Source organism: Mesorhizobium sp. B2-4-13, assembly GCF_006658535.1.
In the GTDB taxonomy this organism is placed as follows: domain Bacteria; phylum Pseudomonadota; class Alphaproteobacteria; order Rhizobiales; family Rhizobiaceae; genus Mesorhizobium; species Mesorhizobium australicum.
In genome coordinates, this window is the sequence record NZ_VFVB01000003.1 from 625,699 (window position 1) to 739,391 (window position 113,693).

Below are 113,693 nucleotides of genomic sequence, written 5' to 3' on the forward strand. Positions count from 1 at the left end.
TATTCGAAACTGGCGGGAAACGACGGCGGGGACTGACAGTCGCAAATTTTTTGACCGGGAAAACTCATGTGATGACATGATGTCTTTTTGATGCTATCGCTCCCGTTATGAAGTTCATTCCAGCCGGGAAGCCTGCATTGACCGGTCGTCTTAACGCCACCTACCTGATCGAAACCCGCTATCCCATGGAGGTCGCCGCGGCCGCGATGGCGGGTGAGCAATCGAGCGGGACATTCCGTCCGATCCCTGGGGAGACGCCGGAACTGCTGCTCAGATTTGGCGCGCGCGTCGAATTCATGGAGGATCTTGGCGAGGTCGATGGCGAGGCGTTGCCGTTTTCGCGCGCGCCCGGAGATGCGGCGGCCGTCAGGCCGCGCCGGGCCAAAGTGGGTCTTTCCTGGAACATCGAGAACATGGGCACCGTGCTGGCTTCGGTCTGGTCGACGGTGCTCGGCAATCTGTTCGAGCTGCATCATTTCTCGGCCATGCGTCTGCTCGACGTCAGCTTTCCCGATGTCTTCGCTGATGCCTATCCGGGGCCGGCTTTCGCTGTCGAAGGCACGCGTCGTCTGACCGGCGTCACGGGACGGCCGCTGATCGGCACCATCGTCAAACCGAGCATCGGCCTTACGCCGCGGGAGACCGCGACCCTGGCCGATACGCTGATCTCAGCCGGCCTCGACTTCATCAAGGACGACGAACTGATGGGAGATCCCCCGCATTCGCCGTTCGAACAGCGGTTCGAGGCGGTCATGGCTGTCATCGACCGGCACGCCGACAGGACCGGGCGCAAGGTCATGTACGCGGCCAACATTTCCGGCGACATCGACGCCATGCGCCGCCAGCTCGACCTGATCGAGCGCCGTGGCGGCACCTGCGCCATGCTTGTCCTCAATTCCGTCGGCCTGTCGGGTGTCGTCAAGATGCGCCGGCATTCCGCCGTCGCGCTGCACGGCCATCGGGCGGGCTGGGGTCTCTTCAGCCGTTCTCCTGATGTCGGCATGAGCTATCTCGCCTACCAGAAATTCTGGCGCCTGGCCGGCATCGACCACATGCACGTCAACGGGCTGTCCAACAAGTTCTGCGAGCCCGACGATTCGGTGATGGCATCCGCCCACGCCTGCCTCACTCCGATGTTCGGCCGGGCCGACCGGCCCGATACGGTGATGCCGGTGTTTTCGTCCGGACAGACCGCGGTGCAGGCGGGCGAGACCTATGGAAGGCTCGGCACGAACGATTTCATCTATTGCTGCGGCGGCGGGATCATGGCGCATCCCGGCGGTCCGGCCGCCGGCGTTCAAAGTCTGCACGATGCTTTCGAAGCCGCCGCGGCAGGCATTCCCGCGCGCGACTACGCCGCCACGCATCCGGAGCTCGAGGCCGCGCTGCAAGCGTTCGGCTGAATCTGCGCCATCGGCGCGCTATCAAGAGGAAATGGGAGAGAAGCAAATGACGACATCCGTGGCGGTGCTTGGAGCCGGAGGGAAGATGGGCTTCCGCGTGACACGCAAGCTGATCGAAGCAGGTTACGATGTCCGCGCCGTGGAGATCGGCGAGGCCGGCCGCAAGCGGTTGGGAGAAGCCGATATCGCCGCCGTCGCCATGGAGGAAGGCATTCCCGGCGCCAAGGTCGTGGTGATGGCTCTGCCGGACAACATCATCGGCCAGGTGACGCGGCAGGTCTCGCCGATGCTTGCCAAGGGCACCATGATCCTCGTTCTGGATGCGGCCGCACCCTATGCCGGCGACCTGCCGAAGGACAGGCCAGATCTCACCTATTTCGTCGGCCATCCGTGCCATCCGCCGCTGTTCGGCGACGAGACGGAGTGGGCCGCGCGTCGCGACTATCATGGCGGCATCGCCAGGCAGTCGATCGTCTGCGCCCTGATGCAGGGACCTGAAGAGGACTACGCGCTTGGCGAGGAGGTGTGCAAGGCGATGTGGTCGCCGATCATCGACAGCCACCGGGTGACGGTCGAACAGCTGGCGATCCTGGAGCCCGGCCTGTCCGAAATGGTCGCCATGCCCTTCGTCGACACGATGGTCGAGGCCGTCGAGGAGTGCGAGCGCAAATATGGCATTCCAAGGCAAGCCGCGCTCGACTTCCTGATCGGTCATCTGAATGTCGAGATCGCCATGTGGTTCGGTTTCTCGCCGAAGGTGCCGTCCGACGCCGCACTGCGCCTGATGCGCTTCGCCAAGGGCGTCGTGGTCCGTGACGACTGGCGCGAGGCACTGTCGCCGGCCAAGGTGAAGGAAGCCTCGGAATTGATCGTCTACGGCAAGGGAGCCTGAGCCCTGCCTTCGCGGATCATGTCGGTATCGACCGCTCTCTTCGACGGCTATTCCATGGAATTGGCCGTCGAGGAGATTGCCGCTGTGGGTGCCGCCCATGTCGAGCCGGCCTTTATCAGCGGCTATGTCGATTTCGACGAGGGTCTGTTTGCCGAGGCGCAGGCACTGAAGCTGTGCCGGACGGCGCAAAATGCCGGGCTTGGCATCAACGCCGTATCGGCTCATCTCGACCTGTCGGGGCCCGATGCGATCGAAGCATTGTCCCGGCGGATCGGCTTTGCCGCCGGTCTTGGCGCTTCGTTCCTGATCACCAATGCCGGTCCGGCGAGAAACAGCGCGGCTATCCGCGCGACGATCGACGCTCTCCTGCCGAGGCTGGAGGAGGCCGGCATGGTTCTGGCGCTCGAAAACCCCGGACATGGCAGTGGCGATCTGCTCGGCAGCGCGCGATCGGGGGCAAGCTTCGTCCGCGACATCGGATCGCCGTACGTCTGCCTGAACCACGATGCCGGCAACATCTTCACTTACAGCGGCGAGACGATGCAGCCGGCGCAAGATATCGCCGATGCCATCGATACGGTTGGACATGCTCATCTGAAGGATGTCGTCAGCACCGGCGAGGGATGGGCCTTCTGCGCCATCGGCGACGGCTCTGTCGACTATGCATCCTACTGGGCCGTGCTGCCCGCCACGCTGCCAGTCTGCATCGAACTGCCGTTGCGATTGGAACGCCGGCGGCGCCGTGATCCCCAGCGGCGCAACACGCCTGTCGACATTGCCACCATTCGCGGCGCCTTGCGGCGCTCGCTGGAATTTGTGAACGCGCTGGACAATGCCGAGTTCTGAGCGCGGCCCGCCTATCCCCGCTCGGGAAACATCGCCTTCAGCCCCTCGCGCGACGCCTTGGCGATGCCGCGCTCGGTGATCAGCCCGGTGACCAGCCGCGCCGGCGTCACGTCGAAGGCGGGGTTTGCCGCAGGCGTTGCTTCGGGCGAGACGCGTACCTGGGCGATCTCGCCGCTCGCGGTCTTGCCCCACACCAGCGAAACCTCGTCGCCGGAACGTTCCTCGATCGGGATTTCGGCAAGTCCGTCGCCCACCGTCCAGTCGATGGTCGGCGAAGGCAGCGCAACGTAGAACGGCACGTCGTTGTCCGCGGCGGCGAGCGCCTTCAGATAGGTGCCGATCTTGTTGCAGACGTCGCCGTCGGCGGTGGTGCGGTCGGTGCCGACGATGACCATGTCGATTGCGCCGCGCTGCATCAGATGGCCGCCGGCATTGTCGACGATCAGCGTGTGCGGCACGCCGTGGCCAGCCATCTCCCAGGCGGTGAGTTGGGCGCCCTGGTTGCGTGGGCGTGTTTCATCGACATAGACATGGACCGGAATGCCGGCTTCGACAGCGAGGTAGATCGGTGAAGTGGCTGTCCCGTAGTCGACCGTCGCCAGCCAGCCGGCATTGCAGTGGGTGAGGATATTGACCGTCTCGCCCGGCTGCTTGCGCGCCGCGATATCCTTGATGATGGCGAGACCGTTCTCGCCGATGGCGCGGTTGAGCCCGACATCCTCGTCGGCGATCTCATTGGCACGCCGGTAGGCGGCCGCGGCGCGTTCACCAAGCGGCAACGGCCGCAGGAAACGGCGCATCTCGTCGAGCGCCCAGCGCAGGTTGATCGCCGTCGGCCTGGTATCGTGCAGTATCTCCCACACAGTGTCGAGCGCTTCGTCGGATGCATCATCCGTCATCTGCATGGCGACGCCATAGGCCGCGGTGACCCCGATCAACGGTGCGCCACGCACCCACATGTCGCGGATCGCGGTGGCGATGCCGGCGACCGTGACGAGCTTCTCGATACGGAACTCATGCGGCAGCCAGCGCTGGTCGATGATCTCCACCGAGCGGCCGTCGTCGCTCAGCCAGATGGTCCGAAAGTGGCGGTCACCGACGTTCAAATGCTGTTCTCCTGTTCGATCAGCGCGGCCAGATTGTTGACCTCGTCGATGCTGTGGATCTGGCGCCGGTTGACGGCGATGTGGCGGCCGAATTTCAGTGCCTTCGCCTCACAACTGGCGCGCAGATCTTCATCGGCAATGGTCTCGAAGTCGGCATTGTGGGCGAGGCCGAGGATGCGCCGGTGCACCTCGATGCCGGCAAAGCCGAGCAGATCGTCCCAGATCAGATGCAGGACATTATCGAGTGCCTGCTCGGCGCCCAGCCGGTCGCCCTGATCCTCGAACAGGCTTTTTTGATAGAGCATGCCGGTGCGCTCGGTGCGCCATAACAGCGAGAACTCGGCGCGGAACACGGCCCAGGTCTCGGCCGTGACGCCGAGCAGATAGGCACGCATGGCGTCGCGCCTGCCGTTCTGCTCATGCCCGCGCTGCGAGAAGAACGACATCCAGAAATTGGCGAGCAGCATGCCGACGTCGAAGGCCATCGGGCCGTAGAAGGCGAACTCCGGATCGATTATCCGCGTTTCCTGGTCGGTGACCATGATCGAGCCGGAATGCAGGTCACCATGTAAAAGCGTCTCGGCATTGGCGGCGAACATATGCTTCAGCCGCTGTGCCTCCACCCTGAGGTCGCGGTCGGCCCGCAGTTCCGCCACCAGCCCATCGAGCTGCGGACTGGTGTGGCGGTTCATCTTTGCGTCGAAATAGGGGTCGGAAAACACCAGGTTCTCGGTGATGTCGCAAAGCTCGACATTGTCGGCGAACAGCGCCAAATCCGCCTTGCGGTCCTTGGTCACCATCGACAGGTCGGAACCGCGAAACAGCGTGCGGGCCATGAACAGGCCGATATCCCTGGCAATGTTCGGCAACTGGCGCCCGTCGATCAGGGCGCGCCTGAGAATGATGTGTGGCGGCGCCAGATACTCCATGATGATCAGCGCCTGGACCTCGTCGAAGTAGTAGATCTCCGGCACCGAGCCCGGCGCACGTGCCTCTTGCCGGGTCAGTGCGTGGTATTCGAAGAAGGAACGTTTTAGCGGTAGCGGCCAGCTGTCGCCGACGAGGCGGACATAGGGCAGGGCCTGCTTGGCGATGGCGCCGCCACTGGCGCCTTCGACGATGAACACCAGGTTCAGATTGCCGTCGCCAACCTCGCGAACTTTCCAGGCGCTCGCATCCTTGCCGATCTTCGCGCACAGCGCTTCGTTCGTGCCGAGACGGGTTGCGAGCGTCTCCACCGACAATGCTTCGAACGGCAAGTTCCCAGTCATCCTTGTTCCCTCCCGCCTATGTGCTCCGATCATAAGGAGCCCAAGCGGCGGGGCCAAGCTAGGAAGCTGTCTGGCAATTGTCAATCGTGTTGACAATTGCCTACATTGACCATAGCGTCATGACCAGGGAGGAACGCATGGTCGGCAATGCCGTGTTCCGCGTAGAGGGACTGAGGAAATCCTTTGGCCGCAACGAGGTGCTTGGCGGCATCGCGCTGGACCTCCATGCCGGTGAAGTAACCGTGCTGATGGGCGCCAACGGCGCCGGCAAATCCACCCTCGTCAAGATCATCAGCGGCGTCTACGAGCGTGGCGGCGGCTCGATGACCCTCGCCGGTGCGGAGTTCGCGCCGAACACGCCGGCGGAAGCGATCCGCGCCGGCGTCGTCACCGTGCACCAGAACATCAATGACGGCGTGGTCGCCGACCTCGATGTCGCCACCAATCTCACGCTGGACCGGCTAAGCGGCCGCGGCGTGCCGACCCTGTTCAATCCCGCTCGCGTGCGCCGTGAGGCCAAGGCGGTCGCCGACCGCATGGGGCTGGCCATCGATTTGAAGGCGCGCGTCAGCGATCTTTCGCTGGCCGACCGCCAGATGGTGGCGATTGCCCGGGCGCTGGCGCACCAGCCGAAAGTGCTGATCCTCGATGAGCCGACCTCGTCGCTCTCCAGTGCCGAGGCCGACAGGCTGTTCGCGCTGGTCGACCGTCTGCGCGAGCAGGGCGTGGCGATCCTCTACATCTCGCACCGCATGTCGGACATCAGGCGGCTCGCGGATCGCATCGTCTCGATGCGCGACGGTGTCGTCTCGGGCGCCTTCGATGCCAAGCCGCTCGATTATGAAGGTGCGGTCAACGCCATGCTCGGCCGCAAGATCCATCTCGACCGGATCGTGGCCAGGAGTTCCGCCAGGGCGGTCCTGACCGTCGAAGGCCTGCGCATCGCGCAGGGCGCCAGGCCGATGTCGCTGACACTCGGCGATGGCGAGGTCGTCGCCATCACTGGCCTCGTCGGCGTCGGCAAGACCGCTCTTGCCGAGACGCTGTTCGGCGTGCGCCGGCCGCTCGACGGCACCATGACGATGAACTGCAAGCCTTACGCGCCGCGCTCGGCGGGCGACGCGATCGCAGCCGGCGTGTTCCTGGTCGCCAAGGATCGTGCGACCAGCGGCATCGTCGGCAGCTTCAACATCGAGCGCAATATCAGCCTGCCGTCTCTGAAGCGCATGTCCAGTCTAAGCGTGCTCAGGCGCCGCCTCGAACGCGCCACCGCGCGCAGGCAGATCGAGCAACTGGGCATCGTCTGCCGCTCCGAGAAGGACGAGATGTCGGCGCTGTCGGGCGGCAACCAGCAGAAGGTGATGGTCGCCCGCTGGATGGCGCAGAATGCCGCGCTGTTCATCCTCGACGAGCCGTTCCAGGGCGTCGATATTTCCGCCCGGCGCGACATCGCCGCCAAGCTGAGGGCAAGCGCCAATGGCCGCGCCACGCTTCTGTTCGTCACCGAACTCGATGAAGCGCTGGAGACGGCCGATCGCATCCTGGTGATGTCGGAGCACACGATCGTCGGCGAACACCGCAATGCCGATGTCGACCTCGACCGCCTGCTGGCCGAGGTTGCCGGTGGACCGCTGCACAGCGCTGCCTGAGCGTGGCGGCCGAAGGAATTGGAAATGGAGAGACCATGGTTTCGAGTTGGGTAAAAACGGCAGCGGCGCCGGGATGCGCCGAATGACGCTGCGCGACTATGCCATCCGCTATGGATTCATCGTGCTGCTGTTCGGATTGGTCGCCTATTTCGCGATCGCCGCCGACGGGTTCGTTTCGCCGCAAAGTGCCGTCTTCATCTTCCAGTCGGTCGCCATCACCGGCGTGCTGGCGCTCGGTGTTACCGCCACGCTTGTCGTCGGCGGCTTCGACCTGTCGATCGGTTCGGTCGCAACCTCGGCCATGATGGCGGCGGCCTATGTGATGGTGGTGCTGGAGCAGAACGCGTTCGTGGCGGTCATCGTCTGCCTGTTGATCGGCGCCATTGTCGGCCTGATCAATGGCTGGCTGATCGTCTACATGCGTGTACCCGATCTGCTGGCGACGCTCGGGATGATGTTCCTGCTGGTCGGCCTGCAACGCATCCCCACGGAAGGCCGCTCGATCGCCACCGGCATGACCATGCCCGATGGCTCGGTCGCCAGCGGCAAGTTCTCCGATGCCTTCCTGGCGCTCGGCCGCCACCGCTTCGACTTCTTCATCCCAAACCTCCTCCCGGTCTCGGTCGTCGTGCTTCTGGTGCTGGCCGTGCTGATCTGGTTCTTCCTCGAATACACCCGCTTCGGCCGCATGATGTATGCGGTCGGCAGCAATGAGCGCGCCGCCGAACTCGCTGGCGCGCCTGTCAAGGCATACAAGATCTGGGCCTACGTTATTTCAGGCGTTTTTGCCTCGATCGGCGGCATTTTGCTCGCGGCCCGGCTTGGACGCGGCGACATCGCCTCGGGTAATAATCTGCTGCTCGATGCGGTTGCCGCGGCGCTGATCGGCTACGCGGTGCTCGGCGCCGCCAAGCCGAACGCCTTTGGCACCGCCATCGGCGCGCTGTTCGTCGGGATCTTGCTGCAAGGCCTGACAATGATGAACGCGCCCTACTACACGCAGGATTTCGTCAAGGGCGTGGTTCTGGTCGTCGCCCTTGTCTTCACCTTTGCCCTTTCGGGCAGGGGCAGGAACTAGCATTCGGCCAGATAGGATTTGGGTTCAACAAAAGTGGAGGAAAACAAGGTGAACATCACTAGAAGACTTCTGGGGAAAGTGGCGCTTGGGCTCGCCGGCGCAACCATGCTGATGCAGGGGGCATTTGCCGCCGACAAGCCGGCGCCGTTCGACAAACCCGGCGTCAAGATCGCGTTGGTCCGTTATCTCTCGACCGGCGACTTCTTCCAGGCCTATCTGTCGGGCGTCGAGGCGCAGTCGAAGGCGCTCGGTATCGACCTGCGCGTGCTCGACAGCCGCCAGGACGCCGCCCTTCAGTCCGACATGGTCGACCAGGCCATCGCGCTTGGCGTGCAGGGCATCATCATCCAGCACGGCCTGACGGAATCGATGAAGGACGCCGCCCAGCGTGCCGTCGACGCCGGCATCAAGGTGGTGGCATTCGACGTCAATGTCGAAAACCCCAAGATCCCGCAGATCGAACAGTCGGACAAAGACCTGGCACGGCTGGCGCTCGAACAGGCAGTCAAGGACAATGGCGAAAGCTGGAACGCCGGCTATGTCTATGTCGCCGGCATCGCGCCGCTCGACCGCCGCAACGAGACCTGGGTCGACGTCAAGAAAAAATATGCCGGCATCAAGGAAGCCGCCATGTTCGGCACGCTCGACAATCCGATCGCCAACTCCGTCGCCAACCAGGCGCGCTCGGTGCTGTCGGCGCACCCCGACATCAACGTGATGTTCGCGCCCTATGACGAGTTCGCCAAGGGCGTGAAGATCGCCGTCGACGAAGCCGGCCTGAACAAGAAGATCAAGATCTATTCGGCCGACATTTCGACATCCGACATCGCGGCGATGCGCGAGCCCGACAGTGCCTGGGCGGCTACTGCGGCGACCAACCCGGCAGTCGTCGGCCAGGTCTCGGTGCGCGCCCTGGCGCAACTGCTCGCCGGCGAAGATCCCGGCCACAACGTCATCGTGCCGCCGACGCTGATCACCCAGAAGGAGCTGATCGACAAGGACATCAAGAACATGGAGGACCTGTCGGCCAAGCTGCCGCAGTTCGCCCATGCCGATGTCGCCATGCCGGCATGGATGCCGAACCCGAACGCGAAGTAGCTTCGGCACAGACTCTTGCTGATTATGGAGTCGAGACGAAATGAAAGCCGCCCTGTAGCAGTCGCTGCGGGCGGCTTTTTCGATGTGGTTCACTCGTTGAACAGGTCGGAATGCGAACCGGTACGGGCAAGCTGCAATTCGTCGTCGACAACGCGATAGATCAGGAGCCAGTCCGGCTCGATATGCGCGTCGCGAAAGCCTTTCCAGTCCCCTTTCAGAGGATGACCTTGTACGCCGCAGGCAGTTCTTGTCCGGCGATGAGCAGGCCTAACAGATCGCGCAACTTGCCCCGGTCCTTGCCACGCTTTTCCATACGCTTCACATCCCGGCGAAATTGCCCGGAGCGAATGGGAACTGGCATGCCTAGATCCCCAAATCCTTGAACAACTCATCGGCCGAGGCAAGGCGCTTGCCCTTGCCTTTTTCCAACTCGGCCATGGCCTTTCTGGTGGTCGCGTTGGGTACTTTCACTGGAAAGGGAAATTCCTTATCGGCGGCGACGCGCACCAGAAGCAGGCGAATGGCATCGGAGACCGACAACCCCATGGCGGCCAAAGCCTCCGTTGCCCGATCTTTCGTTGCGCTGTCGATGCGAGCGCGAACCACTGAATCCGTTGCCATATAGTGGCTCCTTCATGCTGAGCCACAATGTAGCTACGGTGCGCAACTCTTTCAAGCAGGTTGCTGCGACCATTCGGCAGCAAGCCTACCTCAGCGCCGCCGCGATGTTGCCACCGTCGACCGTCGTCACGTCGGCGGTCGTCCGGTCGGCCAGGGCATGGTGCAGGAAGGCCTGCGCCACGTCCTGCGCGGTCACTTCCTGGCCGAGCAGATTGCCGGACATGTATTCCTTCTCCGACACGCCGCGTGCGCCCGAGCGGCTGGCGATCATGGCGTCGGTCAAAAGCCCGGAGCGGATGCGGTCGGCGTTGACGGCGTTGGAACGGATGCCATGGGCGCCGTAGTCGAGCGCGTATTGCCTTGACAGGAACAGCGTCGCCGCTTTCGGCACGCCATAGGCGCCGAATTTCGGACCCGGATTGACCGCCTGCTTGGAGGTGTTGAACAACAGCGCCCCACCTGTACCTTGTTCCAGCATGATGCGCACGGCGTTCTGCGCCGCCGACTGGTGGGCGAAGAAATTGAGCTCGAAGCTCTTGCGCAGCAGCGTATCGTCAAGCTCGCCGATGCGGCCTTCCCAGGCAGCACCCGCATTGGACACCAATATGTCGACGCCGCCGAAGACGGCGACCGCCTTGTCGAAGGCGGCACGCATCTGGTCCGGGTCGGTGATGTCGGCGCCGACGCCAATCGAATTGTTGCCGGCTTTCCTGGCGGCATCGGCGGCCTTTTCGGCGTCGAGATCGACGACGACGGCATGAGCGCCATTGTCGGCGAACAGTTTTGCGGTCGCCGCACCAATCGCACCGGCGCCGCCGGTGATCAGCACCACCTGGCCGGTCAGCGGCTTCGGCTTGTTGGAGGCGAGCTTGGCTTGTTCCAGCGACCAGTATTCGAGCGGGAACAGGTCGGCCTTGGATAGCGGGTGGAAACGCCCGACGGCCTCGGCGCCGCGCACGGCCTCGATCCACATCTCGCCAACGTCCGAGGCGATCCTGGCATCCTTCAGCGTGCGGCCATGGCCGAACATGCCGAGCCCCGGCACCAGCGTCAGCCGGGGCAACGGATCGAGCATGGTGCGCTTGACGTCGTCGAGCGCGTCATTGGTCTCGAAATAGGCGCGGTAATCCTTGGCGAAAGCGTCGACATGGCTCTGGATTACGGCCTTGTAGTCGCCGATCTTGTCGGCGTCGGGCGCCGGCACGGCCAGCGGCCCGGTCTTGATGCGGATCGACAGATCCGGCGTCGACACGCCGCGTCCTGCATAGTCGGCGATCTCTGCGGAATTGATGAAATCGACAATCGCGTCCGAGGTGCGGAAGTCAGAGATCATGCGGTCGAAGCGGCCTTCGCCGCGTGGCGCCGCTACAGCGCCGCGCAGCATGGGCGCGATCGCCGCCGGTGACGCTAGCCTTGCCGGCAGCGCTATCTTCGCAGTCTTCGGTTTGGCATGCTCGGCCACATAATCCTCGGCGACGTTCACATAGTGGATCATCCGGTCATAGGCCTGCCTGGCATCCTCGCCGAAAGTGAAGATGCCGTGCTTGTCGAGGATCAGGCCTTCTACCGTCGGGTCGGCGTCGAAGACATCGGCCGCCGCCTTGGCGAGATCGAAGCCCGGCATGATGTAGGGCACATAGCCCATTTTTGCTCCGAACACCTTTGCCACCAGCGGCTTGCTGTCTTCCTGGTCGACGATGGCCAGGATAGCGGTCGAGTGGGTGTGGTCGACGAACTTGTGCGGCAGGAAGGCATGCAGCAGGGTCTCGACCGAAGGGTTGGGCGAGGCGGGGTCGATCAGGTTGGCCCGCTGCAATGCGACCATGTCCTCGTCGGAAAGCCTGTCCAGCTTGCGCGCCTTGAGCAGGGCGCCCATCTTGACCGCCGGCAGGCCCTGCGGCTCGATGACCGCCATATCCCAGCCGCTGCCCTTGACGCACAGCACGTCCCATTCGTCACCGACGAGATCGGTCGCCTTGATCTTGCAGGAGGTGTTGCCGCCGCCATGCAGGACCAGTTGCGGCACGCCGCCCAGAAGCCGCGTCGTGTAGACACGCAACGCCAGATCGCGGCCGACGCCCTTCTTCGCATAGTCGGCAACGAGTTGTTCGGCCACGTCGTCGTTCCACAGATTCTTCATGTTCGCTTCGTCCAGTTGCTGTCTTTGATGGTGAACAGGAATGCCGCGACGCCTTGATGACAAATGCGTCGGCAAAGGATTGGTTTTCAGGACGCCTTTTCTGCTGACGTTCCGGCATGATCGAGCAGCCGCTGCGCCATATGCGCGCCGACCACCAGATGCGTGCAGAGGCCGCCGGTGATCGCGGCGAGCAGCGGCTCGAACTTGCTGTCTTCCTGTACGACCATCAGCCGCTTACCGATGACGCGCAGTGAAGCAAGCCCCGCCGAGATGACCCGCCGGTTGTAGCTGCAGTCGAGCAACTCGCCACGGGCATCGATGATCTGCCCGGCAATGACACCCGCGGCACCTTCCCTGCGCAGCGCCGCCATCTCGGCTGCCGTCAGCGCGCCGCACTTCACCAGATGGCTGTCGGCATCGACCGCGCCGATGGAGTAGAGCGCAAGATCGCAGTCGCTGATCCCGGCAAGCTGGTCGCGGATCACAGGTTCGGCGCGCAGGCCTTGCGCCAGTTCCTCGGTCGACAGCACCAGGGGCGCGTAGAAGTTGAGGCCCTTGGCATTGAGCCGGCGCGCGATTTCCATAGTGCATTGATCGGGCCGGTAGGAATAGGGTGCGCCGAGATTGCCGCAGAGCTGCACCACGGTGACGTCCTGCAGGTCGGCATAGGACATGATGTCGGCGATGGTGTAGACGGTGCGGCCCCAGGCGACGCCGATGCGGTCGCCTTTCCCGACGAGTTCCAGGAAAACGCTTGCCGCCAGCACCGCGATATCGGTCGAGGGGTCGGCGAGATAGGCGTTCTCAGGCGCGATCCAGACGGCGTCGAGCTTCAGGGCGTCTTCCAGCCTGCGCGCCATGACGTCGTCCGTGAAGAGCTGCGTCGAGGTCGAGATGTTGACGATGCCTGTCTCGCGCGCCTTGCGCAGATACATGGCGACGGAGGCGCGCGAAATGTTGAGTTGATTGGCCACTTCGTCCTGGCGAAGCCCATGGGCATAGTAAAGCCAGGCCGCCTTGTGGATGAGCTGTTCTGCCGGTCGGATCGCCATGCCGCCTCCTTGGCTGACATTAGTCACGGCTCTCGACAAAAGTCAAATTTGGATAAACAGGAAGAGATATCCTGCCGGCGCGGCACAGATCCCCATTCTAGCAAGTCGGTGCAGGATAGCATTCTCAGCCCATCAGGGGGATAGCGTGACGACGAGCGTAAGGTTAGAAAGCTCGAAAAGACTTTGGGGAGAATGGGATGGCCAATCCCTACGAACAGGATCTCGACAGGAACGCGGCCAATCACCAGCCGCTGACGCCGCTCACCTATCTGGAGCGCGCTGCAAGAACCTATCCCGACCATGTCGCCATCATCCATGGCAGCCAGCGCATCAGCTACCGCGATTTCTGGCGCCGTTCGTTGAAGCTCGCCTCGGCCCTGCACAAGCATGGCATCGGCAAGGGCGACACGGTGACGGTCATGCTGTCGAACACGCCGCCGATGCTGGAAGCGCATTTCGGCGTGCCGATGACCAAGGCGGTGCTGCACTCGCTCAACACGCGTCTCGACGCCGCCGTCATTGCCTTCCAACTCGACCATGCCGAGACCAAGGTGCTGATCGTCGATCGCGAGTTTTCCGGCGTGGTGCGGGAAGCGCTCGGTCTGGCCGTGGTCAAACCGCTGGTCATCGACTACGACGATCCCGAATACGCCACCGACGCGCCCTATCCGAAAGGCGAGAGGGTCGGCACGGTGGACTATGAGGCCTTTGTCGCCAATGGCGACGAGGCGTTCGCCTGGTCGATGCCGGACGACGAATGGGACGCCATCTCGCTCAATTATACTTCGGGCACGACAGGCAATCCCAAGGGCGTCGTCTACCATCACCGAGGTGCTGCGCTGATGGCCTACACCAACACCATCCATGCCGGCATGGCCAAGCACGCGGTCTATCTCTGGACCTTGCCGATGTTCCACTGCAATGGCTGGTGTTTTCCCTGGACGCTCGCCGTCCAGGCCGGCACGCATGTCTGCCTGCGCTGGGTGCGGCCGAAGCCCATCTATGACGCTATCGCCGATTATGGCGTCACCCATCTGTGCGGGGCGCCGGTGGTCATGTCGGTGCTGATCAACGCCAAGGACGAGGACAAGCGCGCATTTGCGCAAACCGTCACCTTCAACACGGCGGCCGCCCCGCCGCCCGAAGCCGTGCTGTCGGGCATGGCCGATGCCGGCTTTGCCGTCACCCACCTCTACGGCCTGACAGAGACCTATGGGCCCGCTGTCGTCAACGAATGGCATAATGGCTGGGACGCACTCGACAAAGGGGCGAGGGCGGGCAAGAAGGCACGGCAGGGCGTGCGCTATGCCGCACTCGAAGGCCTGACGGTAATGGACCCCGAGACCATGGCCGAGACGCCCGCCGACGGCGAGACCATCGGCGAGGTGATGTTTCGTGGCAACATCGTCATGAAGGGCTACCTGAAGAACCGCAGGGCGACTGACGAGGCTTTCGGCGGCGGCTGGTTCCACTCTGGCGATCTCGGCGTCATGCACCCGGATGGCTATATCCAGCTCAAGGACCGCTCCAAGGACATCATCATCTCCGGTGGCGAGAACATTTCCTCGATCGAGGTCGAGGAAGCGCTCTACAAGCATCCCGCCGTCGCCTCCTGCGGCGTCGTGGCGCGCCATGACGACAAATGGGGCGAGGTGCCTGTCGCCTATGTGGAACTGAAGCCGGGCAAGGAGGCGAGCGAGGCCGAGATCATCGAGCACTGCCGGACGCTACTCGCCCGCTTCAAAGTGCCGAAAGCGGTGATCTTTGCCGAGATACCGAAGACCTCGACCGGCAAGATCCAGAAGTTCCGGCTGCGGGAAATGGCCAAGGTCGCCTGAAGCCCCCGGGGATTTTCGAGAGAATATTTTCAATGGTCCGCATCCTGAGGGCGCCTTGTGACGTCTACTGGATGTCACCAATTGTCACCTATCGTACGCGTACACCGAATCCGCGTTGACACCTCGCTCATTTAGATTTACGAGTGATGAAAATCGAAATTCGTCACTCGTTATTTGACAGAGAGCTATGTCCGAAGCCGCCAACATCGTCGCCGACGTCGCCCGACAGGAAAATGTAACGCGCATACTCGATTGCGCCGAGCGCCTGTTCCGGCACTATGGCTACGGCAAGACCAATGTCGCCGACATCGCCCGCGAACTCGGCATGTCACCGGCCAACATCTATCGTTTCTTTGCCTCCAAGGTCGAGATCCACCAGGCCGTATGTGGCCGGATGCTCGGCGCCAGCTACAAGATGGCTTACGAGATCATGCACCTGCCGATCAGCGCCGAGGAGCGGCTGCGTCGTTATGTGCATGCACAATACAAGCTGACGATGGAGGTCATGCTCGACGACCAGAAGGTCCACGAGATGGTCATCGTCGCGCTCGAGCGGGACTGGGGCGTCATCGACAAGCATGTCGACAGCATTCACGATCTTTTCGCCGAGGTGATCGGCGAGGGCATCGAGGCCGGCGAGTTCAGGAAGCAGGACCCGGTGACCGCATCGCGCTGCTTCGGTGCCGCCACCGTCATCCTGTGCCATCCGCAGATGGTGGCGCAGTGCCTCGCCAAGACCAATCGGGCAATGCCCGACGACCTCATCGATTACGCCATCAGAGCCTTGAAATAGCCGTCGCCAGCCGGTGCCGGTGTCGACAGTCCGTCTTCCAGTCGGGAGTACCGAAATGTTTTTGCCCAGTTCCATCCTTCGCAAGCTGCCAGCTGCCGGCCTGATCGTCGCATCGCTTGGGCTTGCCGGCTGCTCGCAGGAAAAAGCCGAGGTGAAGGACATCATCCGTCCGGTGAAGGTCGTCGAGATCGCCCAGGCGCATGACACCCGTACGCTGTCCTATTCCGGATCGGTGCGCGCCCGCACCGAGAGCACGCTGGGTTTCCGGGTCAATGGCAAGATCACCGAGCGTCTCGTCGACATCGGCCAGCACGTGGCGCCTGGCGACGTGCTCGCCCGCATCGATCCCTCCGACTATGACCTGTCGGTCAAGAGCGCGCAGGCGGCACTCGATGCCTCTGAACGGCAGGTCGAGACGGTCGAACTCGCCCGTAAGCGCGCCGAACAGCTTTTCGCCAAGAACTTCGCGCCGAAATCGCAGCTCGAACAGGCGACACTGACCTATGACCAGGCAATCGCCACGCGCGACTCCGCCCGCTCTACGCTTGCCCAGGCCAGGAACCAGGTCGGCTATACCGACCTCAAGGCCGACAGGGACGGCATCGTCACGGCGGTAAACGCCGATGTCGGCCAGGTGGTCGGCTCGGGCACGCCCGTGGTCACCGTCGCGGTCGACGGTGAAAAGGAAGTGCTGATCGCGGTTCCGGAAATGGAGATCGCCGAGTTCAAGCCGGGCAAGGACGTCAAGGCGGGCTTCTGGTCGGACGATGGGCTGAAGCTTGACGGCAAGGTCCGTGAGGTCGCCGGCAGCGCCGATCCGCAGTCGCGCACCTTTGCCGTCCGCGTCAGCCTGCCCAACGACCCGCGCGTGCTGCTCGGCATGACCGCCAATATCGAGGCGTCGGCGGCCAACGAAAAGCAGCTCGTGTCCATCCCGCTCAGTGCACTCGCCGAGAAAGACAGCCAGTCGATCGTCTGGACGGTCGATCGTGGCGCCGACACCGTGCATGCCCGTTCGGTCAAGGTCGCCGAGTTCGCCCCCGACGGCGTGCGTGTCGCGGAGGGATTGAAACCGGGCGACGTCGTGGTCGCCGCCGGTACGCAGTTCATGACCGAGAACCTGAAGGTGAAACTCCCCGGCGGCACCGCACAGCAGTCCGCCTCGGCCGAGGGCGACGAAGCCAGCCAGTTGCGCTGACGACAGACAGGTCGGCCGCGCGTTCCCGCGGCCGCAGGTTTCCGGGCGGCGTGCCCGAAGGTCGAGACGTCAAGGCCGATGTACCCCCGCATCGACCCTCGCGTCCCACCGCGATGAGTGTCTCTCCGCTTGAAGAGCAACGCCGCCCGGAAGCCAGTATCGAACGCAGATGATTTCGTTCCGCGCGCGCTTCCTCGAAGCCCCTTTTTCGAAGCACCAAGCGCCGGCAACCAAGCAAAGTGGACCACTTCCGATGACGACCCCCACTGAAGAAAAGCGTGCCTTCAACCTGTCCCGTTGGGCCATCGGCCATCCCTCCATTGCGCGCTTCCTGTTCGGGCTGATCATCATAGCCGGCGCGCTCGGCTTGATGCGCATGGGCCAGAAGGAGGATCCCGACTTCACCTTCCGCGTCATGGTCGTGCAGGCGATCTGGCCGGGCTCCTCAATCCAGGAGATGGAGGACCAGGTCGTCAACAAGATCGAGCGCAAATTGCAGGAGACGCCGCATCTCGATTTCGTGCGTTCCTTCACCCGCGCCGGCAGCGCCATCATTACCGTCCAGATCAAGGGCGACACCAACGCCGCCGAAGTGACGGATGCTTTCTATCAGGTGCGCAAGAAAGTCGGCGATATCCAGGGCGACCTGCCGCAAGGCCTGCTCGGCCCGTATTTCAACGACGAGTTCGGCGACACGTTTATCACCCTGCATTCGATCAGCGGCGACGGCTTCTCCTTTCCCGAATTGAAGAAGTTCGCCATCCAGGCGCGCGATATGCTTTTGACGACGCCCGGCGTCGAAAAGGCCGTCATCATCGGCGACCAGCCGGAAAAGCTCTATATCGATGTCTCGTCCAAGGCGCTGGCCGAACGCGGCCTGACGCTGACCGACCTGCAGAACGCGATCAAGGGCCAGAACAACGTCGACCCCGCGGGTTCCGTCGACACCGGCGTCAATTCGGTGCGCATCTCGGTCGAAGGCGACGTCGCCAAGGCGGCCGACATCCGCGAACTGCGCCTGCGCGCCGGCGGCCAGGTCACCCGGCTGGGCGACATCGCCACCGTCACTTCGGGCCTGGAGGACCCCTTCCAGCGCAAATACCGCTTCAATGGCCACGACAGCGTGCAGCTTGGCGTGGTCATGGCCAAGGGTTTTAAAGTCACCGATGTCGGCAAGGATGTCGAGGCGACCTACAAGCGCTTCGAGGAGGCGCTGCCCTATGGCGTTTCGGTCGACCAGATTTCCGACCAGCCGGGCGTCGTCACGGATGCCGTCAGCGAATTCATGCATGCGCTCGGCGAAGCGTTGCTGATCGTGCTCGTCGTCTCGTTCCTGTCGATCGGCTGGCGCTCGGGGCTGGTGATCGCCATCGCCATACCGCTGGTGCTCGCCGCCACCTTCGCCATCATGTACGAGATCGGCATCGACCTGCAGCGCATTTCGCTGGGCGCGCTGATCATCGCGCTCGGCCTGCTTGTCGATGATGCCATGATCGTCGTCGAGATGATGGAGCGCAAGCTCGAGGAGGGGCTGGTCAAGATCGAGGCGGCGAGCTTCGCCTATTCCTCGACCGCCTTCCCGATGTTGACCGGCACACTGATCACCACCGCCGGCTTCATACCGGTCGGGTTCGCTGCTTCGACGGCTGGCGAATATGTGCGCACCTTGTTCTATGTCGTCGGCATCGCGCTGATCGTGTCGTGGTTCGTGGCGGTCTATTTCACGCCCTGGCTCGGCTATATGATCCTTAAGCAGCGCAAGCATGCCGGCAGCCATCACGACGCCTTCGACACAGGCTTCTATCGTCGGCTGCGTGCCACGGTCAGCTGGGCCGTGCGCCATCGCATCATCGTTTTGGTGATGACGCTGGCAACTTTCGGCACCAGCCTTTGGGCGTTCCAGTTCATCCCGCAGAATTTCTTCCCGCAATCGTCGCGGCCCGAAATTCTTGTCGACCTCTGGCTGCCGGAAGGCACCAGCATCAAGGAGGTCGAGGCGCAGGCCAAGGCCCTGGAAGCCAAGATGATGGACGACAAGGACAAGCGTTTCATCGCCACTTATATCGGCGAGGGCGCCCCGCGCTTCTTCCTGCCGCTCGACCAGCAACTGCGCAACCCGAACTTCGCCCAGATGCTGGTCATGGCCAATGACGAGCCGGCGCGCGAGCGGCTGATCGTCAAGCTGCGCACGGTTCTGGCCGAAGACTTCCCGTCGATCCGTGCCAAGGTCGACCGCCTGTTCCTCGGACCGCCGACCGGGTGGCCCGTGCAGATGCGCGTCATGGGTCCGGACCGCCAGGAGGTGCGCCGCATCGCCGACCAGGTGAAGGCGAAGTTCCGGCAGGATCCCCTGCTCGGCGCCGTCCATGACGACTGGCTGGAGCCCGTTCCGGCGATGAAGCTGGTCATCGATCAGGATCGTGCCCGTGCGCTCGGCGTCACCTCGCAGCGCATCCGCCAGATGCTGCAGGCGACGATGTCCGGCGCGCCGCTTGACGATTTCCGCGACGGCGAGGAGACGGTGTCGATCGTCGCCCGCGAGCCGGATGCCAGCCGCAGCCTGCTGTCGTCGGTCGACTCGGTCTATATCCCGACCGATTTCGGCGGCTTCGTGCCGCTGTCGCAGGTGGCCAAGGTGGTGCCTGTGCTGGAGCAAGGCATCGAATGGCGGCGCGACCGCCTGCCGACGATCAGCGTGCGCGCCACATTGCCAGACGGCGTGCAGTCCAACGACGTCGTCACCAAGATGTACAAGGACATGCAGGGCCTGCGTGACGGCCTGGCGCCCGGTTACAAGATCGAGATCCAGGGCGGTGCGGAGGATTCAGCCGAAAGCCAGGCTTCGATCGCCGCCAAGGCGCCGATCATGCTGGCCATCATCGTCGTGCTCCTGATGATCCAGCTGCAGAACTTCGGCAAGGCGATGCTGGTGCTGGCCACCGGCCCGCTCGGCATCATCGGCGCGGCCGCGGCTCTGCTGATCAGCGGTGCACCGTTCGGCTTCGTCGCCATCCTCGGTGTCATCGCCCTGCTCGGCATCATCATGCGCAACTCGATCATCCTGGTCGACCAGATCGACCAGGACATTGCCAAGGGCATGGACCGTTCCGAAGCGATCGTCGGCTCGGCCGTGCGCCGCTTCAGGCCGATCGTGCTGACGGCGATGACGGCGGTGCTGGCACTGATCCCGATCTCGCGCGGCGTGTTCTGGGGACCGCTCGCCTATGCCATGATGGGCGGCATTCTGGTCGCCACCGTGCTCACCATCCTGGTGCTGCCGGCGGGCTATGCGCTCTTCTTCGGCCGCGAGCCGAAGAAGGCGAAGACCGACCAGCAGGCGCCGGAGCCAGGGGAGATCGAAGGCATCGAACGGCCGCAACTGCCGTTGGCGGCGGAATAAAAAACCGGCCGGTCGATTTGCGACCGGCCGGTTTTCCTTGATGCAATGATTTAGGCCGCAGTCAGACCATCAGATGACGAACACCCAATTCGCGATGAGCATGACCGCCACGCCGGCGACCAGCGTCAGATAGGGCAGCATGCCCGCCTTCTTGACCGAAAGGTCGGCTCCCGCCATGCCGAGATCGGCCAGCATGTGGTCGGGGAATTTGCCCTTGTCCTGGATGTAGTGGCGGAAGCAGAACACCGGGATGATCAGCGCCGCCGTGATCAGTCCGGCCCACAGCGCCATCGGGTTCCACACCTTGGCGCCTGCGCCCATGAAGATCGCGTTGACGTAGGCGAAGATCGCCCCGATCCCCAAGAGCCAGCTCGGTGCTTTCCACGGCCGTGCGATATGGCCGTTGTCGATGCGGTGGATCCAGCCGGCATTGAGGTTGAGGAAATTGAAGATGATGTAGCCGCAGTTCGACACGGCGAGGATGAAGAAGAAGCTCGTCGCGTCGGCCGAGGCGATCGCCAGCACGACCAGATTGAAGCAGAGATCGGTCCACATGGCCCGCGTCGGCGCGCCGTGCTCGTTGACGTGGCTGAGATAACGGGGCAGCCAGCCGTCGACCGAGCCCTGGTAGAGCGTGCGCGACGAGCCGGCCATCGCCGTCATGATGCACAGCACCAGCGCCAGGATCATCAGCATCACCAGCAGGCTGTGGATAAGCCTGCCGCCGCCGACCATGCCGGCCAGCGCATCGGCCACGCCGGAGCCGTCGACGATCGGTGTTGCCAGCATGCCGTTCAAGCCCAGCACGCCCTGGAAGGTGAAGGGCACCAGGATGAACAAAAGCATGCAGAGCAGGCCGGAATAGAAGATGGCCTTGAACGTATCGGTACCCGGGTTCTTGAACTCCGACGTGTAGCAGACGGCGGTTTCGAACCCGTAGGTCGACCATGCGGCGATGAACATGCCGCCGAGCGCCAATGTCCAGCCGGCGATGTTCCAGGAGCCGGGCTCAGGTGCATAGGCGGCGGCGAGCGGCACCAGCGGCGAAAAGTTCGACCAGTCGATCTGGCCGGTGAAGATCGGCACCACGCCGACGATCAGCATCGGGATAATGACCAGCAGTCCGATATATTTCTGCACGCTGGCAGTGCCCAGGATGCCGCGATGCTGGATCGAGAAGATGATCAGCATCAGCACGGCGCCGATGAAGAAGGTGGCATTGAGCGTGAAGGACACCGGGCCTAGCGTGTGGCTCCACAGAGTCCAGTTGCGGATCGCCGGCGTCGCGGCGGCGGTCACCGCGGTGATGGCGTCGGCAGGTGCCGTTCCGGCGTGCGCGGCGATGTAGGCGACGACATCGGGCGAGGCCTCGGTGAACAGCGGCACCGGCGCCAGCGCATTGAGGATATAGGCGGCGGCGATCGAGCAGCCGAGCGACAGCACCGGCGACCAGGCGAACCAGTTGCACCACACCGACAACGGCGCGATGAACTTGGAGTAGCGCAGCCAGGCGGTGGCGCCGTAGATCGAGGCACCGCCGGACTTGTTCGGGAACAGGCCGGCGATCTCGGCATAGGTGAAGGATTGCAGGAAGCCCATGATCATGGACACCGTCCAGATCAGGAACGCCAGCTTTCCCGTCGTGCCGGCAATGCCGCCGATCGAGAACAGGACCAGCGCCGGAACGCCACTCGCCACCCAGAAGGCGCCGCGCCAGTCGATATGCCTGAGCAGCTTGCTTTCGGCAGGCTGGTCCAGGACCGTACTTATTGTGCTCATGTGGATGAGTTCCCCTTTTTCGATGTTCCCCGCCAGTGGTGTCTCGGCTACGCGAAACTTACTCCCCGGCAAATGATCGTTCCGGCCGCAGTGTTTCCACTCAGTCGTATTTTTTTCTTAGGAGTGAAGATTGATCCGGCGCGGCGTCACGTCAAGCGATTTGTGAAACCATGCACATCACGCTTGCGCGCGCGGACATCAAAGCGTCCGGCGGTGCGGCCGGCGGGCGCTTTGCGAGTCCCAAAAGGGCAGGTCAGGAACGTGGTTTGGTCTTTTGCGGATCGTAGTGGGCAAAGGCCACGACCCGAGCCGGCAGCCGCTTGGCGTGGCCGTCGAGCTTGCCGATCTCGACCTCCGTGCCGACAGCGGCATGAGCGACGTCGAGCCGCGCCAGCGCGATGTTCTTGCTCAGCACCGGCGAGCGCATGCCCGACGTGACGACGCCGATCTGGGCGCGCCCGACATGGACGCAGTCGCCGTGGCCGACGGCGACATTGCTGTCGATGTCGAGGCCGACCAGCTTTGTCTGCGGATGATCCTTGCGCCGGATCAGCGCCTCGCGGCCGATGAAATCGTCGGTCTTGCTCTTCAGCGGCACGGTGAAGCCGATACCAGCCTCGAACGGATCGGTCTGGTCGGAAAATTCGTAACCGGCGAAGATCAGTCCGGCCTCGATGCGCACCATGTCGAGCGCCTGCAGGCCCATCGGCTTCAGCCCATGCGGCTGGCCGGCCTCCCAGATCGCGTCGAAGACTTTTTGCGCGTCGCGCGGATGGCACCAAATCTCGTAGCCGAGTTCGCCGGTATAGCCGGTGCGTGAAACGAGGACGGGGATGCCGTTGCCGCCGCCGATCCTGGCGACGGCGAAGCGGAACCATTCGAGTTCCTCGATCGATGGCTGCAGCGGCGAGGTCCACATCACCTCCTTCAGGATGGCGCGGCTCTTTGGCCCTTGCACGGCGATGTTGTGCATCTGGTCGGTGGACGAGCGCACCAGCACGTTGAGGCCGAGTTTTGTCGCCGTCTCGCGCAGCCATTCGCCGGACAGATCGTCGCCGCCAACCCAGCGGAAATTGTCCTTGCCGAGCCGCAGAAGCGTGCCGTCGTCGATCATGCCGCCATGTTCGTAACACATGGCGGAGTAGACGACCTGGCCGACGCCGAGCTTCTTGACGTCACGCGTCAGCGTATATTGCAGCAGCGCTTCGGCATCCGGGCCGGTCACTTCGAACTTGCGCAGCGGCGACAGGTCCATGATCACGGCATCCTGCCGGCAGGCCCAATATTCGGCGATGGCGCCTTCCCTGGCGAACGAATTGGCCAGCCAATAGCCCTTGTACTCGACGAAGTCGCGTGTGTGTTTGGCAAAGCTCGAATGGAAAGCTGTCTCGCGGGTCATTTTCGGTTCCGAATCAGGCGTCATGCGTCTGGCGATCGCTCGCGAGAATTTGTGCTGGCCGGAATAGGTCCGCACGTGGATGTCGGTCAGGTCCCAGCCATTGGCCGGCGTCGTGTCGTCGGGGCAGGCCGAGGAGACGCAGACGATGTCGGTCAGCGCTCTGAGCAGAACATAGTCGCCGGCCCGCGACCATGGCTCGTCCGACACCATGACGCCATGGGCGTCGATCGCCGTGTTGAAGAAGAAGTTGATCGCCATCCAGCCGGCGCGGGGATTGACGCCCTTGCCGTCCAGCGCGCGATTAAAGTTCTCCGAGCAGTTGGTGTGGCCGGGATAGCCGATGTCGTCATAATATTTCGCCGCGCAGGCGAGCGCGAAGGCATCGTGCCGGCCGCACGTGTCCTGCACCACCTCAACCAGCGGTTCCATGTCCTGGTCGTAATATTTCGAATGCAGGCCGGGCATCGGATAGCTCGCGCCCATCAGCGTGCGCGTCGTCGTGACGTCGAGCGGATGGTCGAGCCCCTTGTCCAGCTTGCGGGCCGAGAAACACTGGAAGTCGGTGCACTGGCGCCCGTCGACATCGATGATCTGCAGATAGTCGCCCGCCTTGACGAAATACGATTCCGCCGTCGCCGAATGAACGCGCAAATCGAGCACCGGATCGGCCAATGGATCGGCAAGCCGGGATTTCGTTTTCAGGCGGATCGTGTTGCGCCGCACGACGACGCTGAGCGGCGTCACTGTGTCGTGCCCGTCGACCAGCATCGGACCGCCGGGTGCGGCGATCAGCATCGCGCCGTCGCGCGCGACTGTGAATGCCTGCTCGGTACCGGCTGGTGTCATGCCGCCAAACACGCGCACCGCCTCGGCCTGCCCAAGCTGAACCTGGCGGCGTTCGAGGCCGCGGCGCACCGCCGAAAGACTGTCGTCGCCCTCGGTGAGCAGCGCCTTGATGCCGGCGGCATTGCTGTTGGATTTTTCACTGAGAATGCCGGGATCGCTGGCGCCTGACCTGTCCCAAGCCAGCAGCTCGCAGGCCTGGCCTCCCTCGACGTTGCGAACCGTGATCGTATCGCCGGCCTCGACCTCGATCAGCACCGCGCCATTCCCCTGTACGGTATAGCGCTCCATGCCGGCCGGCAGCGCGATCTGGCCAGGCCGCAGGATCAGGCTTGGCCTGGGCGGTCCGGCTGTCACGGTGGGGTAGGGCGACTGGCTCATCTCAGCCTTGCGGTTCGAGAAACAAGTTTGCCTGTGCGTGAAATTATTTTAGCAGCAAGAATAGCAGCGGAGCGGAGTTTGGCAAGGCGGGGAAGAAGCGCAGTGCTACGCCAAGTCCTCCGAATGCCCGATCTCGACACCATACTCGGCAGCCGAGTCCAGCATAGTGTGCCACAGGCTTTCGGCGAAGGTCGAAAACACCAGAACGGTGAAAACAGCCTGTCCGTCCGGCGCATCATTGCCACGCCACAGCGTGACGCTGGTGTGATCCATCGAGGTGGTTGCCGCGGCTCCGACCGGGAACGCCGCCGGATACAGATCGATCGACGACAGTTTGGCGAGCAGGGCGCGCGCCTTGTTGCCGGAAATGCTGATCAACACCCGCGCATGTGACTGGTCCGAGAGCGAAGCCGAGGTCGCGAAAACCGGGGCCAGCGACTCCACCGTGTGTCTGCCTTTCGACAGCACGAAGAACTGATCCGGTCCCGACCAGATGAGCGTGGCTTCGGCTGCTGCGGCCGTCTTCGGTGTTTCCGGCGCCGTCACGCCGAAATGCGCGTTCGCGGCGCTCGCCATCTCGGCCGTCTTGCCGCGCCGCGCCATCACCTGGACAAGGTCGAAATTGCGGATCTCGCTCAGGGTCACGCCGGCGTCGCCTCGCGCGCCGTGTGGACCGGCGACGAGTGCGCGGTGGAGAGGGCTGCGGGTTTCCCAGGAAAACTCAGCCACGCTGGCGCCCTCCATCCGGGTCATAGAAGACAGGGTTGCACAGTTCCAAATCGTAATCCTCGCCGCGTAGCGGATCGTGCGCATGCACGATCTCGCCGAACCGCTCGCGGCCGCGCTCGACAAGTGCAAGCCCGATCCATTGGTCTGATGTCGGCGAAAAGCAGACCGAGGTGACGTAGCCCTGGTCGTTGTCGGGCCCGGGTGTCTGCCCCTTCGGAATGATGTGCGCGCCGGAACGCAGGCGCCGGGCCTTGTCGGTCGGCTTGATGCCGACGACGACCTGCCGATCCGCTGCGATCAGCGCCTCGCGTCCGGCCATGACGCGGCCGATGAAATCCTTCTTGGTCGACATCATCTTGCCGAGGCCGAGATCGGCCGCGGTGGTCGTGCCGCTGAGTTCCGGACCCGCGACGTGACCCTTTTCGATGCGCATGACGCCGAGTGCCTCGGTGCCGTAAGGCGTCACGCCGAACGGCTTGCCCGCAATCATCAGATTGCGCGCCATCGCCTCGCCGTAGCGCGCCGGCACCGAAATCTCGAACGCCATTTCGCCCGAGAACGAGATGCGAAACAGTCGCGCCTTGACGCCGCCGCGCAACGCGACTTCGCGCGCGCCCATGAAGGGGAACCCTTCGTTGGAAAGGTCTTCCGAGGGATCGACGATCTCTTTCAACAGGTCGCGGGTTTTGGGTCCGGCAATGGAAAATTGCGCCCACTGGTCGGAGACCGAGGTTAACTGCACATCGAGTTCCGGAAACAGCACCTGCCGGCAGAATTCGAGATGCTGCATCACCAGCCCGGCCTTGGCCGTGGTGGTGGTGAGGAAATAGTGGTCCTCGGCCAGCCGCGACGTGGTGCCGTCATCATAGACGATGCCGTCCTCGCGCAGCATCAGCCCGTAGCGCGCTTTTCCCACCGCAAGAGTGGAGAAGGTGTTGATGTAGACGCGGTCGAGGAAGGTGCCGGCGTCCGCGCCATGCACGTCGATCTTGCCCAGCGTCGAGACATCGCAGAAGCCGACGCCTGAGCGCACCGCCTTGACCTCGCGGGTCACCGATTCCAGCCAATCCTTCTCGCCGGCGCGCGGATACCATTGCGCGCGCTTCCACAGGCCGGTGTCGACGAAGATCGCGCCCTGTTCGGCGGCCCAATGATGCGACGGTGTCAGCCGCGTGGCGTGAAAATTCTCGTCGCGATGATGGCCGGCGAAGGCGCCGATGGCGACCGGCACATAGGGAGGCCGGTAGATTGTCGTGCCGGTCTCGGGAATGGATTTGCCCGTGACCGCCGCCATGATGGCGAGGCCGGCGACGTTCGAGGTCTTGCCCTGGTCGGTCGCCATGCCGAGCGTGGTGTAGCGCTTCAGGTGCTCGACCGATTCGAACCCTTCGCGCTGTGCCAGCTCGATATCCGATGCGGTGACATCATGCTGTTGGTCGACGAAAGCCTTGCCCTTGCCGGCAACGTGCCAAAGCGGCGTCAGCGAAAAGGCTTCGTCGTCGGCCACCGGCGTGGAGCCTGAGCCATTGCCATGTCCGGCATCACGTGCCGCCACCGCGCCCGCCGCAAATCCTTCGCGCAAGCAAGCGCCAAGCCCGAAGGCGCCGTTGGCGGCACCAGCCGCGACCATTCCCGGAGGCGCGCCGTCGGGCACGAAGGCGGCGATATCGTTGCGCCATTTCGGCCGGCCGCGATGATAGGAGGTGAGCCCGACCGCCGGGTTCCAGCCGCCGGAAACGGCAAGCCCGTCGGCTTCCACTTCGGCACGCGCGCCGCCGGTGAGTGAGACGGAAATCTTGCGCACGCCATTCTTGCCGCCATCGATGCCGCTGACGGAGCCATGCAGAACCGCAAAGCCGCCCTTGCTGGCAAGCGAGCGGTGCTCGGAAGAGATTTCGGCGCGCGCGTCGATCACGGCGGCGACCTGCAGTCCCGCCCCGAGCGCTGCCTCGACGGTGCGCCAGCCGTCCTCGTTGTTGGTGAACAGCGCGATGCGTCTGGCCGGTGCCGCGGCATAACGTGCGATATAGCTGCGCATGGCGGACGCCATCATCACGCCCGGCATGTCGTTGCCGGCAAAGACGATTGGCCGTTCGAGCGCGCCTGCCGCGACGACGCAGCGCTTGGCCACGATCCGCCATAGCCGCTGGCGCACCTGGTGCTCCGGCGGCGAGGGCAGATGGTCGCTGACACGCTCGATCGCGCCATAGGTGCCGCCATCATAGACGCCGAACAGCGTCGTGCGCGTCATGATGTGGACATCAGGCATGGCGGCAAGCTCACTGAGCGTGCGCGCGATCCATTCGTCGGCAGGCATGCCGTCGATCATGCCGCCATCGGCAAGCAGGCGCCCGCCGGGAACAAAGTCCTCTTCGCACAGGATGACGCGGGCGCCGCTGCGGCCTGCTGCGAGGGCGGCTGCGAGGCCCGTCGGGCCGGACCCGGCGATCAGCACGTCGCAATGCGCCCAGGCCTTGTCGTAATGATCCGGGTCGGCAATGCCGGCTGCACGGCCGAGACCCGCGGCGCGGCGGATCGCCGGCTCATAGATCGCTTCCCAGAACTTCGCCGGCCACATGAAGGTCTTGTAGTAGAAGCCGGCGACGAAGATCGGCGCGAACAGCTGGTTGACCGACATCACGTCGAAGGCGAGCGACGGCCAGCGGTTCTGGCTAGCGGCGTCGAGCCCTTCATAGAGCTCCGCTGTCGTCGCCTTGGTGTTCGGCTCGCGCCGTGCACCGCTGCGCAGCTCCACCAGCGCGTTAGGTTCTTCCGATCCCGCGGTCAGGATGCCGCGCGGGCGATGGTACTTGAACGAGCGGCCAACCAGCTTGACGCCGTTGGCAACCAGTGCCGAGGCAAGCGTGTCGCCTTTGAAACCGGAGAAGCTCTTGCCGTCGAACCTGAAATTCAGCGGCGCCGAACGGTCGACGAGACCGCCGGATGTGAGACGATGGGGTTGAGAGGTCACGATGTCCAGCCTCTCGTCGATTCGATGTCATGGCGGAGGGCAGCACTGCCCCTCATCGCCCTGCCGGGCACTTCTCCCCGTATAGTGACGGGGAGAAGGGGGCTGGCCGCTAAGTTGGCTTCCTTCTTGCAGCGCTGGCGATCGGCGAAACCGGGGACGGCAGCACCCCTCTCCCCGTCATTATACGGGGAGAGGATGCCGGCAGGCAGGTGAGAGGCGGCGCCGAGTTGGCAGGAAATATTCATTTCGCAACCTGCCTCGCCCCGGCACCCGCCGCCGGTTCCACAGCCGAAATCTCGTGCGTCAGCGTGTTGCGGGTGACCTTCAGCCAGGCCCGGCAGCCGCCGCCATGATACCAGTTCTCATCCATCACGCCGGCGATGTTGTCGCGCAGATAGACGTAATCGTAGACCTCATCTTCCGACGCTCCAGGCGCCGGCCGCACCGGCTTGGCGTCGCCGAGATAGGTGAACTCGCCGAGCTCGCGTTCACCACAGAAGGGACAGACAATACGCATGTTTTTCGACTGTCCTCAGTGCAGGTTCGGTTGGGCGCCCTGGCCCTTTTCGTCGATGACAGCACCAGACCGGAACCGGTCGAGCCGGAAGCGGGCGGCCTCGGCGTGCGATTCATCGCGAGCAAGCAGATGGGCGAAGACGAAGCCTGAGCCGGGTGTCGCCTTGAAGCCGCCATAGCACCAGCCGGCATTGAGGTAGAGCCCGTCGACCGGTGTCTTGTCGATGATCGGCGAGCCGTCCATCGACATATCCATGATGCCGCCCCATTGGCGCAGCAGCCGGACGCGGCCTATCATCGGCATCAGCGCCATGCCACCTTCGCAGACATCCTCCATGACAGGCATGTTGCCGCGCTGGGCATAGGAATTGTAGCCGTCGATGTCGCCGCCGAAGACCAGCCCGCCCTTATCGGACTGGCTGACATAGAAATGGCCGGCGCCAAACGTCATGACGCCGGGAATGAGCGGCTTGATCGCCTCCGAGACGAAGGCCTGCAGCACATGGCTTTCGATCGGCAGCCGCAGGCCAGCCATCGCCGCGACGCGCGATGAGGACCCGGCCACCGCCATGCCGACCTTGCCGGCGCCGATCCTGCCGCGCGAGGTCTCGACACCAGTCACCTTGCCGTTGGCGTCCCTGACAAAGCCCGTGACTTCGCAATTCTGGATGATGTCGACGCCGAGTTCGCTGGCAGCGTGGGCGTAGCCCCAGGCCACCGCATCGTGCCGCGCCGTGCCGCCGCGCCGCTGCAGCAGCCCGCCCTGCACGGGAAAGCGGGCATTGTCGAAATTCAGGAATGGGATCATCTTCTTGACCGCCGCCAGGTCGAGCAGTTCGGCGTCGATGCCGTTGATGCGCATGGTGTTGCCGCGCCGTGCATAGGCGTCGCGCTGCGCGTCGGAATGGTAGAGGTTGATGACGCCGCGCTGGCTGACCATCGCGTTGTAGTTGAGATCCTGCTCCATCCGTTCCCAAAGCTTCATCGACAATTCGTAGAAGCCGGTGTTGCCGGGCAGGCCGTAGTTGGAGCGGATAATGGTGGTGTTGCGGCCGGCATTGCCGGAGCCGATCCAGCCCTTTTCCAGCACCGCGACATTTTTGATGCCGAATTCGCTGGCCAGGAACCAGGCGGTGGCCAGCCCATGGCCGCCGCCGCCGATGATCACCACGTCGTAGCGATCCTTCGGCGCGGCGTCGCGCCAGGTGCGTTGCCAGTTTTTGTGGCCGGAAAGAGCGGCGCGGGCGAGCGAGAAGATCGAGTATTTCATACGTTCATTCCGAGGTCGCCCGCCCCACACAGGAACTTTCTTGACGCATCGCCTTTGCCGAAAACCGTGTCACACTTTTTCGGTCCGATGCTCTAGATGTCCAGCGTGTGGTCGCGCTCCCATTGCGTGAAGTGCGAAGCATAGGAATTCCATTCCTGGTGCTTCAGCTTTAGATATGCCGACGAGAATTCCTCACCCAGCGCCGCCTTGAGCGATTTGTCCTTGTCGAACTCGCGCAACGCATCGAGCAGGTTGAGCGGCAGCTTGGGCGCGCCCTTCACCGTGTGGCCATGCTGGTACATGTCGATATCGTAGCGCTTGCCCGGATCGGCCTTCGAGCGGATGCCGTCGAGGCCGGCGGCGATGATGACCGCCTGCAGGAGATAAGGGTTGGCAGCGCCATCGGGCAGACGCAATTCGAAGCGGCCGGGGCCGGGCACGCGCACCATGTGGGTGCGGTTGTTGCCGGTCCAGGTCACCGTGTTCGGCGCCCAGGTCGCGCCCGAAATGGTGCGCGGCGCGTTGATGCGCTTGTAGGAATTGACCGTCGGGTTGGTGATCGCGGCGAGCGCCGAAGCGTGCTTCATGATGCCGCCAAGGAAGTTCTTGCCCTTGGCGGAAAGGCCGAGCTCCATCGAATTGTCGGCGAAGACATTGGTCTTGCCCGATTTGTCCCAGACAGAGATGTGGGCATGGCAGCCATTGCCGGTCAGGCCCTGGAACGGTTTGGGCATGAAGGTGGCGCGCAGCCCATGTTTTTCCGCGATCGACTTGACCATGAACTTGAAGAAGGAATGCTTGTCGGCGGTCGGCAGCGCATCGTCGAACGCCCAGTTCATCTCGAATTGGCCGTTAGCGTCCTCGTGGTCGTTCTGGTAAGCGCCCCAGCCGAGCGCCAGCATGTGGTCGCAGATCTCGGCGATGACATCGTAACGGCGCATCACCGCTTGCTGGTCGTAGCAAGGCTTCGATGCCGTGTCGTATTCATCGGAGATCGTCTTGCCGTCCGGCGAGATCAGGAAGAACTCGGCCTCGACGCCGGTCTTGACGTGCATGCCGTCGGCGGCTGCCTCCGCGATCAGCCGCTTCAATGTATTGCGCGGCGCCTGGTCGACGTCCTTGTCGTCCATGATGCAGTTAGCGGCGACCCAGGCGACTTCCGGTTTCCATGGCAACTGAATGACCGAGTCTGGATCCGGCACCGCCAGCATGTCGGGATGCGCCGGCGTGAGGTCGAGCCAGGTGGCGAACCCGGCAAAGCCGGCACCGTCCTTCTGCATGTCGGCAATGGCTTGCGCCGGTACCAGCTTGGCACGCTGGCCACTGAACAGGTCAGTGTAGGAAATCATGAAATATTTGACGTTTTTCGCCCTTGCGAACTCTGCAAGATCAACTGTCACTGAAGTTCCCCATTTCTTATCGATTGTTGGCCCTAGAGCATATGGCCTTCGGCCCTTTGATCAGAAGCCGTTCTTCCCCGGTATCCAGTTGGTGCCGGCCAGCGGCACGCCGGCCATGGCGGCAGCCTCGATCGTCAATGCGACGAGGTCCTCGGGTTCGAGATTGTGGAGGCTGTTCTTGCCGCAGGCGCGGGCGATGGTCTGCGCCTCCAGCGTCATCACCTTCAAATAGTTCGCCAACCGGCGCCCGGCGGCCACGGGGTCGACCCGCTTCATCAATTCGGGGTCCTGCGTGGTGATGCCGGCAGGGTCCTTGCCCTCATGCCAGTCGTCATAGGCGCCTGATGTGGTGCCGAGTTCGTTGTACTCCGCCTCCCAGCGGGGATCGTTGTCACCGAGCGCCACGAGTGCCGCGGTGCCGATCGACACGGCGTCGACGCCGAGCGCCAGCGCCTTGGCCACATCGGCGCCGTTGCGGATGCCGCCTGAGACGATGAGCTGAACCTTGCGGTGCATGCCGAGATCCTGCAGCGCCTGCACCGCCGGCCTGATGCAGGCGAGCGTCGGCTGGCCGACATTCTCGATAAACACTTCCTGCGTTGCAGCCGTTCCGCCCTGCATGCCGTCGACCACGACGACATCGGCGCCGGCCTTCACCGCAAGCGCGGTATCGTAGTAGGGCCGGGCGCCGCCGACCTTGACGTAGATCGGTTTTTCCCAATCGGTGATTTCGCGCAGCTCGAGGATCTTGATCTCGAGATCGTCCGGTCCGGTCCAGTCGGGGTGGCGCGAGGCCGAGCGCTGGTCGATGCCTTTGGGCAGCGTGCGCATCTCGGCGACACGGTCGGAAATCTTCTGGCCGAGCAGCATCCCGCCACCGCCGGGCTTGGCGCCCTGGCCGACGACCACTTCGATCGCATCGGCGCGACGCAGGTCGCGTAGGTTCATGCCATAGCGCGAGGGCAGGTACTGATAGACCAGTTGCTTGGAATGGCCGCGCTCTTCCTCTGTCATGCCGCCATCGCCGGTCGTGGTCGAGGTGCCCGACAGCGTCGCGCCGCGCCCGAGCGCTTCCTTGGCGGGACCGGACAGCGAGCCGAAGCTCATGCCGGCAATGGTGATCGGTATCTTCAGTTCGATAGGCTTCTTGGCGTGGCGCGAACCGAGCACCACGGATGTGTCGCAGCGCTCGCGGTAGCCTTCCAGCGGGTAGCGCGAGATCGAGGCGCCGAGGAACAGAAGGTCATCGAAATGCGGCAGCTTGCGCTTGGCGCCGGCACCTCTGATATCATAGATGCCGGTCGCCGCGGCGCGGCGGATTTCGGAGAGCGTGTAGTCGTCGAAAGTCGCGGATTTGCGCGGCGTCGTCGGCGGGTTGCGATAGGTCATGCTGCCTCAATACGCGTCGGCGTTGTCGATATTGAAATTGTAGAGCGTGCGCGCCGAGCCGTAGCGCTTGAACTCCGACGGCTTGACGCCGGTCACGCCGGCGCGGTCGAGCAGACCCTGCAGCAGTTCAAGATGCTCGGGCCGCATCTCCTTGGCGATACAATCCGCACCGAGACTGTCGACCTTGCCGCGCACGAAGAGCCGCGCCTCGTAGATGGAATCGCCCAGTGCATCGCCGGCATCGCCCAGAACAACCAGGTTGCCGGATTGCGCCATGAAGGCCGACATATGGCCGATATTGCCGTGCACGACGATGTCGATGCCTTTCATCGAGATGCCGCAGCGCGACGAGGCATTGCCTTCGATGACCAGCAGCCCGCCCTTGCCGGTGGCGCCGGCATACTGGCTGGCATCGCCTTTGACGGTGATCGAGCCCGACATCATGTTCTCGCCAACGCCGGGGCCGGCCGAGCCGTGCACGGTGATGGCGCTGCCGGAGTTCATTCCGCCGCAGTAATAGCCGACGCTGCCGCGCACATCGATGCTAACAGGATGATCGACACCCACGGCGACCGAATGGCTCCCTTTCGGGTTGAGCACTTCCCACGCCGTCTCGTTCGAACCCGGAGCCAGATTGTGGAGCGCTTGATTGAGTTCGCGCAGCGACAGGACGTCGAGGTCGAAGACGCGCGCATGGCTGTCGCGCGTTGCCTTGGAGGTTGCCGGCATGAACTCAATGCTCCCAGAAATAAACGGTTGCGGGCTCCGGTTCCCAGACCCTCGCATTGTCTATGCCGGGCAGTTTGGTCAGCGCGCGATATTCCGAGCCGAAGGCGACATACTGGTCGGTCTCAGCCATCACGGCGGGCTTGCAGGCGATCGGATCGCGCACCACGCCAAAACCATTCTTGGTGCCGACGACGAAGGTGAAGAAGCCATCGAGGTCGGACAGCGTGCCTTCAAGTGCCTCGCCGAGGTTCTTGCCATGCGCCATTTGCGAGGAAAGGTAAGCGGCCGCCACTTCGGTATCGTTCTCGGTCTCGAATTTCATGCCTTCGCGGATCAATTCGCGGCGGACATTGTTGTGGTTCGACAATGAACCATTGTGCACGAGACACTGGTCGGCACCGGTCGAGAAAGGATGCGCACCCATCGTCGTCACTGCCGATTCCGTCGCCATGCGGGTATGACCGATGCCATGCGTGCCGGTCATCTTGCGCACGTCGAAGCGATCGACGACGGCTTCGGGCAGGCCGACTTCCTTGTAGATTTCCACCGCTTCGCCGGCGCCCATGATGCGGATGTCGGGCCTGAGCGACTGGAGGGCCTCACGCGCCGCGTCGACCTTGTCCGGCGTGGTCCTGACCACCGCGTGGGTCGATTTCACCGCAATGCTCACCGGCGCTCCGACGGCCTTCGCGAGTTCGGCGTCCAGGCCGCGGAAATCGCGTTCCGGCTTCGGCGACTGGATGGTGATCTTGGCCTCGTTGCCGGATGTCGCGCCATAGATGGCGATGCCGGCACTGTCAGGGCCGCGATCGCTGAGCGATACCAGCATCTCCGACAGCATCGCGCCGAGCTTCGGCTCCAGCGCCTTGTCCTTCAGGAAAAGTCCAACGATTCCGCACATGTCAGCCTCCCGACGTTTGTGACTAAGATGATGTACCGAATGAAATCCTCTAATTCAATGGCATGAAAGAAATTTTCCTCTGGTTACGTATGCGGCTCAATGCCGCTCTGCGTATCGTTTCCTTCCGTCCGGGCATTATGAGCCCATTTGGCGGTACGGATGCGGGCGATCTTGTAGGCGTCGAGGATCGACAGCGCATAGATCAGGAAGCCGCCGGCGTGACGGCCGACGAAGCTGGCGTCCGGCGGTGAAATCCTGGCGGTCACCCAGGCCAGGACGACCATGAAGAAAAGAAACTGCAGTCCGCGCACCGGGATGCCCAGAATGACATGGCCGCTTGCCGGCAGCACGATTGCGGCGCCCAGGACGAGATAAGGGCTCACTGGCGCCGGCGAAGTGTCTGAAGTGCTCATGCGGCCTGCCGTTCGCTTCGGTTGATGGCGTCGCGCAGATCCGAGAGTGATACGAGCAACCGCTCGATCAGCGCAGAATCGATCCGTGTGTCACCGAACGCGGCTTGCCGGAAGACACCGTAGCGTGCCCGCTCGGCCTCGGCCAGCAGCCACACGATGCGCACTCCGTTCGGCGTGATCAGCAGCTCCTTGGCGCAGCCTTCTGAAAAGGGTTCCATATGGCCGGCGATGATGCTCTGCGGGAACCGTGTGCCCCTGCGGTCTGTCCGCAGCACCGCCTCGGCCGGAAAACCGGGCGCCTTCGGCAACGTATGCTGGAGATGGTCGAAATTGGAGAACGTCGTCGGCGAGCCCGGCCGCATCATCATGTCGAAGATGGCAGGTACCGAGACCTTCTCGGTGATCGAAACGCTGAGCCAGCGCGCCGGCAGTTTCCGCGTCGCCAGCGTGTCGACGATGGTGCGCACCTGCACGCGTTGGCCGTTCCATGATCCTTCCCAGGTGATGACGCCGGCGGTGCCGTCCGAGACATTGTCTGCATCCGCGACGACGGCGCGAATGCCCGCCTCATCGGCGGCCAGCGCTGCCGAGGCCCTGTCGCGGCTGCGGCGCGCCTGCCACGCAAAGTGAAGGACGAGAGCCAGGACAATTGCCCCGGCAAGCAGTGCTGATGTCACGTCTGACATTTTATCGTGCAAGGCCCATCCAAATCCTGGACGGGCCTACTCCCATCAATAGCCCTGCGGTTTCGGCCACGGCATGGTGAACTGGTCCCCACGCCGCACGAATTTGTAGCGATAGAAATGGAACCACAGCGAAATCAGGAAATAGAAGGCGACCATGGCGATCAACTGCGAGCCGAAGCCGAGAAAGATGGCGAAGAAGGTCACCACGCACAGGCAGAACAGGACGATTGCCGGCAGCGGATGGAACGGGTGCGTGTAGCCGCGGCGGATCGAGCCCAGCGGCCACTTCTTCCTGAACATCATGATGTTGATGCTCATGAAGGTGTATTGCAGCACGCCCGACAGGATCGAGAAGGTGATCGCCTGGTTGAGGTCGGCGATGAAGGCGAAGGCCAACGCGATCGGCAGCAGGAACAGGATCGAGCGATAGGGCGTGCGGTATTTCGGATGCACCGCCGAAAACCAGCTCGGCAGATAGCGGTCGCGGCCGAGCGAGAACCAGGCGCGCGCCGCGTCATTGATGCAACCATTGGCGGAGGCAAGCGCGGCGAGCAGCGTCGCTATGAACAGGAGGTTCTCAAGCAGCGGGCTGCCAGTCAGTTTGCCGGCGTCCCACAGCGGATAATAGGTGATGCCGAGATACTCCCAAGGCATCAGCGAGGCGCAGACATACCAGGTCATGGCGGCGGCGATGAGCAGCGTGATCATGCCGGCCATGGTGCCGTAGGGCAGGGAGCGTGCCGGCGAGCGCACTTCCTCGGCGGCCTGGGTGGTCCCTTCGATGCCGAGATAATACCAGATGCCGAACTGGAAGGCGGCGATGACGCCGATCCAGCCATAGGGCAGCGCGTTGCCTGGAGTGACCAGTTCGTTGAGCTTCAGCACCGCGCCTTGCGTCCAGGGGCTGACCGAGAAGAACAGGACGACGATCGAGACATAGGCGATGGCCGTGATGACGAAGTTGACGTTGAGCGTCATCAGTACGCCGCGATAGTTGAGCCAGGCCAGCACCACGATGGTGGCGGCGATGAAGGAATTGTGGGTCAGCCCTTCCACACCCGCCTTGGCGACGATGGTGTCGCCGAGCAGGATGGCGTCGGACACTTCCAGCATCGTATAGGCAAAGACCAGGAACAGCGCGACGTTGAACGCCATCAACGGCCCGACAATGTGCTTGGCCTGCGCATACTGGCCGCCGGCGGCGGCCACTGTCGACGTCACCTCGGAATCGATCATGGCCACCGAGGTGTAGAGCAGCCCGACGACCCAGCACACGATCAGGGCAGCCAGCGCGCCGCCCTTGTCGGCCGAGAAATTCCAGCCGGTGAACTCGCCGACCAGAACGATGCCGACGCCGAGCGCCCAGACATGGGCCGGGCCAAGCACCCGAAGCAGCGATACCCGGTCGCCGTGAATTGTGGTGGTGGTGGTGTTTTCAAGCGCGACCGTCATCGATCAATCCCCACTCAGATCCGGTGTTTTTCGGAAGCGGCTTCAAGCTCGCCTTCACGCGACGAGGTCAAAACGTCCTCGGAGTAGTTCGTATCGACCTTGAACCAGTCGTAGAGCATCCACAGCGCGAGCACGATCGAGATGCCCCAGCATGCGTAAGAGAGTGCCACCCACATGATCGTGTCCCCAAATTCTTCGTCGCCAAACTTTACTTGTCGTCGAACTTCTCGTTGATCACATCGCGATATTCGCGGTCGGATGCCCGGAACAGGAACACGAAATAACCGATCAGGACGGCCGCCATGATGATCAGCGTCGGCCAGTCGATGATGTAGTGGAACCGGTTCTGGATGATGTCGTGCGCGGTCTCGGGCGTATAGCCGAGCTTTTCCCAGATCGACGCCATGGTCGGATTCTGCCCGAGCGCTTCCCAGGTCTTGGCATCGAGCGCGTCGATTGATTTTGCGGCACCGGCAAGACCAAGCTTCAGCGGCAGCCACAGCGCCACGAAGATGGCGACCACGACAACGGCGATGTCGAAGACTTGCCCAGCCTTGCTCTGCTCCGGCGGCGTATAGCGGGACATTGTTTCTCCCCTCAGGACTTGCGGTTGCGGGATGCGTCGGCGTTCTTGATGTCGAGCCCGTAGATGAATTCCTTGTCTTCCTTGTAGTGTTTGACCATCGCCAGGATGGCTGCCGTGTTGAAGATGAGCACGGCGGCGGCGGCAATGGCGACGACGGCCTTGATGCCGCCCTGCGGAATGTATGGCCATGTCATGAAGAGGACGAAGAGGATCGTCGCCCACAGGCAGATGATCAGGAGCGCGGATCCGCGCAAGTCGGAGCGGTACAGCGCCTCGATGCGCTGCTGCAGGTCTGCCATCGGTTTTCCCCTTCTTTGCCGACGCCCGGTTCCGAATCCACCGCCCGCCGCTCTCTTTCAAGAGAGTGAAATTTTTTTCATAAATTCAGACCGAATTTCGCAATTGTCAAGACGAATTTACGCTGAGTTAACCGCTTGCTTCGACCTGCCGATTTTGCCTGACAATGAAATTATTTGCTTTTAGGGGATTGCGGGCCTCTCGCGTTTGCGATCAATATTCGACCAAGCTCCCGGCCTGGCGCACGGGAGCAGGGAACAGCAGCATTTTCGAATGGAGGACGAGCGGATGACGGCATCCTGGAGATTTTCGACCCTGGCGGATCGCCATCGTGCGCTGGGTTCGAAACTCGAAGACTGGAGCGGCATGGGTACCGCCTGGACCTACGACAAGGATGCCGACGAGGAATATATCGCCATCCGCACCAAGGCCGGCCTTATGGATGTTTCCGGCCTGAAGAAGGTGCACATCACAGGGCCGCACGCCTCGCATCTGATCGACCTCGCCACCACGCGTGACGTCGAAAAGATCTATCCCGGCAAGTCGGCCTATGCCTGCATGCTGAACGAGGCGGGAAAATTCACCGACGACTGCATCCTCTACCGCACGGGACCGAATTCCTGGATGGTGGTGCACGGCTCGGGCACCGGCCATGAGGAACTGCAGCGGGCGGCGATGGGACGGGACGTGTCGCTGCGCTTCGACGACAATCTGCACGATTTGTCGCTGCAGGGGCCAACAGCGGTCGACTATCTGGCCAAGCACGTGCCCGGCATCCGCGACCTCAACTACTTCCATCACATGCAGACGCAGCTGTTCGGCTTTCCCGTCATGATCTCGCGCACCGGCTATACCGGCGAACGCGGCTACGAGATCTTCTGCCGTGGCCAGGACGCCGGCACGATCTGGGACAGGATTCTCGACGAGGGCAAGAACGCCGGCATCATTCCCTGCCGCTTCACCACGCTCGACATGCTGCGCGTCGAAAGCTACCTGCTGTTCTACCCCTACGACAATTCCCAAAAGTATCCGTTCGAGAATGAAGGCCCCGGCGATACGCTTTGGGAGCTCGGCCTAGACTTCACCGTCAGCCCCGGCAAGACCGGCTTTCGCGGCGCCGAGGAGCACTATCGCCTGAAGGGCAAGGAGCGCTTCAAGATCTATGGCGTCCTGCTCGACGGCAAGGAGCCGGCGGACGAGGGCGCTCCGGTCTATCGCGACGGCAAAAAGGTCGGCGTTGTCACCTGCGCCATGTATTCGCCGCTGGTCGAGAAATCGATGGGCATTGCCCGGCTCGACGTCGACTGCGCGGTCAAGGACACCACGCTCGAGATCCGCAACAAGAGCGGATCGATCAAGGCGACGGCGCAGCCCTTGCCGTTCGACGATCCCAAGAAGACCAAGCGCACGGCGAAAGGCTGAGGCATAATCGACAGCGAGGGGTTTCGAGGCACGAAGACTTAAATGGCAGCCAAGACCATCATCAGCCGGCCCATTTACGGGACCCTGTCTCCGCAACCCGGCAGGCATCATCTTTTCGTCGCGGACGCGGAAGGCGCGCTCGCAATTGCCGATATGGCCCGAACCGCGCCACCTGGCTTTTTCGATGGTGCCGAGATCGTCTTCATTCCCGGTCCTGACGGGAAATACAGTGCCGCTCTCGAAGCACTGAAGCCAGCCCAGCTTCATCTGGCCCCGTCCTTCGCCAGTCTGCTGCCGCGTCTGAAGCAGACGCTTGATAACGCGCATATGGGGCTGCGCCTCTATCTCGCCGGCACCGAAGGGCTGATCGGGCAGGCCATGCAGGTGGCGCTCGAAGCCGGCATTGACCACACCTCCGTGCAGACCGAGCATCGCGGCTCGCTGGCGCGGCGCATGCAGTGCGTGCACTGCAAGGGCATCACCGAGAATGTGACGACGCAGCCGGCGACCTGCTCGCATTGTGGCCTGCTTCTCCTGGTGCGCGATCACTACTCAAGACGCCTCGCCGCGTTCCAGGGCGTCTGCATCAATGCCGAGGATCGCAGTGAAATTCCTCCGATGGAGGAGATATTTCGATGAGCACCGGCACCACCAAGCTCGACGTCGTCGTCAGCGATGTCGTCCCGGTCAATGAGCTGGTCACCCGGTTCCATTTTCGCCGGCGTGATGGCGAGCTGTTGCCGACCTTTTCCGGCGGCGCCCATGTCGTGGTCGAGATGCGCGATGGCCAGCGCACAAGGCTCAATCCCTATTCGCTGATGAGCTCGCCGCTAGACACGCGCGAATACACCATCTCGGTGCGCCGCGACGACGTCGGTCGCGGCGGCTCGCTGTTCATGCACAGGTCGGTCAAGCCGGGTCTGGAGATGGTGATCAGCTATCCGGTCAATCTTTTTTCGCTCGATCTTCGCGCCAAGAAACACCTGATGCTGGCCGGCGGCATCGGCATCACGCCGTTCATGGCCCAGACCGCGCAACTGGCGGGGGAGGGCGGCAATTTCGAACTGCACTACACCTGCCGCACCGCTTCGCTTGGCACTTATGCCGACGTTCTGCGGGAACGCTACGGCCGTCGCGTCCGGCTCTATCACGATGACCTCGAGGAGCGGATCGAACTCGACCGGTTGCTATCCTCGCAGCCGCTCGGGACGCACCTCTATGTCTGCGGCCCGGCCGGCATGATCAACTGGGTGCGCGACCGCGCAGCTAGCCTGGGCTGGCCGCCGGAGACCGTCCACTACGAGCATTTCGCGGCGCCGCAGCCCGGCCTGCCATTCGACGTGACGCTTGCCGTCAGCGGCAAGGCCATCCGCGTCGGCGAGCAGCAGAGCCTGCTGGAAGCCATTGAAGCCGCCGGCGTCGATCCGCCCTATCTTTGTCGTGGCGGCGTCTGCGGCCAGTGTGAGACCAACGTCATCTCGTGTGACGGCAAATTCATCCACAACGACCATTGGCTGAGCGAGGAAGAGCACCGTTCGGGCAGGAAGATCATGCCGTGCGTGTCGCGCTTCGAGGGCAGGTCGCTGGTCTTGGAAAGATAGGAGGCGAGAATGGGCATCACCTTCCGCAAGGAAACGTTCCGCGACGACTTCACTTTCAAGAACAGCCCCGAGCACATCAGGCGGTTTCCGTTCCCCTTCCATGAAGACAGCTACATGTACGCGGTCAACATCGAGCCGCATGTCGTCGGCCCCAAAGGCTCGGTGCTCGAAAACCTGATCGACGTCGACGAACACTATGTCGCCGAGATGCAGGACCGCGCCTTGGTGCTGGCCGAGGATCCCCTGCGCTGCCAGTCGCTGCCGCACATGACGCTCGCCGGCTGGGACCTGCTGGAGCTTTTGATGGAGCAGCAGGCGCTGGGCTATCCCGAGCATTTCACGCTGACGCGCGACGGCGACCGCTGGCGCTGGATCAACCGGCCGCTCGGCATCGACGATACTTTCACCTTCGGCGACACCTCGACTTTGCCTTACGGGCCGATGGAATACATCACCCGTCAGAGCCAGGGCGATTTCTGCATCCTCGACCAGCGCGACGGCAATCTGTGGATGGACGCAGGCATGGTCACCACCCAGGCCGACTGGTCGCTCGATTTCGACATCGGCATGAATTTCTTCGAGTGGCACGCGCCTGTGCCGCTGGCGCATGAGAAGGGCATTTTCACGCGCGCGCTGAAGTTCCTCACCAACATCCAGCAGGGCAAGCCGGCACGGCGCCTGAACTGGACGATGACCATCAATCCGCGGCTGGACACCAGCCCGGAGAATTATCACAAATGGGGTCCGGACCGCGCGACGGTGACGTCGGAGAATGTCGGCGACAAGGTGCATCTGCGGGTCGAACTGCAGAGCTTCTGGCGGCTGCCGCGCTCCAATGGCATCGTCTTTCCGATCCGCTGCTACCTGATCAAGATGGACGAACTGGTGACGCAGCCGAAATGGGCGCGGCGCCTGCACCGCGTCATCCGCGACCTACCCGAGGAACTCGCCAGCTACAAAGGCCTGACGCGCTTTCGCCCGACACTGGTCGAGTGGTTGTCGAAGCTGGACGATGGCAGCCCGACGAGCCCGGGGTTCGGGCCGGATTGAAAGCCCCCCTCGTCCGGCCGCTTCGCGGTCACCTTCTCCCGAGGGGAAGAGATGACCGACGCCGGCGTCAGGCTCCTCTCCCTTCGGGGAGAGGCCGGATTGCCCGAATTGCCCTTTCGCAATTCGGTTGGCAATCCGGGTGAGCGTTGCGGCGGCCCGCCTACCCAGCACTGCCCTGCGGGTAGCAGATAATCGACAAATACCGCATCGGCAGTTTCGTCAGTTGCTCCGGTCCGTGCGGCGCGTCGGCGTCGAAGAACAGGCTGTCGCCGGGCTTCATCGGGTAGAGGTTGCTGCCATGCCGGTAAACGACCTCGCCCTCGAGCATGTAGAGAAACTCCATGCCTTCGTGCTGGAAGGTCGGGAACACGTCGGAATCCTCGGTCAGCGTGATCAGATAGGGCTCGACGACGACGCCGCTGGTGTTCGAACCGATATGGCCAAGCAGATTGTACTGGTGGCCGGCGCGCGTGCCGCGGCGCTCGACGTCGAGGCCCTGGCCGGCCTTGACGAAGACGGCGCTGCGTTCTTCCTCGAAGCGGCGGAAGAAGGCGGTGACGGGAACGCCGAGCGCCCGCGACAGTGCCTGCAAGGTGGTCAGCGACGGCGAGGTGATGCCGTTCTCGATCTTCGACAACATGCCCAGTGAAATATCGGTGGCGACCGCGAGATCCGCCACGGTGATGCCGAGCTTCTTGCGGAAGGCCCGCACCTCGCGGCCGATCGCGACCTCCAGCACTTTTTCGCGAGTATCGCGAATAGCGTGCGGGTTTTGTGTCAGCGGCGCGCGTATGGTCCTGCCGTCCGCCGACACTTTCGGCGACGGCTTTGGCTTTGCGCTCGCGGGAGCCTTGGAATCCGAATTAGCCTTTGCCATGTCGCCCCCAATCGTCAGGATTTATTTCACTCAAGGTGAACATGTCAGGTGCCGATACAGGAGCGCAACCGCAACGGCAAGCCATCTTATGTTGCGCGCGGCAGTGCGACCATCACGGCGCCCGCGGGTTTTCCGCCAGGAATCCACTGCGCGCAAACGCCGTTCCAGCAGATGTCTGTTGACAGCACCAAGAGGCCAATTACTGTCACTGCCAGTGAAATTTGTTTCGCTGGGGAAATCAAAAAAGGAGGCCCGGAATGAACACTCGCGTTGCCGTCATCGGAGCCGGACCGTCCGGTCTGGCCCAACTCAGGGCTTTCAAGTCGGCGGCCGACAAGGGCGCCGAGATTCCCGAGATCGTCTGCTTCGAAAAGCAGTCCGACTGGGGTGGCCTGTGGAACTACACCTGGCGTACCGGCCTCGACGAACATGGCGATCCCGTGCACGGCTCGATGTACCGCTATCTCTGGTCGAACGGGCCGAAGGAATGCCTGGAATTCGCCGACTACACATTCGAAGAGCATTTCGGCCGGCCGATCGGCTCCTACCCGCCACGTGCGGTGTTGTGGGACTACATCAAGGGCCGCGTCGAGAAGTCGGGCCTACGCAAATGGGTGCGCTTCAACAGCCCGGTGCGTATGGTCACCTTCTCGGACGAGACGAAGAAATTCACCGTCACCGCGCATGACCGCACCAACGACGTGACCTATTCGGAAGAGTTCGACAATGTCGTCGTCGCCTCCGGGCATTTTTCTGTGCCCAACGTGCCCTATTTCGAGGGCTTCTCGACCTTCAACGGCCGCATCCTGCACAGCCACGATTTCCGCGACGCGATGGAGTTCAGGGGTAAGGACATCCTGATCATCGGCCGCTCCTATTCGGCCGAGGACATCGGTTCGCAGTGCTACAAATATGGCGCCAAGTCGATCACCTCCAGCTATCGTTCCAAACCGATGGGCTTCAAATGGCCCGAGAATTGGAAGGAAGTGCCGCTGCTGCAAAAGGTCGTCGGCAAGACGGCGCATTTCAAGGACGGCACGACCAAGGATGTCGACGCCATCATCCTGTGCACCGGCTATCTCCATTCCTTCCCGTTCCTGACTGACGATCTCAAGCTCAAGACCGCCAACCGCATGTGGCCGTTGGACCTCTACGAGGGCGTTGTCTGGGAGAAGAACCCGAAGCTGTCCTATATCGGCATGCAGGACCAATTCTACACCTTCAACATGTTCGACGCGCAGGCCTGGTTCGCGCGCGACGTCATCATGGGCCGCATCAAGCTGCCGTCGGCCGAGGCGATGGCAGCGCATGGCGCCAAATGGCGCGCCCGCGAGGAGACGCTGGAGGACGCCGAGCAGATGATCTGGTTCCAGGGCGACTACACCAAGGAATTGATGGACCAGACCGACTATCCCGGCTTCGACGTCGAGGCGGTCAACCAGACCTTCATGGAGTGGGAGCACCACAAGGCCGAAGACATTATGAGCTTCCGCGATCATTCCTATCGCTCGCTGATGACCGGCACCATGGCGCCGCTGCATCACACGCCCTGGCTGCAGGCACTGGACGATTCAATGGAAAGCTATCTCGAGGTGAAAGGGGTGGCGGCCGAGTAGGCCGCCGCCGCTATCCAAGCCTTGCCCGCGCCTTGGCCGTCCAGGCATTGAACAGCCGGTCGGCGACGATGCCGATGAAGGCGATGGCGAGGCCGGCGACGATGCCGCGGCCGGAATCGGCTTTCGATAGCGCGATGAACACTTCCTGGCCGAGATCGCGCGTGCCGACCATGGCGCAGATGATGATCATTGCCAACGCCATCAGGATGGTCTGGTTGACGCCGAGCATGATCTCTGGCAGCGCCAGCGGCAATTGCACGCGAAAAAAGGTCTGGCGCGGGGTGCAGCCCGACACTTTCGCTGCCTCGATCAGTGCCGGCGGCACCTGCCTTATGCCGTGATTGGTGTAGCGGATCGCCGGCACCACGGCGAAGGCTATCGTTGCAATCATCGCCGTCACGTCGCCAACCCTGAACAGCATCACGACCGGGATGATGAAACAGAAGGACGGCAGCACCTGCAGGGTGTCGATGACGGGTGTGACGATCTTTTCGAAACGGTCGCTACGGGCAGCCATCAGGCCGATGGGAATGCCGATCAGGCAGGCGATGAAGGCGGAGATGCCGCAGAGATAGACCGTCGCCATGGTCTTTTCCCACAGGCCGGTGACCGCGCAGAAAGCGGTCAGCATTGCCACCAGGATGGCCAGCCGCGGGCCGGAAAGCTGGTAGCCGGCAAGGCCGAGCACGAACACCGCGCCCAGCCAAGGGAAGCCCTCGCAGAAGGCGCGCAGCGGATTGAGCACATTGAGGATCAGCGCCACACGGAAGGCTTCGATGAGATCGAAGAAGTTGATCGTCACCCAGTTCACCGCCGCTTTCCACAGTGGCGCGGTGGTGAAGGTGATCGCCTTGGGCACGGCCGCGAAGGCGGGTACGAACAGGCCGAGCAGAGTGGTAACGGCAAGGATGGCAATGGCGAGCGTCAGATTGGGGTAGCGGCGCCAGAACTCCGGGCTCCCGGATCGGTGGACATTGCCCTTCGCCTGCTTGTGGGCAATGGCCTGGCTCAGCCGGTCGAGCGCGATGGCCAGTGCGACGATGGCAAGCCCGGCTTCCATCGCCTCGCCGACCTTGAGCGCGCGAAGCGCCAAAAGCACGTCGTAGCCCAGGCCGCCGGCGCCGATCATCGAAGCGATGATCACCATGTTGAGTGCGAGCATGATCACCTGGTTGACGCCGACCATCAGTGTCGGCCGTGCCGACGGCAGCAGCACGCGCCACAATTTCTGCCGCGCCGTGCAGCCTGCCATCTCGCTGAAATCGTCGATCTCGGTCGGCACCCGAGACAGGCCCAGCATCGTCGCCCGCACCATCGGCGGCGTGGCGAAGATGGCGGTGGCGATCATCGCCGAGACCGGGCTGTTGCCGAACAGCAGTAGCATCGGGATGAGATAGGCGAAGGTCGGGATCGTCTGCATCAGGTCAAGTGCTGGGGAGACCACAAGCCGCTCGGCCCACGGGGTGCGCCAGGCCCAGATGCCGGCGAATAGCCCGGTGAGAATACAGAACGGCACCGCGATCGAGATCAGCGCCAGGGTCAGCATGGCACTGGTCCATTGGCCGAACAGCGCGATGTAGAGGAAACATCCGCCAACCAGCAGGCTGAGCTTCCTGCCTCCCGCCGCATGGCCGGCGAGGAAGGCGACGGCGCAGACGCCAACCCAGGACAAACGCGGCAGCACGAAAGCGTCGGCGCCATGGCCGAACTTGAAATTCTTGGCCAAGAGATTGAGCGCGAAGTCGAGCGGCACGCCGAGCACCGCGGTGACCGAGCGCGTCAGCCAGGACAGGTTCGACTTGATCCAGCCCATCAGCGCGCTGACCCAGTCGGCGACGGGGACGACCCGCTCGACCGGGTAGTTGACGGCCCATGGCAGCCTGTCCTGCAGCAGGAACATCACTAGCACGGCGGCAAGCGCCAGCACCCAGATCACCAGCCACCGTTGGATCGGCGGCCTTGTCCGGCTGGCGTTTGCCGTTACCGTCATGCGCCGGCTCGCTCGATGCCGGCCAGAAGATCGATCACCGCTTGCGGCGTCACTTCGCCGATCGGGATGCCGGTGCCGTTGATCACGGCGAAGGGTTTGCCGGCGGCAACGATGCTGGCCGAAAAACTCGATATCTTGGCCTCGGGCGCCACCGTGCCGCCGTGCTCGGCGCCATCGCAGCTACGCATCAGGCTGCGCGCCGAGATCACCTTGGCGCGGTCGACGTCGCGGGTGAACTCGGCGACATAGTCGGTCGCCGGATTGACCACCAGTTCCTCCGGCGTGCCGATCTGGATGACTTGGCCGTCCTTCATGATAGCGATGCGGTCGGCCAGCCTGATGGCCTCGTCGAAATCATGGGTGATGAAGACAATGGTCTTGTGCAGCATGGTCTGCAGCCGCATCAGCTCGTCCTGCATCTCGCGGCGGATCAGCGGATCGAGCGCCGAGAACGGCTCGTCGAGAAACCAGATCTCCGGCTTGGTGGCGAGGCTGCGGGCGATGCCGACGCGCTGCTGCTGGCCGCCCGACAGTTCGCGCGGATAGAAATGCTCGCGGCCGCGCAGACCGACGAGTTCGATGACTTCCCGGGCGCGCGCCTCGCGTGTCGGCCGATCCTGTCCCTGGATACTCAGAGGAAAGGCGATGTTGTCGAGCACGTTGAGATGCGGCAACAGCGCGAAATTCTGGAACACCATGCCCATGCGATGGCGCCTGAGCTCGATCAGGGCGGCATCGGAAATCTTGAGCAGGTCCTTGCCTTCGAATTCGACCTTGCCATGTGTCGGCTCGACCAGCCGCGACATGCAGCGCACCAGGGTCGATTTGCCGGAGCCGGACAGGCCCATGATGATGAAGATCTCGCCCTGGCGGATTTCGAGGTCGACGGCGCGCACCGCGCCCACAAGGCCTGCCGCCGAGACCTCCGCCATACTGGCCTTGCCGTCACGCTCGCGGATGAAATTGGCGGCGTTCGAGCCGAACAGTTTCCAGACGTTGCGGCAAGCAAGTTTTATCGGCCGGGCATCCGTCGCGTCGGATGCCTGTTCAATCGCTTCCGTCATTCAGTCGCCCTTCTGGAACATCAGGAATTGAGGCCCGGCCGGTCAACAGCCGGGCCTCCCTTTCCAGTCGGAGGTCACTGCGCCCAGGCTTTCCAGTCTGCCTCGTGAGCGGCGATCCAGGCGGCGGCGACGTCTTCCGGCGTCTTGCCGTCAAGATCGATCTCGCCGCTCATCTTGTTCAACTCGTCGGTGTCGATCGTGTAGGCCTTGGCCACTTTGTAGGCGACCGGCCATTTGTCTTTCATGCCGTTCCAGGAGTACTTCCAGATCTCGCCATGCGGTTTGCCGCAGTCGTATTTGGCGTCCGGGTTCACGCCCCATTTCGGGTCGGTGTAGCATTCGGGCGTGTATTCGGGGAATTGCACCCATTCGCCCTTGTATTTTGCAGGCGCCCAATGCGGCGAATAGATCCACAGCATGATCGGCGCCTTGCGCTGATAGGCGGAGTCCAACTCGGCGAACATCGCGGCATCAGTGCCGGCATGGATCACGGTGAAGGGCAGCTTCAGCGCCGCGACACGCTCGTCGTCAAAGCCTTCCCAGGTCACCGGGCCGCCGAGATAGCGCCCCTTTGGCGCCGTCTCGGCGGTCGAGAACGATGCCGCGCAAGTGGCGTCGAGCAGAGCGTGCCAGTCCGGCAAAGTCGGACATTTCTCCTTCATGTATTCGGGAAACCACCACTCTTCCTTGGCCTTCGGGCCGAGCTTGCCGAGCCTTTCGGTCTGGCCCGTGGCGTCGGAGGCCTTCATCGCTTCGCCTGCCGTCGTATCCCAGAATTCCAGGCCGACATCGATATCGCCATTGGTGAGGCCGGTTGTCAGGCTGGAGAGATAGTCGGCGGTCGGGTATTCGACGGTATAGCCGAGCTTTTCCAGGATGCCGCCGAGGATCTTGGCGTTGAGATTGACGCTGGTCCAGTCGAACAGCGCGATCTTGATCGGGTCGTTGGATTCCGGCGCCGCTGCCTGCGCTGTCGGCGTCAGGACACTTGCCGCGGCAAGTGCAAAAGCTCCCATTGAGGATTTCGATATCACACTGCGGAATGGCATTGCTTGGTTCTCCTTCAAGCTGTGACGGTTATTGGTCGTTCCCTTGTTGCGTCTTTTCTTGATTGTGTTGGAAAGGCAGGCGGTTGTGCAAGACCGTTCTCGCCATGTCGGGGCCAAAGCCGGCACAGGCGCGATGAGGCTCGGTTTCGGTGATGACGGACGCTGCCGAGACAGCCAGTCTCATGGCCGATCGATCGCCGCGATGGCGATCGTCCGCGGATCGATTGTCAGTCCTGCGGCGCCATGCAACATGCGAGCCATCAAGGTCCCATGATCCCGAGCATTTCCGGCGGAATTGCTCTCGGCTGTCGCCCTGGCAAGCCCCATTTCGCCAGCGCGGTTTCACAGGATGAAAATATATATACCAACGTTCATGCCGCGCAACGACTAACGCCGCGAAGAAGCAGAATTCCAGACCGCAGGCGAAGCCGGCCGACGACGGCGGGACACGGGTCGCACGCCCTGTTTACCAGCAGACGTAGCCGCCATCGACGATCAGGTCGAGGCCGGTGACGAAGCTCGACGCGCGGCTGGCCAGGAAAACCGTCGGCCCGACCATTTCCTCCGGCGCCGCCATGCGTCCCATCGGCGTGTCGCGTTTGAAGATCTTCACCTCTTCGGCCACCTCCGGCCGTTTGTTCATCGGCGTCAGCGTGTAGCCCGGGCTGACGACGTTGACGCGCAGGCCGCGGTCGGCCCACTCCATGGCGAGGCTCTTCGACATGTGGATGACGGCGGCCTTCGAGGAATTGTAATGCGCCTGCGTCAGTCCGCGATTGACGATGGTGCCCGACATCGAGGCGATGTTGATGATCGAGCCCTTGCCCCGCGCCAGCATCTTGCGCGCTTCTGCCTGGCAGGACAGGAACACGCCGGCGACATTGACCTCGTGCACCTTCCGCCATGTTTCCAGCGCCAGTGTCTCCGCTGGTTCGGAGCCGGCAATGCCGGCATTGTTGACGGCGACCGTCAACGGGCCGAGTTCGGCTTCGACGCGATCGATGGCCGTGGCCAGGTCGCCCTCCGACGTCACTGTGCCCGTCAGCACCAGCGCCCTGCGGCCGAGTGCCGTGACCCGGTGAGCGGTTTCGTCCAGCCCACCCTTCGACGCATGGCCAAAACAAGCGACATCGGCGCCTGCCTCGGCCAGTCCGATCGCGATTGCCTGGCCAATGCCGCTGCCAGCCCCGGTGACCAGCGCAACGTCGCCGTCCAGTTTAAAAAGATCCATCGATAGCCCTCCTGCTCAAGGAGGGTATGCGCTGACCTATATCTCGATCAAGCCTTCAGCGGGCTGCGGCATGCCTAGAAATATCCGTCGGACGCGGCCGTGGCTTCCTTTGAGATCTCGACCCCATCGACCAGGATCTTGTCGACCAGTTCGTGGTGGAAGCAGACCAGTCCCTTGATGCGTTCTGCCTCATGCACCGGCTCCGGATAGTACCAGACCATGTTCTCGTGCCGTTTCTTGGGCGTGGTCACGTGATAATAGTTGGAAATGCCCTTGTAAGGGCAGCGTGAGATGTAACGGCTGGGCGCGAACATATCGAGCCGCGTGTCGGAGATCGGCAGATAGTGGCGCACCGGGTGGCCGGTTTCGAACAGGAACACGCCGCGCCGTGAATCGGCGACCTGCTCGCCATCGAGGATGACCTGGACGCGCCGCGACGACGGCAGGCAGTCGACGCGGCGGAACGGGTCGCGGGCGTGCACGAAAATCTCCTCGTCTTCCTCGAACCAGTGGCCCATCTTGCTCCACACGAACGACATGTAGCCCGCGATCGGCGGACAACCCTTGACCGGATCGAGATAGCGCCATGCACCGTCTTCGACCAAGGTGATGCCTGTATTGAGCGAGTAGTGCGTGGCAACGCCCTTGTACGGATCTTCCGTCGTCGTCTTTGAGGGCAGCAGGAACTCCTCGCGCACGTCCTCGATCGGGAAATAGTAGACCGGCAGATGATCGGATTCGTACAACACCAATGCCTTGGTGGTGTCGGCAACGGTCATCGAGCCGACCTGGACCCGCAGCCGCTTCAGCGACGGCATGGTGAAGGCGACATAGCCGGGCTCGAACTCGTACTGCTCGATAGTGTCGAGCACGGGGAAATGCGGTCCGCGACCGCGCAGATGAGGCTTGCGAATGGTAGTCTCCTGTTTCTGTCTGTCGTCGGCGCGTGGTTAGGACGATATGAGGCTGGGCCGACGGCCGGCGAGGGCTTCCGGACGGTGGGCGTTTGCCGGTGTCGAACCGTTGGAGCGATGGCCCCCCATCGTTCGTCGCGGGCCTGTTGCCGGATAGCCTCACGCCCGAAACACGGAGCCGTCCAATATTGCTTCTGCCTGCCGAGCATGATCTTGGCAGCCTCTACCCCAGCGACACCCGATCGAGCAGCAGCCCGGCGGCGATCGGCGGCAAGCCGCTGACATTCTTGCGCACCGGCACCAGGAGATCGGGGAAGTAGCTGAAGATGATGGGTGTCTCGTCGAGCAGCAGTTTCTGGATGTCGGAGGCTGCCGCGCGCTGCGCGGCGATATCGAGCGCCTTGAGATAGCTCGTGACCATGCCGTCATAGGCAGGGCTCTTGAAATGCGCCGCGTTCCAGGCGCCGTCGCTGACCAGCGGGCTCTTGAGGAACACATTCGGCACGCTGCGATGAGCGTAGTCGGTGATGCCGAGCGGGCTGTCCAGCCAGTCCGATTGGCCGAATACGGCCTTGCCGTAATATTTGTCCTGGTCTTCGATGTTGAGCGAGATGCGGGCGCCGATCTCCTTGGCGAAATTCTGGAACAGCTGCGCGTAGCCGGGAATATCGGAGTAGCGCAACGTCGTCAGTGTGATGTCGAAACCATCGGCAAGCCCCGCCGCCTCCATGAGTTGCTTGGCCTCGGCGATATCCTGCGTGCGTTGCGGCACCGACTTGTCGGTGGCCGGGAAGGCCGGCGCGAACGGGCTGTCATTGCCGGTCGCCGCCATGCCGCGGCACAGTCCGTCGACCAGCTTGGACCGGTCGACGCTAAGCGCCAGCGCCTGGCGCACGCGCTTGTCGGTGAAGGGCGCCATGTCGCAGCGCATGTGCAACTGGCGATGCGCGGTCGAGGCGACGCGCAGCACCATGATGTCGGGGCTGTTCAGCACCACCTGGCTGACATCGAGCGGAACCGCGTCGAGAATGTCGACCTCGCCGGCCTGCAGCGCCAGGATGCGCGGCTGCACGTCACCGTAGAACTTGAATTCGAGCCGGTCGGGCAATGCCTTCTCACCCCAATAGTCGGGATTGCGCACGAAGGTCGCGCCAACCTTCGGCGTATAGGTCTCCATCCGGAACGGCCCGGTACCCTCAAAAGTCTTTTCGTAATCGCCTTTGTAGCTCGCCGGCAGGATGACGGCGTTGTAATTGTCGATCGACACCGAATAGGGAAAGCTGCCGTTCGGCGCATCGAGATGGAAGGCGACGGTGTGATCGTCGACCTTCCGGGTTCCACCCTTCGACAACAGGCCCTTGAACACCGACAGCGCGTTGGAGGCGCCGTTGGGATCGGCCAGCCGGTCGAACGTTGCGACGACGTCGTCGGCTTTGAATTCCTCACCATTGTGGAATTTTACGCCCTTGCGCAGCTTGAAGGTCCAGACGCTGCCGTCCGCATTGGGCGACCAGCTTTCCGCCAGAACCGGCTTCAAGGTCAGATCCGGCTGGGTGGTGCAAAGGAATTCGGCGGTCTGGAAAACCAGCTGATAGCTGCCACTGTCATAGAAGGTGACGGGATCGATGGCACCGCCGGGCGTGGCCACGCCGGCGCGCACCGTGCCGCCCGGCTTGCCCTCGGCGCGGGCCTTTCGCGTGCCGAAACCGGCCGCTCCCAAAATGCCGCCAAGCAACGGCAGCGACAGGCCAAGCATGCTGCCGTGGCGGAGAAAATTACGCCGGTCGAGCCTGCCTGCCAGCAACTCGTCGACAGCGGAATTTTCGATTTCCGTGAGGCTTTTGCGGGCGGCGTCGATCGTCATGAAATGCCTTGGCATGGCTGCATTCCTCGCTTGCCCTCGGGAGAATGGCCATTTAGGTCATTGTTGACCGCGACCGGAAAGCGATATTTTTTGATGGGGCCCATCGAAATTTTCGATGCTGGAGTGATGGCATGGATACCGAAAACCTGCGCAGCTTCCTGGAGGTCGCCGAGCATGGCAGTTTCACGGTCGCGGCCAGCCGGCTCAATCTCGCGCAGTCAACGGTCAGCGCCCGGATAAGGGGGCTGGAGGAGCAGTTGGGGCGCCGGCTTTTCGTAAGAGATCGCGACGGCGTCACGCTAACGCCGGCTGGCTGGCAGTTCCTCCCGCACGCCTCCTCCATCACCCGCACTTGGGAGCAATCGCGGCAGGACATCGCTGTTCCCGACGGTTACGAGTCGCTGTTGCGCTTCACCGCGCCCGCCTATCTCTGGGATCGCGTCACCTCGCCATGGATCGCGTGGATGCGGGCCCAGCGGCCGAACGTGGCGCTGCGGCTCGAAGGAAGCTTTCCCGACCTGGCGATCGACCAATTGGCCGAAGGACTGCTCGACATCTGCATTCTCTATCTGCCGCGGCCGCATCCCGGCATCGTCTACGAGACGCTGGCCGTCGATCAGGTCGTGCTTGTCCAGCATTCCGCACAGGCAGGACCGTGGACGCAGAACTACATCCTGATGGATTGGGGGCTCGAATTCCGCATCGAGCACGACCGTGCCTTCGCCGGCATGGTGCAGCCGGCAATCTCGGCCGGGCTGGTCTTCATCGGCCTGCAGCACGTGTTGTCGCAAAAAGCCGCGGCCTATCTGCCGCTCAGTGCCGTCAGCGGCTACATCGAGAACGGTGAGATGAAACGCATCGAGGATGCGCCTGTGTTTCAGCGGCCGATCTATCTCGCCTATCCCAGCAATCCCGCATCGTCGGATGTGCTCGACGTCGCGTTGACCGGATTGCGGACACTGGCAAGGGACTGGACCGGTGATCGGGGCTTTGCCGAGGGGGACCGCTCCTTCAGCATGACCGGCCAGGCGTGATGGATGCGGGCCGCTTACGCCGGCAGGGCTGCGACCGCCGCCGGTTTCTGCAGCCGCCTCAACTCGGCATAGGGAATGTGGCAACGGATCGAATGCCCCGGCTCGGCCTCGGCGAGCGGCGGCTCCTGCTGTTCGCAGATCGGCCCGATCTTGCGTGGGCAGCGCGTGTGGAAGACGCAGCCCGATGGCGGGTTGGTGGCGCTGGGGATTTCGCCATCGAGCCGGATGCGTGCCGTCTCGGTCTGACCGAGCTTGGGCACGGCCGATAGCAGCGCCTCGGTGTAGGGGTGATGCGGTCCGGAAAAAACGTCCTCCGATGGGCCGATCTCCATGATGCGGCCGAGATAGAGCACGGCGATCTTGTCGGAGAGATAACGCACCACGCCAAGGTCATGCGAAATAAAGATGTAGCTGACGTCTTCCTTGGCCTGCAGGTCGGCGAGCAGGTTGAGGATCGCCGCCTGGACGGAAACGTCGAGCGCCGAGGTCGGCTCGTCGCAGACGACGATGCGCGGGTCGCCGGCGAAGGCGCGCGCTATGGCAACGCGCTGTTTCAGCCCTCCCGACAGCTGGCGCGGCTTGACGGCCAGATGCCGTTCAGTCAGCCGCACCGAGCGGACGAGATCGTTGAGGCGTGCCTCCAGTGCGGCACCCCTCAAGCCCGCCAGCCGCTTCAGCGCACGGCCGATCAGATGGCGGATCGAATGCGAGCGGTTGAGGGCGGAGTCCGGGTTCTGGAAGACGATCTGCATCGCCTTGACCTGGTCGTCGCCGCGGTTCTCCAGCTTCGGCGCCAGCGCCTTGCCCTCGAGCTCGATGGTGCCGCCCTCATCGGGAGGCACCAGCCCGAGCAGCAGCCTGGCGAAGGTGGTCTTGCCCGAGCCGGATTCGCCGACCAGCCCGAGCGTCTCGCCGGGCCTGAGATCGAGCGAAACGTCCTTGACGGCGCGCAGTGCATGGCCGTGGCTGGCGTAGGTCTTGTTCAGCCCGGCGACGCGCAGCACCGGCGCCGTCGTGGGTTTCGGTGCGGGCACAACGTTGGCGGGCGTGGTACGTGGCAGGGCCTGCGCCTGGTCGTGGTAGTGGCAGCGCGACAGCCGCCTCCCGCGCTCGTCGGTCAGATCATAGAGCGGCGGCAATTCGGTGCGGCAGCGGTCGGCGGCCAGCGCGCAGCGGTCGGCGAAGGCGCAGCCCTTAATGTCAGCGCCGATGCCGGGCAGGAAGCCAGGGATGGTGTCGAGCCGGCCCTGGTCCTTGCGCTGGCCGCCGCGCGGCAGGCAACGCAGCAGCGCCACCGTGTAGGGGTGGCGCGGATCGTTGAAGACGACATCGGTCGGTCCTTCCTCGACCAGCATGCCGGCATAGAGCACGCCGACCCGGTCGCACATGTTGGAGACGACGGCGAGATTGTGGCTGATGAACAGGATCGACGCCGACAGTTCCTGCCTGAGCTGCGCGATGAGGTCGAGCACCTCGGCCTCGACGGTCGCGTCGAGGCCGGTAGTCGGCTCGTCGAGGATCAGCATCGAGGGATCATTGGCCAGCGCCATGGCGATCGCCACGCGCTGCTGCATGCCGCCCGACAGCTGGTGGGGATAGCGCTGCATGACGCTTGGCGGATCGGAGATGCGCACGCGGTTCAGCATGGCGATGGCGCGATCGGTGGCAGCTTGGCCCGTGATGCCGCCAAGCTCGAAAATTTCGGTCAATTGCCGGCCGATGCGGATCGACGGGTTTAGCGCCTTTCCCGGGTCCTGATAGACCATGGAGACGCTTTCGGCGCGCGCGCGCCGAAGCGCCTCCGCGTCGAGCTTCATCACGTCCTGGCCGTCGAGTGAGATGGCGCCACCTGATATCGAGCCGTTGCGCGGGAGGTAGCGCACCACCGTGAGGGCTACAGTCGACTTGCCGCAGCCGGATTCGCCGACCAGCCCATAGGCCTCGCCCTGACCGATGGTGAGGCTGAGATCGCGCAGCACCGCGCGATTGCGGCCGGCGACCCGGTAGGCGACCGACAGATCCTTGATATCAAGCGCGTCCTTTGCCTTCCCGGTCGATGTATTGGTGGGTTCAGTCATTGAAGGCCCCATGCACGCCGTCGGCGGCCAGGTTGACGCCGATCACCAGCGAGGCGATGGCGAGTGCGTCGAACAGCACCGTCCACCAGAAGCCGCCGCCGATCATGCCGTAATTGCTGGAAATGGAGAGCCCCCAGTCGGGTGACGGCGGCTGGATGCCAAAGCCCATGAAGGAGAGGGTAGCGACCGCGAAGATGGCGTAGCCCAACCGCACCGTGGTCTCGACCAGGATCGGCGGGATGACGTTGGGCAGGATCTCGACGAACATCGTATGCAGCGCGCTCTCATGCCTGAGCTGTGCGGCGGCGACATAGTCGAGCTCGCGCTCGGCCAGCACCGCCGAACGCACGGTGCGCGCGATGATCGGCGCGAAGCTCAGCCCGATGACGATGATGACGGTGGTCTTGGACGTGCCCAGCGCGACGATGGCAAGCAGCGCCACGATCACCACGGGGATCGCCATGAAGGCTTCAAGGATGCGGCTGACGACATCGTCGACGAGGCCGCGGAAATAGCCGGTGAGCAGGCCGAGCGCGGTGCCGGCGACCGTCGCCAGCAAGGTCGCCAGGGGCGCGACGGTGAGGATATCGCGCGAGCCGACGATGACGCGTGAGAACACGTCGCGGCCGATCTGGTCGGTGCCGAACCAGTGTTCGCGCGAAGGCGGCGCCAGCGAGTTGATGATGTCGTCGGCGAGCGGATCGTAGGGGACAAAATGTTCGCCAAACAGCGCGCAGACGACCCAGAACAGCACGATGGCGATGCCGACGAGGAACGTTCGCGAGCGCAGCAGTGAAAAAAACACTTCGGCCAGCGGGCCACGGCGCCGCATGTCGTCCTGCGCGGGGGAGGGGGTCTGGACGGCGCTCATTGGTCTGACCCCAGGCGGATGCGCGGATTGAGCACGGAGTAGAGGAAGTCGGCGATCAATGTGGCCACCGCATAGACGATGCCGATGGTGAGGATGCCGGATTCCAGCATCGGAAAATCCTTGCCGCGCGCGGCGGTGAAGATCAGCGAGCCGATGCCCTGGTAGCGGAACAGCGTCTCGATCACGACAAGGCCGCCGATGAGATAGCCGGTCTGGGTCGCGATGACGGTGATGGTCGGCAACAGCGCATTGCGCAGCACATGGCGCCAGATCACCGTGCGCCAGGGCAGGCCCTTGAGCACGGCGGTTCGCGTATAGTCGGAATCGAGCGCCTCGATCATGCCGGAACGCGCCATGCGCGCAATATAGCCGAACAGCACCAGGAACAGCGGCAGCGACGGGAGGATCAGGTAATAGAGCTGGGTGAAGAAGCCGGCATCCCTGGGCCACGCGGCCGAGATCGGCAGCCAGCGCAGCCACACGCCGAAGATCAGGATCAGGATGATGCCGGTGACGAATTCCGGCAGCACCGTCACCGACAGGCCGCCGAGGCTGATCATGCGGTCGAGCGGGCGGTTGAGGTTGAGTGCGGCAATGACGCCGCCGAGGATGCCGATCGGCACCACCAGCACGAAGGCGACCGCCGCCAGCTTCATCGAATTGCCAAGCGCACCGATGACGAAGGGCGCCACCGGCGAGCGGAATATGTAGGAGGTGCCCATGTCGCCCTGGACGAAGTTCGAGATCCAGCTCCAGTACTGGATGAGCAGCGGGCGATCGACGCCGAGCGTGTGATTGAGCGCGTCGACCGCGCGTTGGTCGGCGAACGGACCGAGGATCGCGCGCCCGACATTGCCAGGCAGGACCTGGCCGCCCAGGAACACCATGATGCTGAGCAGGAACAGCGTCACCAGGGACAGGGACACACGCCGCGCAAAGAAGGAGAGAATGGCTAAGACTCCTTGCAAAGCCAGCCCCCTGGGGAGCTGGCTGTTAGAGGACTGGCTTTCCCTTTTCGCTTACGCCTTCGATGCCTTTTCGAGGAACAGCTGCGACATGGCTGTCGGTTGCACGCCGGCCACGCCCTTCGCCGTCGCCGTCAGGTAGTCGTAGAAATAGCCGAAGATGACAGGCGTTTCCTCGAGCAGAAGCTTCTGGATCTTGCCGGCGTCAGCCTTCTGCGCCTCGAGGTCGAGCGCCGCGATATAGCTGGTCGCCAGCGCGTCGTAGTCCTTGTTCTTGAAGTGCGCGGCATTCCAGGTGCCGTCGCTCTTCAGGGGAGCGGCAAGATAAACATTCGGCACGCCGCGATGGCCATAGTCGGTGATGCCCATCACCGAATCCAGCCAGTTCGATTTGCCGAACACCGCGTCGCCATAATAGGCGCTCTGGTCGAGGATATTGAGTTCGAGCTCGATGCCGATCTCCTTGACCCAGTTCTGGATGAGCTGGGCATATTCGGGGATTTCGAGATAGCGCTCGGTGGTCAGCGTGATCTTGAAGCCCTTGCCGGCACCGGCCGCTTCCATGAGCTGCTTGGCCTGCGCGATGTCCTGCTTGCGCTGCGGTATGCTCGTATCGGTCGAGGGGTAGACCGCGGCGAATGGGCTGTCATTGCCAAGCGCCGAGCGTCCCTTCATCAGGCCGGCGGCGAGCTTGTCGCGATCGAGGCAGAGCGCGATGGCGCGGCGCACGCGTGCATCCTTCAATGGGCCGTCGTCGCAGCGCAGATGCAGTTGCTGGTGAGCCGACGACTTCAGGCTGATGATTTCGAAGCCCGGATCGTTGAGCAGGGCCACGCCGGCCAGCACCGGCATCTGGTTGATGATGTCGACCTGCCCACCCTGCAGCGCCAGGATCATCGGCTGCACGTCGGTAAAGAAGGTGAACTCGGTACGGTCAGGCAGCGCCTTCGCTCCCCAGTAGTTCTCGTTGCGGACGAAGGAAGCGCCGACCTTCGGCGTGTATTTCTCCACCTTGAACGGGCCGGTGCCATCGAAGCTCTTCTCGTAGTCGCCCTTGTAGTCCGCCGGGATGATGACGGCGTTGTAATTGTCCGACGAGACCATGTAAGGAAAATTGCCGTTCGGCGCGTCGAGGTGGAATTCCACCGTGTAGTCGTCGACCTTCTTGCTGGCCCCCTTCGACAGGATACCGGTGAACACCGACAGCGCGTTGGATGAGTTTGCCGGATCGGCCAGGCGGTCGATGCTCGCCACCACGTCCTCGGCCTTCATTTCGCCGCCGCTGTGGAATTTCACGCCCTTGCGCAATTTGAAGGTCCAAACCGAGCCGTTGTCGTTCGGCTTCCAGCTCTCGGCCAACGCGGGCTGCAGCACCAGGTCGGGGCCGTCGACGCAGAGGAATTCCGCAACCTGCTGCATGATCAGCAGGCCGCCGGCGTCGGCGATCGTGACGGGATCGATGGCTGCCGCCGGCACGCTGCTGGCGACACGGATGGTGGCGCCGGGTGCGCCCTGGGCGCGCGCCAGCGACGGCATGCCGCCAAGGCCGGCAGCCGTGGTGATGCCTCCAAGCAGCGGCAGCGACAGGCCAAGCAGGCTGCCATGGCGGATGAAGTCGCGGCGGCTGACACGGCCGTCGACGAGGCCGTCGATCAGGTGATTTTCAAGCGGCGAGCGATTGCGCCGGATCAGGTCGAGAATGCGGTAGTTCTTGATCATGGGTTTAACCCTTCCCCTGTTTCTTATGGTTTGATGAATGCGTTTTTCAGTTGACGAAGTCCGTGGAGTTCTCCTGTCCCGGCCATCAACGATGTCAGTCGCACGGGACTGTAGCATGCGGTTTTTCCTGGTCCATCCGATCCTTGCGGCGCGGGGGTCAGATTTTCTTGAGCAATGCTTCCACCCGTCCGCTCCTGCCGTCGCCATCGATCGCGGCGGCGGACTCTTGTTCTTGAAATACGTCTCCTTTCCCGTGTCGTTCTCCTAGTTCAGCGGCAAACGGCGATATGTCCCGGGCTTGGCCGGGTCGTGATATTTGTTGCAAGGGCCGTTCTCGGCAAAGTCGCGATGGCACGCCGCGAGATTTTCCCGCGACAAGGTGACACCAAGACCGGGACCTTCCGGGACACGCACCGTATTGTTCCTGGGGCAAAACGGCCCCTCCTCGGTGATGTCCATAGGTTGCATACGAAACAGCGACTGGTTCGGCTCCCGGATCCAGCCGAGTGCTGCGCACAGATGCAGGTAGGCCGCGCTGCCGATGCCGCTGTCGCCGCTGTAGCACCAGAAATCGATGCCCGCGTGCTCGCAGGCGCCGACAAAGCGCAGCATCCGGCCGACGCCGCCATGCGCGGTCGGGTTGCCGACGAATGCATCCGGCACCTTGAGGTCCATGGCGCGCGCGATGTCGATATTGTGGGTCGAGAACGGGATCGAGCAATGGCGGCGCAGTTCGCGCATCTCCTCTGATGTCGCCACCGGATCCTCCCAGTTGCGCACGCCGAGCTCTTCCAGCGGCCGCGCAAGCCGCCGCGCCGTGCTGAGCGAGTAAGCCTGGTTCGAATCGATGCGGATCATCGCATCGTCGCCGAGTTTTTCGCGGATCAGCTCGACCATTCTCAGCGAGATCCTTGGGTCGTCGGTCGAGAATTTTCCTTCGAAGAAGGTCGTGCCGTGTGTCTCGTGCAGTTCCACGCAATAGTCGGCGACTTCTTCCGGCGTCGTCTCGCCCTTGACACCATCCCCATCGCCGCGCAGCGAGAAATAGTCGGTGAACGGGATGTCCTTGCGCACGGCCCCGCCGAGCAACTGATAGAGCGGCTGGTTCCAGGCCTTGCCGCGCAGGTCCCAAAGCGCCATCTCGATGGCGCCGAAGGCCGTGATGCGGGTGCGGTCGTTGATCGACTGCACGCCGGTCCAAAACGGCAGGCAGACATGTTCGGCGCCGGCAATGTCGAAGGCGTCGCGGCCGACCAGCCGCTGGGCAAGAACATCATTGATGATGGCGGCCGCTGCCGGCGTCGGTGCTTCGCCCAGCCCGACAAGGCCGTCCTCGGTCTCGACTTCGACGATAACAGGCGAAAAACCGTCGAGTTCGCCGAACACCCAGGCATAGGGCGCTTCGAGGCGAAGATTGATCGGCGTGGCCTTGATGCCGCGGATCTTCATCTCAGCGTCCAACTTCGAAGAAGGGCTTGCCGAGCAGGTCTGGAACGACGTCGATGCCAAGGCCTGGGCCGGCGGGAATACCCATGCGGCTGCCGGTGACCGGCGGCGCGTTCGACGCGGTGCGCACCGTCACCCATTCATGGAAGGCGATCGCGTGCAGCCGGCGCTCCTCCGGCGTCGACAGCGACAGATGCGCCATGGCGGATGTGTCGATCTCGGCGCCGCCGGTATCCTCGACCGTGATCATGAAGCCGAGATCGACGGCGACGTCACGGATCAGCCGGGTCTTGGTGACGCCGCCGAGCCGCGAGATCTTCAGCGTCAGCCCGTCCGCCGCGCCGAGGCGATGGATTTCCAGCATCGCCTCCAGCGAGGTGACGGATTCGTCGAGCACCATCGGCTTGTCGAGCATGCGGCGCACCGACATGTTCTCGTCGATCGTCGTGCAAGGCTGCTCGAACGTATAGTCGATCGCCCGCGTCGCGTCAGTGAACTGACGTGCCTGGTATGGTGTCCACCCGGCATTGGCGTCGCAGAAAATGACAGTGCCTTTCGGCACCGAGGCGGCGACCGCCATGACGCGCTCGACGTCGTCATGGACATTGCCGCCGACCTTGACCTGGAGCCGGCGGAAACCGTCCTCGACGATGCGCTTGGCAAGTGCGGCCATTTGATCGATCGTGCCATGGGTGACGACCTTGTAGAGTTCGGCCGTGTCGCTTTCCCTGCCGCCGAGCAGCGTCACCAGCGGTACGCCGGCGGCACGCGCCGCCAGATCCCAGCAGGCCATGTCGAGCGCCGATTTGATGTAGAGATGGCCCTTGAACACCGTGTCCATCAGTCGGCCGATGCTGGCCAGCCCGCACGGGTCCTGGCCGATAAGGTGCGGTGCGATCTCCGGCACGCCGGCTCGGGTGCCGGCCGGGAAGGCGGCCGAGTAGAAATTGCCGAGCGGCGCCATCTCACCCCAGCCGGTGACGCCGCTGTCGGAGGTGATGGAGACGATCACAGCGTCGAAGCAGTCGGCCACACGCCCCTTGGACATGCGATAGGGGCCGTCCACGAAAGGCTGCACGACGTGATAGGCTTTGATGGTTTCGATCTGCACGTGGGGTATCCATTATCCGCGATGAGGGGGAGGGTCAGGCGCCTTTCGACGAACGCTTTTCGAGGCCGCGCGCATAGGCAAGAAGCTCTTCGAAATCGTGGTCGATATGCTCTCGTGTGTGGCGCTGGGCGGCACGCATGTCGTCGCTCTTGAGCAGCGCCACATAGGTTTCATGAACGTCTTCGGCCGGCACGGCTTCCTTGCGTGCCTGCTGGTGCAGGGCGAAATACATCTGCAACCGGCTGGTCAGCCTTTGCCAGGTCTCCAAGAGCACGGAATTGTCGGCCCATTCATGGATCAGGCCATGCAGTTGCAGCGCGGTCTCGATCTGGCGCGTGGTGTCGCGGTTGCGCGTCGCCTGCTTCACCGCTTCGTGGCGCCGGTCGAGCTCATCGAAAAAGCGCTGGTCGCGCAGTTCCCACATCCGCTCGATGGCGAACTCGTCCAGCACCTTGTTGAGCGAATAGGCGTCGTCGATGTCCTTGGCGGTGACATTGATGACGAAGGTGCCGGCATAGGGAATGCTGGTCAGGATGCCTTCCTGCACCAGCTCGCGCATCGCTTCGCGCAACGGCGCGCGGCTGACCCGCATCTGTTCGGAAATCCTGAGCTCGTTGAGCTTCTGGCCTGGCTCGAGCTGACCGGTCAGGATCGCGCGTCTGAGCAGTGCCACGATTTCGGCACGGCGTGTCGTGTCGGCAATCGGACTGAATTCCGTCTTCACCATCCGGCCCACTCCCGCGAGAACAGAAGCAGAGACAATCAGATTGTCGACAATCTAACAAGAGCAAGTGATCGGATTTTTCCGTCTCCCAGCGCCAATGTCGCCGCCCTGGTCGGTCTGCTCGTGAAAACGGCGCCCGCGACCTGAGAAAAGGTCGGGGCGCCGCGCGGAAACCGGGCCTGCGGGGGAGTCAGGTAGCCGGTTTCTGTGGCAGGGGCGAAATCGGCATTCCGGGGCCGATCTTCTGCAGATTGCCTGTGATCACCTGGTCGCCTTCAGCGACGCCGCTGAGGATGGCGACCATGTCGCCGCTGGTCGGCCCCAGCGAAACCAGCCGCTGGTCGACCGTATTGCCCTTGCCGACGACATAGAGATACTTGCCGAGTTGGCTTGATCCCAGTGCGACCTGCGGCACCATCAGCGCATCGGGCTGTTGTTTGACGTGCAGCCGCACGCGAACATACTGGCCAGGCAAGAGCGTGAACTTGGCGTTGCCGATTGTGGCGCGTGCGGTGATCGTGCCGGTCGAGTGATCGATCGTGTTGTCGATAAAGGTGAGCTCGCCCTTCTGGTGGGCCTCGGTCTCACCGGGAAGCAGGACCTCGACCTCGATCGGGCCGGCGGCACGCGCTTCCTCGATCTGCGCCAGGTCCGTCTCGCTCGGATTGAAGGTGACGTAGATCGGATCGAGCTGCACCAGCGTGTTGAGCACGGTGCCGGCAACGCTGACCAGCGTTCCCACGGAAGCCTGGTTGCGGCCCAGACGTCCAGCGAACGGCGCGTGGATTTCAGCGTAGCTCAAATTGAGCTCGGCCGTGCGCACAGCCGCCTGGTTCAGCGCCAGCGACGCCTGCGCCTCGCGCAAGGTGCTGGTGCGCTGGTCGAAGCTGTCCTTGTCCAGGTAGCCGCTCCTGGCGAGTTCGGTACCGCGACCGAGATTGGAACGTGCATAATCGAGGGTCGCCGTGTCGCGCTGAACCTGTGCCTTCGCCTGGTCGAGCGAGGCCTGGAAGTCATCGGGCGAGATCCTGTAGAGCAGGTCGCCTTGCCGCACGTCGGCGCCGTCTTGCGCCGTCTGTTCCTGCAAATAGCCGGGGACGCGTGCCTGCAGCGTGATGCTGCGGATCGGCTCGGTCCGCGCGGCATAGTCGAGATAGATCGGGATCGTCTTCTTGACCACGTTCGCCACCGGCACCGGCATGACGAACGCTGCTGGAGCCGGCGCGGCCCCGGCCGTGCCGGCATTCAGGCTGAGATTGCCCATGTCCAGCAGGTGGACACTGGCCACCGAGATCGCACCCAGCGCGACAGCCGTTCCCAACGCGATTTTCCATTTACGCATGATGATTCTCCAATCTTATTCGGCCGCTTCCGCCAGAGGAGGAAAGGCGGGTTTGGCCGTTGGTTCAGTGTGTTGAGAAGCGGGCTCGTCGCCGCCGCGCCGTTCGCGCAGCTGTTCGATGACCGCGTAGAAGACCGGCACGAACACCAGCGACAGGATGGTCGCGGCGACCATGCCGCCGAACACGGTGGTGCCGATGGACTGGCGGCTGGCGGCACCCGCACCGGTGGCGATCATCAGCGGCACCACGCCGAGGATGAAGGCAAACGCGGTCATCAGGATCGGCCGCAGTCTCAGCCGGGCGGCCTCCATTGATGCCTCGACGATGCTGAGGCCTTCCTCGCGCCGCCGTCTTGCGAACTCGACGATCAGGATCGCGTTCTTGGCCGCCAGGCCGATCAGCATGACGAAGCCGATCTGCGAATAGACGTCGATCTGCATGCCGCGCACCCAAAGTGCGGCGAACGCGCCGAACAGTGCGAGCGGCACGGCCAGCAGCACCATGAAGGGCATCGCCCAGCTCTCGTACTGCGCCGCCAGGATCAGGAAGACGAAGACGATGGCGAGGGCAAAGACCACCGACGCGATCGACCCCGCCTTGAGCTCCTGGAAAGTGATGCCGGTCCATTCGAAACCGAAATCCCTGGGCAGCGCGGTCGCCGCTGCCCGTTCCATGGCGGCGACCGCCTGGCCCGACGAATAACCGGGAGCGGCGCCGCCATTGATGGTGGCCGAGGCGTTGTTGTTGTAGTGCGGCACGGTTTCCGGGCCGACGAACGGCACCAGTTTCCCCAACGTGCTGAGCGGCACCATGCCGCCGGAGGCATTGCGCACATAGAGCCGTGAAATGTCGGCTGCACCGGCACGTGAATCCTTGTCGGCCTGGATGGTCACCCGGAAGGTGCGGCCAAACAGGTTGAAGTCGTTCACGTAGAGCGAGCCGAGATAGATCTGCAGCGTGTTGAAGACGTCGGGCAGGTTGAGGCCGAGCAGCTTCGCCTTGGCGCGGTCAAGATCGTAGTTGAACTGCGGCGTCGAGGTCGAGAACGGCGAAAACAGCTGCTGCGGATTGATTTCAGGCTGCTTGCGGGCCTCGGCGATCACCGCTTGCGTGGCGTCGTTGAGGGCCGTGCTGCCGCGGCCAGTGAGGTCCTCGACGACGAATTCGAAGCCGCCCGTGGTGCCGATGCCGGGGATGGAGGGTGGATCGAAGGAGAGCGCAAAAGCCTCCGGAATCTGCATCAGCTTGCCACGCACGTCGCCGACGAGCTTCGAGGCGCTCTGGTCGGGGCCACGCTCCTCCCACGGCTTGAGGATGGCGAACTCGACCGCCGAGTTCGACTGCGCCGCGCTGGTGAGGAAGTTCAGGCCGCTGATCGAGCCGACGATGTCGACGCCTGGCGTCGCCTGCAGGATGTCGCGCGCCTTCTGGGCCACCGCATCGGTACGCTCCAGCGAAGCGCCGTCGGGCAGCTGGATGACGACGAAGAAATAGCCCTGGTCCTCGACCGGAAGGAAGGTCGAGGGCAGCTTTTGCCAGACGAAGTAGGTGGCGACCAGGCCGGCGGCGAACAGGCCAAGCATGATCCAGCGCAGCCGGATAAGGATGCGCACGCCATGGGCATAGGCATGCGACAGCCTGTCGAAGCCCGTGTTGAACCAGCGGAACAGGAAGAATTGCGTCTCGCCTCGATGGCGCAGGAAGGCTGCACTGAGCGCCGGGCTGAGCGTCAGCGAGTTGAAGGCGGAGATGCCGACGGAGATCGCCACCGTCAGCGCGAACTGGTTGTAGAGCTTGCCGGAGACACCGGGAATGAAGGCAACCGGCACGAACACCGCCATCAGCACGGCGGTGGTCGCAATGATCGGGCCGGTGACCTCGGCCATGGCGGCCTTTGTCGCCGCCAGCGGTTTCAGTCCGGCCTCGAGCTGTCGTTCGACATTCTCGACCACGACGATGGCATCGTCGACGACAAGGCCGATCGCCAGCACCATGCCGAGCAGCGAGAGCATGTTGAGCGAAAAACCCATCATCTCCATGATGACGAGCGTCGCCACCAGCGACACCGGAATGGCGATGGTCGGAATGATGGTCGTGCGCCAGCTCTGCAGGAAGATGAAGACCACGGCGACGACGAGCACCAGGGCTTCGCCAAGCGTGATCAGCACGTCATGCATCGAGGCCGAGACGAAGCGCGTCGTATCGTAGTGCATCGCATAGTCGACGCCCTTGGGAAAACGGGCCGACAGTTCCTGCATCTTGTCCTTGACGCGCTGCTGCAGATCGAGCGCGTTGGAGCCGGGCATCTGATAGACGGCGAGCACCACGGTCGGGTCCTTGCCGAAAAAGGCCGAGGACGAATATTGCAGGGCGCCAAGCTCGATACGGGCGACGTCGCGCAGCCGCACCAGCGAGCCGGTGTCGGTGTTGGCACGCACGACGATGTCGCCGAATTCCTTCGGGTCGCTCAACCGGCCGACGGCGTTGACCTGCATCTCGAAGGCGGTGCCGGCGGGCGCCGGCGACTGGCCGATCTTGCCGGCCGCCACCTGGACGTTCTGTTCGGCGATGGCATTTTGCACATCGACCGCGGTGATGCCGAGATTGGCGAGCTTGTCCGGATCGAGCCAGACGCGCATCGAATAACGCCGTTCGCCGAAAATCTGCACGTCGCCGACACCAGGCAGCCGCTTCAGCGGATCCACCACCTGCAGATAGGCAAGGTTGGAGAGCGCCACCGGATCGACCGAATGGTCGGGCGAGGTCAGGTTGACGATGAGCACGAAGTTCGGGTTCTGCTTCTTGATCGTCACGCCGCCCTGGTTGACGATCGCCGGCAGCGACGAGGCGGCCTGCGAGACGCGGTTCTGGACGTCGACGGCGGCCGTGCTCAGGGAATAACCGACATCGAAGGTGATGGTGATGGTCGACGAGCCGTCATTGGAGCTCGTCGAGGACATGTAGGTCATGCCTTGCACGCCGTTGATCTGCTGCTCCAGCGGCGTCGTCACCGTGTCTGCCACCACTTGCGCGCTGGCGCCCGGATAGTGGGCGCTGACGACGACTTGCGGCGGTGTGATGTCCGGAAACTGCGAGACGGGCAGCAGGAAATAACAAATCGTGCCGGCGAGGACCATGATGATGGCGATCGCCGAGGCGAAGATCGGACGATGGATGAAGAAGTTTACCACGACACGCACGCCTCTCCGGCCGCTCTTGCCCGCCCGAAGGCGCTGGCCACCCTGGACAACTGCCCGCGCCCGTCCCGGGACCCTTCCCGTGAACGCAGCAACGGCACCTCGCGACGCTGCCCATCGGCAAGCGAGCGCAACATGTTCTCGAACGCGCGGGGGTCGACCCCGTCTGCCTTCATGACCAGCCGGATCATCGGATCCCGGACGGCCTCATCTATGGTAAGATCGCGGCGCTGTGGCATTGGCCGGCTCCTTGTCTGTCGATTCGCAGCCCGTGCTCACGAACCGTTTTTCATCTCTTCACCGGCCGAGGCCGCATGATTGGCAATCTTTTCGTCCATCTCGATCTGGTAGGACCAGTTCACGACCTTGTTATTGACGACGGACGATATAGGTGTTACCAGTAAGTAACATTCTGGAAGTTACAGACCGGTAACACCCTAGTCAAGAGGTGGCCGAGAGTTTTTTGGAAACGAAAGGAGATCATGATGACAGACGGCGTCGTGGAGCGCTCTCGTCCCCGGGATCGGATTCTGGAGACGGCGCGTGACATGTTCCACAAGCACGGCATCAAGGGCGTCGGCGTCGACGCCATCACCGAGGCTGCCGGCACGAACAAGATGACGCTCTATCGTCACTTCGAATCCAAGGACGAACTGATCGTCGAATGCCTGCGCGCCAACGCGCTGAAAGCTGGCGCGATGTGGGAAACGTTCGAGGCCGAGCATCCGGGTGACAAGCTCGCTCAACTTCATGCCTGGGTTCGCAAGGCCGCCGCCATGCTCAACACCGACGGCCGTGGCTGCGACATGGCCAACGCCGCCGCCGAGCTGACCGAACCCGATCATCCGGCAAGGCGCGTCATCAAGGAACTCAAGGAAGCCCAGCGCGAACGCCTGGTCGGACTCTGCCGGGATGCCGGCATCGGCCAGGCCGAGCTTCTCGCCGATACGCTGTCGCTGCTGTTTGAAGGTGCGCGGGTCAGCGTGCAGACCGTCGGTGCCGAGGGCCCGAGTACGCAGTTCGTGCGGATGGCTGAAGGACTGATCGTTTCCTTCCGGGGCACTGCCGCCGGTTAAGTATTGCCGTGGCTGCTGGTGATTTTGCGGTCGCGTGACCGAAATGATGTCTGCTGCCCTATAGGCAGCACGCTATTTCCCGTTGACTGAACGAAAAAAGCCCGCTGCCGGGAGGAGGTGGCAGCGGGCTCGATTTCGAATGTGGCGCGGGAGGAGGTGCACCCCATTCAGCGTCGGCATCGCATCTGGGAGGAGTAGATGGCCGACAACCAGAACCTACGAGTTGCCCAATGATTCGGCAACAATGAATTGTGCATAGCTGCTGTGCAGATTTGCCGGGGCGGTCATGTTCCCCAGGAGATGCGGGATCTCACTGCACGGGCACGTTTTCCCGGAAGATCAGTCGCGGCTCGATGAATTTGCGGGTGAGATAGGGCGCCGATGATGCGATCGAGCCGAGCAGTTGGATCACCGACTGCTCCGCGATCAGCCTGGCGTTCTGGTCGATGACGACGTCGGCGAGGTCGTCGACGAGGTAGCCGCGTGTCTCCCTTGTCAGATCGTGGCAGATGAAGACCGGCTTGCGGTTGGGCCTGGTTTCCCGGATCGCCTTGGCAATGCCGGAGCGCCCGGCGCCGACGCAATAGATACCGAGCAGTTCCGGCTCGTTGCGCAACGCTTTCATGGTTGCGGCATAGCTGGCATCGGGCTCGTCATTGATCTCGACGGCGCTGCTGACGGTGAGGTTGGGAAACTCCTCTCCAAGCACGGAGCGGAAGCCCATCTCGCGCTCTTCATGGCCGCGGTAGGAACGCGAGCCGACGACCATCGCCAGCTGCCCCTCGCGGCCACCGAGGAAGCGTCCCATCAAAAGTGCCGCCGTCCGCCCCGCCACGCGGTTGTCGATGCCGACATAGGCCGAGCGGGGAGCGGCCGGAATATCGGACACCAGCGTCACCAGCCGGATACCGGCCTCGACCATGTCGCGCAGGATATTGCGCGTCCTGGGATGATCGACCGCGATGACACCGACGCCGTTGGCGCGCAGCGACAGCTTTTCGACCGCGGTCTGCAAGGCATTGGGCGAGATACCGGCGAGATTGTGAATCCGGCAGGACGCCACCAGCGGCAGGCGCGAGGCGTAGTCCTCGATGTGCTTTGCCAGGTCGTGCATGAAGTCGTTCGAGCCGATCGGCAGGAAGAATTCCAGGTTTGCGGGCCTCGAGGGAAGCGTCACCTGGTCGGCGACCGGCAGATAGCCGAGCTGCTTGGCGGCCTCCATGACGCGTTGCCGGTTGGCGGCACTCGCTCCGGGCCGGTTGTTGAGCACCCTGTCGACCGTCGCGGTCGACAGCCCGCAGTTCCTGGCGATGTCGGAGACGGTAGCCTTCATGCCGCAACCCTACACGTCGCTCCGCACGTCCTCAGTGCGCCGGCTTGCCGTCGGCGAGAGCGTCGCGGATGTCCTTGTCCGACATGCCGGTGATGATGCGCTCGACTTCCGTCACGGTTGTCGTCTTCGGATCGATGTCGTCGGCCACCACCTTGCCCCTGCGCATGACGACGATGCGGTCGACCACCTGGAAGACATGGTGGATGTTGTGCGCGATGAAGATGCAGGAGTGGCCGGAATCGCGGGCGTTGCGCACGAAGCTGAGCACGCCTTGGGTCTCGGCCACGCCGAGATTGTTGGTCGGCTCGTCGAGGATGATCAGGTCGCTGTCGAAATGCATGGCGCGCGCGATCGCGACCGCCTGGCGCTCGCCGCCGGAGAGCGAGCCGATCGGCGTCGTCGGCGGGATGTTCTTGGAGATGCCGACCTGTTTGAGCAGATCGCGGGCGACCGTGTTCATGGCGTCCTGGTCCATGCGGTTGAGGAAGCGCGGCGGCTTGATCGGTTCTCGACCCAGGAACAGGTTGCGCGCGATCGACAATTGCGTGACCAGGGCGGAGTCCTGGTAGATGGTCTCGATGCCGTGGGCGATGGCGTCGCTGGTATCGCGCAAGGTGACCTTCTTGCCGCGGATGAAGATATCGCCGCTGGTCAGCGGCACCGCGCCGGAGAGAACCTTGATCAGCGTCGATTTGCCGGCGCCATTGTCGCCCAGAAGGCCGACGATCTCACGCTCGTTGACATGGAAATTGGCGTCCACCAGCGCCTGCACGCGGCCATAGGACTTGCGGATGCTGTGCATGCGGATCAATGGCTCGGCCATGGTTCAAGTCCCCGCCTGGTGCCGGCGTTCCAGCCATGAATGCAGCGCCATCATGCCAAGGATGATCGCGCCGATGAAGATGTTGTAGGCAAGGCCGGGCACGCCGATCAGCACGATGCCGTTGCGCATCACGCGCAGGATCAGGATGCCGAGCACGGTGCCGATGATGGTGCCGCGCCCGCCGGTGAGTGCGGTGCCGCCGATCACCACCATGGCGATCACCTCGAGCTCGTAGCCGGTGCCGCTGTTGGGGTTGGCGGCGGATGTGCGCAGCGAGGAGATGACGCCGGCAAGCGAGGCCATGACCGACGACAGGACGAACAGGCCGACCTTGACGCGATTGACATTGACGCCGCGGGCACGCGCCGCGTTGGGATTGCCGCCCGCCGCCTGGATCCAGTTGCCGGTCCGGCTTTGCGTCAGGACATAGCCGAGCGCGATCGCCGCGGCGATGAACCAGAACAGCGACATGTAGATGCGGAACGGCCCGATGAAGAAGTCGCCGACCAGAGCCTCCGCCAGCCAGCTGCCTTCGGCACTCCAGGTGCGCTGCGGAAACCCGTCGGTGATGAAAAGCGCGCTGCCGCGCACCACCAGCAGCATGCCGAGCGTCACCAGGAAGGACGGGATCTTGAGCTGCGTGACGAACCAGCCATTGACCAGGCCGATCAAGGCGGCAACCACCAGCGCGACAAGGAAGCCCATTTCCAGCGAGGTGACGCCGGCATTGAACAGCGTCCACATCAGCACGGGCGAGAAGCCGAACAGGGACCCGACGGAGAGGTCGAATTCGCCCGAAGTCATCAACAGCGTCATCGCCAGCGCGATCAGGCCGAGCTCGACCGTGAAGGCCAGCGTGTTGGAGATGTTCTGCGGCGACAGGAAGTCGTGGTTGAAACCCCAGAAAACGGCGATCTCCACGATGAGCAGAATGAAAGGTCCGAATTCCGGCCGCGCGATCAGGCGTTGGATGAGCGAATGATTTTCCACTGGGAACCCGCGACATGGTTGGGACGGGCCGCGAGCTCCACCGCATCGGGTGGCATGCCACGGCGCAGGAAGATATCTGGCGCCGTGCGAAAACGCGCGGCGCCAGGGGATCGCGGATTATTTGCCGGACAGGATCTTGTCGTAGACCGCCGCGGTGTCCTTCTCATAGAGCGCGCCGGTGATGACGTTGAAGCCCGGAGGAATGCCGCTGGCCGCCATGTTGGCGAGCGACAGCGCCACATAGCTGGTCGCCTGCGGATCCTGCCACTGGCCGGCATTGACATAGCCGTTCAGCACTTCCTGGGTGGTGTCGAGCGAGTTGCCCCAGCCGACCACCGGGATTTCGCCCGGCTTGACGCCGACCTGGTCGAACACGCGCTTGATCGAACCGGTTACGAGGTCGCCCAGGCCGATGATGGCGTTGACCTTGCCCTTGTGGGCGGTGAGGTAGTCGACCATGCGGTTGATCACCTCGGCCTGGTCGAGCGTCGCTTCGGTCACTTCATAGGTGATGCCGAGCGGGCCGAAGACGCTCTTGATGCCTTCTTCTTCCTGCACGCCGTAGGTGGCGCCGGGGATCTCGACCGGCATCCAGACGAAGTCGCCCTTCTTCACCAGGCCCTTGTCGACCAGATACTGCGCCCAGTGCTTGCCGAAAGTGACGTTGTCACCGCCGACATAGGCGTTGAAATTGGCCTTGGGATCGGGCGTGTTGAAGTTGATGATCGGGACGTTGGCCGCGCGCGCTTCCTTGACGATCTCGACCAGGCTGCCCGGATCGGGGCTGGTGGTGACGATGCCGTCGGCCTTGGCCGAGAGGGCGGCACGGACCGCCTCCTGCTGCGAGGCGACGTCGCCATTGTGGAACGACGTGTTGACGGTGTTGCCGGTGTCCTTGGCCCATTGCTTGGCGCCGGCGAGGAAGTAGGTCCAGACCGGGTCGGCCGGCCCGCCATGTGAAATCCAGTAGAACGTCTTGGCCTGCGCGGCTGCCGGAATGACCGTCAGCGCGATCAGCAGGCCGTAGAGCACAAGTCTTAGTCTCGTCAGCATTTGATTTCCTCCCGATTGAAGATGATCCGTCCCTTGTTCCGGCTTCAGCCGGATTGCGTCTTTTTGCCAGCGCCGCTCGGATGCCTAAGAGCATTCCCTTTTTCGGCGAATGGCAAGCCTCCATCTGCAGATGTAGTGGGCGCCTGACGCGGCGCCATCAGCGACCCCATCAGATCGCATCAGTCGGGATGATTTTTCCCGGGCAGTCGGATGATTGTCGCCGAGAGCTCAGCCGGGCGGACTATCCCGATCACGTCTGGGCGGTCTCTGAGGGCGAAAGTCCCCAAAGAGCCGCTTAGAGCAGGCCGGCCTTGGCCAGGTCGCGCATCAAATGGCTGGCGCCGTAAGTCCAGTGCGGGCAATCGGGCGACAGCCGCACGCGGTTGACCAGCGCGCCGAATTTTTCCGACGAGATGGTGACGATGTCGCCGACCTTGTGCGTGAAACCCTTGCCCTTTTCGCCGCGATCCTTCGACGGCACGAACATGGTGCCGAGATAGAGCGCCAGCCCGTCCGGATACTGGTGATGCGGGCCCATGGCCGCGGCAACCAGCTCCTCCGGCGAGCGGCTGATCTCGGCCATCGAGCTTGCCCCCTCCAGCGAAAACCCGTCCTCGCCCTCGACCTTCAGGCGCACGACGGCCTGCTTCACGTCGGCGATGGAGAACGTGTCGTCGAACAGCCGGATGAAGGGGCCAAGCGAGGCCGAGGCGTTGTTGTCCTTGGCCTTGCCGAGCAGCAGCGCCGAACGGCCCTCGACGTCGCGCAGATTGACGTCGTTGCCGATGGTGGCGCCGACGATCCTGCCGCTCGAGGCGGCGATCATGGCGATCTCCGGCTCCGGATTGTTCCAGGTCGAAACCGGATGCAGGCCGACATCGGCGCCGAAGCCGACCGAGGCCATCGGCTGGCACTTGGTGAAGATCTCGGCATCGGGGCCGATGCCCACTTCCAGATATTGCGACCAGGCGCCGCGCGAAATCAGCTTGGCCTTGATCTCCATCGCCTCTGGCGAACCGGGCTTGAGCTTCGAAAGATCATGGCCGATCAGACCCGCAATGTCGGCGCGGATGGCGTCGGCCTTATCAGCCGAGCCACGCGCCTGTTCCTCGATCACCCGTTCGAGCAGGCTGACGACGAAGGTGACGCCGGAAGCCTTGATCGCCTGCAGGTCGACCGGCGACAGCAGAAAGGGTTTTGCCCGGTCGCGCGTGGCTTCGAAACTGTTGGACGCGATATCGTCGAGTGAACCGATCGGCTTGCCCGTGGCCGAGCGCACATGGCCGGCCGGGTCGGCCAATTCGCAGACGTCACGCACGGTGGGCGCCGCGCTGGATGTGATGTCGAAGACGGTGCCGTCGCGCACCGTGACGACCAGGGGGTGCGAGGCATCGCCGCTCCTGGCGCGGCCGACAAACAAGCCTTCGGCGGGCAGATGTGTCGGGTTGGTCATGAGTTGGGTTCCTCGTTGAATCGAAAATGCTGGCCCGGTCGGCGCGGCACTTTCGCCGGATTCCATTCAAAGGTCTATCCCATCCAAGCAGTCGAGCGGTGGCCGCGAGTATGCCGACTGGGTCATCCACGACGTCCGGATGTCAAGGACATCACCGGGCTTAGGTCCGGTTACTCGAACTTGACTCAGAGAATTGTTCGTGTTTTGTTCTGGGCGCCAGAACAGAACGGAGGCGTTCCTTGGCGAGCGTATAGGTAATGTACCAAGGCGAACTAGATTTCGGAATTCCAGAACCGCCAAGGCGGCCCAAAAAGCCCGATCGTGTCTTCTTCGGCGTGTTTCTGCAGGCAGGGGATTATTTTCGGTTTGCTGATTGTCAAAGCCGGCTATGCGACAAATGTGGCATAGCCGGCTCACCGCTGATACCGGAGCGTTTTCATGTCAGCCAGCAGCATGTCGGGGACTACAAGCGGCTGCGGTCGAAGATCATCTTTGCGGCCACCCGATCGGGGCAGCGCGTCAAGATGCCTGCTTTTGAGATCACCTTTCGCCACGCCAGGAGCTTTCCTGGCCGCCCGGCGACAACAGGCCGACCGGCCAAGCATCCCTTCGTGCTTGTGGCCGATGACGGACCGGTTTGTGAACTGAGCGGGAATCTCGGCGTCGAAATGCTGCGTGAAGGCCTGAAGGCGTCAGACGGGTTCGTCCCTCATATGACCCTTGCCTATGACCAGAAACTTATCCCACAACTGCCGATCGAGCCGATCAGCTTCGTGGCGCGGGAGTTCATTCTCGTGCACAGCCTGCGCGGGCTGACGCAATATGACTTTCTGGAACGTTGGCCGCTGATTGCGATGTAACGAAGCACGCGCTGGTTCGCGCGACACCCCATCCTGACAGGGTCATGTCAGCTATCGACCTGTCCGCGATGGCAGGTCCGCAAGCGGTTCCCTACTTGCAATGCGTCTGAACAGGAGGAACAAAAATGACCGTCACGGAAATCGCCAAGGAGTTCACCGAACTTCTCAAGCAGGGCAACAACGAAGGTGCTGCCGAAAAATACAATGCGGACGATATCATCAGCTACGAAGCGATGGAGGGACCGATGGCCGTCAGTCACGGCAAGGAGGCCCTCAGGCAGAAAAGCCAGTGGTGGCAAGAGAACCACGAAGTGCATGGCGGCTCGGTCGAGGGCCCTTATGTCAACGGCGATCAATTCGCGGTGCGCTTCACCTTTGACATAACGCCCAAGGCCACCGGCGAGCGTGTCACCATGGATGAGGTTGGCCTGTACACGGTCAAGAACGGCAAGATCACCGAAGAGCGCTTTTACTACTGAGGCCGGAAATCGGGTCTTCCCAGCTTTGCTCTCTTTGCGGCAAGGTTGAAAATTTGCACGGCGGCCAGAGCGATCCTCTGGCCGCTGGGAGCGTTCAAATCGTCTTCACATACTGCGCAAGTTGATCGGCCACCGTGCCCCAGCCGTCGAAGAAACCCATCTCTTCATGGTTGTCGCGGGTGGCTTGGTCACGGTGAATGGCTGTGGCGGTATAGCGCGTACCCTGGCCATCCGGATGGAGCGAAATGACTGCGGTGATGAAAGGCTCGCCCGAGGGTCGATAGCCGGGCAGCAGCGCATCCGTCCACACCAGCCGCTCGTTGGGCACGATTTCCAGATAGCAGCAGTGGCGGTCACTGACCTCCTTGCCGTCGGGCGACTGCATGCGTGTCCGAAACAGGCCGCCCGGCCTGAGGTCGATCTCGCAGTCAGTGATCAGCCATGGCTTCGGCGTGAACCACTGCCTGACATGCTCAGGTGTCGTCCAGGCTCGCCAAAGCAATTCGCGCGGCGCATCGATTACGCGCTCCAGCGTCAGGTCCAGCCGGGGATCGGGCTCGAAGGAATAACTCATTTTTCCTGCTCCTTGAGGGTCATGACATAGGCATCGAACCGGTCGAGGCGGCGTTCCCAAACTGTACGCTGTTCGGCCAGCCAGCTTTCGGCGAGCTTCAACGGTTCAGGCGCAAGCTCGTAAGTCCTGACCCGTCCGGTCTTTTGCGAACGAACCAGCCCGCAGCCTTCGAGAATCTTGAGATGGTCGATGAAGGATGGCAGGGCCATATCGAAAGGCTGGGCCAGTTCGCTGACCGAAGCAGGGCTCCTGTTCAGCCGCTCGACCACGCGCCGTCGCGTCGGGTCGGCAAGCGCGCGAAAAATGCCGTCGATCGGCGGGAGGCTTGGATTTGCACTCTGGAGGCTGGTCATCGATCGGTTCCGGGTCGTCAAAAAGCGATTGGAAACACTTAGGTAATTCCCTTAGTGTTGGCAAGCGCCAAATTTCCGGCAACGCTGACCAAGCTGCTGGCCAAGCGGGAAGGGCGGTTTTAGGCTGCGAAACGGATTCGACTGTCAGCCCAAGGGAAGAGCACTTTGACGATCACCATGTACGGCATCACCAATTGCGACACGATCAAGAAGGCGCGCGTCTGGCTGGAGAGCCATGACCTTCCCTATCGTTTCCACGACTATCGGGCCGAAGGGATCGAGGCTGGCAAGCTGAATGGCTGGGCCGGCAAGGTCGGTTGGGAAAAGCTGCTCAACAAGGGCAGCACTTCGTTTCGCGAACTGCCGGAGGCGGACAAGCAAGGCCTCGACGAGAAGAAGGCGAAAGCGTTGATGCTGGCCAAGCCGACGATGATCAGGCGGCCGGTGCTGGAGATCGGCGATCGGGTGGTGGTTGGCTTCAAGCCGGAGGTTTATGAGCAGACGGTGGGGAAGTAGGCGGAAGCGTCGCGCCGTCCGATCTCCACCCTCGTGGGGAGATGTCCGGCAGGACAGAGGGGCGCTGTCCGCCTGCTCGCGAAGGTCCGAGCGCCTCAACCCGCGCTCAAATACTCCGCCAGTGCCACCGCATTATTGTGCGCTTCATCATGCGCGCCGTAGAGCAGCGTTACCTTGCCCTCGCCAAGCAAGCCGCGCAGCTGCGCAACCGCCTCACCATTCCCGTCGAGCTCAGCCCCGTACCGCTTCCGAAATTCCGCCCAACGTGCCGGCTCGTGCCCGAACCACTTCCGCAGGTCGTCGCTCGGCGCGATCTCCTTCAGCCACAGTGCCAGCGCGGCATGCTCCCTGCTGACGCCGCGCGGCCAGATGCGATCAACCAACACCCGCTGCCCGTCATCGGCAGCGGGCGGCTCGTAAATCCGCTTGACCATCAGGTCGAAAGCCATTCGACCTCCCTACGCCGAACCCCTCAGGCCCACTCGCCTTTGCGCATCACCGGCACGCGGCTGCCATCCTTGGCGACGCCGTCAATGTCGATCTTGTCCGACCCGATCATCCAGTCGATATGGATGAAGCTCTTGTTGCCGCCGCGCGCCGCGATTTCGTCAGGGCTGAGCGAGGCGCCGTCGACGAAGCATTTCGAATAGCATTGGCCGAGCGCGATGTGGCAGGCGGCGTTTTCGTCGAACAGCGTGTTGAAGAACAACAGGCCGCTGGCCGAGATCGGCGAGGAATGCGGCACCAGCGCCACTTCGCCCAGACGACGCGCGCCCTCGTCGGTGTCGAGCACCTTCTTCAGCACGTCCTCACCTTTCGACGCTTTGGCCTCGACGATCCTGCCGCCCTCGAAGCGCACCGAGATGTCGTCGATCAGCGTGCCTTGGTAGGACAGCGGCTTGGTCGAGGAGACATGGCCCTCGACGCGCCGCGCATGCGGAGTGGTGAAAACTTCCTCGGTCGGGATGTTGGGATTGCAGGTGATGCCGTTCTTGGCGGTCGAGGCGCCGCCCATCCACTCATGGCCATCCGCCAGCCCGACCGTCAGGTCGGTGCCCGGTCCAGCGAAATGCAGGGCATGGAAATCATGGCCGTTGAGCCATTCGGTGCGGCCGCGCAGCGCCGCATTGTGCGCCGTCCAGTTGCCGATCGGGTCTTCCACATCCACCCGCGAGGCGGCGAAGATGGCGTCGGCGAGCTTCGCGACCGCCACGTCGTCGGCATCGCCGGCGAAAACCTGCCTGGCCCAGGCCAGATCCGGATAGGCGACGATGTTCCAGTTGATGTCGAAGCCGGTGATCTTCTCCAGCGCCGGCTGGTAGGCCATCGAATTGGCCTTGTTGGCGCGCGCCACCTTCGCCGGATCCTGCGCCGACAGGAGCGACGGATCCTCGCCGCGCACGGCAAGCCGGGCTGCGTTGTTGGAGAAGGCCTTAGCCATGCCTTCGTAGAGCCAGCCGGCGGCATGGTCGAAGCCAGCATCGGCGCCGAAGCGGTAGCGCGCCAGCGTCATCTCGTCATCGTTGAAGATCGGCGTCACCAGCCCGGCACCGGCCTTGTAGGCGTGTTCGACGATGCGCCTGGTCAGCGGCAGGGCCGCGATCGACGATGTCAGCACCAGGTCCTGTCCGGGCTGCAATTGCAGCCCCACCTTGATGGCGACTTCCGCCAGCCTGTCGAGCTTCACCGGGTCGATCGTTGCGGAAACGCCGCGCGAATGTGTGGTCATGATCCTGCCTGTCGTCTTGGGATGTTTGATTGAACATAGACCGGTGCCGCGGTGCTTTCCACCGTGATCGTGCCGCTGGGCTCCGCGACCGACGATCCGAACCGCGCCATCGTCGCCGCGATCTCTTCCTTGATCCAGATCATGAAGTCCCGGACCTTGCGGCTCTCGGCCTTGGTGGCGGAGGTCACCAGCCAGTAGCCGAGGCCGCTCTGAGCGCGAATTCCGAACGGCGCCACCAGGCGCCCGTCGGCCAGCGCATCGGCCGTCAGCAATTGCCAGCCGAGCATCACGCCATGGCCGGCGATCGCCGATTCCAGGCACAGCATCGGGTCGGTGAAGCTCGCGCCTTTCTGGAAGGTAACGGGTTGAACGCCGGCGGCCGCGAACCAGCTTTCCCAGTTGATCATCGCCCGCTCGTCGGTGATGGCGCAGGTCTGGGCGAGGTCGCAGATCGACGTTAGTTTTCTGGCAATCCCGGGCGCGCAGACCGGGAAGACTTCCTGCGCCAAAAGCAGCTCCGCCTTTCCACCCGGCCATTTGCCGTCGCCAAGCCGGATGGCAATGTCGACGTCCGAGTGATCGAGATTGGCCAGCCGCACTGAAGCGTCGATACGCAGCAGCACGTTGGGATGCCGGTCGAAGTGCCGCGACAGCCGTGGCAGCAGCCATTTGGAGGCAAAGGCCGGTGCCGCCGAAACGACCAATGTGCACTGGCTGGCTTCGTCGGCCAGTGCCACGGCCTGGGCAAGCTCGCGAAATCCAGTGCCCAGGCGGGCCGCGAAGACGGCGCCGAATTCGGTCAGGACGAGGCCGCTGGTCGTGCGCTCGAACAGTGCCTGGCCGAGCTGTTTTTCGGTGCGGCTGATCTGCTGGCTGACGGCGCTGACGGAAACGTTGAGTTCGCCGGCGGCGGCGGCGAGCGAGCCGAGACGGGCGACGGTTTCCACGGCGCGAAGGCCGTTGAGATGAACGCGGTTGAGCATGGCCATTTGAGATTTTCTAAACCGATCCGGCCGAAATCTCAATTGAAACGGATATCGAAACGGCAGACCTTATGGGTGGAAACAGGCCCATGGAGCCGGAAATGCTGAGCATGTTGCTGAAGGCCCTGGTCGCGGCCACTTCGCCGGATGACACGGACTGCGACTTCGATACGCTGAGTTGGCTGACCGATCCGCTTGCCCATCCCGCGCTGGGTGTAATGTCGGAGCGCGAACTCGGTGATGTGCCGTTCCGGTTGACGGCGCGCCGGACCGCGTATGAGACCGTTTCACCGAGCGCCGGTTTCGGCGATCGCTGCTGAGCGCGCGATCGCGATCAGGGCACTGGCCCAACACGAGGCGGATTGTTTCACCCGCTCGCACATCTATTGTGCACTGCAATGACTTCGCCCCAATCGACAGCGCTGCGTTACGCCTTCGCCGGCATGATCGCCATGGCAGTTGCCATGGGCATCGGCCGCTTCGTCTACACGCCGATCCTGCCTGGCATGATGGAGGAACTGCATCTGTCGCCGGCCAATGCCGGCTGGATCGCCTCGGCAAATTATCTAGGCTATCTCGTTGGCGCGTTGGTGGCGGCGGGCAGCTGGGCACATGGACGCGAGCGTTTACTGATGCTGGGCGCCCTCGGTGCCAGCGCCGTGCTGGCCGCCTCGATGGGGCTGACCGACGCCATGGCCGCCTTCGTCGCCATTCGTTTTCTGGCCGGTCTGGCGAGCGCTTTCGTCATGGTGTTCATGGCCAGCATCGTTTTCAGCCATATCGCGGCCGCCGGGCGCGGCGATCTGCAGGCCTGGCATTTCGGCGGCGTCGGCCTCGGCATAGCGATATCGGCGGCGATGATGGCGGTGCTGGTCACCGAACATGCCGGCTGGGCGCAGGGCTGGCTGTGGTCGGGGGCGATTTCGGCTTGCGGCTTCGTCGCCGTGGTGCTGCTGGTGAACCAGGGGCCGCTCGCCAATGGCGAGGTCCGCCGTGAACCGGCGCTGCCGAAGGATCGGTCGCTGATGAAGGTGATCGTCGCCTATGGGCTGTTCGGTTTCGGCTATGTGGTGACGGCGACCTTCCTCGTGGCCATCGTGCGCCAAGGCGGCGGCAGCCGCGTCTTCGAGGCCATGGTGTGGATGGTTGCCGGCCTTGCCGGTTTCCCTTCGGTCTGGCTGTGGCAGAAGATAGCGGCGCGGATCGGGCTTTATGCCGCCTATGCCTTGGGATGCTTCGTCGAAGTTGTCGGCGTTACCGCGAGCGTCGCCACCGGCGGGCGCATGGGGCCGCTGCTTGGTGGCGTGCTGCTCGGCGGCACGTTCATTGCCATCACGGCACTTGGCCTGCAGGCCGCCAGGCAGCAGGCCCCAGCGTCGCCCCGGCGCATCTTTGCCCTGATGACCGCCTCCTTCGGTCTTGGCCAGATCATCGGCCCGATCGCGGCCGGGCTTTTAGCGCAGGCATCGGGCGATTTCTTCCTCGCCTCGATCGTCGCCGCGGCCGTCCTGGTCGCCTCCGGCGCCGTCACGTGGTCCGCTGCGCCAAAATCGCCATGATTTGTGGTCTTGCTCTGCACCGGCATCGGGCAGGCATTTTCTTTCCCCCTAATGTGTGACCTTATGCCGGCTCAAACCTGCTGATTTGCGCATCGATCGAGGAATTCGCCACAGTGTTCGTATCCTTCTTCCCGCAGCCGAAGCTGTTCTTCTCTTCGGCCGCCATCTGGAGCCTTGCGGCGATCCTGTTCTGGTTTTTCGGCGGGGAGCAATTGGGGGCGGTTTTCGGCATGCCGCCTGCTGCTCCCGGAGCGCCACCCATCATCGGCATCGCCATTCTCGTATCGAAGCCATTCCTCTGGTTTTATATCTACTTCACGCTTTGCGTGGCCATCTTCTACGCGTTCTGGAGTTGGTATTCGCCGCACCCATGGCAGCGCTGGTCGATCCTGATGACGGCGGTCATCCTGTTCTTCATCTATTTCAACGTGCAGGTCAGCGTCGCCGTCAACGCGTGGTACGGCCCGTTCTTCGACTATGTACAGGGGCTGATGTCGGGGACCGGAAAGTCGACGAACGCCGAGTTCTACACCGGATTGGCCGACTTCTCATGGCTGGCCCTGGTCGGCATGAACGTGCAGGTGGTCAACGCCTTTATCGTCAGCCACTGGATCTTCCGCTGGCGCACAGCCATGAACAACTACTTTATCGAGAACTGGAGCAGGCTGCGCCATATCGAGGGCGCTTCGCAGCGCATCCAGGAAGATACGATGCGGTTCTCGCAGATCATGGAGGATCTCGGTTCCAGCTTTGTCCAGTCGATCATGACCCTGATCGCCTTCCTGCCGGTGATGATCCAGTTGCAGGCCCACATCAGCGAACTGCCGATCATCGGCGCGATCCCGCAGCCATTGGTGGTCGCGGCACTTGCCTGGTGTCTGTTCGGCACGATCTCGGTGATGATTGCCGGCATGAAGCTTCCCGGCCTGCAGTTCCGAAACCAGCGCGTCGAAGCCGCTTACCGCAAGGAGCTGGTCTATGGCGAGGATCATGCGGACAGGGCGCAACCCGCCACCACCGCCGAGCTGTTCGCCAATGTCCGGCACAATTATTTCCGGCTCTATTTCCACTACATCTATTTCAACGTCGTCCGGTACACCTACCTTCAGGCCGACAACATTTTCTCGCTGCTGATCCTGGGCCCGTCGCTGGTCGCGCACAAGATAACGTTCGGCGCGCTGAATCAGATATCGAACGCGTTCGGCAAGGTGACGGGTTCGCTGCAGTTCCTGCTTACCTCATGGTCGACCATCGTCGAGCTGCAATCGGTGCACAAACGCCTGCGCGCCTTCGAGGCGACGCTGCAAGGCGAGCCGTTGCCCGATATCGACCAGCGCTATCTGGCAAGGCAAGGGGCCGGGGATCCGGCCTAGGGATGCTCTGACGAAACGCCGGTTGGCGGCTCAGCCGCCAACCGGCGCCTGCTTCTGGCCGCCATCCTGCCGCGAGATGTAATCTCGAAAGCTGATGCACTCGACATCTGATTTGACGCAGACTTCGCCGGCAAAACGCTCCAGCGCATTCCAGTAGGCGCCGTCATTCATCAGCGTGAAGTGGAAGCCGAGTTCCAGCGGAACGCGCTTGCCCCGATATTGCGCGTCGAAGGCGGCGCGAAACGCCTGATAGGTCCGGTCCGCGAACTCCCCGGCGTTGCTCGGCCGCTCGAAGCCGCCGGAATGGCGGACGTACAGATTGTAGTCCATGGCGATCACCGGGCGTGATTTCGGCCCTTCCGGAATCTGCGGCAGGGAAAAGTGGGTGATGCCGCCAACGGTCGGCGGCAGGGCAGGACCCATTGAAACGCCGCTGGCGTCGAACCGATAACCGGCTGTCGGGAGTGCCTCGTAAAGCGCTTTGCCAGTCGACAGATACGGCGCCCGGAAACCCGCCACCGCATGCCGCGCGAATTCCCGCCAGCCCTCGGGTTCGGGCGCAATGCCGTTGATCGCATAGGCGTTCTCAAAAATGTGCTCGAAAGAGGCGAACTCTTTCAGCCAGTCTGCCTTGCTCCAGTCCTTGCCGTCGAAATGACCGCAAGCGTGGCTGGCAATGTCGTGACCCTCATGGGCGGCGAGGCCGATCTGTTCCAGCCGCTCGGCCACGTCCTGCCTGGAGGCGGCAAAGCCGATGTTGGATTTGCCCGCCGTCTTGCCAGGCGCGGTGTATTGGCCGCGTGTCTCGGGCGACAGCAGGAAGACGCAGGACAGGAAATAGGTGAAATGCGCGCCGGTGCGCTGGGCCAGCGCCCGGCTGCGCTTCCACTGCGAGATGTCGCGCGCGCTGTCGAAGGAGATGATCACGATCTGCTTCGGCCTTGCCGGTGCTGGTGGCGCGGGCGGATCGGCCAGGGCCACGCCGGCGGTGGCGAGTGAGGCAAGCGAGAACAAAACAACGCGGGACAAACAAGGCATCGGCAAATTCACGGGCTCCGGGTGGTCGGCAAGCCGGCTATCGCGCAAATGTGGCGCCGGTGCGATTGGGTTTTCGTGGGTTTGCCCCCGGGGACAAACATTGGTTTGCCCGGGGGACAAACAGTTGTTTGCCGGGGACAAACATTTGTTTGCCCCGGGAATAGCCGATTTTCCGGCCGAACCCCTTCCATGCCGACAAAATTTCGCTAAAACGCGGGCTCATGAACCGCCCCGGCCCGGGGCAGGAATGGTTTGATTGATGTCCGACGACAGTTTTATTCGCGAAGTCAATGATGAGATGCGCCGCGAGCAGGCGCAGAAGCTGTGGGACCGTTTTGGCCCGGCCTTGCTTGTCATTGCGGTGCTTGTGGTGCTCGGCACCGCGGCCTTCGTCGGCTATCGCTATTGGGACGAGACGCGCGCCAATCGCTCCGGCGATGCCTTCTCGCAGGCGCTGAAGCTCGCCAATGACGGTAAGAACGATGACGCGCTGGCCGCGCTCGATCAGCTGGAAAAGGATGGCTACGGCGCCTATCCGCTGCTCGCCCGCATGCGCGCCGCGACGGTCAAGGCCAACAAGGGCGACGTCGCTGCCGCCGTCAAGGACTTCGACGATGTCGCCGCCGACACCGCCATTCCCCAGGGCCTGCGCGACATGGCGCGGCTGAGGGCGGCGCTCCTGCTCGTCGATCATGGCTCCTTCGCCGACGTGTCGAGCCGCGTCGAGGCGCTGACATCGGACACCAACACGCTGCGCCACAGCGCGCGCGAGGCGCTTGGCCTTGCCGCCTGGAAGGAAGGCAAGACCCAGGACGCGCTGAAGCTGTTCGATCAGATCGCCTCCGATGATGGCGCCCCGCGCAACACGCGCGAGCGGGCGACCTTGATGTCCGAGCTGATCCGCGGGTCGGGCAGCGCATCGTGACCCGTTGCCCAAGGCGCGCAGCGGTTTGGCACCACGACATGCGTGGAAGATGTAGGGTCGGATGACATTCAAAGTCGCCATCATCGGCAGACCTAACGTCGGCAAGTCGACGCTTTTCAATCGGCTGGTGGGAAGAAAGCTGGCGCTTGTCGACGACACGCCGGGCGTGACCCGCGACCGCCGCGTCCACGCCGCCAAGCTTTACGATCTGCATTTCGATGTCATCGATACCGCGGGCTTCGAGGACGCCGGCGCTTCGACCTTGCCGGGCCGCATGCGCGCGCAGACCGAAATCGCCATCCGCGAGGCGGATCTGATCTTTTTCACCATCGACGCCAAGTCCGGCCTGCTGCCGGATGACAGGACCTTTGCCGAGATCGTGCGAAAATCCGGCAAGCCGGTCGTGCTGGTCGCCAACAAGGCCGAGGCGAAGGGCGCCCAGGGAGGCATGCTTGAGGCCTGGGAACTTGGCCTTGGCGAACCGATCCCGGTTTCTGCCGAGCACGGCCAGGGCATGCCCGACCTGCGCGACGCCGTGATCGAAGCCCTCGGCGAGGCGCGCGCCTTCGGTGAAGACGAGGATACAGACGAAGACGCCGCCGCCAGCGAGGTGCTGATCGGCGAGGACATCGCCGATCCGGACGCCGAGCCATCCTATGACGACACCAAGCCGATGCGCATCGCCGTCGTCGGCCGGCCGAACGCCGGCAAATCGACGCTGATCAACGCGCTGATCGGCGAGGAGCGGCTGCTGACCGGACCGGAAGCCGGCATCACCCGCGATTCCATTTCGGTCGACTGGGACTGGCGCGGACGCCGCATAAAACTGTTCGACACGGCCGGCATGCGCCGCAAGGCCAGGATCCACGAAAAGCTGGAAGTGATGTCGGTGCAGGATGGCCTGCGCGCCATCCGTTTCGCCGAGATCGTCATCATCGTACTCGACGCCACCATTCCCTTCGAGAAGCAGGACCTGCAGATCGCCGATCTGATCATCCGCGAGGGCCGGGCACCGGTGATTGCCTTCAACAAATGGGACCTGATCGACAACCCGCAGGAACTGTTGGCCGAACTGCGCGAGAAGACCGAGCGGCTGTTGCCGCAGGCGCGCGGCATCCAGGCCGTGCCGGTCTCGGCCGAGACCGGACGCGGCCTCGACAAGCTGATGGATGCGGTGCTGAAGACGCACAAGGTCTGGAACAGCCGTGTTTCGACCGGCAAGCTCAACCGCTGGCTTGAAGCCATCCTGACGCATCACCCGCCGCCCGCCGTCGCCGGACGCCGGCTGAAGGTCAAATACGTCACCCAGGCCAAGACCCGGCCGCCGGGCTTCGTGGTCCAGTGTTCGCGGCCGGACGCGATGCCGCAAAGCTATGTCCGCTATCTCTCCAACAGCCTGCGCGAAGCCTTCGACATGCCGGGCGTGCCGATCCGCATCGCGCTGCGCACTTCGGACAATCCGTTCGCCGGCCGCGCGAAGAAGCGTTGACGATAGGGAGCGGCGACCCCCTCCGCCGAGAGCTGCGGCTAAGCGACTTTCAGCAGGTTCTCTTTCATTTCGGCACCCTCGGGCAACGCTTCGAACGCCGATTGCAGCAGGATGCCGGCCAGCCGCGCCGCGATCGGATCGAGCTCGGCATCCTTCTGATGCAAATGCAGCGCCATTTTCGGCAGCGGCGGCAGCCCGAGCATTCCGGGCGCGAGCGCCCGGACATTCGCGGGCAGGCCGATATCGGTGCGGATCGTCAGCCCGAGGCCAGCCGCCACCGCCGCCCATATGCCGCCAAGGCTGGGGCTGGAGAACGCCATCCGCCAGGGCCGCCCGGCACGATCCAGCGTCTCGGTCGCCACGGTGCGCAGCAGGCAAGGCGCCTCGAACACGACCAGTTGCAGCGCCTCGCCATCGTGGGGACCTGCCTCCATCGGTTTCGCCGGGCCGATCCAGCGCGCCTGCACGTCGGCGACATGCCGGCTATACGGCAGCGTCGTGCCATCATGCCAGGCGAGCGCAATGTCGAGGTTGCCGGAAAGGACACGCTCGGCCAATTCGTGGCTGCGTCCAATCCGTGCTTCGATCCGGACCTTGGGGTGGGCGCGAGCGAAGCGACCGAGCACTTCCGGCAACACGGCCTCGCCGAAATCCTCCTGCAGGCCGAGCCGCACCCAGCCCTCCAGTTCGACGTCGCGGATCGCCAGGGCTGCCTCGTCATTGAGCTCGATCAGGCGCCGCGCATAGCCGAGCATCGTCTCGCCGGCTTCGGTCAGTGACAGGCCGCGCCCCGCCTTGCGGAAGATCGGCGTATCGGCCTGCTCTTCCAGTTTCTTCAGCTGCGCGCTGACGGCGGAGGTCGAGCGGCCAAGCCGCTCAGCTGCCCTGGCAAAACTTCCCAGTTCCATGCCGATGACGAAAGTCCTCAGCACGTCGAGATCGAATGTGACACGGCGCATAAGATCGTCCTTTTTTTCAGGATTATCGATCAAAATCTTCCTGATTTTATGGATGAAGCTATGGCGCTATATGCCTCCCGTCAAGGCCGCTCGGCCGGCGTCACGGGAATGGAATCATGTCTGCCACCGTCATTCGCAACGATTGCCAGCTATCCGGGCGAGGCACTGCCATGACCGCGGCCGGCCGGACCTTTGGCCCCAACCACCGCTGGAAGGTCCTGGGCATCGGGGTGGCCGCGAACGCCGGTTTCTCGGCGACTTTCTCCGGCATACCGGCAACGGCGGTCGTGCTTCGCCAAGGCTATCACTTGAGCAATGCCGAGCTTGGCCTGGCGCTCGGTCTTCTTGGCCTGGGGGTTGCGCTCAGTGAGTTGCCATGGGGCCTGCTCACCGACCGCTGGGGGGATCGCCGCGTGCTTCTGATCGGCCTCGGTGCAACGGCGGCCTGGCTGCTTGCGATGGCGATGCTCGTCGTGCCGACAAGCTCAAGCATTCCCGATGTCACGTTGCTGGCGGCAAGCCTGCTCGTCACGGGATTGCTCGGCGGCAGTGTCAATGGCTCGAGCGGCCGCGCAATCATGGGCTGGTTCCGGCAGAATGAGCGTGGTTTTGCCATGAGCATCCGGCAGACGGCGGTGCCGCTTGGTGGCGGCCTTGGCGCGCTCGTCCTGCCTTCGCTTGCCCTGGCTTTCGGTTTCGCCGCGGTGTTCGGGCTTCTGGCGGCGGCATCCGCTCTCTCCGCCCTGTTCGCCTGGCGTTGGCTGCACGAACCGCCGATGGCGGGCGACGCCGTCTCATCTGATGTGGCCGGACCGGCACCGTTGCGCAACATCGAGGTCTGGCGCATCTCGACCGCCATCGGCCTGCTCTGCTTTCCGCAGGTGGCGGTCCTCACTTTCGCGTCGGTGTTCCTGCACGACTTCGCCGGGCTTGGCACGACGGCGATCAGCGCCAGCCTCGCCGTTGTACAGCTCGGCGCCATGGTCATGCGCGTCTGGAGCGGCCGCTTTACCGACCGCCACGGCAACCGCCGTCAATTTCTTCGCTTGTGCAGTGCGCTGAGCGCACTGGCCTTCGTGGTGCTCTGGCTGCTGGTTCTGGCCGCTGCCACGATGCCTGCCAGCCAATCCTTCCTGATCGTTGTCCTGCCCCTGGTGCTTGTCGTTGCCGGCATCTCGGTCTCCGCCTGGCACGGCGTTGCCTATACCGAGCTTGCCACGCTTGCCGGTGCAGGCCATGTCGGAACCGCACTCAGCCTTGCCAACAGCTTTGTCTTCGTCGGCTTCTTCCTGGTTCCTGTGGCCATTCCAGGGCTGCTGCACCTCTGGTCGTGGCCTGGCGTGTGGCTGTCGGCAGCCGCTTGCGCCCTGGTCGCCTGGCCGATCTTCCTGCGGCGGACCTGAGCCTGCCGCCGCAAAATCGCCCGACTTCGAAACCACGACCTCCAGCCGACCGAGAAAACCTGACCGACCTCGTTAACGTCCCATCAAGGTTAATGCATCATTTTGCTCTTCAGTGGGGTCAGTTGCGTTCCTGGAGAGAGTTCCGTGCATCGACGTGTGTTGAAGCGGCTGATGGCCGCCGCCGGTGAGAAACGCAGCCTTGTGTCTCCGTTCATCATCGGTCTTGGTATCTGGATCGGCTTTCCGACCGTCGCTGCCTACCAGGACATGACCAGCCTCGTTTCCGGCCTTGAATCGCCGACCACGCGCTGGAATTCCTATGTCGAGAAATCCGTCGCCGGTTCGGTCCACGCCGCCGAGATGCCGTTCGTCGATTCCGACGTCACCAGCTCGATCTCGGGTTCCGGCGTTCGCCTTCCCGGTGTCGGCGCCGTCTCGTTTCGCGGCAAGGGCGGCAAGGTCAGCGGGTCGCCCGACGAGGATCGCGTCGTGCGCGCCGACAAGAAGGGCCGCATCGTCCAGGTCTCTCCCGTGGCGCCACCGAAGAACTTCAATGCCGGCTCGATCTTCCAGCGGACCTCCTCGCTGATGCGGCCGAGCATGGACGGCGATCTGAAAATGGCCTTCGCCAAGCCGCGGATCAAAGGCAAGGAAATCCAGATCGCCGCGGCATTCCATGCGCGTGAGGACAAGAAGCCGGATCCCGGCGTGCCGGCCATGCTTGCGGCCCTGGTCAACAACGACCATCCCGATGTGCTGGCGACCGCCTATGCGCAATCCGCGCCGGACTATGCCAAGGCCTCGCCCTTTGAAGCCCTGCTTCAGGATGAAGAGCCCAACAGCGGCCGCTTCATTCCGCCGATGGCCAAGGGCGACCATTCATGGATCCAGAATCCGCTTCCGGCCAGCGTCTTCTCCAAGCCGGAGCAGAAGTGCCTGGCCAACGGCATTTATTTCGAGGCCCGCGGCGAAGCCGTGCGCGGTCAGGCCGCCGTCGCCCAGGTGATCCTCAACCGGGTCCGCAACCCCGCCTATCCCAATTCGATCTGCGGCGTCGTCTACCAGAACGACAGCTGGTTCAACCGCTGCCAGTTCTCCTTCGCCTGCGACGGCAGGAAGAAGCGCATCGACAATCCGGTCGCCTACAAGACCGCTCAGGATGTCGGCATGGCCGTCACCGCTGGCAAGATCTTCATTCCGGAAGTGGGATCGTCGACCCACTACTATGCCAATTACGTCCATCCCGGCTGGGCGCGCACGATGCAGAAGATGACCAAGATCGGCCTGCATATCTTCTACCGGACCTATGGTGGTGGCTGGAGCTGAACGGTCCGCCGCCCGCCCGTCTTTTCGCACGGTCGCACGGTCGATCGGAGAGACATTGTCGGGGGGATTCGCGCGGCGCATCCCGCCGATCGCAAAGGGCACGATGTCGCACCTTTCTAACCGTTTGATTTTACTAGCTAAAATACACAGCGCGGAACTTCCCTCCGTGGCTTGACGGGCGCAAACCCTCTAACTATGTTGCCGGCGACTTTAGAAGCGGACGGACGGTGACGGTCTGCCCGGGCAGGGGGGTTGCGATGGCCGAGAAAAACAGGCCAGACGGAACCGGAGAAACCGGCCGCGGCAAGCAGCATGACCCCGAAATCCGCGACGACGATCTTGAGCGACGTCGGCGTGAACTTGGAGCATCGCTTGCGACAAGGCTGCCGAACCGGCTCGAGGGGAAAGACGACGCGAAACCAGTGACCGGATACGGTCAGGCGATCAAGCTATCCAGCGAGTTTATCGCCGGGGTGGTGGTAGGCGCCGGCATCGGCTGGATCATCGACCGTATGGCGGGGACATCGCCGTGGGGTCTGATCATTTTCCTGCTGCTTGGTTTTGGCGCCGGCGTGCTCAATGTCATGCGTTCAGCTGGCGTTGTGGCGGAATTCGGACAGGGCGATAAATCGCGTCCTGACCGAGGCGACAGCAAATAGCCGCCCTGGCGCGGCAATGGTAATTTAGCCGTGCGCGGCATTGACGGGGTTTGAACGTGGCAGCTGACAAGGTCGATCCGATCCACCAGTTCCATATCATCAAGCTGGTTCCGATCGAGATCGGCGGCTATGATCTGTCCTTCACCAATTCCGCGCTGTTCATGGTCGCGACCGTGGTCATTGCCGCGGCCTTCCTGTTCCTGACGACGTCGAGCCGCAGCCTGGTCCCCGGCCGGCTGCAGTCGGTCTCCGAAATGGCCTATGAGTTCGTCGGCAACATGCTGCGCGATGCCGCCGGCACGCAGGGCATGAAATTCTTCCCCTTCGTGTTCTCGCTGTTCATGTTCGTGCTGGTCGCCAATCTGCTCGGCCTGTTCCCGTATTTCTTCACCATCACCAGCCACATCATCGTCACCTTCGGTTTGGCCATCATGGTGATTGGCACCGTGATCGTCTATGGATTCATGAAGCATGGCCTTGGCTTCCTGAAGCTGTTCGTGCCGAAGGGCGTGCCCCTCCTGATGATGGTGCTTGTCGTTCCGATCGAGGTGATTTCCTTCGTGTCGCGCCCGGTCAGCCTCTCGGTTCGTCTGTTCGCAAACATGCTCGCCGGCCACATCACGCTGAAGGTTTTTTCGGGATTTGTGGTCAGCCTCAGTGCGCTGGGTGCGCTCGGCATTGCGGGTTCGATCCTGCCGCTGGCCATGGCGGTGGCGTTGACGGCGCTCGAATTGCTGGTGGCGCTGTTGCAGGCCTATGTCTTTGCGGTGCTGACCTGCATGTATCTCAACGACGCCCTCCATCCTTCGCACTAATCAGGTTTCCGGCACGACGCCGGATGGAATAGCAACGAAATTTTCAGATCCAAAGGAGTTGAACAAATGGACGCAGAAGCAGCAAAGTACATCGGCGCCGGCATCGCTTGCCTGGGCATGGGTGGCGCGGGCATTGGCCTGGGCAACATCTTCGGCAGCTACCTCTCGGGCGCGCTGCGCAATCCGTCGGCCGCCGACGGCCAGTTCGGCCGCCTGATTTTCGGCTTCGCCGTGACCGAAGCTCTGGGCATCTTCTCGCTTCTCATTGCGCTGCTGGCCCTGTTCGGCTGAGTATTGAGAAGATTGGACAGGCCGGCCGCGCAAGCGGCGGGCCTGATATCTGGGGATAGTCCATGTTCGTGACATCTGCCTTCGCGCAAGAGTCCGCGCCATCAGCCGACACCAGCCACGCTGCGACCGGAGGCGACACGCATTCCGGCACCAGCGTGCCTGCCGAAGCGCACGGCACGTTTCCGCCATTCAATCCGGAGACGTTTCCGTCGCAGCTTCTGTGGCTGGCGATCACGTTCGGGCTGTTCTACCTGTTCCTGAAGCGGGTCGTGATGCCGCGCGTCGGCGGCATCATCGATGTCCGCAACGACCGCATCAGCCAGGATCTCGACCAGGCGGCCAAGTTGAAGGGCGAGGCCGACGCCGCCGTTGCCGCTTACGAACAGGAACTGGCGGAAGCCAAGAAGAACGCGAACTCGATCGGCCAGCAGGCCAGCGATGCGGCGAAGGCGGAAGCCGACACCGCGCGCAAGAAGATCGAGGCCGCGCTCGATGAGAAGCTTGGCGAGGCCGAGGCACGCATTTCTTCCATCAAGGCCAATGCCATGAAAGAAGTCGGCAGCATCGCCGAGGATACCGCTTCGGCGATCGTCGAGGCACTCGTTGGCGGCAAGGCCAGCAAGGCCGAGATCGCGGCCGCGGTCAAATCCGTGGCCCGGTGAGGAGCGCATCATGGACGCTACATCTCTCGCAACGCTCTGGGCCACGATTGCCCTGATCATCTTCCTGGCCATCGCCGTCTACATCAAGGTGCCCGGCATGATCGCCAAGGCGCTGGACGCCCGCGCGGCCAGGATCAGCAGTGAACTGGACGAGGCCCGCAAGCTGCGCGACGAAGCCCAGCAACTGCTTGGCCAATACAAGAAGAAGCGCAAGGAAGCCGAGCAGGAGGCCGCCGACATTGTAGCGGCCGCCAAGCGCGAGGCCGAACTGCTGGCTGCCGACGCCCACAAGAAGACCGAGGATTACGTTGCCAGGCGCACCGCGCTTGCCGAGCAGAAGATCGGCCAAGCCGAGCGTGACGCGGTTGCCGAAGTGCGCGCCAGCGCCGTCGACATAGCCGTCGAGGCGGCACGCGCATTGCTCGCCGCTAAGGTTGACGCCAAGGCCGGAGCCGACCTGTTCAGGTCCGCGCTGCAGGATGTGAAGGCCAAGCTGAACTGAGCGTTCTTCAGTCGCTGACATGAAGCCGCCCGGGCAACCTGGCGGCTTTTTTGTTTGGGAGAAAGCGGCGGGTCAAAGCGGCCAATCTCCGCTCTCGTGGGGAAGATCGGAATTGCCGCTGCCGTCGCCTTACTCCAGCCCGGCCAAGCTCTCCTCCTCAACCAGATCCGTCCCGCCCAGCCGGAACGGCGCAAACGAGGTGCGATGCAGCCGAGCCACTGGCCCATGCGCCTCGATCGCCGTGCGGTGCCGGACCGTGGCGTAGCCCATATGGACTTCGAAGCCGTAGCGGTCGTGATGGTTGCCGCAGCCGCGCATCATGCGGTCGCGCATGACCTTGGCGACGATCGAGGCTGCGGCGATCGATTGGGAGCGCTGGTCGCCCTTGATCAGCGCGCGCCCCTCGCAGGGCAATCCCGGCGGCACGTCGCGCCCATCGGCGAGCGCGAGCTTAGCCTGCACCGGCAGCCCGACCAGTGCGCGGCGCATCGCTTCGAGGCTCGCCTTGAGGATGTTGCTGCCATCGATGCCCTCGGCGCTGATCGACGCCATCGAGACGCCGAGAGCGGAGCCGATGATGTGCAGGAACAGCGCTTCGCGCTGCAGGTGGCTAAGCCGCTTGGAATCGTCGAGACCCTCGGGAATATTGGCGGGGTCGAGCACCACTGCCGCCGCGACCACGGGGCCCGCGAGCGGGCCGCGGCCGGCTTCGTCCATCCCCGCGACCGGCCACAAACCATCGGCCATCGCCTTCGTCTCGAAGGAGAAATCGGGTTTCTCGACGATTTCGAAGAGAGGCGGAGAATCAGAACGCGCGCGAGCCATGTTGCGGCGAGGTTCGCATCGGCTCCGATTCTCCGCAAGTCCCTCCGGGTCGGGTGGGGCGCCGGACCGGGAGGGCACCGTCTGCAGGCCGGGGCAGGCCGGACGGGATTTCTTTGCCACGGCGGCAATGAACAGCCGAGGCGATTTTCGGTTCAGAGCAGCATCAACTGCTCCTGGTCCTTGCCGGCAGCGACGAACTGGTCGGTCCGCAGCGTACGCCGCTCGGCATTGAGGCCGAGCCGCTTGGCGGTGATTTCGAAGCGCCGGCCGATCTGCCAAGCATAGGGTCCGGCGCCCTTCATGCGCTTGCCCCATTCCGAATCGTAGTCCTTGCCGTCGCGCATCGAACGGACCAGCGACATGACGTGGCGGTAGCGGTCGGGATAGTGGCGCAGCAGCCAGTCCTTGAAGATCGGGCTGACCTCCAGCGGCAGGCGCAGCACCACATAGCCGGCTTCGCGCGCCCCGGCATGGTGCGCCGAGTCGAGGATGCGTTCCATCTCCTGGTCGGTCAGGCCCGGAATGATCGGCGCCACCATCACCGAAGCGGGGATACCGGCATCCGAAAGCTGCCTGATCGCCTCCAGCCGCTTGGTCGGCGTCGATGCCCGAGGTTCCATCGTCCTGGCCAGCATGCGGTCAAGCGTCGTCACCGACAGCGCCACCTTGGCTAAGCCCCGCTCCGCCATGCGCGACAGAATGTCGATGTCGCGCACGACCAGGGCTGACTTGGTGACGATGCCGACCGGGTGGCCGCGCGCCTCCAGCACTTCGAGGATTTCGCGCATGATCCGGTACTGCTTCTCGATCGGCTGGTAGGGATCGGTATTGGTGCCGATGGCGATGGTGCGCGGCTGGTAGCCATCCTTTGACAATTCCTTGTCGAGCAGGCGTGCCGCGTCGGGCTTGGCGAACAGCTTGGATTCGAAGTCCAGGCCCGGCGACAGGCCCATGAACGAGTGTGTCGGCCGCGCGAAGCAATAGACGCAACCGTGTTCGCAGCCGCGATAGGGATTGATCGACCGGTCGAAGGAGATGTCGGGCGATTCGTTGCGGGTGATGATGGTGCGCGGCTTTTCCACCTGCACCTCGGTCTTGAAGGGAGGAAGTTCCTCCAGCGAACTCCAGCCATCGTCGAAGACATGCCGGCTGACAGGTTCGAACCGACCGGACGGATTGATGCCTGCCGACCGGCCGCGGTTGCGGTCCGGACGGACCCGCATGCCGCTCTGCTCGATCATTGCATTGGCCATTTCGGCTCGTCCTGCTCCGAAGGCTGCAATGTCGGCTCGCATGATCGGTTCCATCTTCGCCCGCTCCCAGGGACTGTCCATGTTGTGTCGAATCGCTCTGTTCATGAAATTATTCCTATTTTCTCGATGAGAACAAATCAAGAACTTTCTATGGTGCGCTGCAAAAACTGGCGCCGACCAACGCTTTCCGCTATTCGGCTAACCATGCTCAGTGTTCTGATCGAAACGCACAATGACGAGGAGGGGCTCGCCCGTACGCTGGCGACGCTGATTGGCGGCGCGGTCGAGGGCGTGGTGCGCGAGGTTGTCGTCTGCGACACGGGCTCCAGCGACCAGACGCATCGCGTCGCCGAGCATGCCGGCTGCCACTATGTGGGGAGCGGCGGCATCGCCGCCGGCATCCGCCAGGCCAAGGGTGACTGGCTGCTGTTTCTCGAACCGGGTGCGAGGCTGGTGGAGGGCTGGATCGACGCCGTCGTCGCCCATACGGCCAGGCAGACAATAGCGGCCCGGTTCTCGCGGGCGCGGGGCAGCCGTCCACCGTTCCTGGCCCGGGTCTTTTCGGCAAACCGCGCGCTCGCCGACGGACTGGTGATCAGCAAGCGACAGGCGGCATCTCTGTCCAAGAACGCCGGCACCGCCGAGGCCTTAGCGCGCGGGCTGGCGACCAGGCGGCTCGACGCCGAAATCTGGCCAGCGCAGCCGAAGCAGCAGCACCGCTCTCGGGGGTGATTTTTGCAACGGCTCTGCGTGGCGTTGCTTACGAAGCCGATTTGCCGCGCCGCAGATGCTCGTCCAGGCGCGGCATGATCTCGACGAAGTTACAGGGCATGTGCCGGTAATCGAGCTGTGGCTCGAGGATACCGTCCCAGGCGTCCTTGCAGGCGCCGGGCGAGCCCGGCAGCACGAAGACGAAAGTGGCGTTGACGACACCGCCGGTCGCCCGGCTCTGGATCGTCGAGGTGCCGATCTTGTCATAGGAAATGCGGTGGAACACTTCCGAAAAGCCGTCCATGCGCTTTTCGAAGATCGGCTCCAGCGCCTCGGGCGTCACATCGCGTCCGGTAAAACCGGTTCCGCCAGTGGTGATCACGACGTCGACGGCCTTGTCCCGCGACCACGCCAGAACGGTGTCGCGGATTTTTTCGCGGTCGTCGGTGACGATATCGCGGGCGGCCACGATGTGGCCGGCCTTGGTAATGCGATCGGCCAGTGTCTGCCCGGATTTGTCGTCGGCCAGGCTGCGTGTGTCGGAAACAGTCAGCACCGCGATGCGCACCGGAATGAAGGCACGGCTCTCGTCAATTCTGGCCATCTCGCCCAGCCTCCGACGCCATGCTGCGCGTTGCCGCGACGAACCAGTCGGGCTGGCGGCCGCGGATCTCGGCCGCAGCGCGCTTGGCGACATTGCCGGTCTCGAACAGGCCGAAGCACGTCGCGCCCGATCCGGACATTCGTGAAAAGCCCGATCCGGCCTTATCAAGCCACGAAAGCGCCCTGCCGATGGCGGGCTGCATCGCAAGGGCTGGCCGCTCGAGATCGTTGCGGGTGATTTCCAGCCAGTTGCGCAGGCTGTGAAACTCGATACTGCGCGGCAGCGGCGGCAGCGGCTCATTATCGCGATGCGAAAGTGCGGCGAAGATTTCCGCCGTCGAGACCGGCACACCCGGATTGACCAGCACGAGACCCAGTGCTGAAAAATCCGGCACCATCGACAGTTCCTCACCAATGCCGCGCGCGACCAGCGGCTTTGCCGCCAGGCACATCGGCACATCGGCGCCAAGCGAAAGACCGATCCGCGCCAGTTCGGCGCTGTCGAGCTCCAGCCCCCAGCTCGCGGTCAGCCCGCGCAGCACGGCCGCCGCGTCGCTCGATCCTCCGCCCACGCCGGATGCGACCGGAAGGTTCTTTTCGAGCCTGATGCTTACCGGCGGCGTGCTCCGAACGCCGGCGGCCTGCCGCAGGGCGTCGCGGCCCTTCAGCACAAGATTGCCGCCATCGAGCGGTACGTCCGCCGCATATCGGCCGGACACGCTGAACTCATCGGCGTCGGCCGGCGCGATCTCGATCCTGTCGCCAAAGCGCGTGAACACAGCCAGGCTTTCGATGAGATGATAGCCGTCGGCGCGCCTGCCGGTGACGTGCAAAGCTAGGTTTATCTTGGCGGGTGCGGCCCATGTCCGGACACGCTGACCGGATTCCGCAGTCTCGATTGCGAGTGAAATGAGGGTCAGTCCTTGGCCAGCCGGTATTCGCCGGTCTGCGGATCCTTGACCAGCGTTCCCATCGCGCCGTTGGCCGCCTGTTTTTCGGTGCGCCGCACCTTGGCCGTCACGCGTTCAGCCTCGCGCACGAAGGTGCGGTAACCGAAATAGGCGGCGACGCCGACGACGGCGAAAAAAATGAGCTGCGGCATGTCAAACTCCTACCACGCTGGGCCGGTAAGACCGGCCGGTCGGGTCTTTCGGGCAACCATGCTAGACGCTTTCATGGCTTTTTCAAAGCCCGAAGCGCGCCCACGATGCGCGCTCTTCCGCCGCATCGATGACGCCGCTGGCGGCAACTGCGGCGATATCGGGTGCCGAAAAGCCCTTGCTCGAGCCGAACAGGCCAAAGCGGCCGAACAAACCGCGCGGCGCCGCCACCAGCCTGAGCTGGGTCTTCGGCCCGAAGCGGGTCTTCAGCACCGTGCGCATGTCGCCCAGCGCATCGACGAGGCCGAGCTCCAGGCCTCGCTTGCCGGTCCAGAACAGACCGGTGAACAGGTCCGGATCGTCCGCCAGCTTCGTACCGCGGCGCTCCTTGACCAGATCGATGAAGGTCTCGTGCACTTCGAGCTGCAGCACCTTGAGCCGCTCGACGTCTTCCTTCTTCTCGGGCTTGAACGGATCGAGCACCGCCTTGTTCTGGCCGGCGGTGTGGACACGGCGCTCGACGCCGATCTTCTTCATCAGTTCCGGGAAACCGAACGAGGCCGACACCACGCCGATCGAGCCGACGATGGAGGAGGGATCGGCGAAGATCTCGTCGCCGGCGACCGCGATCATGTAGCCGCCGGACGCCGCGACATCCTCGACGAAGACCAGGACCTTTTTATTCTTCTCGACCGCAAGGTCGCGGATGCGCTTGAAGATCAGCCGTGACTGCACCGGCGAGCCGCCCGGCGAATTGATCGAGATCGCGACCGCCGGCGCCTCGAAGGAAAACGCCTTTTCGATCAGTCCGGCGGTGGAAGCAAGCGACAGGCTCGGCCGGAACTGGCCTCCGCCGGCCATGATGGTGCCGTGCAGTCGGATGACCGGAACGGTGACGACGGAGGAGCGCCAGGACTTCGGCAGCAGGCGGTTGAAAAGACGTTTCACGATGGCGTGGTCTCCGGCGATGGTTGCAGGCATGTAGGGATTTCCCGGCCAACGGCAATGTGTAGGCCGCCAACAGCTCAGTCTCCGAACAGCGAGGCGAGCCCGTTGGTGATCATTTCGCTGCGCTCGTCGGGGCCGTTGCCCGATCGCGCGTGAAGCATCAGGGGCGGACGGATGGCGAGCTTTCCTCGTGCCCCAAGTGCTGCCCGCACGATAATGCGGATTGCGGCCGCGTCCGGGCGAGGGTGCACGGCGAGCATCTCGGCTTCGCCGAAGCGGCCTGAAATCGCGTCGAGAATGGCGCCGAGCTGTTCGGGCCGGGCGATGACGGCAAGCCCGCCGCGCGGCCTGACAACCGCCGCCGCACTGCGGATCCAGCTTTCGAACAGTCCGTCCTCCATGACATGCGCTTCCTTTCTTAGCGGCTCGGGAGTGGCGCGGTCCCGGGCGGCGTTGAAAGGCGGGTTCATGATGACGAAGTCGAAATCATTGTCGGCAAGGCCGGTGGCGGCCCGGGCGCGGCCCGACACGGTGACATCGGCGACGAGCACGGCAGCGCGATCGCTGAGGTGCGCGTTGCCCGGATGGGCAAGCGTGGCTGCCGCGAAGGCCGCCATCTCAGGCGCCCGTTCGACCAGCACAGCCTGGGCACCCGGACAGCGCGACAGCACCGCAAGACCGGCAGCACCGGCGCCGGCCCCGAAATCGGCGAGCCGGCCGCCAAACGAGGATGGTACGGATGCGGCCAGCATCATTGCATCCATCCCGGCGCGATGGCCGCCATGCTTGGGCTGCACGAGCCAGAACCGGCCGCGGTGGAACGCATCGACCGTGTGGGCCGGCGTATCCGGGACAAGGGCGGCTGGCGCGGCCGACATTATTTCCCCCGGATCTCGTTGGCGATGCCGGCATCGGTCAGGATGCGGCGCGCGGCGTCGGCCTGGTCGGCATCGACCATGACGCGTCGCGGCAGGATACCAAGCGAGCCGTCGAGCACGCTCATGTTCTGGTCGGCGACGAAGCAGCCGATCCCGGCATCGCGCATCAGCGATTCGACAAAGGAGATGATGACGGCGTCGTTGGTGCGGATGAGCTCTATCATCGCAAGAAACTCGCAGGTTGCGGCGTGCATGTAAACGTGCGGCCGCATTCCCGCATTTCCCGGCGTTGACACGCTGTCGCCGCCGCCGCGCCAATTCGCCACTTGCCGTGGCCGTGCCAGCGGCCCTAGAGTCTTGTCGGGACTAAGGGTGCCGTCGCACGCGTTATACCAAGACGGGAGTGATTGTCGTGGGTGTCGTTCTCAACATCGAAAACGGGAAGCGGGAGCCCGCCTCCATCAAGGATCTCATCGATCTGACTGCTGCCGATATGGGACGTGTCAACGAGCTGATCCTGTCCAAGGCCGGCTCCGACGTCGAGATGATCCCCGAGGTCGCCAATCACCTGATCTCGTCCGGCGGCAAGCGGCTCAGGCCAATGCTGACGCTGGCTGCGGCGCAGATGTTCGGCTATGCCGGCGAGGGCCACGTCAAGCTCGCCACTTCGGTCGAATTCATGCATACGGCCACGCTTCTGCATGACGACGTGGTCGATGAAAGCGGCATGCGGCGCGGCAAGAAGACCGCCCGCATGATCTGGGGCAACCAGGCCAGCGTGCTGGTCGGCGACTTCCTGCTCGGCCAGGCCTTCCGCATGATGGTCGATGTCGGCTCGCTCGAAGCGCTCGACATCCTGTCCAGCGCAGCCTCGATTATCGCCGAGGGCGAGGTCATGCAGCTGGCCGCCGCCAAGAACCTCGAAACCACCGAGGACGAGCATTTCGCCGTCATCAAGGCCAAGACCGCCGCGCTGTTTTCGGCCGCCGCCGAGGTTGGCCCGGTCATCGCCCAGGCAACCCGCAACGACCGTGCGGCGCTGCGTTCCTACGGCATGAATCTCGGCCTTGCCTTCCAGCTGATCGATGATGCGCTGGACTATGGCGGCACCAGCAAGGATCTGGGCAAGAATGTCGGCGACGATTTCCGCGAGGGCAAGGTGACCTTGCCGGTCATCCTCGCCTACCGGCGCGGCAGCAAGGCCGAACGCACCTTCTGGAAGCGCGCCATCGAGGACAATGTCACCGACGACGCCGGGCTGGAAAAGGCGATCGGCCTCATGACCCGCCACGGCGCCATTGCCGATACGATCGGGCGCGCCCGCCATTTCGGCGAGATCGCCCGCGACGCGCTGGCGCCGCTGGAAGAGACGCCGCAGAAATCGGCGCTGATCGACGTCATCGACTTCTGCATCAGCCGCGTGAACTGAGCGCCTGACGGCTTCCTGCCGGGGGCCGTCAGTGAAAAGACGCCTGTGAATTCGCCCTGCCGTATCGACAAGCCGCACCACCGCAAATTATCTATAAACCATGGCTAAGGGCACTGACGACACCATCGCCGTCCGCATCGGCAAGGTTTTGGCGGATCGCATCATCTCCGGCGCGATCGAGCCGGGGGCGAGGTTGCGGCAGGATCATGTCGCCGAGGAATTCAATACCAGCCACGTTCCTGTGCGCGAGGCCTTTCGCCGCCTCGAGGCGCAGGGCCTTGCCGTCAGTGAGCCGCGCCGTGGCGTGCGTGTCGCGGCCTTCGATCTGAGCGAGGTCAAGGAGGTCGCCGAGATGCGAGCCGCACTCGAAGTGCTGGCACTGCGCCAAGCCGCGCCGCATCTGACCTCGGCCATTCTCGACCAGGCCGAGGAGGCGACAAAAGCCGGCGACAAATCCCATGACGTCAGGTCGTGGGAAGAGGCCAATCGTGCCTTTCACCGGCTGATCCTGACGCCCTGTGGCATGCCCCGCCTGCTTGCCACCATAGACGACCTGCACGCGGCGAGCGCCCGCTTCCTGTTCGCGGCCTGGCGCTCGGAGTGGGAGACGCGCACCGACCAGGACCACCGGGCGATCCTCACCGCCTTGCGGCAGGGGAACACCGAATCGGCCGCGGCAACATTGGGACGGCATGTCCAATGGATTGGCCGCAAGCCGGTCAAGACAGCCTCAGGCGCCACGCGCGAAGCTTTCGCGATCGTGGGTTGAACGATCTTTTCCCAAGCCCAGGCTTGCTATCGCTCCAGAAATGTGGATTCGATAATAGATCGAAAACAGAAATTATCTATAATTTCGGATCGACCGAAGGGAAGCCTATGACCAACCTCGCATTCTCGTCCGCCAGACCGTCCTTCAGCCCGCTGCGTCTCCAGCAGCGATCGCTCGGTTGGCAGGCCGGCGCCGTCGTGCTCGGCACGCTGTTGCTGGCGCTGTCCTCCTACATCGAGGTTCCGATGGTGCCGGTTCCGGTGACCATGCAGACCTTCGCCGTGACGCTGATCGGTGCGCTCTATGGCTGGCGGCTTGGCGCGGTGACGATCGCGGCATGGCTGGTCGAAGGTGCTGTCGGCATTCCAGTCCTGGCCGGCGGCGCTGCCGGCATTCAGCATTTCGTGGGCCCGACGGGTGGCTATCTCTTTGCCTTTCCTGTCACCGGCGCACTGGTCGGCTGGTTGGCCGAGCGCGGCTGGAACGGCAACAGGGTTTTGCCTGCCTTCGCCGCCATGCTGCTCGGCAATCTTGCCTGCCTGGCTCTCGGCACAGCCTGGCTTGCCGTCATGATCGGCGCCGAGAAGGCCATCACCTTCGGTTTCGTGCCGTTCATCGTCGGCGGGTTGCTGAAATCGGCGCTTGGCGCCGCGACGCTGATGGCGCTCCCGCACGGCAAGATGAACTTGCCCAAGCCGTGACGGTCAGGCTGCGCGCCCACCATCTCCTTTGCCTGCTCACCTATGTGGGCAAGGGGTACAGCCCCGATTTTACCGCCAATTATGACGGGATCGCGGAGCGCTTGAGCCGGGGCGAGGACATCCTCCTCGTTTCCGGACCAGACGACATCTGCGCTCCGTTGCTTGGCGAGCCGGAACCGCACTGCCTGCGTGACAGTGCGGCCGGACGGGACCGGCAGGCCGCGGAAGACGTGGAAGCGCTGCTGGCTCGGCCGATCCGGCACGGCATCCGCGTCGATCTCGATGCCGCCATCCTGACAAGGCTGCGGCAGGCGTTTTCGACCGGCCACGTGCGCAAGGCGTGCGGCGGCTGCGAATGGAGCGGGCTGTGCGGCGCGGTGGCAAGCGGCGGCTATCGCGATGCGCGGCTGCGGCGGCCTGTTGACGCGCAAAACCGTCCCATTTAGCCATGGTTTGTTAATCGGGTGACCCGATTGTGAATTTCAGGCGGATTGAAGCGCGACCCCAAAAAGGCCATGCTTTGCCTGGAAAGATCGAGTCTGGGTCGATCCGCTGACGCGGAGATGGCGCCTGGCTGAAAGGGATATGATGCAGCAGGGACGTGCGCGCTGGCTGACAAGGCTGGCAATTGTGACGGGCATGGCGATTTCGGCATTGCCGGCCTATGCCAAGCAATCCACCGAACCGGTCAAGATCTCGTCATTCTCGGGCGCCTATCTGGCTGCCAGGATCGCCGAGGGCGACAACGACCTCGACAGCGCCATCGCCTATTACAAGCAAGCCCTGGCCTTCAATCCTGGTGACACAGCCCTGCAGCAGAGCCTGATGCTGTCGCTGATCGCTCAAGGCCGCTTCGACGAATCGCTGGTCTATGCCGACAAGCTCAAGGAAGTGCCCGATGTCGAGCGCTTCTCGCGCCTGGCGCTGGCGGTCGACACCTTCCACAAGAAGGATTTCACCAAGGCACAGTACTGGCTCAAGCTGTCGCTGGAATCCGATCTCGATCGGCTGATCTCCGGCGTCATGTCCGGCTGGGCCGAGCAAGGTGCCGGCCAGGCCAGCGAAGCGATGGTTTCTATCGACAAGCTGCAGGGGCCGGACTGGTTCGGCCTGTTCAAATCCTTCCACCGCGCCCTGATCGCCGATGCGTCTGGTATGCCTGAAAAGGCCGAGGCTATCTATGCCGCGACGATGCAGGACACCACCGCCGGCGGTGCGGCGCCTGAAACCTGGATGCGCAATGCGCAGGCCTATGCCTCGTTCCTGGCCCGCAAGGGCGACAAGGCCAAGGCGATGTCGGTGCTCGACCAGGCCGAGGCGTTCTCGCCGGGCAAGCTGGAAATCGTCGCCTTGCGCGACAGGATCAGCAAGGGCGACAAGATCGCGCCCTTCGTGTCCGGTCCGTCCGACGGTGCTTCCGAAATCCTGCTCGATCTTGCCACCGCGCTCAACCGTGGCGGCGGCGAGCCATTCGTGCGCCTCTATTTGCAATATGCCTTGGCCCTGAAGCCCGACAGCGACGCTGCCCTCGTGCAACTCGCCGCCGTGGCCGAACAGCTGAAGAACGGCGAGGGCGCCATCGCGCTCTATCGGCGCATCCCCGACTCTTCGCCGCTGAAGGAGATTTCGGACCTGCAGCTTGGCCTCAACCTTGCCGATCTCGACCGCCATGACGAGGCGATCACGCATCTGAAGGCCTTCGTCGAAGCTCATCCAAACGACATGCGCGCCTATCTGGCGCTCGGCGGTGTCTACTCCTCGAAGGAGGATTTCCGCTCCGCCGCCAATCTCTACGACAAGGCCGTCGAGGTGCTGAAGACACCGACCGCCGCCAATTGGAACATCTTCTACCAGCGCGGCATCGCCTATGAGCGGCTGAAGGAATGGCCGAAGGCCGAGCCGAATTTCCGCAAGGCGCTGGAATTGCAGCCAGACCAGCCGCAGGTGCTGAACTATCTCGGCTATTCCTGGGTCGACATGAACACCAACCTGAAGGAAGGCCTGGAGATGATCCAGAAGGCCGTCGATCTCAAGCCGAGCGACGGCTACATCGTCGATTCCCTGGGTTGGGCTTATTTCCGCCTCGGCCGGTTCGATGACGCGGTGCGCGAGATGGAACGCGCGGTCTCGCTGAAGCCGGAAGATCCGGTTCTGAACGACCATCTCGGCGATGCCTACTGGCGCGTCGGCCGCAAGCTGGAAGCCACCTTCCAGTGGAACCAGGCCCGCGACCTGAAGCCGGATCCCGACGTGCTTGCCTCCTTGCAACAGAAGCTGATGAAGGGCCTGCCGCCGATCGAGTCCAACACGGCGCAGGAAACCCCGAAGGTCAAGCCGGAGCCGGTTCCCGCCCCGAAGGGGTGAAACGCCTTTTTGGAATCCGAACGGGGCTCTCGGAGCCCCGTTTTCGTTTTGATGTCCGTCTGCTCAGAACGCGCTCAGAACATCTTTCGATAGACGACGAAGCCAGAGCGTTCGCCGACCTTGTCATAAAGCTTCATCGCCGTGTGATTGGTTTCATGCGTCAGCCAGTATACTCGGCCGGAACCGGCCTCCTGGGCGCGCTCGTAGACGCCTTCGATCAGCGCCCGGCCGACGCCTTTGCCGCGCGAGGCTTCGCTGGTGAAAAGATCCTGCAGATAGCAGTTCGGCGCGATCGCCGTGGTGCTGCGGTGGAACAGGTAGTGGACGAGGCCAAGCAACTCGCCTTCGTTTTCCGCGACCAGCGCATGCACCGGCTCATAGGCGTCGAAGAAGCGGGACCACGTCATTGCCGTGATGTCGCTTGCCAGCGCCGTCTCGCCCGAACGGCCATAGAAAGCGTTGTAGCCGTCCCACAGCGGCAGCCATCGGTCGAAATCCTGGCGCGTGACGGGGCGGATGGTGACGGGGTTGGACATGGCTTGACCTGTCGTCGTTGACATGGGTGATACAGGGCTTCGAAGAGAGCGCAGGTCGCCACGTCCGGCAATGGGCCAGCCGCTCGCAAAGCTTTCGACCGGTCCTGCAAAGGTCGCGGGCGCGCGCCTTGCTTGACGCTTCGCCGCCGTGTCTCTAGGACGTGGCCGCAAGCTAGCCTGTGTCGCCGAGGCCACCGTGACGATTGAAATCCCAGCCCATACGCATCCCAGCCGCTCGTTCCAGGGGCTGATCCTCACTTTGCACAATTACTGGGCGGCTTATGGCTGCGTCATCCTCCAGCCCTATGACATGGAGGTCGGCGCCGGCACCTTTCATCCGGCAACGACGCTGCGCGCGCTAGGGCCCAGGGGCTGGAACGCCGCCTACGTCCAGCCTTCGCGCCGTCCCAAGGACGGCCGCTATGGCGAGAATCCGAACCGGCTGCAGCACTACTACCAGTACCAGGTGATCCTGAAGCCCAATCCGCCCAATCTGCAGGAGCTCTATCTCGGCTCGCTGGCGGCAATCGGCGTCGACCCGTTGCTGCACGACATACGTTTCGTCGAGGACGATTGGGAAAGCCCGACGTTGGGCGCCTGGGGGCTTGGCTGGGAATGCTGGTGCGACGGCATGGAGGTGTCGCAGTTCACCTATTTCCAGCAGGTCTGCGGCATCGAATGCGCGCCGGTGGCGGGGGAACTCACCTACGGCCTGGAGCGCCTGGCCATGTATGTGCAGGGCGTCGACAATGTCTACGACCTCAACTTCAACGGCCGCGAGGGCGCCGACAAGGTGACCTATGGCGATGTGTTCCTGCAGGCCGAGCAGGAATATTCGCGCCACAATTTCGAATACGCCAACACGGCGATGCTGCTCAGGCATTTCGAGGACGCCGAGGCCGAGTGCAAGGCGCTGCTCGACGCCGGCGCGCCGGCGTCGAACGACAATCTGCCGATGCACAAGATGGTCTTCCCGGCCTATGACCAGTGCATCAAGGCCAGCCATGTCTTCAATTTGCTGGACGCGCGTGGCGTGATCTCTGTCACCGAGCGCCAGAGCTACATCCTGCGCGTGCGCAATCTGGCGAAGGCCTGCGGCGAGGCGTTCTTGAAGACGCAGGCCGGTGGATTGGCGGCCTGAGCCTCAAGCGTCCTCGATCATTCCGAGGGAAGCATGGATCGGCGGCAAGACCTGGCCGCTCTGGCCAGCCATTGTCCGTAGCGCCTGCCGCACGCCCGGCATCGAGAAGGCGCCGTGGGCCTGCGCGGTGAAGCAGGCGCTGAGCGCAAGGATCTGAAGAAGTCTGGATGCCGTTTTCATCGTCGTTCAGCCAATAGTTCCCTGCCTGAGCGTGGGTCGCTTCAGCGCAGCTTTCGGTTCATTGAAATCTTTGATCCAAGGACGGGCGGGTTCGGCTCGTCCCGACAGAGTGGCCAAAATTTCTGGAAAGGGTGACAGCGGCCAGCCGAGTTGCTATGCCCCGCCCGGACCACTCTCCCGCATGAGCTGACCCCGATGCCTGACCTGCTTCTTGAACTTCGTTCCGAGGAAATTCCTGCCCGCATGCAGCGCAAGGCGGCGGGCGATTTGAAGAAGATGCTGACCGACGGTCTGGTCGAGGCGGGTCTCACCTATGAGGCGGCGCGTGAGTATTGGACGCCCCGGCGCCTGACGCTCGATATACGCGGGCTCACCGCACGCTCAAAAGACATTCACGAGGAAATCAAGGGTCCGTCGACATCGGCGCCAGAACAGGCGGTCCAGGGCTTCCTGCGCAAGGCCGGCCTGTCTTCGATCGCCGAGGCGCATGTCCATTCCGACCCGAAGAAGGGCGACTTCTACGTCGCCCATATTTCGAAGCCGGGCAGGGCGGCCGAAGAGATCATCGCCGGACTGGTGCCTGACCTCGTCCGCGATTTTCCGTGGCCGAAGTCGATGCGCTGGGGACCGGCCTCGGCCAAACCGGGCTCGCTGCGCTGGGTGCGCCCGCTGCAGTCGATCCTGTGCACCTTCGGCCCCGAGACCGAGGAGCCGGTGGTGGTCGATTTCGAGATCGACGGCATCCGTTCGGGCAACATCACCTACGGCCACCGTTTCCTCGCGCCCGGCGAAATCACCGTGCGCCGCTTCGACGATTATGTGGGCAAGCTGGAGGCGGGCAAGGTCGTGCTCGACGCCGACCGTCGCAAGGAGATCATCCTCGCCGACGCCCGCAACCTCGCCTTCGCCAACGGGCTCGACCTGGTCGAGGATGAGGGGCTGCTTGAAGAAGTGTCCGGGCTGGTCGAGTGGCCTGTCGTGCTGATGGGCGAGTTCGAGCAGGCTTTCCTTGCCATTCCGGCGGAAGTGATCCGGTTGACCATCCGCGCCAACCAGAAGTGTTTTGTCACGCGGCCGCAGGGGGAAAGCGAGGCGCTTTCCAACCGCTTCATCCTCACCGCCAACATCGAGGCGAAGGACGGGGGCAAGGAGATCGCCCACGGCAACGGCAAGGTGGTGCGCGCCCGCCTGTCCGATGCGCTCTATTTCTGGACTACCGACCAGGGCGATTTGCCGGACCTTGACCAACTCCAGGCATCGGCCGAGAAGTTCGGGCTCGATCTGAAAAAGCCGCTCGACCAGCGCATGGCGCGGCTCGACCATCTCAATGTGACCTTCCATGCCAAGCTCGGCACGCAGGGCGAGCGGGTGGAGCGCATCAAGCGATTGGCGGAAGAATTAGCGCCGGTCGTTGGCGCCGATCGTTTGCCTGCAGGTCGCGCTGCCGTTCTGGCCAAGGCCGATCTCACTACCGAAATCGTCGGCGAATTTCCCGAGCTGCAGGGCGCCATGGGCCGCAAATACGCGCTGCTGCAAGGCGAGCATTCCTCGGTCGCCGCAGCGATCGAGGAGCATTACAAACCGCAGGGCCCGTCCGATCGTGTGCCGACCGATCCGGTATCGATCGCTGTGGCGCTGGCCGACAAGCTCGACACGCTGGTCGGTTTCTGGACAATCAACGAGAAGCCGACGGGATCCAAGGATCCGTACGCGTTGCGAAGGGCGGCGCTCGGGGTGGTGAGAATTTTGATTGAGAACGGGATTCGGTATCCACTTCTGCAATTGCCGGTGTACGAGGTTATAGAACCCAGCTATCGACCGAAAGTGTCTATAGTTGACGATCTGACTTCCGATGATTTTTACCGCGATGATTTCGACAACATTATCGAATCGATCGAGGACGATCAGGTGGAGCAGGTCGATCGCGAGTTGTTGGAAAGAGCGATCAGATTTGCGCGTAGGCAATTCGATCTTGGGAAGTTCGAAGATTCAAAATCTGAAGAAGATGGCTCACGGTATCACATTGAGATCAAGGGGCCGGTTTTTGATTTTGCCAACCCTCACCGCGACCTCCTCGCCTTCTTCCACGACCGCCTGAAAGTCTACCTTCGCGACCAGGGCGCCCGGCACGATCTCATCGACGCGGTGATCACGCCTCAATCCGATGACCTGCTGCAGATCGTGCGCCGCGTCGAGGCGCTTGGCTCTTTCCTTGACACCGAGGACGGCAAGAATTTGCTCGCCGGCACCAAGCGTGCCGCCAACATTCTGGCCGCCGAGGAGAAGAAGAAAACGGCCGTCGCCGAAACCGTTGAGCCGGCGTTGTTCCGGCAAGATGCGGAGAAGTCGCTGTTTGCCGCGGTGAATCAGGCCGAGAAGCAAGCCGGCGAAGCAATTCAAAACCAAGACTTTTCGGCTGCCATGCTGGCGCTTAGCGTGTTGCGTGAACCCGTTGATTCCTTCTTTGAGCATGTTCTCGTAAATGATGAGGACCTGTCCGTGCGTGCCAACCGACTGGCGCTGCTCGCGCGCATTCGCACGGCTACCGGTCAGGTCGCGGATTTCTCGAAAATCGCTGGTTGAGAAGCACTTTTCGAAAAGTCGGCACCGATTTTCTCGGACAAACGGTTTCCGTTTGTCCTGAGATCACGCCGGGATAGAGGGGCCGCAGGCCCCGGGAAAAATATGTTCCGGCCGGCCCTTCGAGCCGGCTTACAGTCATATGAGGATGATCTCTCCGTGGCAAAAGGGGCGTGTTCCCCATCCCAACGGAGGCTTCCATGAATTCCGATCACGAAATCGAAGTGACAGAAGAAACCTCGGCTCCTGCCGAGCCGCTTGAATCCGCTTCCGAAACCGCCCTCGATCACGCCGCTGCGATCACGGTCGAAGCCGCTGATCTGTCTGACGAAGACGGAGATGGCGATGACGAGGAAGGCGACGATGAAGACGGCGAAGAGTCTGACGAAGACGACGCCGATGACACCGTGAAGGCCGAAGGCGATGACGCCGAAGAATCCGAAGACGGCGAGTCCGAAGACGACGACGACAAGGAAGAAGCAGCCTGATTTTCAGTTAACAGGTTCTCGAGGGCGGCGCTTTCGCGCCGCCCTTCCGCCGTCTTCCCAAATTGATTTGATCAGTTCTCCAGGATGCTGACGCGCACGCTGTTTTCATAGACGTCGACCTGGATCAGCGGCTCGCCATTGACGATGGCGCGCTTGGTCGAGGAACTCATCGCGCCAGGGCGCTCCAGCATGCGCTGCAGGTCGGCGCGCTGGTCGTTGGTCCTGAACCAGGCGTCGCCCTCGTCGTCGCCGTCGCGGCGATGGAATTTGTGCCAGTTGGCGCGGTCTTGCCGCACCATCTGCGCGGCGCCATCCAGCGCATAGCCGTCGCTCGCCTGGTGGTCGCGATCAGAAATGCGCGCGACATAGGATCCCAGCATGTCGTCCGCTTGGGCCACGCCACCAAGCAATGACGCCAACAGAAGCCCTGCCACGGTAACGGTCTTCGAATTTTTCATGAGCAACCCCCTCTGCCTTGAACGATGCAATTGCGTCCGCTGGAGCCACTTGGCGAAAATCAGCCGCAGGGCCGCCAGCAAGATACTCTAGAAGAAATTCGCCGGACAGTGGTGCGCAGGACGCCAGACCGCCGTCAAGCCGCCGAGCATTTTGCCCGTCCGGTTCGGGTGGTCGCTACTTGACCTTGCCGGCTCCCGAAGCAGGCTGGTGGGCTGGCGGTGGCGGTACGGCTGCCGCCGGTGCCGCTGCTTTCCCTTGCGCTGCCGGCGCGGGGGTTGCCGAGGCTGTCGCCGTGGCGGGGGCGGTTGGGGTGGCTGGGGCCGTTGCCGCGGCCGGCGCCTTGGCCTGCATGGGTGTCGAGAAAGCGCCGCCGACGACGCCGCCCCTAATGATCATCGGGCTCTGCGCGAAGGAGTGCCTCGCCTCGGCCTTGCCGGGGATTGCCGCGACCTTTTCGTAGGTGACGTCAGGCTCGCCAAGCACAACGACGGACACAACATCGCTCGCCTTGCCGTCGGCCGCCTTCAGCGCAAGGATGGAGGGTGTCGAGGCCGGCGCACCGGGAAAGACCAGCGACGAGGCCTGAGCCCCGCCACCCATTGAGGCCAAAGTGATGGCAAGCGCTCCCCAGATACGAACAGACACCGACATAGCTCCCATTGCCCAGAAGCCGCACGATAGTACTCGGCGATTGATGCCGGCTTTCGTGGAAAGATAGCATTTTAGGAATTGATGAATTGCCAATGCCCGCTTGCCCCGGCGGCCCCGTCGTATTACGCAGCCGGCATCCGCGAGGTGACGAGAGTGGCTGAAATACTTGCCGTCGGCGAAGCGATGGAACCGGCGTTGGCGCTGCTCCTGGGCGGCGATGTCGTCGCCATCCCGACGGAAACCGTCTACGGGCTTGCCGGCGATGCCACCAACGGCATTGGCGTGGCGCGCATTTTCGAAGCCAAGGGGCGGCCGCGTTTCAATCCGTTGATCGCCCATGTCGCCGACATGGCGATGGCCGAGCGCATCGCCTCGTTCGATCCGCTGTCTAGGAAGCTCGCGCTTGCCTTCTGGCCGGGTCCGCTGACGCTGGTACTGCCACAGCGCCCCGGCAACGGCATTCATCCGCTGGTCACGGCCGGGCTCGACACGATCGCCGTGCGCATGCCGAGGGGTTTTGGCGGCGACCTGATCGCCAGGCTTGGCCGACCGCTTGCCGCGCCCAGCGCCAACTCATCCGGCAAGATCAGCGCGACGACGGCGCAGGCGGTGGCTGCGGATTTAGGCGGGCGCATCAAACTGGTGGTCGATGGTGGCGCCACGCCGGTCGGGCTGGAATCGACCATCGTCAAGGCCGAAGGCGAAAGGTTGCGCCTGCTTCGGCCCGGCGGCATTGCCGCCGACGAGATCGAGGCGGCCATCCGCATGGAGCTGCAGCGCGGCGGCATTGCCGGCGTCGAGGCGCCGGGCATGCTTGCCTCGCACTACGCACCGGGCGCGGCTGTTCGGCTCAATGCCGGCACGGTTGGTGAAGGAGAGGCGTTGCTTGCCTTCGGCGACCACCGCGCGGAAGGCTGGCGCGGCGCGACCGCTTTCCTCAACCTCTCCCTGTCAGGTGACCTGCGTGAAGCGGCAAGCAATCTCTTTGCCTACATGCAGGATTTGGACCGTAGCGGCGCGCGGATTATCGCCGTCGAGCCAATTCCCTTTGACGGGCTCGGCGAGGCCATCAACGACCGGCTCTCCCGTGCCGCCGCTCCTCGTGACAACGCACAGCCCACAACGTAGTTTTCCCAGATGACCGCAACCGCAAAGACACTCGATCCTGCTCTCATCGATCGTTTCGCGGCGATCGTCGGCGAGAAATATGCGCTGCGCGACCAGCAGGACATCGCGCCTTATCTGATCGAGCGACGCGGCCTCTGGCACGGCGCGACGTCCCTGGTGCTTCGGCCGGGCAGCGTCAACGAGGTCAGCCGGATCATGCGGCTGGCGACTGAGACCGGAACGCCGATCGTGCCGCAAAGCGGCAACACCGGGCTGGTCGGCGCGCAGGTGCCGGACAGATCCGGCCATGAAATCATCCTGTCGCTGTCGCGGCTGAACCGCGTCCGCGAGATCGATGTGCTGTCCAATACGGTCACGGTCGAGGCCGGTGTCATCCTGCAGACCTTGCAGGAAGCGGCCGATGCCGCCGACCGGCTGTTTCCGCTGTCGCTCGCCGCGCAAGGCTCCTGCCAGATCGGCGGCAACCTGTCGTCCAATGCCGGCGGCACCGGCGTGCTGGCCTATGGCAATGCGCGCGAACTGTGCCTCGGCGTCGAGGTGGTGCTGCCGACCGGCGAGGTGTTCGACGATTTGCGCAAACTGAAGAAGGACAACACCGGCTACGACCTGAAGAACCTGTTCGTCGGCGCCGAAGGCACGCTCGGTGTCATCACCGCCGCCGTGCTCAAACTGTTCCCGAAGCCGAAGGGGAGGGACGTCGCCTTCGTCGGCCTGTCGTCGCCCGAAGCCGCCCTTTCCCTGTTCAGCCTGGCCATGGACCGCGCCGGGGCCGCACTCACGGCCTTCGAACTGATCGGCAAGCGCCCGTATGACTTTACCCTTGCGCACGCCCAGGGCGTCGTGCGGCCGCTGGCCGAAGACTGGCCCTGGTACGTGCTGATGCAGATATCGTCCGGCCGCTCAGCGGAGGATTCTCGGGCGCTGATCGAGGATGTGCTTTCGGCGGGTCTAGAGCAGGAATTCGTCGGCGATGCCGTCATCGCCGCCAGCCTCGGGCAGGGCGATGCCTTCTGGGATTTTCGCGAGCTGTTGCCCGAGGCACAAAAGCCGGAAGGCGCTTCGATCAAGCACGACATTTCGGTGCCGATCGCATCGATACCGCGCTTCATAAGGGAGGCCGCCGACGCCGTGGCGTCAGTGAGCGCCGGCGCCCGCGTGGTCTGTTTCGGCCATATGGGAGACGGCAACCTCCATTATAACATTTCACGGCCCGTCGATGGCGACGACGAGGCGTTCCTGGCGCTCTATCATGCGATGAACAAGGCCGTGCATGACGTGGTGCGCAGCCTGCACGGTTCGATCTCGGCCGAGCACGGCATCGGTCAGTTGAAGCGCGACGAACTGATCGCCACCGCGCCGCCGATGGCCATCGATCTGATGCGCCGGGTAAAGGCTGCCTTCGATCCGGCGGGCATCATGAATCCTGGTAAGGTTATCTGATCCTTTCAACATCCTGTGGCTGGTGGCATTCCGATAACCATCCCTGAGATCAGCAAAATTTAACCGACTTTCTTAAGCGCGGCGGTAAGGAGCCGGCGCTACTGTTTCCCCATAACGAGGCCGGGAAAACTGGCCCGGAGAGAACCGGACACCGGCTCTCAGGAGACAGACAGGAAGGCGCTCTATGAACGTGAACACTGGACTGAAGCCAGTCTGGGCGGGACGCAACATGCGTCTCGACCCATTCCGCCTGCCGCAGGTGGTGAGCTATGCCACGCGCGACGATTATGGCGACGTAACCTTCACCATCGACCAGCGCGGCGCCGTGATCCGCCGCCTGCTCGAGATGAGCGGCCTGCCGGCGATCATCGTGCTGCCCGCCAATGCATTTCGCGGCGTCGCCGCCCGTGCGATGGAGGATCCGGAAGGCAATGTCACGGTGACCCTGGAACTCCTGCACAACGATCCGATGCTGTCGGTGCCGCTGCTGGTGGCCGACGATCTCGAAGACGTCGCCGCCGACTGGCGCGCCTGGGCCGACGCCTACCGTCTGCCGATGCTGCTGATCGAATCCGATGGCGTCGCCCGCACCCTGGAAGAATCGCTCGGCGCCGCCATCAAGACATTGCCGCCGCGGGAGCGCCGCAAGGGCCGCGTTTCCAATATGCGCCGCCCCCGCTTCCTTGCCCGCCGCAGAGCCGGTGACCTCGGCCTCAGGCTGGTGATCGGCGGCGAGGAGATCATTTCAAGAGACTAGCGTTCTTCTCCCCGTCACTATACGGGGAGAAGTGCCCGGCAGGGCGATGAGAGGCAGCGCTGGCATGATTTTTTGGCCTTAATTGCGTGTGCGCTGGTTCGTCGATGAACCCTCGCCTCGCCTCCAAAGGTCGGCGCTGCCCCTCATCCGGCTGCCGCCACCTTCTCTTCGTATAGAGACGGAGAAGGATAAGCCGCTACACCAGCGGCTTCAGCGTCACCCACAGCGCGCCGCCGA

Annotated in this window: 109 protein-coding genes (2 of these 109 only partly in view); 45 read left to right on the forward strand and 64 right to left on the reverse strand. The window is 63.3% G+C overall.

Going from position 1 to position 113,693, the window contains the following annotated elements:
* The 4 genes from nanR to FJ936_RS11025 all read left to right on the forward strand — a co-directional run.
* Positions 1–36: the 3' portion of a transcriptional regulator NanR gene (gene nanR, locus FJ936_RS11010; RefSeq protein WP_140788015.1), read on the forward strand. Its footprint begins 681 nt before the window's first position; only the last 36 of its 717 coding nucleotides appear in the window; the start codon falls outside the window, past its left edge; it ends in the stop codon at positions 34–36.
* 101 nt (positions 37–137) lie between these two features.
* Positions 138–1,403, forward strand: coding sequence for a ribulose-bisphosphate carboxylase large subunit family protein (locus FJ936_RS11015; RefSeq protein ID WP_348642578.1), 1,266 nt, complete (start codon positions 138–140; stop codon positions 1,401–1,403).
* A 46-nt stretch (positions 1,404–1,449) separates the two neighbouring features.
* A complete protein-coding gene (locus tag FJ936_RS11020) occupies positions 1,450–2,295 on the forward strand; it encodes a phosphogluconate dehydrogenase C-terminal domain-containing protein (protein WP_140617389.1) in 846 nt (281 codons plus the stop codon).
* A gap of 18 nt (positions 2,296–2,313) precedes the next feature.
* Complete coding sequence (locus tag FJ936_RS11025; protein WP_141906565.1) at positions 2,314–3,141, forward strand: sugar phosphate isomerase/epimerase; 828 nt, start codon at positions 2,314–2,316, stop codon at positions 3,139–3,141.
* An 11-nt stretch (positions 3,142–3,152) separates the two neighbouring features.
* Here the strand turns inward: FJ936_RS11025 and mtnA are convergent, their stop codons facing one another.
* Both mtnA and mtnK read right to left on the reverse strand, forming a co-directional pair.
* Entirely contained in the window at positions 3,153–4,247 is a 1,095-nt protein-coding gene (gene mtnA, locus FJ936_RS11030) for an S-methyl-5-thioribose-1-phosphate isomerase (protein ID WP_140617387.1), read from the reverse strand.
* Complete coding sequence (gene mtnK, locus FJ936_RS11035; RefSeq protein ID WP_140788020.1) at positions 4,244–5,518, reverse strand: S-methyl-5-thioribose kinase; 1,275 nt, start codon at positions 5,516–5,518, stop codon at positions 4,244–4,246. Before mtnK ends, mtnA begins: the two co-directional genes overlap by 4 nt.
* Positions 5,519–5,655: 137 nt before the next feature.
* Between mtnK and FJ936_RS11040 the strand changes: the two genes are divergently transcribed.
* From FJ936_RS11040 to FJ936_RS11050, 3 genes are all read left to right on the forward strand, one after another.
* Positions 5,656–7,167 (forward strand): sugar ABC transporter ATP-binding protein, encoded by a 1,512-nt coding sequence (locus FJ936_RS11040; protein WP_140788117.1) that lies wholly within the window; start codon positions 5,656–5,658, stop codon positions 7,165–7,167.
* 82 nt (positions 7,168–7,249) lie between these two features.
* Entirely contained in the window at positions 7,250–8,245 is a 996-nt protein-coding gene (locus tag FJ936_RS11045; RefSeq protein ID WP_140788022.1) for an ABC transporter permease, read from the forward strand.
* A 48-nt stretch (positions 8,246–8,293) separates the two neighbouring features.
* On the forward strand, positions 8,294–9,343 hold the full coding sequence (locus FJ936_RS11050) for a substrate-binding domain-containing protein (RefSeq protein ID WP_140661484.1): 1,050 nt from the start codon (positions 8,294–8,296) through the stop codon (positions 9,341–9,343).
* 89 nt (positions 9,344–9,432) lie between these two features.
* Here FJ936_RS11050 and FJ936_RS31255 read toward each other — a convergent pair whose 3' ends face one another.
* The 5 genes from FJ936_RS31255 to FJ936_RS11070 all read right to left on the reverse strand — a co-directional run bounded on the left by FJ936_RS31255 (position 9,433) and on the right by FJ936_RS11070 (position 13,156).
* Entirely contained in the window at positions 9,433–9,561 is a 129-nt protein-coding gene (locus FJ936_RS31255; RefSeq protein WP_348642579.1) for a type II toxin-antitoxin system YafQ family toxin, read from the reverse strand.
* On the reverse strand, positions 9,558–9,704 hold the full coding sequence (locus tag FJ936_RS31260) for a type II toxin-antitoxin system mRNA interferase toxin, RelE/StbE family (RefSeq protein WP_348642580.1): 147 nt from the start codon (positions 9,702–9,704) through the stop codon (positions 9,558–9,560). Before FJ936_RS31260 ends, FJ936_RS31255 begins: the two co-directional genes overlap by 4 nt.
* Before the next feature lie 2 nt (positions 9,705–9,706).
* Positions 9,707–9,964 carry a type II toxin-antitoxin system RelB/DinJ family antitoxin gene (locus FJ936_RS11060; protein WP_140661483.1) on the reverse strand — a complete coding sequence of 86 codons (258 nt, stop codon included), beginning with the start codon at positions 9,962–9,964 and terminating at the stop codon, positions 9,707–9,709.
* An 85-nt stretch (positions 9,965–10,049) separates the two neighbouring features.
* Entirely contained in the window at positions 10,050–12,104 is a 2,055-nt protein-coding gene (locus tag FJ936_RS11065; protein ID WP_140788024.1) for a bifunctional aldolase/short-chain dehydrogenase, read from the reverse strand.
* An 86-nt stretch (positions 12,105–12,190) separates the two neighbouring features.
* Positions 12,191–13,156: a sugar-binding transcriptional regulator gene (locus FJ936_RS11070; protein ID WP_140788026.1), complete on the reverse strand. Its 966-nt coding sequence runs from the start codon at positions 13,154–13,156 to the stop codon at positions 12,191–12,193.
* 197 nt (positions 13,157–13,353) lie between these two features.
* Between FJ936_RS11070 and FJ936_RS11075 the strand changes: the two genes are divergently transcribed.
* From FJ936_RS11075 to FJ936_RS11090, 4 genes are all read left to right on the forward strand, one after another.
* Positions 13,354–14,994 carry an acyl-CoA synthetase gene (locus FJ936_RS11075; protein ID WP_140788028.1) on the forward strand — a complete coding sequence of 547 codons (1,641 nt, stop codon included), beginning with the start codon at positions 13,354–13,356 and terminating at the stop codon, positions 14,992–14,994.
* Positions 14,995–15,181: 187 nt separating this feature from the next.
* Complete coding sequence (locus tag FJ936_RS11080) at positions 15,182–15,787, forward strand: TetR family transcriptional regulator (protein WP_015318925.1); 606 nt, start codon at positions 15,182–15,184, stop codon at positions 15,785–15,787.
* Between the two features lie 55 nt (positions 15,788–15,842).
* Complete coding sequence (locus tag FJ936_RS11085; RefSeq protein WP_140617379.1) at positions 15,843–16,985, forward strand: efflux RND transporter periplasmic adaptor subunit; 1,143 nt, start codon at positions 15,843–15,845, stop codon at positions 16,983–16,985.
* 253 nt (positions 16,986–17,238) lie between these two features.
* Positions 17,239–20,385, forward strand: coding sequence for an efflux RND transporter permease subunit (locus tag FJ936_RS11090; protein ID WP_140788030.1), 3,147 nt, complete (start codon positions 17,239–17,241; stop codon positions 20,383–20,385).
* 69 nt (positions 20,386–20,454) lie between these two features.
* Here FJ936_RS11090 and FJ936_RS11095 read toward each other — a convergent pair whose 3' ends face one another.
* From FJ936_RS11095 to FJ936_RS11175, 16 genes are all read right to left on the reverse strand, one after another.
* The gene (locus FJ936_RS11095) at positions 20,455–22,164 is read right to left on the reverse strand and encodes an APC family permease (RefSeq protein WP_015318922.1); all 1,710 of its coding nucleotides are present in this window, start codon (positions 22,162–22,164) and stop codon (positions 20,455–20,457) included.
* Between the two features lie 253 nt (positions 22,165–22,417).
* Complete coding sequence (locus FJ936_RS11100) at positions 22,418–24,787, reverse strand: aminomethyltransferase family protein (RefSeq protein ID WP_140788031.1); 2,370 nt, start codon at positions 24,785–24,787, stop codon at positions 22,418–22,420.
* 105 nt (positions 24,788–24,892) lie between these two features.
* Positions 24,893–25,531 (reverse strand): sarcosine oxidase subunit gamma family protein, encoded by a 639-nt coding sequence (locus FJ936_RS11105; protein ID WP_167331164.1) that lies wholly within the window; start codon positions 25,529–25,531, stop codon positions 24,893–24,895.
* Complete coding sequence (locus FJ936_RS11110; protein WP_181171080.1) at positions 25,509–28,487, reverse strand: sarcosine oxidase subunit alpha; 2,979 nt, start codon at positions 28,485–28,487, stop codon at positions 25,509–25,511. The genes FJ936_RS11105 and FJ936_RS11110 overlap by 23 nt, the downstream gene beginning before the upstream one ends.
* A 241-nt stretch (positions 28,488–28,728) precedes the next feature.
* Entirely contained in the window at positions 28,729–29,004 is a 276-nt protein-coding gene (locus FJ936_RS11120) for a sarcosine oxidase subunit delta (RefSeq protein WP_140617375.1), read from the reverse strand.
* Between the two features lie 15 nt (positions 29,005–29,019).
* The gene (locus tag FJ936_RS11125) at positions 29,020–30,273 is read right to left on the reverse strand and encodes a sarcosine oxidase subunit beta family protein (RefSeq protein WP_140617374.1); all 1,254 of its coding nucleotides are present in this window, start codon (positions 30,271–30,273) and stop codon (positions 29,020–29,022) included.
* A gap of 92 nt (positions 30,274–30,365) precedes the next feature.
* Positions 30,366–31,673, reverse strand: coding sequence for a type III glutamate--ammonia ligase (glnT, locus tag FJ936_RS11130; RefSeq protein WP_015318915.1), 1,308 nt, complete (start codon positions 31,671–31,673; stop codon positions 30,366–30,368).
* A gap of 60 nt (positions 31,674–31,733) precedes the next feature.
* The gene (locus FJ936_RS11135) at positions 31,734–33,062 is read right to left on the reverse strand and encodes an FMN-binding glutamate synthase family protein (protein ID WP_015318914.1); all 1,329 of its coding nucleotides are present in this window, start codon (positions 33,060–33,062) and stop codon (positions 31,734–31,736) included.
* Between the two features lie 6 nt (positions 33,063–33,068).
* Positions 33,069–33,791 carry a GXGXG domain-containing protein gene (locus FJ936_RS11140; protein WP_015318913.1) on the reverse strand — a complete coding sequence of 241 codons (723 nt, stop codon included), beginning with the start codon at positions 33,789–33,791 and terminating at the stop codon, positions 33,069–33,071.
* A 4-nt stretch (positions 33,792–33,795) separates the two neighbouring features.
* Positions 33,796–34,692, reverse strand: a complete 897-nt coding sequence (locus FJ936_RS11145) for a glutamine amidotransferase family protein (RefSeq protein ID WP_015318912.1) — start codon at positions 34,690–34,692, stop codon at positions 33,796–33,798.
* An 83-nt stretch (positions 34,693–34,775) separates the two neighbouring features.
* The gene (locus FJ936_RS11150; RefSeq protein WP_140724656.1) at positions 34,776–35,105 is read right to left on the reverse strand and encodes a hypothetical protein; all 330 of its coding nucleotides are present in this window, start codon (positions 35,103–35,105) and stop codon (positions 34,776–34,778) included.
* The gene (locus tag FJ936_RS11155) at positions 35,102–35,791 is read right to left on the reverse strand and encodes a hypothetical protein (protein WP_181171082.1); all 690 of its coding nucleotides are present in this window, start codon (positions 35,789–35,791) and stop codon (positions 35,102–35,104) included. The genes FJ936_RS11150 and FJ936_RS11155 overlap by 4 nt, the downstream gene beginning before the upstream one ends.
* 45 nt (positions 35,792–35,836) lie before the next feature.
* A complete protein-coding gene (locus FJ936_RS11160; protein ID WP_140507951.1) occupies positions 35,837–37,243 on the reverse strand; it encodes an APC family permease in 1,407 nt (468 codons plus the stop codon).
* A gap of 14 nt (positions 37,244–37,257) precedes the next feature.
* Positions 37,258–37,419, reverse strand: coding sequence for a hypothetical protein (locus FJ936_RS11165; RefSeq protein WP_015318908.1), 162 nt, complete (start codon positions 37,417–37,419; stop codon positions 37,258–37,260).
* Positions 37,420–37,451: 32 nt separating this feature from the next.
* Positions 37,452–37,829, reverse strand: coding sequence for a hypothetical protein (locus FJ936_RS11170; protein ID WP_127280938.1), 378 nt, complete (start codon positions 37,827–37,829; stop codon positions 37,452–37,454).
* Between the two features lie 11 nt (positions 37,830–37,840).
* Positions 37,841–38,128 (reverse strand): hypothetical protein, encoded by a 288-nt coding sequence (locus FJ936_RS11175; RefSeq protein WP_140617370.1) that lies wholly within the window; start codon positions 38,126–38,128, stop codon positions 37,841–37,843.
* A gap of 286 nt (positions 38,129–38,414) precedes the next feature.
* Between FJ936_RS11175 and FJ936_RS11180 the strand changes: the two genes are divergently transcribed.
* From FJ936_RS11180 to FJ936_RS11195, 4 genes are read left to right on the forward strand one after another with little or no spacing between them, the layout of a single operon-like run.
* Positions 38,415–39,548, forward strand: coding sequence for an aminomethyltransferase family protein (locus tag FJ936_RS11180; protein WP_140788037.1), 1,134 nt, complete (start codon positions 38,415–38,417; stop codon positions 39,546–39,548).
* A gap of 42 nt (positions 39,549–39,590) precedes the next feature.
* Positions 39,591–40,187 carry a dimethylamine monooxygenase subunit DmmA family protein gene (locus FJ936_RS11185; protein WP_140788039.1) on the forward strand — a complete coding sequence of 199 codons (597 nt, stop codon included), beginning with the start codon at positions 39,591–39,593 and terminating at the stop codon, positions 40,185–40,187.
* A complete protein-coding gene (locus FJ936_RS11190) occupies positions 40,184–41,149 on the forward strand; it encodes a PDR/VanB family oxidoreductase (RefSeq protein WP_140788041.1) in 966 nt (321 codons plus the stop codon). The genes FJ936_RS11185 and FJ936_RS11190 overlap by 4 nt, the downstream gene beginning before the upstream one ends.
* Positions 41,150–41,158: 9 nt before the next feature.
* On the forward strand, positions 41,159–42,199 hold the full coding sequence (locus FJ936_RS11195; protein WP_140724665.1) for a DUF3445 domain-containing protein: 1,041 nt from the start codon (positions 41,159–41,161) through the stop codon (positions 42,197–42,199).
* 160 nt (positions 42,200–42,359) lie between these two features.
* On the opposite strand, the gene FJ936_RS11200 is transcribed toward FJ936_RS11195, so the two are convergent.
* Positions 42,360–43,076 (reverse strand): XRE family transcriptional regulator, encoded by a 717-nt coding sequence (locus FJ936_RS11200; RefSeq protein WP_140788043.1) that lies wholly within the window; start codon positions 43,074–43,076, stop codon positions 42,360–42,362.
* A gap of 257 nt (positions 43,077–43,333) precedes the next feature.
* Between FJ936_RS11200 and FJ936_RS11205 the strand changes: the two genes are divergently transcribed.
* Positions 43,334–44,692 (forward strand): NAD(P)/FAD-dependent oxidoreductase, encoded by a 1,359-nt coding sequence (locus tag FJ936_RS11205; RefSeq protein WP_140661467.1) that lies wholly within the window; start codon positions 43,334–43,336, stop codon positions 44,690–44,692.
* 10 nt (positions 44,693–44,702) lie between these two features.
* Here the strand turns inward: FJ936_RS11205 and FJ936_RS11210 are convergent, their stop codons facing one another.
* The 6 genes from FJ936_RS11210 to FJ936_RS11235 form a co-directional block, all read right to left on the reverse strand.
* Entirely contained in the window at positions 44,703–46,682 is a 1,980-nt protein-coding gene (locus FJ936_RS11210) for an ABC transporter permease subunit (RefSeq protein WP_141906566.1), read from the reverse strand.
* Positions 46,679–47,746, reverse strand: coding sequence for a glycine betaine/L-proline ABC transporter ATP-binding protein (locus tag FJ936_RS11215; RefSeq protein ID WP_140788046.1), 1,068 nt, complete (start codon positions 47,744–47,746; stop codon positions 46,679–46,681). The genes FJ936_RS11210 and FJ936_RS11215 overlap by 4 nt, the downstream gene beginning before the upstream one ends.
* A 74-nt stretch (positions 47,747–47,820) precedes the next feature.
* Positions 47,821–48,795, reverse strand: coding sequence for an ABC transporter substrate-binding protein (locus FJ936_RS11220; protein WP_140617361.1), 975 nt, complete (start codon positions 48,793–48,795; stop codon positions 47,821–47,823).
* A gap of 466 nt (positions 48,796–49,261) precedes the next feature.
* The gene (locus FJ936_RS11225) at positions 49,262–50,026 is read right to left on the reverse strand and encodes an SDR family oxidoreductase (protein ID WP_140617360.1); all 765 of its coding nucleotides are present in this window, start codon (positions 50,024–50,026) and stop codon (positions 49,262–49,264) included.
* A 74-nt stretch (positions 50,027–50,100) separates the two neighbouring features.
* Positions 50,101–50,898 carry a DUF427 domain-containing protein gene (locus tag FJ936_RS11230; protein ID WP_015318895.1) on the reverse strand — a complete coding sequence of 266 codons (798 nt, stop codon included), beginning with the start codon at positions 50,896–50,898 and terminating at the stop codon, positions 50,101–50,103.
* A gap of 265 nt (positions 50,899–51,163) precedes the next feature.
* Entirely contained in the window at positions 51,164–52,819 is a 1,656-nt protein-coding gene (locus FJ936_RS11235; RefSeq protein WP_140788048.1) for an ABC transporter substrate-binding protein, read from the reverse strand.
* 116 nt (positions 52,820–52,935) lie between these two features.
* Here FJ936_RS11235 and FJ936_RS11240 point away from each other — a divergent pair, with 116 nt between their 5' ends.
* A complete protein-coding gene (locus FJ936_RS11240) occupies positions 52,936–53,838 on the forward strand; it encodes a LysR family transcriptional regulator (RefSeq protein WP_140617358.1) in 903 nt (300 codons plus the stop codon).
* A gap of 14 nt (positions 53,839–53,852) precedes the next feature.
* Here FJ936_RS11240 and FJ936_RS11245 read toward each other — a convergent pair whose 3' ends face one another.
* From FJ936_RS11245 to FJ936_RS11285, 9 genes are all read right to left on the reverse strand, one after another.
* Entirely contained in the window at positions 53,853–55,916 is a 2,064-nt protein-coding gene (locus FJ936_RS11245; RefSeq protein ID WP_141906567.1) for an ABC transporter ATP-binding protein, read from the reverse strand.
* A complete protein-coding gene (locus FJ936_RS11250; RefSeq protein ID WP_140788052.1) occupies positions 55,909–56,787 on the reverse strand; it encodes an ABC transporter permease in 879 nt (292 codons plus the stop codon). The genes FJ936_RS11245 and FJ936_RS11250 overlap by 8 nt, the downstream gene beginning before the upstream one ends.
* Positions 56,784–57,737, reverse strand: a complete 954-nt coding sequence (locus FJ936_RS11255; RefSeq protein ID WP_140788123.1) for an ABC transporter permease — start codon at positions 57,735–57,737, stop codon at positions 56,784–56,786. The genes FJ936_RS11250 and FJ936_RS11255 overlap by 4 nt, the downstream gene beginning before the upstream one ends.
* Positions 57,738–57,806: 69 nt before the next feature.
* Positions 57,807–59,471 (reverse strand): ABC transporter substrate-binding protein, encoded by a 1,665-nt coding sequence (locus FJ936_RS11260; protein WP_015318889.1) that lies wholly within the window; start codon positions 59,469–59,471, stop codon positions 57,807–57,809.
* A 264-nt stretch (positions 59,472–59,735) separates the two neighbouring features.
* Positions 59,736–60,920, reverse strand: coding sequence for a mandelate racemase/muconate lactonizing enzyme family protein (locus FJ936_RS11265; protein WP_140788054.1), 1,185 nt, complete (start codon positions 60,918–60,920; stop codon positions 59,736–59,738).
* A gap of 1 nt (position 60,921) precedes the next feature.
* Entirely contained in the window at positions 60,922–62,028 is a 1,107-nt protein-coding gene (locus FJ936_RS11270; protein ID WP_140788056.1) for a mandelate racemase/muconate lactonizing enzyme family protein, read from the reverse strand.
* 34 nt (positions 62,029–62,062) lie between these two features.
* On the reverse strand, positions 62,063–62,755 hold the full coding sequence (locus FJ936_RS11275; protein WP_141906568.1) for a GntR family transcriptional regulator: 693 nt from the start codon (positions 62,753–62,755) through the stop codon (positions 62,063–62,065).
* 187 nt (positions 62,756–62,942) lie between these two features.
* A complete protein-coding gene (locus FJ936_RS11280; protein WP_141906569.1) occupies positions 62,943–64,094 on the reverse strand; it encodes an efflux RND transporter periplasmic adaptor subunit in 1,152 nt (383 codons plus the stop codon).
* Between the two features lie 15 nt (positions 64,095–64,109).
* A complete protein-coding gene (locus tag FJ936_RS11285; RefSeq protein ID WP_140617599.1) occupies positions 64,110–67,286 on the reverse strand; it encodes a multidrug efflux RND transporter permease subunit in 3,177 nt (1,058 codons plus the stop codon).
* A gap of 491 nt (positions 67,287–67,777) precedes the next feature.
* Here FJ936_RS11285 and FJ936_RS11295 point away from each other — a divergent pair, with 491 nt between their 5' ends.
* Positions 67,778–68,368 (forward strand): TetR/AcrR family transcriptional regulator, encoded by a 591-nt coding sequence (locus FJ936_RS11295; protein WP_015318879.1) that lies wholly within the window; start codon positions 67,778–67,780, stop codon positions 68,366–68,368.
* 310 nt (positions 68,369–68,678) lie between these two features.
* Here the strand turns inward: FJ936_RS11295 and FJ936_RS11305 are convergent, their stop codons facing one another.
* The 5 genes from FJ936_RS11305 to FJ936_RS11325 form a co-directional block, all read right to left on the reverse strand.
* Positions 68,679–69,701 (reverse strand): LacI family DNA-binding transcriptional regulator, encoded by a 1,023-nt coding sequence (locus tag FJ936_RS11305; protein WP_015318878.1) that lies wholly within the window; start codon positions 69,699–69,701, stop codon positions 68,679–68,681.
* Between the two features lie 31 nt (positions 69,702–69,732).
* The gene (locus FJ936_RS11310) at positions 69,733–70,524 is read right to left on the reverse strand and encodes an ATP-binding cassette domain-containing protein (protein WP_141906570.1); all 792 of its coding nucleotides are present in this window, start codon (positions 70,522–70,524) and stop codon (positions 69,733–69,735) included.
* Between the two features lie 3 nt (positions 70,525–70,527).
* Complete coding sequence (locus FJ936_RS11315) at positions 70,528–71,514, reverse strand: ABC transporter permease (protein WP_015318876.1); 987 nt, start codon at positions 71,512–71,514, stop codon at positions 70,528–70,530.
* A 117-nt stretch (positions 71,515–71,631) separates the two neighbouring features.
* Positions 71,632–72,567, reverse strand: a complete 936-nt coding sequence (locus tag FJ936_RS11320; protein ID WP_015318875.1) for a substrate-binding domain-containing protein — start codon at positions 72,565–72,567, stop codon at positions 71,632–71,634.
* A gap of 295 nt (positions 72,568–72,862) precedes the next feature.
* Positions 72,863–74,020, reverse strand: coding sequence for a fumarylacetoacetate hydrolase family protein (locus FJ936_RS11325; RefSeq protein WP_140788066.1), 1,158 nt, complete (start codon positions 74,018–74,020; stop codon positions 72,863–72,865).
* A 257-nt stretch (positions 74,021–74,277) separates the two neighbouring features.
* Between FJ936_RS11325 and FJ936_RS11330 the strand changes: the two genes are divergently transcribed.
* The gene (locus FJ936_RS11330) at positions 74,278–74,880 is read left to right on the forward strand and encodes a 2'-5' RNA ligase (RefSeq protein WP_140661450.1); all 603 of its coding nucleotides are present in this window, start codon (positions 74,278–74,280) and stop codon (positions 74,878–74,880) included.
* 125 nt (positions 74,881–75,005) lie between these two features.
* A complete protein-coding gene (locus FJ936_RS11335) occupies positions 75,006–75,359 on the forward strand; it encodes a nuclear transport factor 2 family protein (protein ID WP_140617345.1) in 354 nt (117 codons plus the stop codon).
* A 94-nt stretch (positions 75,360–75,453) separates the two neighbouring features.
* Here FJ936_RS11335 and FJ936_RS11340 read toward each other — a convergent pair whose 3' ends face one another.
* Both FJ936_RS11340 and FJ936_RS11345 read right to left on the reverse strand, forming a co-directional pair.
* Entirely contained in the window at positions 75,454–75,933 is a 480-nt protein-coding gene (locus tag FJ936_RS11340) for an SRPBCC family protein (RefSeq protein ID WP_141906571.1), read from the reverse strand.
* Positions 75,930–76,286 carry a metalloregulator ArsR/SmtB family transcription factor gene (locus tag FJ936_RS11345; protein ID WP_141906572.1) on the reverse strand — a complete coding sequence of 119 codons (357 nt, stop codon included), beginning with the start codon at positions 76,284–76,286 and terminating at the stop codon, positions 75,930–75,932. Before FJ936_RS11345 ends, FJ936_RS11340 begins: the two co-directional genes overlap by 4 nt.
* A 165-nt stretch (positions 76,287–76,451) precedes the next feature.
* Between FJ936_RS11345 and FJ936_RS11350 the strand changes: the two genes are divergently transcribed.
* The gene (locus FJ936_RS11350) at positions 76,452–76,802 is read left to right on the forward strand and encodes an ArsC family reductase (RefSeq protein ID WP_041163511.1); all 351 of its coding nucleotides are present in this window, start codon (positions 76,452–76,454) and stop codon (positions 76,800–76,802) included.
* A gap of 95 nt (positions 76,803–76,897) precedes the next feature.
* Here the strand turns inward: FJ936_RS11350 and FJ936_RS11355 are convergent, their stop codons facing one another.
* From FJ936_RS11355 to FJ936_RS11365, 3 genes are read right to left on the reverse strand one after another with little or no spacing between them, the layout of a single operon-like run.
* Positions 76,898–77,251, reverse strand: a complete 354-nt coding sequence (locus FJ936_RS11355; protein WP_015318868.1) for a DUF488 domain-containing protein — start codon at positions 77,249–77,251, stop codon at positions 76,898–76,900.
* Positions 77,252–77,274: 23 nt separating this feature from the next.
* On the reverse strand, positions 77,275–78,531 hold the full coding sequence (locus FJ936_RS11360; RefSeq protein ID WP_141906573.1) for an aminopeptidase: 1,257 nt from the start codon (positions 78,529–78,531) through the stop codon (positions 77,275–77,277).
* On the reverse strand, positions 78,528–79,520 hold the full coding sequence (locus tag FJ936_RS11365; RefSeq protein ID WP_140617340.1) for a LysR substrate-binding domain-containing protein: 993 nt from the start codon (positions 79,518–79,520) through the stop codon (positions 78,528–78,530). Before FJ936_RS11365 ends, FJ936_RS11360 begins: the two co-directional genes overlap by 4 nt.
* Positions 79,521–79,615: 95 nt before the next feature.
* On the opposite strand from FJ936_RS11365, the gene FJ936_RS11370 reads away from it, so the two are divergent.
* The 3 genes from FJ936_RS11370 to sbmA all read left to right on the forward strand — a co-directional run bounded on the left by FJ936_RS11370 (position 79,616) and on the right by sbmA (position 82,446).
* Positions 79,616–79,834: a hypothetical protein gene (locus FJ936_RS11370; protein WP_015318865.1), complete on the forward strand. Its 219-nt coding sequence runs from the start codon at positions 79,616–79,618 to the stop codon at positions 79,832–79,834.
* 78 nt (positions 79,835–79,912) lie between these two features.
* Positions 79,913–81,073, forward strand: coding sequence for a YbfB/YjiJ family MFS transporter (locus tag FJ936_RS11375; RefSeq protein WP_140788080.1), 1,161 nt, complete (start codon positions 79,913–79,915; stop codon positions 81,071–81,073).
* 113 nt (positions 81,074–81,186) lie between these two features.
* A complete protein-coding gene (sbmA, locus tag FJ936_RS11380; protein ID WP_015318863.1) occupies positions 81,187–82,446 on the forward strand; it encodes a peptide antibiotic transporter SbmA in 1,260 nt (419 codons plus the stop codon).
* Positions 82,447–82,476: 30 nt separating this feature from the next.
* On the opposite strand, the gene FJ936_RS11385 is transcribed toward sbmA, so the two are convergent.
* A complete protein-coding gene (locus FJ936_RS11385) occupies positions 82,477–83,484 on the reverse strand; it encodes a polysaccharide deacetylase (RefSeq protein WP_140788082.1) in 1,008 nt (335 codons plus the stop codon).
* A 259-nt stretch (positions 83,485–83,743) separates the two neighbouring features.
* Between FJ936_RS11385 and FJ936_RS11390 the strand changes: the two genes are divergently transcribed.
* Positions 83,744–84,409, forward strand: coding sequence for a tetratricopeptide repeat protein (locus FJ936_RS11390; RefSeq protein WP_015318862.1), 666 nt, complete (start codon positions 83,744–83,746; stop codon positions 84,407–84,409).
* Between the two features lie 61 nt (positions 84,410–84,470).
* Positions 84,471–85,898 (forward strand): ribosome biogenesis GTPase Der, encoded by a 1,428-nt coding sequence (gene der, locus FJ936_RS11395; protein ID WP_140788084.1) that lies wholly within the window; start codon positions 84,471–84,473, stop codon positions 85,896–85,898.
* A gap of 38 nt (positions 85,899–85,936) precedes the next feature.
* On the opposite strand, the gene FJ936_RS11400 is transcribed toward der, so the two are convergent.
* Positions 85,937–86,857: a LysR substrate-binding domain-containing protein gene (locus FJ936_RS11400; protein WP_140788086.1), complete on the reverse strand. Its 921-nt coding sequence runs from the start codon at positions 86,855–86,857 to the stop codon at positions 85,937–85,939.
* 170 nt (positions 86,858–87,027) lie between these two features.
* Between FJ936_RS11400 and FJ936_RS11405 the strand changes: the two genes are divergently transcribed.
* The 7 genes from FJ936_RS11405 (at position 87,028) to FJ936_RS11435 (ending at position 92,515) form a co-directional block, all read left to right on the forward strand.
* Positions 87,028–88,260 (forward strand): MFS transporter, encoded by a 1,233-nt coding sequence (locus FJ936_RS11405; protein ID WP_140788088.1) that lies wholly within the window; start codon positions 87,028–87,030, stop codon positions 88,258–88,260.
* A 144-nt stretch (positions 88,261–88,404) separates the two neighbouring features.
* Complete coding sequence (locus FJ936_RS11410; RefSeq protein WP_140788090.1) at positions 88,405–89,586, forward strand: cell wall hydrolase; 1,182 nt, start codon at positions 88,405–88,407, stop codon at positions 89,584–89,586.
* A 257-nt stretch (positions 89,587–89,843) separates the two neighbouring features.
* Complete coding sequence (locus tag FJ936_RS11415) at positions 89,844–90,245, forward strand: AtpZ/AtpI family protein (RefSeq protein ID WP_140724727.1); 402 nt, start codon at positions 89,844–89,846, stop codon at positions 90,243–90,245.
* A 56-nt stretch (positions 90,246–90,301) separates the two neighbouring features.
* Entirely contained in the window at positions 90,302–91,060 is a 759-nt protein-coding gene (locus tag FJ936_RS11420; protein WP_015318856.1) for a F0F1 ATP synthase subunit A, read from the forward strand.
* A 66-nt stretch (positions 91,061–91,126) separates the two neighbouring features.
* Positions 91,127–91,351 (forward strand): F0F1 ATP synthase subunit C, encoded by a 225-nt coding sequence (locus tag FJ936_RS11425; protein WP_013896722.1) that lies wholly within the window; start codon positions 91,127–91,129, stop codon positions 91,349–91,351.
* A 62-nt stretch (positions 91,352–91,413) separates the two neighbouring features.
* Complete coding sequence (locus FJ936_RS11430; protein WP_140617329.1) at positions 91,414–92,013, forward strand: F0F1 ATP synthase subunit B; 600 nt, start codon at positions 91,414–91,416, stop codon at positions 92,011–92,013.
* A gap of 10 nt (positions 92,014–92,023) precedes the next feature.
* Positions 92,024–92,515 (forward strand): F0F1 ATP synthase subunit B, encoded by a 492-nt coding sequence (locus FJ936_RS11435; RefSeq protein WP_023771006.1) that lies wholly within the window; start codon positions 92,024–92,026, stop codon positions 92,513–92,515.
* 129 nt (positions 92,516–92,644) lie between these two features.
* Here FJ936_RS11435 and FJ936_RS11440 read toward each other — a convergent pair whose 3' ends face one another.
* Together FJ936_RS11440 and FJ936_RS11445 are read right to left on the reverse strand one after the other, a co-directional pair.
* Positions 92,645–93,340, reverse strand: a complete 696-nt coding sequence (locus tag FJ936_RS11440) for a ribonuclease HII (RefSeq protein WP_140788092.1) — start codon at positions 93,338–93,340, stop codon at positions 92,645–92,647.
* 152 nt (positions 93,341–93,492) lie between these two features.
* On the reverse strand, positions 93,493–94,647 hold the full coding sequence (locus FJ936_RS11445; protein WP_041163509.1) for a PA0069 family radical SAM protein: 1,155 nt from the start codon (positions 94,645–94,647) through the stop codon (positions 93,493–93,495).
* Positions 94,648–94,797: 150 nt separating this feature from the next.
* Here FJ936_RS11445 and FJ936_RS11450 point away from each other — a divergent pair, with 150 nt between their 5' ends.
* Positions 94,798–95,325 carry a glycosyltransferase gene (locus tag FJ936_RS11450; protein WP_140788093.1) on the forward strand — a complete coding sequence of 176 codons (528 nt, stop codon included), beginning with the start codon at positions 94,798–94,800 and terminating at the stop codon, positions 95,323–95,325.
* Between the two features lie 28 nt (positions 95,326–95,353).
* Here FJ936_RS11450 and moaB read toward each other — a convergent pair whose 3' ends face one another.
* The 6 genes from moaB to FJ936_RS11480 form a co-directional block, all read right to left on the reverse strand.
* Entirely contained in the window at positions 95,354–95,908 is a 555-nt protein-coding gene (gene moaB / locus FJ936_RS11455) for a molybdenum cofactor biosynthesis protein B (RefSeq protein WP_140788095.1), read from the reverse strand.
* Positions 95,895–96,818, reverse strand: coding sequence for a 4-(cytidine 5'-diphospho)-2-C-methyl-D-erythritol kinase (locus FJ936_RS11460; RefSeq protein WP_181171090.1), 924 nt, complete (start codon positions 96,816–96,818; stop codon positions 95,895–95,897). Before FJ936_RS11460 ends, moaB begins: the two co-directional genes overlap by 14 nt.
* Positions 96,819–96,823: 5 nt before the next feature.
* Positions 96,824–97,009, reverse strand: coding sequence for a membrane protein (locus FJ936_RS11465; protein WP_015318848.1), 186 nt, complete (start codon positions 97,007–97,009; stop codon positions 96,824–96,826).
* A gap of 82 nt (positions 97,010–97,091) precedes the next feature.
* Positions 97,092–97,955, reverse strand: coding sequence for a S49 family peptidase (locus tag FJ936_RS11470; RefSeq protein WP_140617598.1), 864 nt, complete (start codon positions 97,953–97,955; stop codon positions 97,092–97,094).
* Positions 97,956–98,032: 77 nt separating this feature from the next.
* Complete coding sequence (locus FJ936_RS11475) at positions 98,033–98,833, reverse strand: methyltransferase (RefSeq protein WP_015318846.1); 801 nt, start codon at positions 98,831–98,833, stop codon at positions 98,033–98,035.
* Positions 98,833–99,057: a DUF2007 domain-containing protein gene (locus FJ936_RS11480; protein ID WP_015318845.1), complete on the reverse strand. Its 225-nt coding sequence runs from the start codon at positions 99,055–99,057 to the stop codon at positions 98,833–98,835. Before FJ936_RS11480 ends, FJ936_RS11475 begins: the two co-directional genes overlap by 1 nt.
* Positions 99,058–99,245: 188 nt before the next feature.
* Here FJ936_RS11480 and FJ936_RS11485 point away from each other — a divergent pair, with 188 nt between their 5' ends.
* The 5 genes from FJ936_RS11485 (at position 99,246) to FJ936_RS11505 (ending at position 104,096) form a co-directional block, all read left to right on the forward strand.
* Complete coding sequence (locus tag FJ936_RS11485; protein WP_015318844.1) at positions 99,246–100,262, forward strand: polyprenyl synthetase family protein; 1,017 nt, start codon at positions 99,246–99,248, stop codon at positions 100,260–100,262.
* Between the two features lie 100 nt (positions 100,263–100,362).
* Complete coding sequence (locus FJ936_RS11490) at positions 100,363–101,031, forward strand: GntR family transcriptional regulator (protein WP_140788101.1); 669 nt, start codon at positions 100,363–100,365, stop codon at positions 101,029–101,031.
* A gap of 107 nt (positions 101,032–101,138) precedes the next feature.
* A complete protein-coding gene (locus FJ936_RS11495) occupies positions 101,139–101,732 on the forward strand; it encodes a biotin transporter BioY (RefSeq protein WP_140788103.1) in 594 nt (197 codons plus the stop codon).
* A complete protein-coding gene (locus tag FJ936_RS11500; RefSeq protein WP_140788105.1) occupies positions 101,729–102,178 on the forward strand; it encodes a DUF1284 domain-containing protein in 450 nt (149 codons plus the stop codon). The genes FJ936_RS11495 and FJ936_RS11500 overlap by 4 nt, the downstream gene beginning before the upstream one ends.
* A 142-nt stretch (positions 102,179–102,320) precedes the next feature.
* A complete protein-coding gene (locus tag FJ936_RS11505) occupies positions 102,321–104,096 on the forward strand; it encodes a tetratricopeptide repeat protein (protein WP_140617320.1) in 1,776 nt (591 codons plus the stop codon).
* A gap of 74 nt (positions 104,097–104,170) precedes the next feature.
* Here FJ936_RS11505 and FJ936_RS11510 read toward each other — a convergent pair whose 3' ends face one another.
* On the reverse strand, positions 104,171–104,632 hold the full coding sequence (locus FJ936_RS11510; protein WP_140788107.1) for a GNAT family N-acetyltransferase: 462 nt from the start codon (positions 104,630–104,632) through the stop codon (positions 104,171–104,173).
* 196 nt (positions 104,633–104,828) lie between these two features.
* On the opposite strand from FJ936_RS11510, the gene FJ936_RS11515 reads away from it, so the two are divergent.
* Positions 104,829–105,773: a glycine--tRNA ligase subunit alpha gene (locus tag FJ936_RS11515; protein ID WP_141906574.1), complete on the forward strand. Its 945-nt coding sequence runs from the start codon at positions 104,829–104,831 to the stop codon at positions 105,771–105,773.
* Positions 105,774–105,776: 3 nt separating this feature from the next.
* Here the strand turns inward: FJ936_RS11515 and FJ936_RS30500 are convergent, their stop codons facing one another.
* The gene (locus tag FJ936_RS30500; protein WP_181171086.1) at positions 105,777–105,953 is read right to left on the reverse strand and encodes a hypothetical protein; all 177 of its coding nucleotides are present in this window, start codon (positions 105,951–105,953) and stop codon (positions 105,777–105,779) included.
* A 195-nt stretch (positions 105,954–106,148) separates the two neighbouring features.
* Here FJ936_RS30500 and glyS point away from each other — a divergent pair, with 195 nt between their 5' ends.
* On the forward strand, positions 106,149–108,536 hold the full coding sequence (gene glyS / locus FJ936_RS11520) for a glycine--tRNA ligase subunit beta (protein WP_141906575.1): 2,388 nt from the start codon (positions 106,149–106,151) through the stop codon (positions 108,534–108,536).
* A gap of 197 nt (positions 108,537–108,733) precedes the next feature.
* Positions 108,734–109,021, forward strand: coding sequence for a hypothetical protein (locus FJ936_RS11525; RefSeq protein ID WP_015318835.1), 288 nt, complete (start codon positions 108,734–108,736; stop codon positions 109,019–109,021).
* Between the two features lie 71 nt (positions 109,022–109,092).
* Here the strand turns inward: FJ936_RS11525 and FJ936_RS11530 are convergent, their stop codons facing one another.
* Complete coding sequence (locus FJ936_RS11530; RefSeq protein ID WP_015318834.1) at positions 109,093–109,479, reverse strand: hypothetical protein; 387 nt, start codon at positions 109,477–109,479, stop codon at positions 109,093–109,095.
* Positions 109,480–109,654: 175 nt separating this feature from the next.
* Complete coding sequence (locus FJ936_RS11535; RefSeq protein WP_141906576.1) at positions 109,655–110,125, reverse strand: hypothetical protein; 471 nt, start codon at positions 110,123–110,125, stop codon at positions 109,655–109,657.
* Positions 110,126–110,284: 159 nt separating this feature from the next.
* Here FJ936_RS11535 and FJ936_RS11540 point away from each other — a divergent pair, with 159 nt between their 5' ends.
* The 3 genes from FJ936_RS11540 to FJ936_RS11550 all read left to right on the forward strand — a co-directional run bounded on the left by FJ936_RS11540 (position 110,285) and on the right by FJ936_RS11550 (position 113,456).
* Complete coding sequence (locus FJ936_RS11540; RefSeq protein ID WP_181763122.1) at positions 110,285–111,259, forward strand: L-threonylcarbamoyladenylate synthase; 975 nt, start codon at positions 110,285–110,287, stop codon at positions 111,257–111,259.
* Between the two features lie 9 nt (positions 111,260–111,268).
* Positions 111,269–112,699, forward strand: coding sequence for an FAD-binding oxidoreductase (locus FJ936_RS11545; protein WP_141906578.1), 1,431 nt, complete (start codon positions 111,269–111,271; stop codon positions 112,697–112,699).
* A 190-nt stretch (positions 112,700–112,889) separates the two neighbouring features.
* Positions 112,890–113,456 (forward strand): DUF6101 family protein, encoded by a 567-nt coding sequence (locus tag FJ936_RS11550; RefSeq protein WP_041163896.1) that lies wholly within the window; start codon positions 112,890–112,892, stop codon positions 113,454–113,456.
* A gap of 196 nt (positions 113,457–113,652) precedes the next feature.
* Here the strand turns inward: FJ936_RS11550 and ubiA are convergent, their stop codons facing one another.
* Positions 113,653–113,693, reverse strand: partial view of a 4-hydroxybenzoate octaprenyltransferase gene (gene ubiA, locus FJ936_RS11555; protein ID WP_181763129.1) — the 3' portion only. The gene runs 943 nt beyond the window's last position; the window shows 41 of its 984 coding nt (coding positions 944–984); the start codon falls outside the window, past its right edge — the gene reads right to left on this strand; the stop codon is at positions 113,653–113,655.

What these genes read in the sequence shown, in the direction of transcription:
- FJ936_RS11280 (WP_141906569.1), bottom strand. Translation starts at nt 64,094, where the DNA reads ATGCGTAAATGGAAAATCGCGTTGGGAACGGCTGTCGCGCTGGGTGCG.
- FJ936_RS11240 (WP_140617358.1), top strand. Translation starts at nt 52,936, where the DNA reads ATGGATACCGAAAACCTGCGCAGCTTCCTGGAGGTCGCCGAGCATGGC.
- FJ936_RS11430 (WP_140617329.1), top strand. Translation starts at nt 91,414, where the DNA reads ATGTTCGTGACATCTGCCTTCGCGCAAGAGTCCGCGCCATCAGCCGAC.
- FJ936_RS11335 (WP_140617345.1), top strand. Translation starts at nt 75,006, where the DNA reads ATGACCGTCACGGAAATCGCCAAGGAGTTCACCGAACTTCTCAAGCAG.
- FJ936_RS11275 (WP_141906568.1), bottom strand. Translation starts at nt 62,755, where the DNA reads ATGGTGAAGACGGAATTCAGTCCGATTGCCGACACGACACGCCGTGCC.
- mtnK (WP_140788020.1), bottom strand. Translation starts at nt 5,518, where the DNA reads ATGACTGGGAACTTGCCGTTCGAAGCATTGTCGGTGGAGACGCTCGCA.
- FJ936_RS11490 (WP_140788101.1), top strand. Translation starts at nt 100,363, where the DNA reads ATGGCTAAGGGCACTGACGACACCATCGCCGTCCGCATCGGCAAGGTT.
- FJ936_RS11170 (WP_127280938.1), bottom strand. Translation starts at nt 37,829, where the DNA reads ATGTCCCGCTATACGCCGCCGGAGCAGAGCAAGGCTGGGCAAGTCTTC.
- FJ936_RS11185 (WP_140788039.1), top strand. Translation starts at nt 39,591, where the DNA reads ATGGCAGCCAAGACCATCATCAGCCGGCCCATTTACGGGACCCTGTCT.
- FJ936_RS11175 (WP_140617370.1), bottom strand. Translation starts at nt 38,128, where the DNA reads ATGGCAGACCTGCAGCAGCGCATCGAGGCGCTGTACCGCTCCGACTTG.
- FJ936_RS11160 (WP_140507951.1), bottom strand. Translation starts at nt 37,243, where the DNA reads ATGACGGTCGCGCTTGAAAACACCACCACCACCACAATTCACGGCGAC.
- FJ936_RS11405 (WP_140788088.1), top strand. Translation starts at nt 87,028, where the DNA reads ATGACCGCGGCCGGCCGGACCTTTGGCCCCAACCACCGCTGGAAGGTC.
- FJ936_RS11215 (WP_140788046.1), bottom strand. Translation starts at nt 47,746, where the DNA reads ATGACGGAAGCGATTGAACAGGCATCCGACGCGACGGATGCCCGGCCG.
- FJ936_RS11150 (WP_140724656.1), bottom strand. Translation starts at nt 35,105, where the DNA reads ATGAGCACTTCAGACACTTCGCCGGCGCCAGTGAGCCCTTATCTCGTC.
- FJ936_RS11045 (WP_140788022.1), top strand. Translation starts at nt 7,250, where the DNA reads ATGACGCTGCGCGACTATGCCATCCGCTATGGATTCATCGTGCTGCTG.
- FJ936_RS11080 (WP_015318925.1), top strand. Translation starts at nt 15,182, where the DNA reads ATGTCCGAAGCCGCCAACATCGTCGCCGACGTCGCCCGACAGGAAAAT.
- FJ936_RS11320 (WP_015318875.1), bottom strand. Translation starts at nt 72,567, where the DNA reads ATGCTGACGAGACTAAGACTTGTGCTCTACGGCCTGCTGATCGCGCTG.
- der (WP_140788084.1), top strand. Translation starts at nt 84,471, where the DNA reads ATGACATTCAAAGTCGCCATCATCGGCAGACCTAACGTCGGCAAGTCG.
- FJ936_RS11465 (WP_015318848.1), bottom strand. Translation starts at nt 97,009, where the DNA reads ATGCCGCAGCTCATTTTTTTCGCCGTCGTCGGCGTCGCCGCCTATTTC.
- FJ936_RS11085 (WP_140617379.1), top strand. Translation starts at nt 15,843, where the DNA reads ATGTTTTTGCCCAGTTCCATCCTTCGCAAGCTGCCAGCTGCCGGCCTG.
- FJ936_RS11250 (WP_140788052.1), bottom strand. Translation starts at nt 56,787, where the DNA reads ATGAGCGCCGTCCAGACCCCCTCCCCCGCGCAGGACGACATGCGGCGC.
- FJ936_RS11060 (WP_140661483.1), bottom strand. Translation starts at nt 9,964, where the DNA reads ATGGCAACGGATTCAGTGGTTCGCGCTCGCATCGACAGCGCAACGAAA.
- FJ936_RS11375 (WP_140788080.1), top strand. Translation starts at nt 79,913, where the DNA reads ATGACTTCGCCCCAATCGACAGCGCTGCGTTACGCCTTCGCCGGCATG.
- FJ936_RS11135 (WP_015318914.1), bottom strand. Translation starts at nt 33,062, where the DNA reads ATGACCTATCGCAACCCGCCGACGACGCCGCGCAAATCCGCGACTTTC.
- FJ936_RS11525 (WP_015318835.1), top strand. Translation starts at nt 108,734, where the DNA reads ATGAATTCCGATCACGAAATCGAAGTGACAGAAGAAACCTCGGCTCCT.
- FJ936_RS11365 (WP_140617340.1), bottom strand. Translation starts at nt 79,520, where the DNA reads ATGGCCATGCTCAACCGCGTTCATCTCAACGGCCTTCGCGCCGTGGAA.
- FJ936_RS11530 (WP_015318834.1), bottom strand. Translation starts at nt 109,479, where the DNA reads ATGAAAAATTCGAAGACCGTTACCGTGGCAGGGCTTCTGTTGGCGTCA.
- FJ936_RS11145 (WP_015318912.1), bottom strand. Translation starts at nt 34,692, where the DNA reads ATGTGCGGAATCGTTGGACTTTTCCTGAAGGACAAGGCGCTGGAGCCG.
- FJ936_RS11095 (WP_015318922.1), bottom strand. Translation starts at nt 22,164, where the DNA reads ATGAGCACAATAAGTACGGTCCTGGACCAGCCTGCCGAAAGCAAGCTG.
- FJ936_RS11220 (WP_140617361.1), bottom strand. Translation starts at nt 48,795, where the DNA reads ATGCCATTCCGCAGTGTGATATCGAAATCCTCAATGGGAGCTTTTGCA.
- FJ936_RS11235 (WP_140788048.1), bottom strand. Translation starts at nt 52,819, where the DNA reads ATGCCAAGGCATTTCATGACGATCGACGCCGCCCGCAAAAGCCTCACG.
- FJ936_RS11040 (WP_140788117.1), top strand. Translation starts at nt 5,656, where the DNA reads ATGGTCGGCAATGCCGTGTTCCGCGTAGAGGGACTGAGGAAATCCTTT.
- FJ936_RS11105 (WP_167331164.1), bottom strand. Translation starts at nt 25,531, where the DNA reads ATGGAGGGCGCCAGCGTGGCTGAGTTTTCCTGGGAAACCCGCAGCCCT.
- FJ936_RS11505 (WP_140617320.1), top strand. Translation starts at nt 102,321, where the DNA reads ATGCAGCAGGGACGTGCGCGCTGGCTGACAAGGCTGGCAATTGTGACG.
- FJ936_RS11225 (WP_140617360.1), bottom strand. Translation starts at nt 50,026, where the DNA reads ATGGATCTTTTTAAACTGGACGGCGACGTTGCGCTGGTCACCGGGGCT.
- FJ936_RS11260 (WP_015318889.1), bottom strand. Translation starts at nt 59,471, where the DNA reads ATGATCAAGAACTACCGCATTCTCGACCTGATCCGGCGCAATCGCTCG.
- FJ936_RS11155 (WP_181171082.1), bottom strand. Translation starts at nt 35,791, where the DNA reads ATGTCAGACGTGACATCAGCACTGCTTGCCGGGGCAATTGTCCTGGCT.
- FJ936_RS11305 (WP_015318878.1), bottom strand. Translation starts at nt 69,701, where the DNA reads ATGAAGGCTACCGTCTCCGACATCGCCAGGAACTGCGGGCTGTCGACC.
- moaB (WP_140788095.1), bottom strand. Translation starts at nt 95,908, where the DNA reads ATGGCCAGAATTGACGAGAGCCGTGCCTTCATTCCGGTGCGCATCGCG.
- FJ936_RS11385 (WP_140788082.1), bottom strand. Translation starts at nt 83,484, where the DNA reads ATGCCTTGTTTGTCCCGCGTTGTTTTGTTCTCGCTTGCCTCACTCGCC.
- FJ936_RS11025 (WP_141906565.1), top strand. Translation starts at nt 2,314, where the DNA reads ATGTCGGTATCGACCGCTCTCTTCGACGGCTATTCCATGGAATTGGCC.
- FJ936_RS11020 (WP_140617389.1), top strand. Translation starts at nt 1,450, where the DNA reads ATGACGACATCCGTGGCGGTGCTTGGAGCCGGAGGGAAGATGGGCTTC.
- FJ936_RS11265 (WP_140788054.1), bottom strand. Translation starts at nt 60,920, where the DNA reads ATGAAGATCCGCGGCATCAAGGCCACGCCGATCAATCTTCGCCTCGAA.
- FJ936_RS11480 (WP_015318845.1), bottom strand. Translation starts at nt 99,057, where the DNA reads ATGATAGAGCTCATCCGCACCAACGACGCCGTCATCATCTCCTTTGTC.
- FJ936_RS11435 (WP_023771006.1), top strand. Translation starts at nt 92,024, where the DNA reads ATGGACGCTACATCTCTCGCAACGCTCTGGGCCACGATTGCCCTGATC.
- FJ936_RS11245 (WP_141906567.1), bottom strand. Translation starts at nt 55,916, where the DNA reads ATGACTGAACCCACCAATACATCGACCGGGAAGGCAAAGGACGCGCTT.
- FJ936_RS11340 (WP_141906571.1), bottom strand. Translation starts at nt 75,933, where the DNA reads ATGAGTTATTCCTTCGAGCCCGATCCCCGGCTGGACCTGACGCTGGAG.
- FJ936_RS11370 (WP_015318865.1), top strand. Translation starts at nt 79,616, where the DNA reads ATGCTGAGCATGTTGCTGAAGGCCCTGGTCGCGGCCACTTCGCCGGAT.
- FJ936_RS11415 (WP_140724727.1), top strand. Translation starts at nt 89,844, where the DNA reads ATGGCCGAGAAAAACAGGCCAGACGGAACCGGAGAAACCGGCCGCGGC.
- FJ936_RS11190 (WP_140788041.1), top strand. Translation starts at nt 40,184, where the DNA reads ATGAGCACCGGCACCACCAAGCTCGACGTCGTCGTCAGCGATGTCGTC.
- FJ936_RS11310 (WP_141906570.1), bottom strand. Translation starts at nt 70,524, where the DNA reads ATGGCCGAGCCATTGATCCGCATGCACAGCATCCGCAAGTCCTATGGC.
- FJ936_RS11545 (WP_141906578.1), top strand. Translation starts at nt 111,269, where the DNA reads ATGACCGCAACCGCAAAGACACTCGATCCTGCTCTCATCGATCGTTTC.
- FJ936_RS11390 (WP_015318862.1), top strand. Translation starts at nt 83,744, where the DNA reads ATGTCCGACGACAGTTTTATTCGCGAAGTCAATGATGAGATGCGCCGC.
- FJ936_RS11295 (WP_015318879.1), top strand. Translation starts at nt 67,778, where the DNA reads ATGACAGACGGCGTCGTGGAGCGCTCTCGTCCCCGGGATCGGATTCTG.
- FJ936_RS11445 (WP_041163509.1), bottom strand. Translation starts at nt 94,647, where the DNA reads ATGGAACCGATCATGCGAGCCGACATTGCAGCCTTCGGAGCAGGACGA.
- FJ936_RS11205 (WP_140661467.1), top strand. Translation starts at nt 43,334, where the DNA reads ATGAACACTCGCGTTGCCGTCATCGGAGCCGGACCGTCCGGTCTGGCC.
- FJ936_RS11165 (WP_015318908.1), bottom strand. Translation starts at nt 37,419, where the DNA reads ATGTGGGTGGCACTCTCTTACGCATGCTGGGGCATCTCGATCGTGCTC.
- FJ936_RS11140 (WP_015318913.1), bottom strand. Translation starts at nt 33,791, where the DNA reads ATGCCGGCAACCTCCAAGGCAACGCGCGACAGCCATGCGCGCGTCTTC.
- FJ936_RS11345 (WP_141906572.1), bottom strand. Translation starts at nt 76,286, where the DNA reads ATGACCAGCCTCCAGAGTGCAAATCCAAGCCTCCCGCCGATCGACGGC.
- FJ936_RS30500 (WP_181171086.1), bottom strand. Translation starts at nt 105,953, where the DNA reads ATGAAAACGGCATCCAGACTTCTTCAGATCCTTGCGCTCAGCGCCTGC.
- FJ936_RS11330 (WP_140661450.1), top strand. Translation starts at nt 74,278, where the DNA reads ATGTACCAAGGCGAACTAGATTTCGGAATTCCAGAACCGCCAAGGCGG.
- FJ936_RS11120 (WP_140617375.1), bottom strand. Translation starts at nt 29,004, where the DNA reads ATGCGTATTGTCTGTCCCTTCTGTGGTGAACGCGAGCTCGGCGAGTTC.
- FJ936_RS11200 (WP_140788043.1), bottom strand. Translation starts at nt 43,076, where the DNA reads ATGGCAAAGGCTAATTCGGATTCCAAGGCTCCCGCGAGCGCAAAGCCA.
- FJ936_RS11075 (WP_140788028.1), top strand. Translation starts at nt 13,354, where the DNA reads ATGGCCAATCCCTACGAACAGGATCTCGACAGGAACGCGGCCAATCAC.
- FJ936_RS11065 (WP_140788024.1), bottom strand. Translation starts at nt 12,104, where the DNA reads ATGAAGAATCTGTGGAACGACGACGTGGCCGAACAACTCGTTGCCGAC.
- FJ936_RS31260 (WP_348642580.1), bottom strand. Translation starts at nt 9,704, where the DNA reads ATGCCAGTTCCCATTCGCTCCGGGCAATTTCGCCGGGATGTGAAGCGT.
- FJ936_RS11100 (WP_140788031.1), bottom strand. Translation starts at nt 24,787, where the DNA reads ATGAGCCAGTCGCCCTACCCCACCGTGACAGCCGGACCGCCCAGGCCA.
- FJ936_RS11070 (WP_140788026.1), bottom strand. Translation starts at nt 13,156, where the DNA reads ATGGCGATCCGACCGGCAGAACAGCTCATCCACAAGGCGGCCTGGCTT.
- FJ936_RS11475 (WP_015318846.1), bottom strand. Translation starts at nt 98,833, where the DNA reads ATGTCGGCCGCGCCAGCCGCCCTTGTCCCGGATACGCCGGCCCACACG.
- FJ936_RS11360 (WP_141906573.1), bottom strand. Translation starts at nt 78,531, where the DNA reads ATGACCACACATTCGCGCGGCGTTTCCGCAACGATCGACCCGGTGAAG.
- FJ936_RS11495 (WP_140788103.1), top strand. Translation starts at nt 101,139, where the DNA reads ATGACCAACCTCGCATTCTCGTCCGCCAGACCGTCCTTCAGCCCGCTG.
- FJ936_RS11440 (WP_140788092.1), bottom strand. Translation starts at nt 93,340, where the DNA reads ATGGCTCGCGCGCGTTCTGATTCTCCGCCTCTCTTCGAAATCGTCGAG.
- FJ936_RS11180 (WP_140788037.1), top strand. Translation starts at nt 38,415, where the DNA reads ATGACGGCATCCTGGAGATTTTCGACCCTGGCGGATCGCCATCGTGCG.
- FJ936_RS11090 (WP_140788030.1), top strand. Translation starts at nt 17,239, where the DNA reads ATGACGACCCCCACTGAAGAAAAGCGTGCCTTCAACCTGTCCCGTTGG.
- FJ936_RS11510 (WP_140788107.1), bottom strand. Translation starts at nt 104,632, where the DNA reads ATGTCCAACCCCGTCACCATCCGCCCCGTCACGCGCCAGGATTTCGAC.
- FJ936_RS11210 (WP_141906566.1), bottom strand. Translation starts at nt 46,682, where the DNA reads ATGACGGTAACGGCAAACGCCAGCCGGACAAGGCCGCCGATCCAACGG.
- FJ936_RS11195 (WP_140724665.1), top strand. Translation starts at nt 41,159, where the DNA reads ATGGGCATCACCTTCCGCAAGGAAACGTTCCGCGACGACTTCACTTTC.
- glyS (WP_141906575.1), top strand. Translation starts at nt 106,149, where the DNA reads ATGCCTGACCTGCTTCTTGAACTTCGTTCCGAGGAAATTCCTGCCCGC.
- FJ936_RS11450 (WP_140788093.1), top strand. Translation starts at nt 94,798, where the DNA reads ATGCTCAGTGTTCTGATCGAAACGCACAATGACGAGGAGGGGCTCGCC.
- FJ936_RS11425 (WP_013896722.1), top strand. Translation starts at nt 91,127, where the DNA reads ATGGACGCAGAAGCAGCAAAGTACATCGGCGCCGGCATCGCTTGCCTG.
- FJ936_RS11125 (WP_140617374.1), bottom strand. Translation starts at nt 30,273, where the DNA reads ATGAAATACTCGATCTTCTCGCTCGCCCGCGCCGCTCTTTCCGGCCAC.
- FJ936_RS11400 (WP_140788086.1), bottom strand. Translation starts at nt 86,857, where the DNA reads ATGCGCCGTGTCACATTCGATCTCGACGTGCTGAGGACTTTCGTCATC.
- FJ936_RS11355 (WP_015318868.1), bottom strand. Translation starts at nt 77,251, where the DNA reads ATGGCTTTCGACCTGATGGTCAAGCGGATTTACGAGCCGCCCGCTGCC.
- FJ936_RS11325 (WP_140788066.1), bottom strand. Translation starts at nt 74,020, where the DNA reads ATGACCAACCCGACACATCTGCCCGCCGAAGGCTTGTTTGTCGGCCGC.